The organism is Rhodococcus sp. As11, assembly GCF_048957735.1.
GTDB classification, from domain to species: domain Bacteria; phylum Actinomycetota; class Actinomycetes; order Mycobacteriales; family Mycobacteriaceae; genus Rhodococcus; species Rhodococcus gordoniae.
Window position 1 is genome coordinate 346,029 of the sequence record NZ_JARDJE010000002.1, and the last position, 84,438, is coordinate 430,466.

66 protein-coding genes, 6 tRNA genes and 1 pseudogene (1 of these 73 cut by a window edge) are annotated in these 84,438 nt (G+C 68.3%); 34 read left to right on the top strand and 39 right to left on the bottom strand.

The window, feature by feature from the left end; genetic code table 11:
- The 4 genes from PV766_RS04035 to PV766_RS04050 all read right to left on the bottom strand — a co-directional run.
- Window positions 1-519: the 5' portion of an Fpg/Nei family DNA glycosylase gene (locus PV766_RS04035; protein WP_421096442.1), read on the bottom strand. It extends 279 nt beyond the left edge of the window; the window shows 519 of its 798 coding nt (coding positions 1-519); its start codon is at window positions 517-519; its stop codon lies off the left edge, out of view.
- A gap of 3 nt (window positions 520-522) precedes the next feature.
- Complete coding sequence (locus tag PV766_RS04040) at window positions 523-1,002, bottom strand: ribose-5-phosphate isomerase (protein WP_064063316.1); 480 nt, start codon at window positions 1,000-1,002, stop codon at window positions 523-525.
- Window positions 1,003-1,205: 203 nt separating this feature from the next.
- The gene (locus tag PV766_RS04045; RefSeq protein ID WP_421096443.1) at window positions 1,206-1,793 is read right to left on the bottom strand and encodes a GNAT family N-acetyltransferase; all 588 of its coding nucleotides are present in this window, start codon (window positions 1,791-1,793) and stop codon (window positions 1,206-1,208) included.
- 37 nt (window positions 1,794-1,830) lie between these two features.
- Complete coding sequence (locus PV766_RS04050) at window positions 1,831-2,463, bottom strand: DsbA family protein (protein ID WP_421096444.1); 633 nt, start codon at window positions 2,461-2,463, stop codon at window positions 1,831-1,833.
- Between the two features lie 162 nt (window positions 2,464-2,625).
- On the opposite strand from PV766_RS04050, the gene PV766_RS04055 reads away from it, so the two are divergent.
- Together PV766_RS04055 and pepN are read left to right on the top strand one after the other, a co-directional pair.
- Window positions 2,626-3,867 carry an NAD(P)/FAD-dependent oxidoreductase gene (locus tag PV766_RS04055; RefSeq protein WP_421096445.1) on the top strand — a complete coding sequence of 414 codons (1,242 nt, stop codon included), beginning with the start codon at window positions 2,626-2,628 and terminating at the stop codon, window positions 3,865-3,867.
- 64 nt (window positions 3,868-3,931) lie between these two features.
- Entirely contained in the window at window positions 3,932-6,514 is a 2,583-nt protein-coding gene (gene pepN, locus PV766_RS04060; protein ID WP_421096446.1) for an aminopeptidase N, read from the top strand.
- A gap of 84 nt (window positions 6,515-6,598) precedes the next feature.
- Here the strand turns inward: pepN and PV766_RS04065 are convergent, their stop codons facing one another.
- The 3 genes from PV766_RS04065 to PV766_RS04075 are packed head-to-tail and all read right to left on the bottom strand — an operon-like array spanning window position 6,599 to window position 8,021.
- The gene (locus PV766_RS04065; protein ID WP_421096447.1) at window positions 6,599-7,072 is read right to left on the bottom strand and encodes a DUF5130 domain-containing protein; all 474 of its coding nucleotides are present in this window, start codon (window positions 7,070-7,072) and stop codon (window positions 6,599-6,601) included.
- Window positions 7,059-7,331, bottom strand: a complete 273-nt coding sequence (locus tag PV766_RS04070; protein ID WP_016933425.1) for a membrane protein — start codon at window positions 7,329-7,331, stop codon at window positions 7,059-7,061. The genes PV766_RS04065 and PV766_RS04070 overlap by 14 nt, the downstream gene beginning before the upstream one ends.
- A gap of 60 nt (window positions 7,332-7,391) precedes the next feature.
- Complete coding sequence (locus PV766_RS04075) at window positions 7,392-8,021, bottom strand: HNH endonuclease (protein ID WP_421096448.1); 630 nt, start codon at window positions 8,019-8,021, stop codon at window positions 7,392-7,394.
- Between the two features lie 186 nt (window positions 8,022-8,207).
- Between PV766_RS04075 and PV766_RS04080 the strand changes: the two genes are divergently transcribed.
- Complete coding sequence (locus PV766_RS04080; protein WP_026003131.1) at window positions 8,208-8,600, top strand: globin; 393 nt, start codon at window positions 8,208-8,210, stop codon at window positions 8,598-8,600.
- Window positions 8,601-8,603: 3 nt separating this feature from the next.
- Here the strand turns inward: PV766_RS04080 and PV766_RS04085 are convergent, their stop codons facing one another.
- Window positions 8,604-9,023, bottom strand: a complete 420-nt coding sequence (locus tag PV766_RS04085; protein ID WP_421096449.1) for a cupin domain-containing protein — start codon at window positions 9,021-9,023, stop codon at window positions 8,604-8,606.
- Window positions 9,024-9,138: 115 nt separating this feature from the next.
- Between PV766_RS04085 and PV766_RS04090 the strand changes: the two genes are divergently transcribed.
- A complete protein-coding gene (locus tag PV766_RS04090; RefSeq protein ID WP_421096490.1) occupies window positions 9,139-10,722 on the top strand; it encodes a glycoside hydrolase family 13 protein in 1,584 nt (527 codons plus the stop codon).
- Window positions 10,723-10,728: 6 nt separating this feature from the next.
- Here PV766_RS04090 and PV766_RS04095 read toward each other — a convergent pair whose 3' ends face one another.
- The 13 genes from PV766_RS04095 to PV766_RS04155 form a co-directional block, all read right to left on the bottom strand.
- Entirely contained in the window at window positions 10,729-11,421 is a 693-nt protein-coding gene (locus tag PV766_RS04095) for a hypothetical protein (RefSeq protein ID WP_421096450.1), read from the bottom strand.
- The gene (locus PV766_RS04100) at window positions 11,414-11,848 is read right to left on the bottom strand and encodes an acyl-CoA thioesterase (RefSeq protein WP_016935800.1); all 435 of its coding nucleotides are present in this window, start codon (window positions 11,846-11,848) and stop codon (window positions 11,414-11,416) included. The genes PV766_RS04095 and PV766_RS04100 overlap by 8 nt, the downstream gene beginning before the upstream one ends.
- A 3-nt stretch (window positions 11,849-11,851) precedes the next feature.
- Window positions 11,852-16,660, bottom strand: a complete 4,809-nt coding sequence (locus PV766_RS04105; RefSeq protein ID WP_421096451.1) for an NAD-glutamate dehydrogenase — start codon at window positions 16,658-16,660, stop codon at window positions 11,852-11,854.
- Between the two features lie 128 nt (window positions 16,661-16,788).
- Window positions 16,789-17,208, bottom strand: a complete 420-nt coding sequence (locus tag PV766_RS04110) for an acyl-CoA thioesterase (protein WP_064063305.1) — start codon at window positions 17,206-17,208, stop codon at window positions 16,789-16,791.
- Window positions 17,201-18,874 carry an energy-dependent translational throttle protein EttA gene (ettA, locus tag PV766_RS04115; RefSeq protein ID WP_026002935.1) on the bottom strand — a complete coding sequence of 558 codons (1,674 nt, stop codon included), beginning with the start codon at window positions 18,872-18,874 and terminating at the stop codon, window positions 17,201-17,203. Before ettA ends, PV766_RS04110 begins: the two co-directional genes overlap by 8 nt.
- 72 nt (window positions 18,875-18,946) lie before the next feature.
- A complete protein-coding gene (locus tag PV766_RS04120) occupies window positions 18,947-20,077 on the bottom strand; it encodes a lipase family protein (protein WP_421096452.1) in 1,131 nt (376 codons plus the stop codon).
- Window positions 20,078-20,157: 80 nt separating this feature from the next.
- Complete coding sequence (locus PV766_RS04125) at window positions 20,158-22,191, bottom strand: cytochrome c oxidase assembly protein (RefSeq protein WP_064063303.1); 2,034 nt, start codon at window positions 22,189-22,191, stop codon at window positions 20,158-20,160.
- Between the two features lie 2 nt (window positions 22,192-22,193).
- The gene (locus tag PV766_RS04130) at window positions 22,194-23,444 is read right to left on the bottom strand and encodes a vWA domain-containing protein (RefSeq protein ID WP_421096453.1); all 1,251 of its coding nucleotides are present in this window, start codon (window positions 23,442-23,444) and stop codon (window positions 22,194-22,196) included.
- On the bottom strand, window positions 23,444-24,340 hold the full coding sequence (locus PV766_RS04135; RefSeq protein WP_064063301.1) for an AAA family ATPase: 897 nt from the start codon (window positions 24,338-24,340) through the stop codon (window positions 23,444-23,446). The genes PV766_RS04130 and PV766_RS04135 overlap by 1 nt, the downstream gene beginning before the upstream one ends.
- Window positions 24,337-25,248 carry an XdhC family protein gene (locus PV766_RS04140; protein WP_421096491.1) on the bottom strand — a complete coding sequence of 304 codons (912 nt, stop codon included), beginning with the start codon at window positions 25,246-25,248 and terminating at the stop codon, window positions 24,337-24,339. The genes PV766_RS04135 and PV766_RS04140 overlap by 4 nt, the downstream gene beginning before the upstream one ends.
- Window positions 25,249-25,294: 46 nt before the next feature.
- A complete protein-coding gene (locus tag PV766_RS04145) occupies window positions 25,295-27,688 on the bottom strand; it encodes an aerobic carbon-monoxide dehydrogenase large subunit (protein WP_421096454.1) in 2,394 nt (797 codons plus the stop codon).
- Window positions 27,688-28,173: a (2Fe-2S)-binding protein gene (locus PV766_RS04150; RefSeq protein ID WP_064063299.1), complete on the bottom strand. Its 486-nt coding sequence runs from the start codon at window positions 28,171-28,173 to the stop codon at window positions 27,688-27,690. Before PV766_RS04150 ends, PV766_RS04145 begins: the two co-directional genes overlap by 1 nt.
- Before the next feature lie 4 nt (window positions 28,174-28,177).
- Window positions 28,178-29,059 carry an FAD binding domain-containing protein gene (locus tag PV766_RS04155; protein ID WP_064063298.1) on the bottom strand — a complete coding sequence of 294 codons (882 nt, stop codon included), beginning with the start codon at window positions 29,057-29,059 and terminating at the stop codon, window positions 28,178-28,180.
- A gap of 250 nt (window positions 29,060-29,309) precedes the next feature.
- Here PV766_RS04155 and PV766_RS04160 point away from each other — a divergent pair, with 250 nt between their 5' ends.
- The 3 genes from PV766_RS04160 (at window position 29,310) to gdhA (ending at window position 31,647) form a co-directional block, all read left to right on the top strand.
- On the top strand, window positions 29,310-29,966 hold the full coding sequence (locus PV766_RS04160) for a DedA family protein (protein ID WP_421096455.1): 657 nt from the start codon (window positions 29,310-29,312) through the stop codon (window positions 29,964-29,966).
- A 61-nt stretch (window positions 29,967-30,027) separates the two neighbouring features.
- Window positions 30,028-30,101 (top strand) — tRNA-Arg (locus PV766_RS04165).
- A gap of 202 nt (window positions 30,102-30,303) precedes the next feature.
- Window positions 30,304-31,647: an NADP-specific glutamate dehydrogenase gene (gene gdhA, locus PV766_RS04170; RefSeq protein ID WP_421096456.1), complete on the top strand. Its 1,344-nt coding sequence runs from the start codon at window positions 30,304-30,306 to the stop codon at window positions 31,645-31,647.
- 143 nt (window positions 31,648-31,790) lie between these two features.
- Here the strand turns inward: gdhA and PV766_RS04175 are convergent, their stop codons facing one another.
- From PV766_RS04175 to PV766_RS04185, 3 genes are all read right to left on the bottom strand, one after another.
- The gene (locus PV766_RS04175) at window positions 31,791-33,533 is read right to left on the bottom strand and encodes a SelB C-terminal domain-containing protein (RefSeq protein WP_421096457.1); all 1,743 of its coding nucleotides are present in this window, start codon (window positions 33,531-33,533) and stop codon (window positions 31,791-31,793) included.
- Complete coding sequence (selA, locus tag PV766_RS04180) at window positions 33,533-34,837, bottom strand: L-seryl-tRNA(Sec) selenium transferase (protein WP_129976535.1); 1,305 nt, start codon at window positions 34,835-34,837, stop codon at window positions 33,533-33,535. Before selA ends, PV766_RS04175 begins: the two co-directional genes overlap by 1 nt.
- A 33-nt stretch (window positions 34,838-34,870) precedes the next feature.
- Window positions 34,871-34,965, bottom strand: a tRNA-Sec gene (locus PV766_RS04185).
- 58 nt (window positions 34,966-35,023) lie between these two features.
- Here PV766_RS04185 and selD point away from each other — a divergent pair.
- The 5 genes from selD (at window position 35,024) to PV766_RS04210 (ending at window position 42,721) form a co-directional block, all read left to right on the top strand.
- Entirely contained in the window at window positions 35,024-36,046 is a 1,023-nt protein-coding gene (gene selD, locus PV766_RS04190; protein ID WP_421096458.1) for a selenide, water dikinase SelD, read from the top strand.
- 110 nt (window positions 36,047-36,156) lie between these two features.
- Window positions 36,157-39,456, top strand: coding sequence for a formate dehydrogenase (fdh, locus tag PV766_RS04195; protein WP_421096459.1), 3,300 nt, complete (start codon window positions 36,157-36,159; stop codon window positions 39,454-39,456).
- Entirely contained in the window at window positions 39,453-40,367 is a 915-nt protein-coding gene (locus tag PV766_RS04200; RefSeq protein WP_421096460.1) for a 4Fe-4S dicluster domain-containing protein, read from the top strand. The genes fdh and PV766_RS04200 overlap by 4 nt, the downstream gene beginning before the upstream one ends.
- Window positions 40,364-41,383, top strand: coding sequence for an NrfD/PsrC family molybdoenzyme membrane anchor subunit (nrfD, locus tag PV766_RS04205; protein ID WP_129976533.1), 1,020 nt, complete (start codon window positions 40,364-40,366; stop codon window positions 41,381-41,383). Before PV766_RS04200 ends, nrfD begins: the two co-directional genes overlap by 4 nt.
- A 33-nt stretch (window positions 41,384-41,416) precedes the next feature.
- The gene (locus PV766_RS04210; RefSeq protein WP_064063289.1) at window positions 41,417-42,721 is read left to right on the top strand and encodes an L-lactate MFS transporter; all 1,305 of its coding nucleotides are present in this window, start codon (window positions 41,417-41,419) and stop codon (window positions 42,719-42,721) included.
- Window positions 42,722-42,743: 22 nt separating this feature from the next.
- On the opposite strand, the gene PV766_RS04215 is transcribed toward PV766_RS04210, so the two are convergent.
- Window positions 42,744-45,101, bottom strand: a complete 2,358-nt coding sequence (locus PV766_RS04215) for a LuxR C-terminal-related transcriptional regulator (RefSeq protein ID WP_421096461.1) — start codon at window positions 45,099-45,101, stop codon at window positions 42,744-42,746.
- Between the two features lie 177 nt (window positions 45,102-45,278).
- On the opposite strand from PV766_RS04215, the gene PV766_RS04220 reads away from it, so the two are divergent.
- Window positions 45,279-46,922: a flavin-containing monooxygenase gene (locus tag PV766_RS04220; RefSeq protein WP_421096462.1), complete on the top strand. Its 1,644-nt coding sequence runs from the start codon at window positions 45,279-45,281 to the stop codon at window positions 46,920-46,922.
- A gap of 35 nt (window positions 46,923-46,957) precedes the next feature.
- Window positions 46,958-47,905, top strand: coding sequence for an alpha/beta hydrolase (locus PV766_RS04225; RefSeq protein WP_421096463.1), 948 nt, complete (start codon window positions 46,958-46,960; stop codon window positions 47,903-47,905).
- A gap of 13 nt (window positions 47,906-47,918) precedes the next feature.
- Here PV766_RS04225 and PV766_RS04230 read toward each other — a convergent pair whose 3' ends face one another.
- Genes PV766_RS04230 through PV766_RS04240 form a run of 3 tightly spaced genes read right to left on the bottom strand, consistent with a single transcriptional unit; the run spans window position 47,919 to window position 50,561 of the window.
- Window positions 47,919-48,164 carry a hypothetical protein gene (locus tag PV766_RS04230; RefSeq protein WP_421096464.1) on the bottom strand — a complete coding sequence of 82 codons (246 nt, stop codon included), beginning with the start codon at window positions 48,162-48,164 and terminating at the stop codon, window positions 47,919-47,921.
- Window positions 48,142-49,398, bottom strand: coding sequence for a fatty acid desaturase family protein (locus tag PV766_RS04235; protein WP_421096465.1), 1,257 nt, complete (start codon window positions 49,396-49,398; stop codon window positions 48,142-48,144). Before PV766_RS04235 ends, PV766_RS04230 begins: the two co-directional genes overlap by 23 nt.
- A 44-nt stretch (window positions 49,399-49,442) precedes the next feature.
- Entirely contained in the window at window positions 49,443-50,561 is a 1,119-nt protein-coding gene (locus PV766_RS04240; protein WP_421096466.1) for a ferredoxin reductase, read from the bottom strand.
- A 154-nt stretch (window positions 50,562-50,715) separates the two neighbouring features.
- On the opposite strand from PV766_RS04240, the gene PV766_RS04245 reads away from it, so the two are divergent.
- From PV766_RS04245 to PV766_RS04260, 4 genes are all read left to right on the top strand, one after another.
- The gene (locus PV766_RS04245) at window positions 50,716-51,369 is read left to right on the top strand and encodes a TetR family transcriptional regulator (RefSeq protein WP_016933735.1); all 654 of its coding nucleotides are present in this window, start codon (window positions 50,716-50,718) and stop codon (window positions 51,367-51,369) included.
- A gap of 78 nt (window positions 51,370-51,447) precedes the next feature.
- Complete coding sequence (locus PV766_RS04250) at window positions 51,448-52,281, top strand: alpha/beta fold hydrolase (protein ID WP_421096467.1); 834 nt, start codon at window positions 51,448-51,450, stop codon at window positions 52,279-52,281.
- Window positions 52,282-52,369: 88 nt separating this feature from the next.
- Window positions 52,370-53,191, top strand: a complete 822-nt coding sequence (locus tag PV766_RS04255) for an acyl-CoA thioesterase (protein WP_064065552.1) — start codon at window positions 52,370-52,372, stop codon at window positions 53,189-53,191.
- 106 nt (window positions 53,192-53,297) lie between these two features.
- Entirely contained in the window at window positions 53,298-54,191 is an 894-nt protein-coding gene (locus PV766_RS04260) for an SGNH/GDSL hydrolase family protein (protein WP_421096468.1), read from the top strand.
- Here the strand turns inward: PV766_RS04260 and PV766_RS04265 are convergent, their stop codons facing one another.
- Window positions 54,192-55,523: an MFS transporter gene (locus PV766_RS04265; protein WP_064065550.1), complete on the bottom strand. Its 1,332-nt coding sequence runs from the start codon at window positions 55,521-55,523 to the stop codon at window positions 54,192-54,194.
- A gap of 106 nt (window positions 55,524-55,629) precedes the next feature.
- On the opposite strand from PV766_RS04265, the gene cmrA reads away from it, so the two are divergent.
- Window positions 55,630-56,436, top strand: coding sequence for a mycolate reductase (gene cmrA / locus PV766_RS04270; RefSeq protein WP_016933740.1), 807 nt, complete (start codon window positions 55,630-55,632; stop codon window positions 56,434-56,436).
- Between the two features lie 12 nt (window positions 56,437-56,448).
- Here the strand turns inward: cmrA and PV766_RS04275 are convergent, their stop codons facing one another.
- Window positions 56,449-57,990: a helicase HerA-like domain-containing protein gene (locus PV766_RS04275; protein ID WP_421096469.1), complete on the bottom strand. Its 1,542-nt coding sequence runs from the start codon at window positions 57,988-57,990 to the stop codon at window positions 56,449-56,451.
- Window positions 57,991-58,261: 271 nt separating this feature from the next.
- Between PV766_RS04275 and PV766_RS04280 the strand changes: the two genes are divergently transcribed.
- From PV766_RS04280 to PV766_RS04290, 3 genes are all read left to right on the top strand, one after another.
- A complete protein-coding gene (locus PV766_RS04280; protein WP_421096470.1) occupies window positions 58,262-59,767 on the top strand; it encodes a flavin-containing monooxygenase in 1,506 nt (501 codons plus the stop codon).
- A gap of 72 nt (window positions 59,768-59,839) precedes the next feature.
- The gene (orn, locus tag PV766_RS04285; protein WP_129978236.1) at window positions 59,840-60,439 is read left to right on the top strand and encodes an oligoribonuclease; all 600 of its coding nucleotides are present in this window, start codon (window positions 59,840-59,842) and stop codon (window positions 60,437-60,439) included.
- A gap of 86 nt (window positions 60,440-60,525) precedes the next feature.
- Window positions 60,526-60,598, top strand: a tRNA-His gene (locus PV766_RS04290).
- 126 nt (window positions 60,599-60,724) lie between these two features.
- Here PV766_RS04290 and PV766_RS04295 read toward each other — a convergent pair.
- Entirely contained in the window at window positions 60,725-61,870 is a 1,146-nt protein-coding gene (locus PV766_RS04295; protein ID WP_129978235.1) for a lipase family protein, read from the bottom strand.
- Between the two features lie 17 nt (window positions 61,871-61,887).
- Window positions 61,888-63,108: a L,D-transpeptidase gene (locus tag PV766_RS04300; protein WP_421096471.1), complete on the bottom strand. Its 1,221-nt coding sequence runs from the start codon at window positions 63,106-63,108 to the stop codon at window positions 61,888-61,890.
- A gap of 258 nt (window positions 63,109-63,366) precedes the next feature.
- Between PV766_RS04300 and PV766_RS04305 the strand changes: the two genes are divergently transcribed.
- Window positions 63,367-63,439, top strand: a tRNA-Lys gene (locus PV766_RS04305).
- Window positions 63,440-63,533: 94 nt separating this feature from the next.
- Window positions 63,534-63,606, top strand: a tRNA-Lys gene (locus PV766_RS04310).
- Window positions 63,607-63,771: 165 nt separating this feature from the next.
- Here PV766_RS04310 and PV766_RS04315 read toward each other — a convergent pair.
- On the bottom strand, window positions 63,772-63,996 hold the full coding sequence (locus tag PV766_RS04315; protein ID WP_016933371.1) for a DUF3618 domain-containing protein: 225 nt from the start codon (window positions 63,994-63,996) through the stop codon (window positions 63,772-63,774).
- An 89-nt stretch (window positions 63,997-64,085) separates the two neighbouring features.
- Here PV766_RS04315 and bcp point away from each other — a divergent pair, with 89 nt between their 5' ends.
- Window positions 64,086-64,559: a thioredoxin-dependent thiol peroxidase gene (gene bcp, locus PV766_RS04320; RefSeq protein WP_421096472.1), complete on the top strand. Its 474-nt coding sequence runs from the start codon at window positions 64,086-64,088 to the stop codon at window positions 64,557-64,559.
- A gap of 12 nt (window positions 64,560-64,571) precedes the next feature.
- Here the strand turns inward: bcp and PV766_RS04325 are convergent, their stop codons facing one another.
- Window positions 64,572-65,942, bottom strand: a complete 1,371-nt coding sequence (locus PV766_RS04325; RefSeq protein WP_421096473.1) for a dipeptidase — start codon at window positions 65,940-65,942, stop codon at window positions 64,572-64,574.
- A 178-nt stretch (window positions 65,943-66,120) separates the two neighbouring features.
- Between PV766_RS04325 and PV766_RS04330 the strand changes: the two genes are divergently transcribed.
- The gene (locus tag PV766_RS04330; RefSeq protein ID WP_016933368.1) at window positions 66,121-66,921 is read left to right on the top strand and encodes a TetR family transcriptional regulator; all 801 of its coding nucleotides are present in this window, start codon (window positions 66,121-66,123) and stop codon (window positions 66,919-66,921) included.
- Between the two features lie 3 nt (window positions 66,922-66,924).
- On the opposite strand, the gene PV766_RS04335 is transcribed toward PV766_RS04330, so the two are convergent.
- Both PV766_RS04335 and PV766_RS04340 read right to left on the bottom strand, forming a co-directional pair.
- A complete protein-coding gene (locus PV766_RS04335; protein WP_421096474.1) occupies window positions 66,925-67,338 on the bottom strand; it encodes a holo-ACP synthase in 414 nt (137 codons plus the stop codon).
- A gap of 16 nt (window positions 67,339-67,354) precedes the next feature.
- On the bottom strand, window positions 67,355-76,636 hold the full coding sequence (locus PV766_RS04340; protein ID WP_421096475.1) for a fatty acid synthase subunit beta domain-containing protein: 9,282 nt from the start codon (window positions 76,634-76,636) through the stop codon (window positions 67,355-67,357).
- A gap of 413 nt (window positions 76,637-77,049) precedes the next feature.
- On the opposite strand from PV766_RS04340, the gene PV766_RS04345 reads away from it, so the two are divergent.
- The 5 genes from PV766_RS04345 (at window position 77,050) to PV766_RS04365 (ending at window position 79,053) form a co-directional block, all read left to right on the top strand.
- Window positions 77,050-77,589: an HNH endonuclease signature motif containing protein gene (locus PV766_RS04345; RefSeq protein WP_421096476.1), complete on the top strand. Its 540-nt coding sequence runs from the start codon at window positions 77,050-77,052 to the stop codon at window positions 77,587-77,589.
- A complete protein-coding gene (locus PV766_RS04350; protein ID WP_421096477.1) occupies window positions 77,589-78,080 on the top strand; it encodes an HNH endonuclease in 492 nt (163 codons plus the stop codon). The genes PV766_RS04345 and PV766_RS04350 overlap by 1 nt, the downstream gene beginning before the upstream one ends.
- Before the next feature lie 28 nt (window positions 78,081-78,108).
- A tRNA-Leu gene (locus tag PV766_RS04355) sits at window positions 78,109-78,193 on the top strand.
- A 69-nt stretch (window positions 78,194-78,262) separates the two neighbouring features.
- The gene (locus PV766_RS04360) at window positions 78,263-78,679 is read left to right on the top strand and encodes a hypothetical protein (RefSeq protein ID WP_026003323.1); all 417 of its coding nucleotides are present in this window, start codon (window positions 78,263-78,265) and stop codon (window positions 78,677-78,679) included.
- A complete protein-coding gene (locus PV766_RS04365; RefSeq protein ID WP_255162616.1) occupies window positions 78,676-79,053 on the top strand; it encodes a DUF3817 domain-containing protein in 378 nt (125 codons plus the stop codon). The genes PV766_RS04360 and PV766_RS04365 overlap by 4 nt, the downstream gene beginning before the upstream one ends.
- An 85-nt stretch (window positions 79,054-79,138) precedes the next feature.
- On the opposite strand, the gene PV766_RS04370 is transcribed toward PV766_RS04365, so the two are convergent.
- The 3 genes from PV766_RS04370 to PV766_RS04380 form a co-directional block, all read right to left on the bottom strand.
- Window positions 79,139-79,579, bottom strand: a complete 441-nt coding sequence (locus PV766_RS04370; protein ID WP_016934293.1) for a response regulator — start codon at window positions 79,577-79,579, stop codon at window positions 79,139-79,141.
- Window positions 79,576-81,141, bottom strand: a complete 1,566-nt coding sequence (locus tag PV766_RS04375; protein ID WP_421096492.1) for a sensor histidine kinase — start codon at window positions 81,139-81,141, stop codon at window positions 79,576-79,578. The genes PV766_RS04370 and PV766_RS04375 overlap by 4 nt, the downstream gene beginning before the upstream one ends.
- 70 nt (window positions 81,142-81,211) lie before the next feature.
- Window positions 81,212-82,402, bottom strand: a complete 1,191-nt coding sequence (locus PV766_RS04380) for a PP2C family protein-serine/threonine phosphatase (protein ID WP_421096478.1) — start codon at window positions 82,400-82,402, stop codon at window positions 81,212-81,214.
- 171 nt (window positions 82,403-82,573) lie between these two features.
- Here PV766_RS04380 and PV766_RS04385 point away from each other — a divergent pair, with 171 nt between their 5' ends.
- The 3 genes and pseudogenes from PV766_RS04385 to PV766_RS04395 all read left to right on the top strand — a co-directional run.
- Window positions 82,574-82,930 carry an STAS domain-containing protein gene (locus PV766_RS04385; RefSeq protein WP_421096479.1) on the top strand — a complete coding sequence of 119 codons (357 nt, stop codon included), beginning with the start codon at window positions 82,574-82,576 and terminating at the stop codon, window positions 82,928-82,930.
- Window positions 82,931-82,958: 28 nt separating this feature from the next.
- Window positions 82,959-83,441 carry an ATP-binding protein gene (locus PV766_RS04390; RefSeq protein ID WP_016934303.1) on the top strand — a complete coding sequence of 161 codons (483 nt, stop codon included), beginning with the start codon at window positions 82,959-82,961 and terminating at the stop codon, window positions 83,439-83,441.
- A 458-nt stretch (window positions 83,442-83,899) separates the two neighbouring features.
- Window positions 83,900-84,223: pseudogene (locus PV766_RS04395) on the top strand (DUF3349 domain-containing protein); the annotation flags it as partial.
- Window positions 84,224-84,438 lie beyond the last annotated feature (215 nt).

The window sequence follows — 84,438 nt, forward strand, 5'->3', positions numbered from 1 at the left end:
GCCGTGGCGGAACAGCACTTCGGCCCGGTACACGTTGCCCACCCCGGCGATCACCGCCTGGTTCATGAGCAACGCCCCGATCGCGGTGCGCGACCTACCGATCCGGCGCCACGCCCGTTCGGGATCAGCGTCGGAACGCAGCGGGTCGGGGCCGAGTCTCGCCTCGATCGCCTCGGCCTCGCCCGGGGTGAGTATCTCGCACGCCGCCGGACCGCGCAGGTCGCTGCCGTGGCGTGCGCCGATCATCCGCATCCGCACCTGTCCGACCGGTTCGCCGAGCGGCAACTCCCGGTCGGTGAACTCCCCGTAGATGCCGAGATGCACGTGGACGGCGAGACCGCCCTCGTAGTGGTGGAAGAGATGCTTCCCCCACGCGTCCGCGTGGGTCAGCACGCGCCCGTCCACCGCTGCGGCGCCGTCGGCGAACCGCCCCTGTGGACTGGACACCCGCACCGGCGCACCCGAGTACCACTCGTGGTGCAGCCGGGCGAGCCGGTGCAGGATGTGTCCCTCGGGCACGGATCAGGCAGGCGCGCCGGGCACTGCCGGTGCTCGGCCGGTCTTCTCGTACTCGGCGAGGATGTCGATGCGGCGCTGGTGACGCTCCTCGTCCGACCACTCGGCCGACAGGAATGCGTCGACGATCGCGAGGGTCTCCTCGAGGGTGTGCATGCGGCCGCCGATGCCGATGAGCTGCGCGTTGTTGTGCTCGCGCGCGAGCTTGGCGGTGTCGACGCTCCAGGCCAGGGCGCAACGGGCGCCCGGCACCTTGTTGGCGGCGATCTGCTCACCGTTACCGCTGCCGCCGAGCACGATGCCGAGGCTTCCTTCGTCGGCGACGGTGCGCCGTGCGGCCTCGATGCAGAAGGCCGGGTAGTCGTCGAGAGCGTCGTACTCGAACGCACCGCAGTCGATCGGCTCGTGGCCGTTCTTCTTCAGGTGCTCGACGATCTCATTCTTCCGTTCGAAGCCCGCATGGTCGGCTCCCAGGTAAACGCGCATGGCCAGAAGTCTAACGAGAGCCCGACACATCCCTGCACACCCACTGCCGTCGCACCGGGTGTCACGCCGGTGGGCGCCACGGAGGCCGAAGCTCGTCGACTCGTGCTGGAACTCGGCGCCGTAACCGGCCTCGTACCGCACCCGACTCGGCGCGTACTCCAACCCGTTGTTCTCGGCGGGGCGTAGCGTCCCCCGCCCCCGGGTCAGCGGCGCATCGCCCAGACCCTCGGGCCGTCGTCCGGCAGCTCGACGACACCGGTGACGACGAAGCCGAGACGTTCGTAGAGGCCGACGTTCGCTTCCGACGAGGTCTCCAGGCAGGCCGCGGCCCCGTGTTCCTCGGCCGCGCGGAGTCCGGGTTCGAGGACGGCCCGTCCCAGGCCGCGTCCCTGCGAGGCGGGATCGACGCCCACCGTGGCCAGGAACCACACGGGTTCGCTCGGCTGCAGTCCTGCGGTGGCCTGCTCGGCGAGTTCGGCGGCGCGGGCACGATCGCCGCGCAGTTCGGTCACCCGATCGGCGACGGAGGCGAATGCCTCCTCGAGCCCGGTGGAACGGGGCGTCGTCCACACGGCCACCGCGTCGACGTCGTCGGAGACCCACACCCTGCCGCACCGCATGCCGATCTCGGCGAGGTAGAGCCCCTGCAGGTCGCGGACGCGGGCCTCGTGATCGCGGCCGTCGACGGTGTAGCGGGTGAACGGATAGTCGCGGAACGCCCGTCCGAGCGTTGCCGTCGCCTTTCCGATATCGCGCACCGTCGCCGGCCGGACCACATGTTCGTTCGACACGCCGTGGCACTCTACCGAGCGCCACGGCCACACCCGGTCAGGAGAAGTCGGGCTCCTCGTCTCGGCTGCGCTTGAGTTCGAAGAAATGCGGGTAGGACGCGAGGGCGACCACGCCGTCCCACACCTTCCCGGCCTCCTCGCCGCGCGGGATCTTCGACAGGACGGGACCGAAGAAGGCGATGCCGTTGACGTGGATCGTGGGGGTACCGACGTCCTGGCCCACCTTGTCCATGCCGGCGTGGTGACTCGTGCGCAGGGCCTCGTCGTAGGCGTCACTGTCGGCGGCCTCGGCCAGCGCGGCATCGAGGTCGAGTTCGGCGAGCGACGCGGCGATCACGTCCGCGAAGTCCTTGTTGCCCTCGTTGTGGATGCGGGTGCCCATCGCGGCGTACAGCGGGGAGAGGATGTCGTCGCCGTACTTCTGCGCCGCGGCGATCGCCACGCGCACCGGGCCCCACGCCTTCGTCATCAACTCGGCGTAGTCGTCGGGCAGGTCGCGACCCTCGTTGAGCACGGCCAGGCTCATCACGTGGAAACGCGCCTCTATATCGCGCACCTTCGTGACCTCGAGGATCCAGCGCGAGGTGATCCAGCACCACGGGCACAGCGGGTCGAACCAGAAGTCGGCGGTGTCCTTGCCGGTCGCGGACGCGACAGTCGGGTCGCTCAAGAGATCTCCTCACAAGAGTTCGGTACGGAGCCGGGCAACTACCGAGGGTGTACAACACGGCTCCGTCGCCGATTCTTCCCGAACCGGGCCGGAAGGTGTGCCGTACCCGTAACGTCGGACCCGGGAAGCAGGTCCGGCACGCATCTCAGTGGAGGCACCACGATGTCGGGTGAGGAAACGTTTCTGATCGTCGGCGCGGGTCTGGCCGGCGCCAGGCTGGCCGAGGAACTGCGCGCCCGCGACTTTCCCGGGCGCATCCTGCTCATCGGCGCGGAGGAGCATCTGCCCTACGAGCGACCACCCTTGTCGAAGGACTACTTCGCCGGACGCAAGCAGCTTGCCGACTTCACGGTGCACGACGGTGACTGGTACCGCGATCACCGCGTCGAACTGCTGCTCGGCACGAAGGTCACCGCGATCGATCCGGCTGCCCACACCGTGACGCTGCCCGACGGGTCGACGCTGCGCTACGACAAGCTCGCTCTCGCAACGGGCTCGACGCCCCGCACGGTCCCGATTCCCGGCGCCGACGCCGAGCGCGTGTACGTCATGCGCACCGTCGAGGATTCCGATGCGCTGCTCGCCGCGATCCACGGTGAGACCGACCACGCGGGATGGCTGGCCGTCATCGGGGCCGGATGGATCGGCATGGAGATCGCTGCGAACGCTCGCGGTCGAGGTGCGGGCGTGGTGGTCGCGGAGTCCGCGAAGCAGCCGCTGCTCGGGGCGCTCGGTGAGGAGATGGGAGCGGTCTTCGCCGATCTGCACCGCGCACACGGCGTCGATCTGCGCACGAGCACCTCGGTGCGCGAGATCGTCGCGTACGACGGGCGCGCGAGCGGAATCCGGTTCGGCGACGACAGTGTGGTGCCCGCCGACGCCGTGCTCGTCGCGGTCGGGGCGCGACCGAACATCGACCTCGCCCGCGACGCCGGGCTCGCGGTCGACGACGGTGTGCTCGTCGACGCGTCGCTGCGCACGAGCGATCCGGACATCGTGGCGGTCGGCGACATCGCGTCGGTGGACCATCCGCTCCTTCGCAACCGGGTGCGGGTCGAACACTGGGCGAACGCCCTGAACCAGCCGGCTGTCGCGGCCGCGACGATGCTCGGACGCGCGGCAGCCTACGACCGGCTCCCCTATTTCTTCACCGACCAGTACGACCTCGGCATGGAATATGTCGGGCTCGCTCCGCCCGATGCGCGGGTGGTCACTCGCGGCGACGTCACCGGTCTGCACTTCCTCGCGTTCTGGCTCGACGACGAGCATCGGGTGCAGGCAGGGATGAACGTGAACATCTGGGATGCCGGCGACGACATCCGCGCTCTCATCACCTCCGGCCGGCCCGTCGACGCCGACCGCCTGGCGGACACCACGGTGCCGTTGTCCGACGTCGCTCCGTGAGGGTCCGCCGATCATGATGGGATGGACGCCGACCGACATTCCGTCGTGAGAAGGAGTTCTCCCCGTGGCACCACCGAATCTGACCCGCGAGCAGGCCGCCGAACGGGCCGCGATCCTGTCCGTCGACAACTACAGCATCGAACTGGACCTCACCGACGGTGCCGGCGGGCCGGGCACCACGACGTTCCGGTCGGTGACCACCGTCCGCTTCGACGCCACCGAGGGTGCCTCGACGTTCATCGACCTCATCGCGAAGACGGTGCACTCGGCGACGCTCAACGGCGAACCCGTGGACGTGTCCGGATACTCCGAGGAGAGCGGCATCACCCTCACCGGGCTCGCCGCCCACAACGAACTCGTCGTCGACGCCGACTGCCTGTACACGAACACCGGCGAAGGCCTGCACCGGTTCGTCGACCCCACCGACGACGCGGTGTACCTGTACTCGCAGTTCGAAACGGCCGACGCCAAGCGGATGTTCGCGTGCTTCGATCAGCCCGACCTCAAGGCCACCTTCGATCTGAGGGTCACCGCGGCGCAGGACTGGGCCGTGATCTCCAATGCCGACACCGTGCAGACGGCGGCCGCGCAGCCGGGTCTCCACATCTTCCGCACCACCCCGCGTATGAGCACCTACCTCGTCGCGTTGATCGCCGGTCCGTACGCGGTGTGGTCCGACGAGTACACCGACGAGCACGGCACCATCCCGCTGCGCATCTTCTGCCGCGCGTCGCTCGCGGAGTACATGGACGCCGACCGGTTGTTCACCGAGACCAAGCAGGGATTCGGCTTCTACCACGCCAACTTCGGGATCCCTTACGCCTTCGGCAAGTACGACCAGTTGTTCGTGCCCGAGTTCAACGCCGGAGCGATGGAGAACGCCGGTGCGGTGACCTTCCTGGAGGACTACGTCTTCCGGTCCAAGGTCACCCGCTACTCCTACGAGCGGCGCGCCGAGACCGTCCTGCACGAGATGGCACACATGTGGTTCGGCGACCTCGTCACCATGCGCTGGTGGGACGACCTGTGGCTCAACGAGTCGTTCGCGACGTTCGCGTCGGTGCTGTGCCAGGCCTCGGCCACCGAGTACACCAACGCGTGGACGACCTTCGCGAACGTGGAGAAATCGTGGGCGTACCGGCAGGACCAGCTGCCGTCCACCCACCCGATCGCCGCCGACATCCCCGACCTCGCCGCGGTGGAGGTCAATTTCGACGGCATCACCTACGCCAAGGGCGCGTCGGTGCTCAAGCAGCTCGTCGCCTATGTCGGGCAGGAACCCTTCCTCGCGGGTCTGCGCGAGTACTTCCGCGATCACGCCTACGGCAACGCCACCTTCGACGACCTGCTCGCCGCGCTCGAGAAGTCCTCCGGCCGCGACCTGTCGGACTGGGGCGCCCAGTGGCTCAAGACCACCGGCCTGAACATCCTGCGACCGGACTTCGAGGTCGACGACCAGGGACGCTTCACGCGTTTCGCGGTGGTGCAGGAAGGTGCCCAGCCCGGCGCCGGTGAGTTCCGCGTTCATCGTCTCGCGATCGGTGTGTACGGCGACGACGGCTCCGGCACGCTCGTCCGCACGCACCGCGTGGAGATCGACGTCGACGCCGCCGAGCGCACCGAGGTCCCCGATCTGGTGGGCGTGCCGCGCGGCGCGTTCGTCCTCGTCAACGACGACGACCTGACGTACTGCTCGGTGCGGCTCGACGAGGAGTCGCTCGCGACCGTCATCGACCGGGTCGGCGACATCGCCGAGTCGCTGCCGCGCACCCTGGTGTGGTCGGCGGCGTGGGAGATGACCCGTCAGGCCGAGATGAAGGCGCGGGATTTCGTCGCCCTCGTGCAGCGGGGCATCGCGGCCGAGACCGAGGTCGGTGTCGTCCAGCGGCTGCTCATGCAGGCGCACACCGCGCTGGAGAGCTACGCGGATCCGTCCTGGGCGGCGGAGTACGGCCGATCGGACTTCGCCAACCGGCTGCTCGAACTGGCCCGCGAGTCCGCGCCGGGTTCCGACCATCAGCTCGCCTTCGTCAACGCGCTGACCACCGCCTACCTGTCGCCCTGGCACACCGAGGTGCTCGAGGAACTGCTCGGCGCCGATCCGGCCACGGTCGGCCTGCCGGGGCTGACGGTCGACACCGATCTGCGCTGGCGGATCGTCCAGGCCCTCGCCGCGGCGGGTGAGGTGGACGCCGAGGGCGTCGAGTCGCCGTTCATCGACGCCGAGGCCGAACGCGACCCGACGGCCGCGGGTGCCCGCCAGGCGGCGGCTGCCCGCGCGGCACGTCCGCAGGAGGCGGTCAAGGAACAGGTGTGGCAGACGGTCGTGCACGACGACAGCGTCCCGAACATCACGGCACGCGCCGTGATCGGCGGTTTCGCTCCGGCCGGTCAAGGAGAACTCCTCGAGCCGTATGTAGCCCGGTACTTCGCGGAGGTGCCTGGGGTGTGGGAGCGCCGCTCGAGCGAGGTTGCGCAGACAGTCGTGATCGGCCTCTACCCGTCGTGGTCGATCGGTGAGCAATCGGTGGCGGCGGCAGACGAGTTCCTCGCCGGCGACCATCCGCCGGCCCTGCGCCGGCTCGTCGTCGAGGGCCGTGCCGGGGTCGTGCGCTCGTTGAAGGCACGCGCCTTCGACGCGTCCTGACGCACCGGCCTCCCGGGACGACTGTGGCCCGCTGCCTCTCCGTCACGGAGCGGCAGCGGGCCACAGGTGGTCGTGGGCTCCGGACTAGGGAGCGACCATAGCGTTCGCGATGACGCGGACGGCACTGGTGATGCCGTCGAGCAGATTCCCCTGACCGAAGGACGACACGGCCGCGGTCACGCCGAGCTGCAGCACCCGGTCGGTGGCGCGGTCGGCGGCGGTGCGGCCCGAACGGATCTCGATGCTCCGCTGGTTCGGGAAGACGGCGATGAGCACCGAGTTGTCGGCATCCGGCGTCGTCGGCAACAGGGCGTCGGTCGCAGCGGCCGGGTTCACGTCGTCGCCGATGTACACGGTGAAGCGCACATGGGTGATCCGCACGGCGTGCGTGAGCGTGTCGTCGAGGACGATGAGGTCGCGGTCCTTGAACGGCGCACCCGTGAATGCCTGGCCGAGACCGCGCACCGCGGAGATGCGTCCGCTCGCGGTGAGTGCCGCACCGTGCGGCAGGTTCTCCGGCGCGACGGCCGGACGCCGGATCACGTCACCACTTGCCACTTGCGGTACCTCCGATCAGCTCCGCCGAGGTCAGAGCGGCATGACCGTGACCATGATGCGGGTATTTCCAGGGATGGGTCGATTCGTCGGTCGCGGTCCACAGGAGCGGCTCGTGCTCCCATTTCCGGTCGAGCGTGTACGGGTCGTCCGACGGCGTGGAGCCCGGGTACTTGCTCATGACGAAGGACAGCCCACCGAAGACCAAGACGATCAGCAGCGGGATGCCGACGAAGATCAGGGTTGTCTCGAGAATGCTCACAGCCAAACGTTAGCCCAGCCGAGCCCGAAAGGCTTCATACGCCCCGGAGAACGACCCCGATCAGGCCGCACCCTCCCCCAGATACGGCAGCCAGGTGGGGTGCAACTCGGGCAGGGTGGCGAGCAGGCGCCAGTGCCGGCCCTTCGGCGGGTTCGGCACCACACGCAGGTCCCATCCGAGTTCGGTGAGCAGCTTGTCGGCCTTGCGGTGGTTGCACGGCGCGCAGCATGCGACGCAGTTCTCCCAGGTGTGCTCGCCGCCGCGACTGCGCGGCACGACGTGATCGATCGTCTCGGCCTTGCCCCCGCAGTAGGCACACCGGTTCCGGTCGCGATGCATGAGCGCGGCCCGGGTGAGCGGCACCCGCGCGTGATACGGAACGCGCACGTAGCTGCGCAGACGGATCACGGACGGCAGCTGCACCGACCATTCGGCCGACCGCACGAGCGGAGCGAGCGGATCGTCGTGCACGGTATCGGCCTTGCCCCCGGCCATCAGGACCACGGCTCTGCGAGCGGGCAGGGCGGTGAGCGGCTCGTAGGTGGCGTTGAGCAGCAACACTCGACGTTTCAACCAGTCGGGTACCGTCGCGGTGCTGTCGTGCACCACGCGCAGTGTGGTGGCCCCCGGCGCCCCTGCAGGGGCGTCCGCGGGCGGGAGTTGTCGATGCGAGCTGCTGCTGTGCTTCATACGACCTCCGAAAAGACTGGGAACAGTGGACCACGGATGCTCCCGAATCGCACCCGGAATCAGTGGACCGGTCCAGGTCGGGTCGGTGAACATCCGGTGTCGGTCCCGGCGGTCCCGGCTCGTCGGGCGGTGTGGTGTCGGGAGCGGGCACAATGGACGGTCGAGAGGGACGGTGAACGAATACAGATGAGTGACGAGCAGACCTTCTACGACGCGGTCGGTGGCGCCGAGACGTTCCGTCGGCTCACGGCGCGGTTCTACGAAGAGGTGGCACGGGACGAGATCGTCCGGCCCCTGTACCCCGAGGAGGATCTCGGTCCGGCCGAGCGGCGCATGCGGATGTTCCTGGAGCAGTACTGGGGCGGCCCGCGCACCTACTCCGAGGAACGAGGGCACCCGCGACTGCGCATGCGCCACCACCCGTTCCGGATCGGGCCGCTCGAGCGCGACGCCTGGTTGCGATGCATGCACACCGCGATCGCGTCGATAGAGGAGACGACACTCGACGACGAACATCGTCGACAGCTCGTCGACTACATGAACATGGCGGCCGACTCGATGATGAACTCGCCTGTCTAGAGGTCAGCGGCCCAGCATCCGGCGCAGGCGGTCCTCCACCTTCTGGGTGAACCGCGCCGCGGGCGACAGGTGGCGACGCAGGACGGCGTGCTTGCGCACGTACTCGGGGACCTCCCACAGCGCGGTGGTCCCGGCACGGAAGAGCGCGGCGTCGCCGGCCCGCAACGTGCGGGGTTCGGAGTCGGCGGACGAGACGACCACCGAGCCCTCCACGATGTGGACGATCTCGTCGACACCGAAATGCCAGTCGAAGCGGCCGGCGGTGCAGTCCCACACATGTGTGGTGGTGGTGCGGTCGGCGCTGGTCGCCCACTGACCGCTGCGCGCCACCGGAGCGCCTTCGCGGATCCACGAAGGCTCGATCGGGTCGTCGCGCAATTCGACGTCGTCCAGCCGGACCGCGACGATCGATGTCGTATTCATGCCGTTCGTCCTATCATGCGGGCCCGCCCGGACGGAACGGCCCCGGACGTCGTTCGCCCTGTCTTTCGCCCTGCCGTCTGACACGATGACTTCCGTGTCCCACCCCGCAGCCCGAATGTCCGGGCGTCCCGACCCGACGGCGCCGTGGTGGCGCAGCGCGGTCTTCTACCAGGTCTATCCCCGGTCGTTCGCCGACGCGAACGGTGACGGCATCGGCGATCTCGCGGGTGTACGCAGCCGTCTGGGTTATCTCGAACTCCTCGGAATCGACGCGATCTGGCTCAACCCGGTGATGCGTTCGCCGATGGCCGACCACGGCTACGACGTGTCCGACCCCCGCGACATCGACCCGCTGTTCGGGGATCTCGCCGATCTCGAGGCACTGGTCGCCGACGCCCATGCGCGCGGGATCCGGGTGGTGATGGACCTCGTACCGAACCATGTCAGCGTCGAGCATCGGTGGTTCCGGGCAGCACTCGAAGCAGGGCCGGGCAGCCGCGAACGACGACGGTTCCATTTCCGGGACGGCCGGGGTCCGGACGGCAGCGCACCACCGAACAACTGGCCGAGCGTCTTCGGTGGCCCTGCCTGGACCCGCATCACCGAACCCGACGGCACGCCGGGTCAGTGGTATCTGCACGTGTTCGCACCCGGGCAGCCCGATCTCGACTGGGACGACGAGGAGGTCGTCGAGGATCTCGGCGAGACCCTGCGATTCTGGCTGGACCGGGGCGTGGACGGTTTCCGGATCGACGTCGCCCACGGCATGGCGAAGCCGGCAAACCTGCCCGATCACGACGGGTGGGAGACCAACGAATTGCTCGGGCACTCCCCCGCCGACCCGCGGTTCAACAATCCCGAGGTCCACGACATCCACCGCCGGCTCCGGCGGGTCTTCGACGAGTACCCGGGCGCGGTGGCGATCGGTGAGATCTGGGTCGACGACCACGAACGGTTCGCCGAGTACCTGCGACCGGACGAACTCCACCTCGCCTTCGACTTCCACCTGACGTTGTCGGACTGGGACGCCGACGCCATCCGCGATGCCGTCGAGAAGGGCCTGGCCGCAGTCGCGTCGGTGCAGGCCTCACCGACGTGGACCCTGTCGAACCACGACGTGGACCGTGAGGTCACCCGCTACGGAGACGGTGAGCTCGGGACGGCACGAGCACGCGCGATGATCCTCGTCGCCCTCGCTCTTCCCGGGACGGTGTTCGTCTACAACGGCGCCGAACTGGGACTGCCCAACGTCGACCTGCCCGACGAGGTGCTGCAGGATCCGGTGTGGGAACGATCCGGGCACACCGAACGCGGACGCGACGGGTGCCGCGTGCCGCTGCCGTGGCAGGGTGGGACGCCGCCGTTCGGATTCACCTCCGCGCAGTCCGCGTGGCTCCCGCAACCTCCGGAATGGTCGGCGCTGACCGTGGAGACGCAACTCGAGGACGTGGACTCGACGCTCTCGCTGTACCGCAGGGCGATCGAGCTCCGCAAGGAGCGAACGGAATTCGACGGCAACGAGGTCGCCTGGTACGGAAGCCCCGCGGGGTGCCTGGCGTTCCGTCGCCCCGGCGGCCTGACGTGCGTGCTCAACGCCGGCGACGTCGTGGCCGAACTGCCACCCGGAGAGGTGCTGCTCGCGAGCCGGACGCTCACCGGACGGGAACTGCCACCGGATACCGCCGTCTGGCTGGTGTGACGACCCTCAGAGGACGCTCAGACCGAGCCCGCCGCCGCGCCGCAGGTAGACCGAACCGTAGCGGGCATCGAGGCGCATCCACGTGGCGGACGCACGGACCCGGACCACCTCGGCAGGGTCGATGCCGGCCGAGTCGACGGTGTCGCGACCGGCACCGGGCACGAAACCCATCGCGCCGAGCGCGAACACCATGCGCATCGGCACGCCTACCGTCGTTCCGGCGCCGCTCACCTCGAGAACTTCCTGGGCCAGCAACGACGCCGGGGGTCCCTGCGCACCGTGCTCACGGGTGAGCGCGACACCGCGCTGCGCGAGTTCGACGAGCACTCGCGCCGGCACGTCGTCGACGTGGACGTAACCGTCGTCCGGCGGCAGTGCCCCGCGCCATGCGGAATCCATCGCCCAACCCGGGTCCACCTCGGTGCGGGGTTCGGAGCCGGCGAGGAGCGCGGCCCGCAGCGACTCGGCAGCGACGCAGGTGTCGGCCGGCGCCACGGCTCCGCGGACGACACGGCCCGCGAGTACCTCGAAACCGGTGCGGGTCCACACGCCGAGCAGCCCGTCGCTGCGGCGGCGCAACCGCACCACGGCGGCCTCGTCGAGACGCGCGGCGCGCGCGAGGAAAGCAGCGAGATCGACGCTGTCGTCGGGGCCGTCGAGCCTCAGGAGACGCTCGACATGCCGGGCCTCGTCAGTCACGTCGCCACTGCCGCAGGAACTCGCGCTCGTCGTCGGTGAGCCGACGCAGGCGCTGGGTCTCGATGTCGAACGCCGCGATCTGGGTGGACGCGACCACGGCCGGCGCCGAGTCGACCGGGGCACCGCTCGGCCGCACCTCGTAACCGATCGTGAAGTCGACCGCGCGTACCTTCTCCGTCCACATCAGCACGTCGAGCGGACCGTCGTCGTGACGCAACTGCCCTCGGTAGCGCACGTGGAGATCGGCGATGACGGCCCCCTCGCGCAGGTCCCGGGTAGGGCGGCCGTCGGCGAACAACCACGGGATCCGCGCTTCCTCGAGGAGGGTGACCATCCGCGCGTGGTTGATGTGCTGGAAGACGTCCATGTCGGACCACCGCACCATCACCTCGGTGTGGAAACCGAACTGTTCGCCCGCACCGCTCACTCGTTACCTCCGATCGGATGCGCCCGTGCGCACCATGCCCCTGATCTGTCGTGCCGCCACCGACAGGGTGGCGAGGTCCAGACTTCCAGACGCGAAGATCTCGTCGAGCGCCGCCCTCGCACGCACGAGTTTGGATCCGTTGGACGACTCCCAGTCCTCGATCATCTCCTCGGTCGATTCGCCGGGCTCGGCGCCGGCCAGCACATCGAGAACGAGTGAACGCAGCGAGCCGTACAGGTCGTCGCGCAGCGCGAGTCGTGCCAGCGAATGCCAGCGGTCGCCCCGTTCGAGGCCGGAGACCGCCGTGAGCAGGCGGTCGACGCCGAGATGCGCGTCGAGGGCGTAGTAGAGGTCGGCGACCTCCGCCTCGTCTCGTTGTTCGATGTCGGCGATGTCGATGACATCGAGCAGCGGAAACTGGTCGAGGAGCCGGAAGACGACGCCCGTCAGCTCCTGCGGAGCTCCCCGTTCGAGAAGGGGACGGGTGCGGCGCTCGAAGTCCTCGGCGTGGTGCCCGCGCATCCACTTCCCGACGCGCGGAGCGAGGCGGGCGAAGGCGTCGCGATACCGGCTGATCTCGGCGCCGACGGCGAGGGGTTGCGGCCGCGTGGCGAGCAGGCGACGCGACGCCCGGTCGAGCACGCGGCGGGATTCGAGCAGCAGATCGTCCTCGATGTCGACGGGCAGCCCGGCGGCGCGGATCTCGTCCCACAGCCCCGGCAACCCGAAGACGGTGGTGACGGCGGCGTAGGCGCGGATGGCGTCGGTCGCCGTCGCCCCGGCCTCCTCGGCGAGTCGGTAGACGTAGGTGGGGCCACCGTTGTCGACGGTGGTGTTCGCCAGCAGCGTCGCGACGATCTGCCGGCGCAGCGGATGCGCCCGGATCCCGGTGCGGAACCGCTCACGCAGAGCCGGCGGGAAGTAGTCGTGCAGGATCGCCGCGAAGGTCTCGCTGTCGGGCAGATCCGTGGCGAGCAGGTCGTCGACCAGGGCGAGTTTGACATGAGCGAGGAGCTGCGACAGCTCCGGCGAGGTCAATCCCTCCCCTGCGGCTGCGCGGCGGTCGAACTCGGCCTCGTCGGGCAGCGCCTCGAGGTCGCGGTCGAGTCCCCGATCCAGTTCGAGAGCCGCGAGCAACCTGCGATGCACCCCCAGCAGGGACGGTGCGGCGGCCCGTTCCAGTCCGAGCACGGCGTTCTGCGAGATATTATCGGCGAGAACGAGATCGGCGACGTCGTCGGTCATCGACGCGAGCAGCGGATTGCGGTCCTCCGCCGCGAGCTCACCGGTGGTGACCATGCCGTCGAGCAGGATCTTGATGTTGACCTCGTGGTCGGAACTGTCGACACCGGCCGAGTTGTCGATCGCATCGGTGTTGATCTTGCCGCCGGTGCGGGCGAACTCGATTCGGCCGCGTTGTGTGACACCGAGATTGCCCCCTTCGCCCACGGCCCGGGCGCGCAGGTCGCGGCCGTCGACACGCACGCCGTCGTTGCTCTTGTCTCCCACTTCAGCGTGGGTTTCCGTCGACGCCTTCACATAGGTGCCGACGCCGCCGTTCCACAGGAGATCGACCGGCGCGCGCAGGATCGCGCGGATCAGTTCGGGCGGTGAGAGTTCGGTGATGTCGTCGGGAAGGTCGAGTACCGCGCGCGCCTCGGGGCCGACGGGCACGGACTTGGCCGTCCGATCCCACACCCCGCCTCCTGCCGAGATGAGCACTTCCGAGTAGTCCCTCCACGACGACCGGGGCAGTGCGAACAGCCGGCGACGCTCGTCGAACGACCGCTGCGGGTCGGGATCGGGGTCGAGGAAGATGTGACGGTGGTCGAACGCCGCGACGAGCCTGATGTGCCGGCTGAGCAGCATGCCGTTGCCGAAGACGTCGCCGCTCATGTCACCGATGCCGACCACGGTGACATCGTCGGTCTGCGGGTCGGATCCGAGTTCGCGGAAGTGGCGCCGGACGCTCTCCCACGCACCGCGTGCGGTGATGCCCATCTCCTTGTGGTCGTAACCGGCGGAACCACCGGAGGCGAAGGCGTCGCCGAGCCAGTAACCGTATTCCGCCGCAACGGAATTGGCGATATCGGAGAACGATGCCGTGCCCTTGTCCGCGGCCACCACGAGATACGGGTCGTCCTCGTCGTGGCGCACGACCCGCGGCGGCGGAACCGCTTCGTTGCGAGCCGCGTCGAGGTTGTCGGTGATGTCGAGCAGACCGGCGATGAAGCACCGATAGCACCGTTCGCCGCGCTCCCGGACCGCGCGACGGTCGGCCTCGGCGTCGCCGGTCGGACGCGGAGCGTGCTTGACGACGAACCCGCCCTTCGCTCCCACCGGCACGATCACCGCGTTCTTCACGGCCTGCGCCTTGACCAGACCGAGCACCTCGGTGCGGAAGTCCTCGCGGCGGTCGGACCAGCGCAGACCACCACGGGCAACGGGACCGAACCGCATATGGACACCCTCGACGTCCGGGGCGTAGACGAACACCTCGAAAGCCGGTCGTGGTTGGGGTAGTTCGGCGATGCGCCGCGGATCGAACTTGAGCGACAACGCGCGACCGTCCGGGTGTTCGTGCCCGATTCCGCCGGCCACATGGAAGTTGGTGCGGAGCGTGGCACGGATCAGGGAGAACAATCCCCGGAGGATCCGGTCGGTGGCCAGCGCGGTGACCTCGGCGATCGTCGCGGTGAGTTCGTCGACGATCTCACGTTCGCGTTCGGCGGATGCGCTGTCCGGATCGAAGCGGGCCTCGAACAGTCCGGCGAGCAGGGTCGCGGTGTGCGGGGCACCGAGCAGGACGCCTTCGATGTTGTACTGGCTGTACGGGAATTCGGTCTGGCGCAGGTATTTCGCGTACGCCCGTAGCAGCACGACCTGTTTCCAGGTGAGCCCGGCGCGCAGCACGAGCTGGTTGAAGCGGTCGGTCTCGACCGCACCCCGCCATGCCACGGTGAAGGTCTCGGTCAGGCGCTCCGCCAGAGTCGGGTCGGCCTCGACGACCTCGGGCTCGATGTCCTCGGGCAGGCAGAGTCCGAAATCGTAGATCCAGCAGTCGATCCCGTCCGAGCGTGGCAAACGGTACGGCCGCTCGTCGACGACCTCGACGCCGAGACTCTGCAACACCGGCAGGATCCGGCCGAGGGTGACGGTCTCGTCCGCCACATACAGGGTGAAGCGCAACGACAGCGGATCGCCGGATCCGGGCCGGTACAGATGCGTGTCGAGATCACCGGAGTCGAGCGCTTCGAGACGCATCAGATCGAACAGAGCGCGTTCGGAGTCGAAGTCCTCCTTGTACGCCTCGGGCACGACCTCGGCATACCGCTGCACCAGCACCGGATCGAGATCACCCGTGACCGCGGCTGCTTCCCCGAGACGGTCGGCCCAGTTGCGGGTCACCTCCGCGAGCATCGCCTGGATGCGCAGACGGTTGTCCTCCGAAGTGTCCACCTCGCGTCGCGCGCGGCCGGAGAACCGGATCGTCACGTGCAGCAACGCCAGGTCACGTTCGGAGACACGGGCGGTGTAGTCGAGCACGCCACCGCCGAACTCGCGCAGCAGGATGTCCTGGATCGCGATGCGCACCTTCGTCGTGTAGCGGTCGCGCGGCAGGTAGACCAGGCACGAGATGTATCGTCCGTAGGTGTCGACGCGGACGAACAACCGCACCTGCCGGCGGATGTCGACCACGGCGCTGACGGTCTCGTAGAGGGTGTCGGTATCCATGGAGAACAGTTCCGCGCGCGGCACGGTCTGCATGATCTCGAGCATCGCCTGACCGCTGTAGGACGACAGGTCGACCCGCGCCCGCGCGACGACCTCACGCACCCGGCGTGACACGACGGGGATGTCGAGGATGTTCTCGTGCAGGGCCGTCACCGTGAGGACGCCGAGGAAACGATCCTCCCCGACCAGCGCGCCGTCGGCGTCGAGCCGGGCGACGCCGACGAAGTACGGATAGACGGACCGGTGCACGGTGGCGGGAAGTGCCCCCTGGGCGAGGACGAGCAGCGGGCGCCGGCCCGTGCCGACCTCACCGGGCAGGTCGAGCGGGTCCCCCACCGCTGCATCGGTGCGCAGCACTCCCCTACCGCTGCCGGACACGGGTGCGGCGCGGACCTTCCCCCCGCCGCCGTCGGGGACGAAGTCGTAGCGCCGGTAGCCGAGGATGGTGAAATTTCCGCCGCTCAACCATCGCAGCAGTGCGGCGGTCTCGGCGAGTTCGTCGGCCGTGTACTGCGTGGGCGGATGGGCGGCCAGGACGTCGAACGCGTCCGCGATGTCGCGCTGCAGGGCGTGCATCGCGTCCGAGTCCGAGGCCACCTGGCGTACGTCGGACAGCACACGCCGCAGTCCGTGCTCGATCTCGTCGACCGCCTCGTCGTCGACGGGTCCGCGCAGCTGGATGTGCATCCACGATTCGGGGGATCCGCCGGAGGCACCGCCCCCTTCGTCGGCCAGGCGCTCGAGCTCACCCTCCGCGTTTCGTCGCGCCGCCAGGACGGGGTGGATGACGGCCCCCACCGAGACACCGAGCCGTGAGAGCAGCGCCAGCACCGACTCGACGAGCAGCGGCATGTCGTCGGTGACGATCTGCACGGCGACACCGAGGGTGTCGGTGCGGCGCACGCCGACGACCGCAGTGTCTTCCTCGCGGTGACGACCGAGGTGTACGTGCTCGAGCGCGGCTGCGCCGGGGTCGGTCGCGAACTCTCCGGAGCGCTCGTAGATCCGCTCGAGGACGACTTCGGGAGCAACGTCGCCACCCGTCGAACTTTTCTGCGCCACAGCCGGATCGGCCATCGACACCCCTCCTGCTCTGTCGGGCGGATACACCGCGCGCCGCGGACGGACTCGTGATCGAGCCTATCCGCGGCGCGCAGTCGGGGTGCCGGAACCGGCGGGCCGGACAGCAGCGGAGGACCGCTGGGTCAGACGGTAGCGACGATACGGTGCCGGTCGAGCACCGCCCGGACCTCGTCGCTCAGCGGCCGGGACGTGTCGGTCGCGGGATCGAAGCCGACGAGCACGGTGTCGGCGACGGCGCACACCACGCCCTCCCTGTCGAGGATCGTCTGGCGCACCGTGAACGAACTGGTGCCGAGACGCAGCACCGCGGTCTCGACCTCGATCGGCGCCGACGAGTCCTTGAGCGGCCGCAGGAACTCGACGTCCATCTTCCGGACGACAACCGCGTCGCGCGACGGCAGCTCGCTCAGGAAGAACTTGATGCGTCCCTCCTGCAGGTACTCGACGACCTTGGCGTTGTTGACGTGCCCCAGCCGGTCGGAGTCGCCCCAGCGCACCTCGATCGGGCACCGGTAGGGCCGGTGACCGTTCGACTCAGTCACGCGTGAGCTTCCGGTGCGTGACACGGTGCGGACGTGCGGCGTCCGCACCGAGGCGCTCGACCTTGTTCGCCTCGTAGGCCTCGAAGTTGCCCTCGAACCAGAACCACTGGCCCTCTGCGACGTTGCCCTCCCACGCCAGGATGTGGGTACAGGTGCGGTCGAGGAACCAGCGGTCGTGGGAGATCACGACGGCGCAGCCCGGGAACTGCTGCAGCGCGTTCTCGAGCGACGACAGGGTCTCGACGTCGAGGTCGTTGGTCGGCTCGTCGAGGAGGATCAGGTTGCCGCCCTCCTTGAGCGTGAGCGCCAGGTTGAGGCGGTTGCGCTCACCACCGGAGAGCACACCGGCCGGCTTCTGCTGGTCGGGACCCTTGAAACCGAACGCGCTCACATAGGCGCGCGAGGGCATCTCGTTCTGCCCGACCTCGATGAAGTCGAGACCGTCGGAGACCACCTCGAAGACCGTCTTCTTCGGATCGATGTTCGCGCGGTTCTGGTCGACGTAGCTGAGCTTGACCGTGTCGCCCACCTTGACGGTGCCGCTGTCCGGCTCCTCGAGCCCGACGATCGTCTTGAACAGCGTGGTCTTACCGACACCGTTGGGGCCGATGACACCGACGATGCCGTTGCGCGGCAGCGTGAACGACAGGTCCTTGATCAGGACGCGGCCGTCGAAGCCCTTGTCGAGGTGCTCGACCTCGACGACGACGTTGCCCAGACGCGGCGGCGTCGGGATCTGGATCTCCTCGAAGTCGAGCTTGCGGTGCTTCTCGGCCTCCGCGGCCATCTCCTCGTAGCGGGCCAGACGCGCCTTGTTCTTCGTCTGCCGGGCCTTGGCACCGGAGCGGACCCACTCGAGCTCTTCGCGGAGCCGCTTCTGCAGCTTCTGATCCTTCTTGCCCTGCACCTCGAGGCGCTCGGCCTTCTTCTCCAGGTAGGTGGAGTAGTTGCCCTCGTAGGGGTGCAGCTTGCCGCGGTCGACCTCGCAGATCCACTGCGCGACGTGATCGAGGAAGTACCGGTCGTGGGTGACGGCCAGCACGGCGCCCGGGTAGGACGCGAGGAACTGCTCGAGCCACAGCACCGACTCGGCGTCGAGGTGGTTGGTGGGCTCGTCGAGGAGCAGCAGGTCGGGCTTGCTCAGCAGCAGCTTGCACAGCGCGACACGGCGACGCTCACCACCGGAGAGATGGGTGACGGGCTCGTCCGGCGGAGGGCAGCGCAGCGCATCCATGGCCTGCTCGAGCTGCGAGTCGAGATCCCATGCGTTGGCATGATCGAGCTCCTCCTGGAGCTTGCCCATCTCCTCCATCAGCTCGTCGGAGTAATCGGTGGCCATGAGCTCGGCGATCTCGTTGAACCGATCGAGCTTGACCTTGATCTCGCCGAGACCCTCCTCGACGTTCTCCTTGACCGTCTTCTCCTCGTTGAGGGGCGGCTCCTGCAGGAGGATGCCGACGGTGGCCTCCGGATCGAGGAAGGACTCACCGTTGCTGGGCTGATCGAGCCCGGCCATGATCTTGAGAATCGACGACTTGCCCGCGCCGTTGGGTCCGACGACGCCGATCTTCGCGCCGTGGTAGAAGCTCATGGTGACGTCATCGAGGATGACCTTGTCACCGTGCGCCTTGCGCACCTTCTTCATCGTGTAAATGAACTCCGCCATGACCACCAGCGTATCGGGCGACGGTCGATTACCCACATCGTGCGACCACGGGATGCCCGGGCCGCGCCGGCGTCAGCGCCGCAGCAGGTCGGCGACGAACCCGGTGGTGTCGGGCAGCGACGCGAACATCGTCTCGGAATGCCCTGTCGGATACGTCCGGAACTGCGCGTTCGCGCCCCCGGCCCACAGGTCCCCGATCAGTTCGAACGCGAGCGGCGCGGGCACCGTCGTATCGCGCAGACCCTGCGCGAGGAACAGTGGCCGGTCGTAACCACGGGTCGGCACCGCGACATAGTCGGTGAAGGCGGCGCGGAACCGGTCGTCGCTCAGCGGACGGGCGAGGACCTCACCGATGCCGACCTCACCGTAGCGGTCCATCAGCTCGTCGTAACAGAGTCGCTCGGCGGCGTCGACCACCTCGCGACCGAGGGGAGTGAGGTATCCGTCGACGTCCAGGGAAGAATCGGCGTCGCGCAGACCCGCGAAGATGTAGGCGGCGAACGCCGTGAGCCCGTCGAGACCGAGATCGGGGAAGCGCGGGAATCCGAGCGGGAACACGTACTCGAGGTTGGACGGCGCGCCCGTCGTGAGCGTCCCGCGGAAGTCCAGTTCGGGCGCGCGGGTGGTCGCCGCGTGCGCGGTGTGCAGACCCGCGTGCCCACCCTGCGACTGCCCGATCACGACCCAACGGTCGGACAACGCCGGCTCGACGGCGCGTCCCGCCCGCACGATGTCGATCACGCTGTTCGCGGCACTCTGCCCGTCCAGATAGCGGTGCAGTCCGTCCGAGCCCAGGCCCGGATAGTCGGCTGCCACCACGGCGTAGCCCTGCCCGAGCCAGTGGTCGAGATAGGTGGTGTCGCGCGGGGTACGCGGCAACCGCGACGGCGCGCACGAATCGTCGAGACCGACCGTGCCGTGGGCCCATGCGACCACGGGCCACCCGCCCTCGGGCGGCGTGCCGGGAGGGACGAACAGTGCCCCGGTCGCTGTGGTCGGGGTGCCGTCGCGCCACTGCGTGGTGTAGGCGAGGACGCGAGCCGAGGACGCCCCGGGCAGGGACGATTCCGGGTCGAGCGGGGCGACCTCGACAACCTTTCCCGGCGCCGGGTTCGCGCCCACCGCGGGAGGTGACACGACGGTCGTCAGCAGTGCCAGAGCACCGGCGAGCAGCAGGGCGGGGACGTGCGTGGTACGGGTCACGCCGAGGACGATACGGACCGTCCGGCCGCGGCGTCCGATTCGCCGCGGCGCGACAGGATGTGCGTGTCGGATCGGCGCGGCTAGCGGCCTTCGCGGTCGCGGCGCGCCAGCTCGGCGAACATCGCGTTGTGTGCCGCGAGGTCGGCGTCGTCGTCGCGCTCCGCAGCCCGGTCGACGCGACGGGCCGTGCGCCGGTCGGTGCGCGACCACTGGACGAGCAGCGCGAGCATCACGAGTACGAGCGGAATCTCGCCGGCCGACCACGCGATGCTGCCGCCGACCTTCTGATCGGAGAACAGGTCGTAGTTCCACGGCAGGGCCAGGCCACGGTAGTAGCTCTCGGCCATCACCGTGCCCATGCTCATGAGCGTCACACCGAAGAAGGCGTGGAACGGGAGCGAGCCGAAGACCATCGCCAGCTTCGTCACGGGCTGCAGGTCGCGTGGCGACGGGTCGACGCCGATCACCACCCAGTAGAACAGGTAGCCGCTCAGCAGGAAGTGCAGGTTCATCAGGACGTGGGCGGTGTGACTGTCGATGAACGCGGTGAAGATCCCTCCGAGATACAACGCGTAGAAACCGCCGACGAACATCACCGATGCCACGATCGGGTGCGTGAAGAAGCGCGACAGCGGGCTGTGGAGGAACTCGAGGATCCATTCGCGCGGGCCGGGAGGGGCGTTGCGTCCGGCCGGCTTGAACGCACGCAGGGCGAGGGTCATCGCCCCGCCGAGCGCCAGAAGTACGGGAGCGAGCATCGACAGGGCCATGTGCGCGCCCATGTGCACGCTGAACATCGCCGGGGAGTACATGCCGACGCCGGAACTGGTGGCGACGAACAGCACGAAGCAGCCCGAGAACCAGGCGATCGACCGGCCGAGCGGCCACGAGTCGCCACGCTTGCGCAGGGTCCACAGACCGACGGCGTAGGCGGCGGCGAGTACGAGTGCGGCAGTGCCGAAGATGAGGTCGAATCGCCATTGCCCGAAGAACAGGCTCACGAAGGACGGGGGTACGTCGAGCTGGTATCCGAGCTCGACCTCCTGGATCGTCGGCACCGAGGGCGGGGGCGGCGGAGGTGTGCGACCGAGTCCGACGGCCAGGCCGATCGTGGCGGCGAGGACGAACGCCTCGGCGACGGTGAACCGGACGAGAGCGGACCGGCTGGTGGGGTCGGCCTCGAGGGCCGGCAGCGCCCGGCGTCGCTGGGCCCAGCCGAAGATGCCGAGCAGGACCAGCGCGACGGTCTTCGCGAGCAGCAACCTGCCGTAGGTGGTGGTCGTCAGGTCGTCGAACGACATGCGGACCGCGGCGTTGATCACGCCGCTGACAGCCATCACGACGAACGCGAGTCCGGCGACGAAGGAGAACCGCCGGGCGGCGACATCGGTGTGCTCCCCTCCCCTCATCGAATGGGCGAGCAGCGCGAACAACCCGCCGGCCCAGACGGACGCCGCGCCGAGGTGCAGCACGAGGCTGTTGGTCGCCATGTCGTGCGAACCGCCCGACGAGGAGTGCCCGGTCAGGGCGATCGGCATGAGGGCGACGAACGACAGCAGCAACAGATACGGCGTCCACGACCAGCGCACTGCGAGTCGGGCCAGCAGCGCGGTGATCAGCGCGAGCACGGTCGTCCAGGCCCAGGCCAGCGCGACCTCCACCTGTCCGAGTGCCGAGAACAGGTTCTCCGGACGGATGGCCTCGCTCAGCGGACTGCCGGAAGTGTCGGACAGGGTCAGCGGCACCATCAGCGCGGCGGTGACCGCCCATACCGTTGCGGCGACACCCGCCGTCCGCACGGCGCGATAGCCGCCGACGTCGAGTACCCCGCTCCGCTGCGGGGGTACGAGGAAGGCGGCGAAGAACAGCGAGCCGATCGTGATGACCGTCGCGATCTCGGAGATCGCGCGCACTGCGGGAAGCCCGTAGGTCGTGAGCGGACCGGGGTCGGGGATACCGAGCAACACCAGAGCCTGGGCAGCGGACAGTCCGACCGCGAACGCCGCGACGATCGCTGCGAGGAGGCCGAAGAGAATCAGCAGTGCCGGCGGGTTTCCCCTCATGGGGGCGGGCGCCGGAAGCTGCGCGGGAGACGCGAGCTCGGATGTTGCCATGACTACCAGGGTAGGACGTCCACGCCATGACCTACGACACGCCGTCGGAGTCCCCCGTCCCCCGTATCCGTGGACGTGACGACGTCGACGGCGTGCTGCAGGGCCACGAGTGTGTCGGCCGCCACCATCGCGTCGCAGTGTGGAAGCGCGGCGGACATCGACCCGGTCGAGGGCGTGAAACCGGACTGCCCGGCCCGGGGGTTGAGCCACACCAGCCGGTGCGCGCGACGCCGGATCCTGGCCAGGACGTGGGCGAGTTCGGTGGGATCGTCGCTGTCCCAACCGTCGGACGCGACGACGACGATCGCTCCGCGCATCAGGTGTCCGTGACGCGAGGCGACCACCTCGGCGAGCGAACCGGCGATGCGGGTGCCTCCGAACCGCGTCCGTACCCGCTCGTTGGCGACGTCGATCGCCTGGTCGACCGACCGGTGCCGGAGCACGGGTGTCAGACGCGCAGCTGTGGTGGAGAACACGAAGACCTCGGCCGTTCCGGTGTGCGCGAGCGCACGCACGAGATGCAGATACACCCCGATGTGGGGACGCATGGAACGGCTGACATCGCAGAACACGACGATCTGCCGCCGGCGTCGACCCGGTCGCGTGCGGATCAGGCGGAGCGGCTCGAACCCCGTGCCGCGGGAGGCGGCGATGCTCGCGCGGATGTCGACGCGTCCGGTACGGCCTTCGACCCGACGGCGGGTGCGGCGGATCGCCCAGCGCGCTCCGGCCGCCTCGATCCATGTCTCGAGGAGTGCGAGTTGCGCCGGGTCGAGGTCGTCGAACCGCTGATCGGCGATCTCGGCCAGTGCGCTCGCCACCTCGCGCCCCGGGCGGCCGGGTGCCCGCTCCCCCTCTGTGGATTCGACGATCGTCCTGGTGACCCATGGAACGTCGTGTCCGGAAGTGGGAACCCCGCTGGGCCGGCGGGGTCCGTCCGGTGTCGACGCCCCCGGCGCGCCTTCGTCCTCGGGTCCCGTGCGACGGGCGTGCGGGTCGAGCGGAACTGGCGCCTCGCCGAACACCCGGTCGAAGACCGTATCGAAGGTGGACAGGCTCTCGTACCGGTCGACGAGGGTGAGCCGCGCGGTCCAGTACAACCGAGTCCGGGTGGTCGGCGGACACGCACGCAGGCCGCGCGTGAAGGTCGCCGCTCCGTCCGCCGGGACCACGATCCCGGCGGACCTGAGCCGGTCGACCAACGCGACTGTGAAGGCGGCGTGATCGACCCCGGGGAGCAGCCCGGCGCTCATTACACTTCGGTGGAGACGAAGCGGGTCAGCGCCTCCCCCAGCGCGTCGCCGTCGTCGGGGGTCTTCGCCAGTGCCGCGAGCGACATTGCCGCTTCGGGCCGGACGAGGTCGGTGACACCGAGTGCGGCGAGGGCCGATACCCAGTCGATGGTCTCCGCGATTCCGGGTGCCTTGTCGAGATCGAGTCCGCGGGCCACCGCGACGAAATCCGTGGCACGTTCGACGAGCGCGATGTTCGCCGATGGCACCGTGCGACGCAGGATCGCCACCGCCCGGGCGCGGTCGGGGTAGTCGATCCAGTGGTACAGGCAACGTCGCCGCAGTGCGTCGTGCAGGTCGCGGCTCCGATTCGAGGTCAGCACGACAACGGGTGGGCGGGTCGCGGTGAGGGTGCCGAGCTCGGGAACGGTGACAGCGAACTCTCCCAGGAATTCGAGCAGCAACGCCTCGAATTCGTCGTCGGCACGGTCGATCTCGTCGACGAGCAGAACGGCGGGTGTGTCGCCGCGGTGGCGGACGCAGCGCAGGATGGGGCGTTCGAGGAGGTATTCCTCGGAGTACAGGTCGGCTTCGGCGGGAACGTCGCCGCGCGCTTCGGCGAGCCGGATCGCGAGCAACTGGCGTTGGTAGTTCCAGTCGTAGAGGGCCTCGGCGACCGACAGTCCCTCGTAGCACTGCAACCGGATCAGCGGGCTGCCGAGGATCTGCGCGAGCACCTTGGCGGCAGTGGTCTTGCCGACCCCCGGTTCGCCCTCGAGCAACAGCGGTCGCCCCAATGCGACGGCGAGGTGGATCGCGGCGGCGGTGCCCTGATCGAGCAGGTGATCGTGGCTGTCGAATCTGGCCACCACGTCGTCGACGCCGGTGAAGATGCCCGGAGAGGACGGGTCGGTCACGCGACGTCGTCCTTCTCGAAGCGGCTGCGGCAACCCGGGCAGCAGAACCACATCGTCCGGCCCGCAACGACGAGGTGCGGGGTGGACTCGGTGATCGTGACGGTCATCCCGCACACCGGGTCGACGGCCGTCTGCGGCTTCGACTCCGCCTCCCTCGGCACCTCGACGCGTCGACAACTCTCCTCGGAGGGGCGGGTGAGGCCGCCGCTGCGCGCGACTCGCACGATGTCGGCCACGATCGACAGTCCGATCTCCGCGGGGGTGCGGGCACCGATATCGAGCCCGACCGGGGTGTGCACGTGGGCACGCTCGTCGTCGGTCGGATCCACCTCGTCGAGCACCGCGGCGCCACGGGTGTGACTGGCGACCAGACCGATATAGCGGCTTCCGGCGTCGAGCGCCGCGCGGATCACACTCCCCTCGTCGCCTCCGTGACTCGCGACGATCACCACCGAAGCGTCGGCGGGCACGCGCGTCCCGCGGATCCGTTCCACCGAGTAGTCGACGCGCCGCGCGAAGTCGCTCACGGCGTCGGCCACGGGCGAGTCCCCGAAGACGGCCATCACGAGCGCAGGCATCCGCGGCTCGAGAAAGATCTCGGTGGCCCCACCGGACATGCACGGGTTGACCGCGATCGTCGCCCCCGGAGTGTCGGGGAACTCGGCGGCTCCGGCCGGCAGCACCCGTAGGAGCATGCTCTCCCCTCGCTCGAGCACCGTGCGGGACATTTCGCGCACCGAGTTCTCGGTGCACTGTCCGCCCACGAACCCCTCGATCGTGCCGTCGGCGTGGACGAGCGCCCGGTCGCCCGAGTGCGCGGACGTCGGCGGTTGTGCCCGTACAACGGTCGCTTCCACGAACGGGCGGCGTTCGCTGCGCAACTGTGCTGCCCGCACCGCAAGGTCCATGTCCTCGTACTCCGCTCGTTCCACTCGAATCCTTCTGTCGCGTCGCTCAGATCGGCGGGGTCGCGCGACCCTGCATGGCTTCCCACACCCGCGACGGTGTCAACGGCATGTCGGCGTGCCGGACGCCGAGGGGTTTCAACGCATCGACCACGGCGTTGACGATCGCGGGTGGGGAACCGACCGTGGCGGATTCGCCGATGCCCTTCGCGCCGATCGGGTGATGCGGTGACGGGGTGACCGTGAACGCCGTCTCGAGCGTGGGCACCTCGAGGGCGGTGGGGATCAGGTAGTCCATGAACGACCCGCCCAGGCACGTTCCGTTCTCGTCGAACGCGATCATCTCCATCAGGGCCATGCCGATCCCGTCGACGATGCCACCGTGCACCTGCCCTTCGATGATCATCGGGTTGATGCGGGTGCCGCAGTCGTCCACGGCCAGGAACCGGCGGATCTTCACCTCCGCGGTGCCGGGATCGACGTCGACGACACAGAAGTAGGCGCCGTAGGGATAGGTCAGGTTCTCGGGGTTGTAGCAGATCTGCGCCTCGAGACCGCCTTCGAGACCTTCGGGCAGATCGCCGGCGCCGTGGGCACGCATCGCGATGTCCTGGATCGTGACCGACGCCGACGGGTCGCCCTTGACCCGGAAGGTGCCCTTCTCCCATTCGAGATCGGCGACGGAGACCTCGAGCATGCCCGATGCGATGATCTTCGCCTTGTCGCGCACCTTGCGGGCGACCAGCGCGGCGGCCGCGCCGGACACCGGTGTCGAGCGGCTTCCGTAGGTGCCGAGTCCGAAGGGGGTGTTGTCGGTGTCGCCGTGGACGACGTCGATGTCGTCGGGCGGGATGCCGATCTCCTCCGCGACGATCTGCGCGAAGGTCGTCTCGTGTCCTTGCCCCTGGGACTGCACCGACAGCCTCACCACGGCCTTACCGGTGGGATGGACGCGCAGTTCGCAGCCGTCGGCCATGCCGAGACCGAGGATGTCCATGTCCTTGCGCGGCCCCGCTCCGACGGCCTCGGTGAAGAACGACATGCCGATGCCCATCAGTTCGCCCCGTGCGCGGCGTTCGGCCTGTTCGCGCCGCAGATCCTCGTATCCGACGAGGTTCATGGCCTTGCGCATGGTGGTCTCGTAGTCGCCGGAGTCGTACTTCCAGCCGGTCTTGCTCGTGTACGGGAACTGTTCGGGGCGCAGAAGGTTCTTCAGTCGTAGTTCGGCCGGGTCCATGTCGAGGTCGTAGGCCAGACAATCGACGAGCCGTTCGACGAAGTACACGGCTTCGGTGATGCGGAACGAGCACGCGTAGGCGACACCGCCGGGTGCCTTGTTGGTGTAGACCGCGGTCATGTGGGAGTACGCGGCCTCGATGTCGTAACTGCCGGTGAACACCCCGAAGAAGCCGGCCGGATATTTCACCGGGGCCGCGGTGGCGTTGAACGCGCCGTGGTCGGCGAGGACACGGGATCGGATGGCGAGGATGCGGCCTTCCTTCGTCGCCGCGATCTCCCCGATCATGATGTAGTCGCGCGCGAAGCCGGTACTCATGAGGTTCTCGCTGCGGTCCTCCATCCACTTGACGGGCCGTCCGGTGACCAGCGACGCGACGATCGCCCCGACGTAACCGGGGTAGATGGGCACCTTGTTGCCGAATCCACCGCCGATGTCGGGCGAGATGACGCGGATCTTGTGTTCGGGCAGACCCGCGACCAGCGCGTACAGCGTGCGATGGGCGTGCGGGGCCTGTGTGGTGGACCAGAGCGTCAGCTTTCCGGAGATCCGGTCGTAATCGGCGACCGCACCGCACGTTTCCATGGGCGCCGGGTGCACCCGCGGATAGACGATCTCCTGCCGGGTGACGACGTCGGCCTTCGCGAAGACCGCGTCGGTGGCCGCCGCATCGCCGGTTTCCCAGTCGAAGCAATGGTTGTCGGTCTTCCCGTCGAGATCGGTCCGGATCACCGGTGCCTCGGGCGACAGGGCCGTGCGCACATCGACGACCGGGTCGAGCATCTCGTAGTCGACGTCGATCAGTTCGAGGGCGTCGCGCGCCGAATAGTGGTCGTCGGCGACGACGAACGCGACCTCCTGGCCGTGGAAGCGCACCTTGTCGGTGGCGAGCACGGCCTGCACGTCGTTCGACAGTGTCGGCATCCACGCCAGGCCCTTCTCGGCCAGGTCGGCGCCCGTGATCACCGCCCGCACCTTCGAGTGTGCGAGGGCGGCGGACGTATCGATGCTGTTGATCCGGGCATGCGCGACCGGCGATCGGAGCACTGCGAGATGCAGCATGCCGGGCAGCCTGACATCGTCGACGTAGGTGCCGCGGCCGCGCACGAAGCGCGGGTCCTCCTTGCGCAGCATGCGGCCGTGTCCACACGGCGTGCGATCGTTGTCCTGTTCCTCCGGGCGCATGTCCGGTTCGACCGCGGTCATCACGACACCTCCGTGGGCTGTGAGGTCGAGGAGTGTTCGGCGGCCCACCGGACCGACCGGACGATGGTGGTGTAGCCGGTGCAGCGGCAGATCTGCCCGGAGATCGCCTCGCGGATCGTCGCGTCGTCGGGGTCGGGATCGCGATCGAGCAGCGCCCGGGCGGTGATCATCATTCCCGGGGTGCAGAAGCCGCACTGCAGCCCGTGGCAGCGCACGAATCCTTCCTGCACCGGGTCGAGGACGCCGTCGCGTTCGAGTCCTTCGACGGTGAGCACCTCGTGGCCGGCGACCATGACCGCCAGGGTGGTGCACGACTTCACCGGTTCGCCGTCCACGGAGACGACGCACGTTCCGCAATTGCTCGTGTCGCATCCCCAGTGGGTTCCGGTCAGACCGAGGTGGTCTCGCAGGAAATGCACGAGCAGAGTTCGAGGTTCGACGTCGGCGGTGACGTTCTCGCCGTTGACTGTCATCGAGATCTGCATCGGATCACACCCTTTCGGTGGCGCCGAGACGTTCGGCGGCTCGGCGCAGGGCACGCACCGTCAACTCGGACGCGAGGTGACGTTTGTAGGCGGCGGTGCCACGCTGGTCGGTCTCGGGATCGCAGGCCCGCGCGGCTGCGGCGCCGGCCTCTCGGAACAGGTCGTCGGACGGTGGCGCTCCCCGCAGCAGGTCGGTGATCGCCGACAACGCCTCGTCGTCGCCGCGCACGGCCGTCAGCCCGACCCGTGCGTCGGTGATCCGTCCTCCCGACGTCCACAGCGCGACACCCGCGGCGGCCACCGCCCAGTCGCCGGTGCGACGCTCGACCTTCTCGTACGCACTGGCCCCGGTGCCCTTCCTCGGCAACCGCACCTCGACGAGCAGTTCGTTCGGGGCGACCGCCGTCTCGTAGGGGCCGAGATGGAAGTCGTGGAAATCGAGCTCGCGCACCCCGCCCGGTCCGCGTACGACACAGGTCGCGCCGAGCACTGCACACACGGTGGACAGGTCCTCGGCAGGATCTGCCTGACACAACGACCCACCGAGCGTTCCACGATTGCGGACGACGGGATCGGCGATCACTCGCTCGGCATCGCGGAAGATCGGGAAGATCTCGGCGAGTTCGTCGGATTCGAGAAGCCGGCGGTGCCGGACCAGGGCACCGAGGCGCACGGACCCGGGTTCGAACACGATGTGATCGAGTTCGTCCGCGAGATCGTTGATGTCGATCAAGTACTCCGGATTCGCGAGCCGAAGTTTCATCATCGGCAGCAGACTGTGTCCGCCGGCGACGACCCGGGCCCCCTCTCCGTGCCGGTCGAGCAACTCGACGGCGTGATCCACTCCGGTGGCACGCTCGTACTCGAATGGGCCAGGAACCTGCATGAAGAACTCCCGCCATCAGGTGGCGCGGACCGGCTTTCCCCCACCGGCCGCCCACGATTCCCCCTTGGTGCGCCCATAGTAGACCCGAGTCGAGATCGATGCGACGAAACGGGCGAATCGGAATCGAATCGTTCTCTTGCGGTCGACGGTGTGTGCCGTAACGCCGCCCTCGTCCGGAGTCCTCGGCGGCGCGAGCGGATAGCGTGGAAGGAGCCGACCGGCGGACCCGACGGGAGCACCACGCATATCAATGGACGTGATCAACGAATTCATCATCGGCCAGGCCGCGGCCCTCTGGGTCTATCCGTTGGTCTTCGCCGTGTGCATCCTCGACGGCTTCTTCCCTCCGGTGCCCAGCGAGACCGTCCTGGTGACCCTGGCGTCCCTCTCGGGCTCGACCGGACTTCCCCACCTGTGGATCGTCGTCGTGCTCGCGGCGCTCGGCGCGATCATCGGCGACAACATCGCCTACACGATCGGACGGAAGGTCGGCACGGACCGGTTCCGGTGGATGCGCCGCCCGAAGGCACGAGCCGCTTTCGCGTGGGCGCGGCGCGGACTCGACAAGCGCGGCGCGGCAGTGATCCTCACGGCCCGCTACATCCCGATCGGCCGGATCGCTGTGAACATGACGGCCGGAGCGACCCGCTACCCACGGCAGAAGTTCGTGCCCCTCACGATCCTGGGCGGTACGACCTGGGCGCTGTACTCGGCGCTGGTGGGCCGTCTCGTCGGGGGCTGGTTCGAATCGCAACCGTTGTTGGGTGCGGCCGTGTCCATCTGCGTCGCGGTGGTCCTGGGGGTCGGAATCGATCACCTCGTCCAGCGGTTCAAGACCGGGGATGTGGACGTCCCCAGGGGCGAATCGAGCACCGGCGACGACCGCGGCACAGCACTCGAGCGATGACCCGCCGACGGTGAGGGTGCGTGCACCCGCTGCCGACGGCACCCGCTAAGATTCTGGCCGCGCCTCCGTAGCTCAGCTGGATAGAGCAAGAGCCTTCTAATCTCTAGGTCGCAGGTTCGAGTCCTGCCGGGGGCACCTCCCACCGCCGGCGGATCATTCGCGGCGGGGTCGCGCATCCTACTTCCGAAACGGGCAATTCGCTCTTTTCACACGCCGCTCCGGCCGTGTGTTTCTCATCCCACCTCGGTGCTGGGTTAACACATGCTAAGGACCACGTCCTATAGTTCTCGTCGTAAATCGCGTGTTACAGAATCCTCACAGAGTCAGGTAGGTGGGCGTGTCGACATCGGACCGCATCGAAGAGATCTACGAGCAGGTCAAGGCCCGCAACGCAGGTGAACCCGAATTCCACCAGGCTGCAGCCGAAGTGTTCGAGTCTCTGCATGTCGTGCTCGAGCGGCACCCCGGATACTTCGAATCCGGCCTGATCGAGCGCCTGTGCGAGCCCGAACGGCAGATCATCTTCCGTGTGCCGTGGATCGACGACCAGGGCAACGTCCACGTCAACCGTGGCTTCCGCGTGCAGTACAACAGCGTTCTCGGCCCCTACAAGGGCGGCCTGCGCTTCCACCCGAGCGTGAACCTCGGCATCGTCAAGTTTCTCGGCTTCGAGCAGATCTTCAAGAACGCTCTCACCGGCCTGCCCATCGGCGGCGGCAAGGGTGGCTCGGACTTCGATCCCAAGGGTCGCTCCGAGCAGGAGATCATGCGCTTCTGCCAGTCGTTCATGACCGAGCTGCACCGCCACATCGGCGAGTACACCGACGTCCCGGCCGGTGACATCGGTGTCGGTGGCCGCGAGATCGGCTACCTGTTCGGCCAGTACAAGCGCCTCACCAACTCCTACGAGTCCGGCGTGCTCACCGGCAAGGGCCTCACCTGGGGCGGTTCGCAGGTGCGCAAGGAGGCCACCGGTTACGGCGCGGCCTACTTCGTCAACGAGATGGCCAAGACCTCGGGAACCTCGCTCGAAGGTCGCACCGCCGTCGTCTCGGGTTCCGGCAACGTCGCGATCTATGCCATCGAGAAGATCCACCAGCTCGGTGGCACCGCGATCGCCTGCTCCGACTCCTCCGGTTACATCGTCGACCGCAAGGGCCTCGACGTCGCTCTCCTCAAGGAGATCAAGGAAGTCCGGCGCGGACGCATCTCCGAGTACGTCGACGAGCGCGGCGACGCCGAGTTCTTCCCCGGTGGCAACATCTGGAACGTGCCGTGCGACGTCGCACTGCCGTGCGCCACGCAGAACGAACTCGACGAGGACTCGGCGAAGACTCTCGTCAACAACGGCGTGAAGATCGTCGCCGAGGGCGCCAACATGCCCACCACTCCGGGTGGCATCAGCGTCTTCCGCGACGCCGGAGTCGCCTTCGCGCCCGGCAAGGCCGCCAACGCCGGTGGTGTGGCGACCTCGGCACTGGAGATGCAGCAGAACGCCTCGCGCGATTCGTGGCACTTCGACTACACCGACGAGCGTCTCGCCGGCATCATGGCCGACATCCACGGCCGCTGCGTCGAGACCGCCGCCGAGTACGGCAAGCCGGGCGACTACATCCACGGCGCCAACATCGCCGGCTTCGTGAAGGTCGCCGACGCGATGTTCGCACTGGGCGTCATCTGACGACCCACTTCTCACACGCGAGTGCGGGTACCGACGAGGTCGGTACCCGCACTTCGTGTTTCGACACACTTCGTGGTCGGGTGCACGTCACCTCGCGCATCCGCGCAGAACGGGACCCGACCGCCCCGACAGTCGGTGCCGCCCTAGTGGACGATCTCGCGACGGTCGTCGGGGAGCCGTCGCGTACGGCCCGCCTTGTCGAGCCGGTCGAGCAGCGGCAGGACCACCCGCCGTGTCGTTCCCAGCCGCTCGCGTGCCGCACTGGTCGTGAAGGGCTGTTCCAGCTCTCCCAGCAACTCGACGGCAGCATCGGCGGCGTCGGGTAGCAGGACGATGCCCGGACCGACCCGCCACAGTCGTCCGCTGCGCTCGGCCGCGCCCAGTGCACGGTCGTCGAGGCCGAGTTCGCGGAGTCGATCGGCGGTCGGGGCCGCGAACGGGGCGGCCGACAGGTCGCGGCGCACCTGCTCGACGGCCTTGCGGATCTTCGTCGGCAGACCGTCGGCTCCCGGAGCGATCACCCGTCCCCCTACGACTTCGAGAGGCGGCCGTACCAGCGCACGCACGAGGTCGGGAGTGGGAAGCCGCAACTGCGATGCCAGCACGGTCAACGGTGCCGCCGGGTCCAGGGGATGAGCGCGAGCGTGTGCCTGCACGAGGGCGGGCAGCCGATCGGTGACCGCTCGCGCGAGGCCGGGTGCGACGAGCCACGGACCCACCACCAGGTGATCTCCCTCCTCGAGAGGGATGCCCAACTGACGCAACCGCTGACGGTGCAGGATTCCGCGGCGGGCGAGTTCGTCGGCCAAGTTCGGCGTACCGTCGGCACCCGCGAGTTGCCGGGCACGGCGTGCCGCGGCACCACGCCGCCGGAAGCGGGGCGGGTCCGGATCGAGAACGTCGGCCCGCCAGATCGTGCGGCGACCCGGATCGCGCAGCAGCGCGCGGTCGCCGATCCGCAGGGGCAGCGGGCGATCGAGAGTGAGCCGGACGAGATCGCCCGCCAGCGGACGACAGTGGACGCCGACGTCGGCAGCACCGATGTGGAGAACTGGGGCGACGGGAGGCCGGTCCTCGCCGCTGATCCGCACGTCGACGACGGACGTGTGGTGCCACGCACCGGGCGTCACGAGCACACTGCCCCGCCCCAGGTCGTCGATCCGGCCGGTGAGATTGAGGGCGACCCGGGCCACGCCGCTCACCGCGGTCCGGTCGCGCCCGAGTGCCTGCACGCCACGGACCCGCAGCGGTGCGCTGCCGAGTGCGAGGGTGTCGCCGACCCGGACCGTGCCGGCGGGAAGCGTTCCGGTGACGACGGTTCCGGACCCGCGCACGGTGAACCGGCGGTCCACCCAGAGCCGGACATCGCCGTGCGGATCCGGATCCGGGAGCGCGGCGACCATCGTCGTCAACGCGGCCCTGAGATCGTCGAGGCCCATCCCGGTGCGTCCGCTCACAGCGACGACGGGCGCCCCCGCCAGGCTCGTGCGGGCGACCTCCGCCGCGGCCCGCGCGGCTGCGGGACCCGGGTCGGCGAGATCGGCGCGGGTCACCGCGACGACCGCGTGGCGCACGCCGAGCGCGTCGAGCGCCGCGAGATGTTCGGCTGCTTGGGGCATCCACGGATCGTCGGCGGCCACCACGAACAGCGCGGCCGGGACCGATCCCACCCCGGAGAGCATCGTCGTCAGGAAACGCTCGTGTCCGGGGACGTCGACGAAGGCGACCTCCCCCACTCCGGGCCAGGACGTCCAGCAGTAGCCGAGCTCGATGGTCAGTCCTCGCCGCCGTTCCTCGGCGAGCCGATCCGGATTCGCGCCGGTGAGCGCTTCGACCAGCGTCGACTTGCCGTGGTCGACATGACCGGCGGTCGCGACGACGTGCATCAGCGTCCTTCGCGGCGGGCCACACGCGTCACGGCGCCGATCAGATCGCGGTCCTCACCGGGGTCGACGGCGAGCAGGTCGAGCAGCAACCTGCCCCGTTCCACACGGCCGACGACCGGGTGTTCGCCGAGACGCAACGGCACGGCGAAGTGTTCGGGCAGCGCGATCGCCACGCTCGGCAGGGTCACATCCGGGGCGCCGCCACCACCGACGACGCCGTCGGAGTCGACCACCTCGGGCTCGCACTCGGCAGGCAGCGCAGCGCAGATCGCCCGGGCACGGGCGCGAAGGTCCTCCGGCCGCGTGGCCAGTGCTGCCGCGACGGGAGGCGTCGGTCCCGTCAGGGTCGCTTCCAGCGCGGCGAGGGTGAGCTTGTCGACGCGTAATGCCCGTGCGAACGGATCGCGGCGCAGGCGTTCCACCAGCTCGGCCCGTCCGAGCAACAGCCCCGCCTGCGGACCACCCAGCAGCTTGTCGCCCGAAGCCGTGACCAGGTCGGCGCCGGCGCGCAGGGCACTGGTGGCGTCGGGCTCGTTCGGCAGGCGTGGATGCGGTGCAAGCAGTCCCGACCCGATGTCGACCACGACGGGCGGACCGAGCCCCGTGAGTTCGCGGACCGAGACGGACGACGTGAAGCCGGTGACCGTGAAGTTCGACGGATGCACCTTGAGGACGAAGGCGGTGTCGTCGTCGACGGCCGCGGCGTAGTCGCTCAGGCGGACACGGTTGGTGGTACCGACCTCCCGCAGCGCGGCACCGACCGATTCCAGCAGTTCCGGGATCCGGAAGCCGTCGCCGATCTCGACCAGTTCGCCCCGCGCGATCACGATCGAGCGGCCCCCGCGCGCAAGCACCCGCGTGGCCAGAGCGAGAGCGGCGGCACCGTTGTTGACCACGTGGACGCCTCCGGCATCCGGTACCTGCTCGGCGAGCGCCTCGAGAGCGCCGCGGCCGCGCCGCCCGCGCCTGCCGGTGGCCAGATCGAGCTCGACATCGGTCGCGCCCGCCGCGGTCGTCACGGCTTCGACCGCCGCGCGGGAGAGGGGGGCGCGGCCGAGATTGGTGTGCACCACCACGCCGGTCGCGTTGAGGACGCGACGCAGGGTGGCCGCCTGTTGCGGCAACGATTCGGCCGCGACGTCGGCGACGGCCCCCGGCTCGATCTCTCCGTCGCGGCACCGCTGCTGGGCCGCGACCACGGTCTGCTTGACCAGACGGGAGCCGAGCCGGTCGACGGCTTCGCGCAGGCGCGGATCGGCCAGGACCTGGTCGGTGCGGGGAACATCCCGTCGCGGATCCGGCACGCGCCTCCTCATCCCACACTCGACGACAAAATTTGGCGGAGGCGGACGGGAATCGAACCCGCCCAGCCCAGATACTGGGCCACAACGGTTTTGAAGACCGCGACCGTCACCAGACGAGAACCACCTCCGCGCTCACCCTAACCGAAGCCGAGCCCTCGGTTACGGCACGCCCGTATGTTCGGTCGTATGACCGCACACGTCGACCTTCCCGAGGGCGCCATCCGACTCACCCAGTACGCGGCCGGCGGCGGCTGCGCGTGCAAGGTTCCACCGGGCGAACTCGAACGGGTGCTCGGTGGCCTGCAGGGTGGACGAGCGACCGGCGAACTGCTGGTCGGTGTGGAAAACGGCGACGACGGCGCCGCGGTCCGGATCGACCCCGCACCCGACGGGAGCGGACGGGCCGTCATCGTGACGGCCGACTTCTTCACCCCGGTCGTCGACGATGCCTACGACTGGGGCCGCATCGCCGCCACCAATGCCATGTCCGACGTCTACGCGATGGGCGGCACGCCGATCGTCGCGGTCAACCTCCTGGGCTGGCCGCGCGAACTCATCCCGTTCGAACTCGCAGCCGAGGTGATGCGGGGCGGTGCCGACGCGTGCGCCGAGGCGGGTGCTCATCTCGCCGGAGGGCACAGCATCGACGACCGCGAACCGAAGTACGGACTGGCGGTGACCGGGCTCGGCGATCCGGATCGCCTGCTGCGCAACGACGCTGCGACACCCGGCCTGCCGCTCACCCTCACCAAGCCACTCGGCCTCGGCATCCTCAACAACCGTCACAAGGCCACCGGCGAGCGGTTCGAGGAGGCGGTAGCGGTGATGACGACCCTCAACCGCGAGGCCGCGCAACTCGCCCACGCCGCAGGTGTCCGCGCCGCCACCGACGTCACGGGTTTCGGTCTGCTCGGCCATCTGATGAAGATGATGCGGGCCAGTGGCACGACCGCCGTGCTCGATGCCGCGGCCGTGCCGTACGTCGCGGGAGCGCGCGAGTCGCTCGCAGAGGGATTCGTGCCCGGCGGGAGCCGTCGCAATCTCGATTGGGTCCGTGACGAGGTCGACTCCGAGGTGGACGACGACGAACTGCTGTTGCTCGCCGATGCCCAGACCTCGGGCGGTCTCCTGGTCGTCGGGGAGCTCCCCGGTCATCCGGTGATCGGCGAGGTGGTCCCCGCGGGCGAGCACGCGATCCGGGTGCGCTGACCCCGACGACCGTCGGACATGCCGACACACCTGCACGGGATCCGGATTACCCGGCACGAAGCGCGGGTAGACGGTAGCTTCGGAAACGACAGCGCAGGAAAGGAGCACCGATGGCGGAGAAGGACACGTCCCTCCCCTGGCCCGTCCTGCGCCAGTTCCTCGGTAAGGACCTGCTCGGACGCGGCAGAGCCGCGCGTTCCCGTCGTACCGACGAGATCGAACCGCGCACCTCCACCGCCGATCGTGTCGCGCGCAGCGTGTGTCCCTACTGCGCTGTCGGATGCGGACAGAAGATCTTCGTCAAGGACGAACGGATCGTCCAGATCGAGGGCGACTCCGACAGCCCCGTGAACCGCGGGCGCCTATGTCCCAAGGGTTCGGCGAGCAAGAATCTCGTCACCAGCGAGCTGCGCGAGACCAAGATCCGTTATCGCCGGCCCTACGGCACCGAATGGGAAGATCTCGACCTCGACACGGCCATGGAGATGGTCGTCGATCGTGTGCTGAAGACCCGTCGCGAGACGTGGCAGGAGTTCGACGACAAGGGCCGCCGTGTCCGGCGCACGATGGGCATCGCGAGTCTCGGCGGTGCGACGCTGGACAACGAGGAGAACTACCTCATCAAGAAGCTGTTCACAGCGATGGGGGCGGTCCAGATCGAGAACCAGGCCCGCATATGACACTCCGCCACCGTCCCCGGTCTGGGGACCAGCTTCGGGCGCGGCGGCGCCACCGGCTATACAGCCGACCTGGCCAACGCTGACTGCATCATCATCCAGGGTTCCAACATGGCCGAAGCCCACCCGGTGGGCTTCCAGTGGGTCGTGGAGGCCCAGAAACGTGGTGCCCGCGTCATCCACATCGACCCGCGCTTCACCCGTACGAGCGCGGTGGCGGACAAGCACGTCCCGATCCGGGTCGGCAGCGACATCGCCTTCCTCGGCGGCATCGTGAACTACGTCCTGAGCAACGAGCTGGACTTCCGCGAGTACGTCGTCGACTACACGAACGCTGCGGTGCTCGTCAGCGACAAGTTCGAGGACACCGACGACCTCGACGGGCTCTTCTCGGGCTTCGACCCCGAGAAGCGGACTTACGATCCGACGAGCTGGCAGTACGACGTGGAGGACGAATCCGGCGACCTGCACGCGTCGCAGGCCGACAACGCCGAGGAACACGCCGAGCATCGGGACACGGCCGCGGGCCTGCAGAACGAGTCGCACGGCATGCAGACGGCGAGCCACCCGAGGCGTGACGAGACCCTGCAGCACCCGCGGTGCGTCTACCAGGTGCTCAAGCGGCACTTCGCCCGCTACACCCCCGAGATGGTCGAGCAGGTGTGCGGCGTCTCGCAGGAGGACTTCCTCGACGTCTGCCGCGCATGGACCGAGAACTCCGGCCGGGAGCGGACGACGGCGCTCGTCTACAGCGTGGGCTGGACCCAGCACAGTGTCGGTGTGCAGTACATCCGCACCGGCGCGATCCTGCAGTTGTTGCTCGGCAACATGGGCCGCCCCGGCGGAGGCATCATGGCGCTGCGCGGTCACGCCAGCATCCAGGGCTCGACCGACATCCCGACGCTGTTCAACCTGTTGCCCGGCTACCTGCCGATGCCCGATGCGAACAAGCACCACACGTTCACCGAGTGGGTCGACAGCGTCCGCAACCCGGGCAGCAAGGGCTTCTGGTCGAAGGCCGACGCCTACGCCGTGAACCTGCTCAAGGCCTACTGGGGCGACGCGGCGACCGCCGACAACGACTACTGCTTCGACCACATGCCGAAGATCACCGGCGACCACGGCACCTACCGCTCGGTGCTCGACATGATCGACGGAAAGGTCAAGGGCTACTTCCTTCTCGGTCAGAACCCGGCCGTCGGCTCCGCTCACGGGCGCGCCCAGCGGCTCGGGATGGCGAACCTCGACTGGCTCGTGGTACGCGATCTGTTCGAGATCGAGAGCGCGAGCTTCTGGAAGGACTCCCCGGAGGTCGAGACCGGCGAGATCGTGACCGAGGAGTGTGCCACCGAGGTGTTCCTGTTCCCGGCGGCTTCCTACGCCGAGAAGGAAGGAACCTTCACCCAGACCCAGCGGATGCTGCAGTGGCGGGAGAAGGCCGTCGAGCCGCCGGAGGACTGCCGCTCGGAACTGTGGTTCTTCTACCACCTCGGCCGCATGATGCGGGAGCGTCTGGCCGCGTCCACCGACGAGCGCGACCGTCCGCTGCTCGACCTGGCATGGGACTATCCCGTACACGGTGAGCACGACGAGCCGAGTGCCGAAGCGGTGCTCATGGAGATCAACGGCTACGACGTCGCGACCCGGCGGCCGCTGTCGTCGTTCACCGAGATGAAGAACGACGGCTCCACGCTCGGTGGTTGCTGGATCTATACCGGGGTCTATGCCGACGGCGTCAATCAGGCCAACCGTCGCAAGTCCCGTCACGAGCAGTCGTTCGTGGCTCCCGAGTGGGGCTGGGCGTGGCCGATGAACCGCCGCATCCTCTACAACCGGGCATCCGCCGACCCCGAGGGCAGGCCGTGGAGCGAACGCAAGGCCTACGTGTGGTGGGACGAGGACGCACAGCAGTGGACCGGCGCGGACGTGCCGGACTTCGAGAAGACGAAGCCGCCGAGCTACCGCTCCCCCGACGGCGCCGACGGTGTCGAGGCGATCGAAGGGATCGATCCGTTCATCATGCAGGGCGACGGCAAGGGTGCCCTCTACGCCCCCCAGGGACTCGTCGACGGTCCGATGCCGACGCACTACGAACCGGTGGAGTCGCCGTTCCGCAATCCGCTCTACGCGCAGCAGGCCAACCCGACACGCATGGAGTACCGGCGCGACGACAATCCGATGAACCCCTCACCGCCGGAAGAACACAGCGACGTGTTCCCCTTCGTGTTCACGACGAGTCGTCTCACCGAGCACCACACCGCCGGCGGGATGAGCCGCTATCTCGAACATCTCGCCGAACTGCAACCGGAGATGTTCGTGGAGGTCTCCCCCGCCCTGGCGGCCGAGCGCGGACTCGAGCACATGGGCTGGTGCCACGTGATCACCGCCCGCTCGGCGGTCGAGGGCCGGGTACTGGTGACCGAGCGGTTGCGTCCACTGAAGGTCGAAGGCCGCACCGTGCACCAGATCTGGATGCCCTACCACTGGGGTGGCGGCGGCATGGTGACCGGCGACTCGACCAACGATCTGATCGGGATCACGCTGGACCCCAACGTGCTCATCCAGGAGAGCAAGGTCGGTACGTGCGACGTGCGGGCCGGACGCCGGCCGAGCGGACCGGCGTTGCGGGAGTACGTCGAGGGATATGCGCGGCGGGCCGGGGTAACCGACGGTGTGTACCCACCCGTCGTCACGATCTCGGATGACGGACGCACTCCGGAGGAGGACGAGTGACCGGCCCCAACAGCTTCTTCGGACCGATCGACCCGGCACCCGATGCCGGGTACGAGAATCCACCGGCTCGCAAGGGCTTCTTCACCGACACCAGTGTGTGCATCGGGTGCAAGGCCTGTGAGGTCGCCTGCAAGGAGTGGAACGACGTTCCCGAGAACGCGTTCGCGATGCTCGGCACCTCGTACGACAACAGTCATTCGCTCAACGCGAACCAGTGGCGGCACGTCGCCTTCATCGAGCGCCCGGCCGAGAAGAAGCCGGCGGTGTCGCTGGGGATGCCGACCGTCGGTGCGGCACCGAGCGAGCGGCCGGACGAGGAGAAGCCGGACTTCCGGTGGTTGATGTCCTCGGACGTGTGCAAGCACTGCACCCACGCGGCCTGCCTCGACGTGTGCCCGACCGGGTCGCTGTTCCGCAGCGAGTTCGGCACGGTGGTCGTGCAGGACGACATCTGCAACGGCTGCGGATACTGCGTGGCCGCGTGCCCGTACGGTGTCATCGACCGCCGCAAGGGCCCGGAGGGCGACCCGCAGGTCGGTATCGCCCAGAAGTGCACGCTCTGCTACGACCGGCTCACCGACGGCCAGACACCGTCCTGCGCGCAGGCGTGCCCCACGGAGTCGATCCAGTTCGGCGACGTCGAGGAACTGCGTGCCCGCGCCGACGAGCGCCTGGCGGCCCTGCACGAGCGCGGTGTGAGCGAGGCACGGCTCTACGGCAACGATCCCGAGGACGGGGTCGGCGGGACCGGCGCCTTCTTCCTGCTCCTCGACGAACCGGAGGTCTACGGCCTGCCCCCGGACCCGGTGGTGACGACCAAGGATCTGCCGGAGATGTGGAACCGTGCTGCCGTCGCGGCCGTCGCGATGCTGGCGGGCGCCGCCCTGTCGTTCCTGAGGAGGCGCGGATGACCCAGGTGCAGCACGGCGGCAGCCCGGGCGATTCCCGCCGGTCCGGAGGCGGTCGCGGCGGAGACCGCGTGATGGTGCCGGAGGCCGATTTCGAGTCCTATTACGGGCGCCCGATCGTGAAACCGGCCCCGTGGGAACACGACATCGCCGTCTACCTGTTCACAGGCGGCGTGGCCGCGGGGAGCTCGCTGCTCGCCGCAGGCGCCGATCTGACGGGCCGCGCCGCACTGCGCCGGGTGGCCCGATTCGGTTCGCTCGCATCGCTGCTCGTGAGTGTCGGTGCCCTCGTCCACGATCTCGGCAAACCGAGCCGCTTCCTCAACATGCTGCGGGTCGCCAAGCCGACCTCCCCGATGTCGGTCGGTACGTGGATCCTGTCGCTGCACGGTCCGTTCGCGGGTGTCGCGGCGGTCGCGGAGATCGCCGAGATGCTGCCCTCCCGGTGGAAGCGGGGGCCGGTGCGACTCCTGCTCGCGCTCGGCCGACCGGCCGGGATCGTAGGGGCGCTGACGGCGCCGCCGGTCGCCGCCTACACCGGTGTTCTGCTGTCCGACACCGCAACTCCGGCCTGGCACTCCGCCTACAAGGAGATTCCCTTCGTGTTCTGTGGGTCCGCGGCGGCCGCCTCGGGTGGTCTCGGGCTGCTGGGCGCACCGCTTGCCGAGGCCGGACCGGCGCGTACCTTCGCCGTCGGCGGTGCGCTCGCCGAACTCGTGCTCGAGCAGCGGATGGAGGAGTCCATGGGCCTGTCGGCCGAGACGCTCCACCAAGGGCGGGCCGGGCGATTCATGAAGGCCAGCAAGGCATTGACGGTGGCCGGTGCGCTCGGGGCGCTCGTCGGCCGTCGCCATCGGGCGGTGTCGGCGGTGTCCGGTGCCGCACTCATGGTCGGTTCACTGTGCACGCGACTCGGCGTCTACGAGGCCGGCATCGCATCGGCGAAGGATCCCAAATACACCGTCGTTCCCCAGCGTGAACGAGTCGATCGCGGGGAACCCGTTCGCTACCGCAGCTGAGATCCGGCTCGCGGGCAGAACGAAGGAGCACGCATGGACTCCGCCAAGCCCACGCGCGAACCACAGGGCGACACCGCGACGGCACAGCCTCCGGGTAGCTTCCGGTGGTTGCTCGTCGCCGGAGGTCTGTTGCTGCAGTTCTCGATCGGCGCGGTCTACGCATGGTCGGTCTTCGGTGGGGCCCTCGAGAGCGCCGACTCCTGGCAGCTCAGCACGGTCAAGGCGTCACTGCCGTTCACCGTCACCATCGGCATGATCTTCGTCGGCACCTATCTCGGTGGCCGCCTGCAGGATCTGAAGGGACCGCGCGTCGTCGCGCTCATCGGCGGGGTCATCTACGCCCTCGGCATTCTCCTCGCGTCGTTCACCAACGGTGCCGACGATTACTGGCTGCTCATCCTCGGATACGGTGTCATCAGCGGCTTCGGTCTGGGCTTCGCGTACATCGTCCCGATCGCCATGCTGCAGAAGTGGTTTCCCGACAAGACCGGTCTCATCACCGGGCTCGCGGTGGGCGGCTTCGGGTTCGGTGCGGTGCTCACCTCGCCGGTCGCGCAGTGGCTCATCGACCGGAACCCCGACGATCCCACGAGCGCCTTCCTGCCGCTGGGCATCGCCTACCTCGTGATGTCCCTCGCCGGCGCAGCGCTCTTCCGCAATCCGCCCGAGGGGTACACCGTGCCCGGTTACGAACCTGCTTCGAAGACCGGTGCCGGAGCGACGGGCGGCAAGGAGTACACCCAGGGAGAGGCACTGCGCACGCCCCAGTGGTATCTCCTGACCGCCATCCTCACCCTGTGTGTCACCGCAGGCATCTCACTGATCTCCCAGGCCAAGCCGAGTGCTTCCGACATCGCCGGCTTCAGCGCGAGCGGCGCGGCGGCACTCGTGGGCGCGCTCGCGATCTTCAACGGTGCCGGCCGGATCGTGTGGGCAGCGATCTCCGACCGCATCGGGCGGATGAGGACGTTCACCGCACTGCTCGTCCTGCAGGGCGTGTGCCTGATCGTGTTGCCGCACGCCGGCGGTGTCGTGCTGTTCTCGATCCTGGCCGCGATCATCTACCTCTGCTACGGCGGCGCTTTCGGCACCATGCCCGCCACTGCCGGCGATTTCTTCGGGGTCCGCAATGCCGGTGCCATCTACGGACTCATGCTCATCGGTTGGAGCATCGGCGGCATCATCGGCCCGATCATTGCGTCCACGCTGATCGGCGAGGACAAGGCCTACACCCTTGCCTACACCACCATCGGCATCATCGCTCTGGTGTCGGTGGTACTCACGTTGATCACCAAGGTGCCTGCGGCACGCCGAGAGTCCGTCCCGACACACTCCTGAACCCGGCTACCGCCCCGCCGGCTCACGCTCCGCGCTCTTCGTGGGCGTGCAACCACGACACGACCTGCGTGCGGGAGTGCACGCCGAGTTTGTCGAGGATCCGCTCGACGTGACCGTCGACGGTCCGGCGGGAGATGACGAGGCGGTCGGCGATCGCACGGTTGCTCAACCCTCCGGCGACGAGTGCCGCGATCTCCTGTTCCCGCTTCGTCAACGGTGATTTCTGTGAGACCGCGGCAGCTCGAGCACGCGGTATCCGGGATTCGGGAGTCCCACCCGGTTCCAGTGCGCTGCACACGAGATCGCCGATGGTCGCGCCGACCTGCGAACCGAGCAGCCCGGAGAGTGTCGCTTCGTCCACGGCGTCCCGGAGGCGTCGTTCCGCGGCGAGCGAATCCTGCTCGATGTGCGGTCCGAACGCGGCGATCGTCGTACCGAGACGCTGCCATACCGTCCGTGCGGCCCCGAGCAGTCCCGCCGATTTCTCCGGGTCGCCTTCGGCGCCCGCCGACCACGCCAGCAGTTCGATCGACAACGCCGTGCAGATCTTGTCCTCGAAATCGCGCTGGATGATCAGGGCCTCGTTCGCCGCTTCGACCGCAGAGCCCAGGCGCCCGAGATGGAAGTGGGCGAGCCCGGAGACCCACAGCGCATAGGCCTTGTTCCACCGCTCGCCGTGCTGGTCCGCCATGTCGACGACATGAGCGCACGTCGCCAGGGCGTCGTCGAGTCGTCCGTCGTAGGTCTGCGCCATCGCCAGCTGGAACAGGCAGGTCAGGTGGGCGGCGTGATCGCCGTGCGCACGATGCACCCGGGCCGCACGGAGGTAGAGGTCGATCGCCTCGGCCGTCGCGCCGCAGAACAGGGCGTGCAGAGCACTCCAGTGATCGCAATGTGCCCGCAACCGGACGTCGCCGGATTCGTCCGCGATCGAACGACACTCGGCGAGGTGGACCGCCGCCCCGTCGCGATCACCCTGGATGAGCGCCGTCCACGCGGTCACCCACAGCACGTTGCCGCGCTCGCTGCTCGAACGCGGAAGTCGTTGCAGGAGCCGCTCGAGCCGGGCCCGCCCGGTGGACAGGTACCCGCCCGCGATCCAGTGGTACCGCAGCGCGACGGCGAGCGCCGCCCCCGCGGCGAGTTCGTCGTCGTCCCGGATCGACCGGTCGAGCGCTGCCATGAAATCCGTGTGGTCGGCGCGCATCGACGACAACAGGGCGGATTGTCTCGGCCCGTACCAACTCTCGGCACAGCGACGGGCACGATCGAGATAGTGCTCGCAATGCCGCCGGTACAACCGCTCCCGCTCCTCGCGGACGTCGAGCAGTTCGTGACCGTACTCGCGCACGGTCACCAATTGCGAGTACCTCAACACCGACGACGAACGGTCGACACCCACGAGCGACTTCGCGATCAACCTGTCGAGCAGGTCGATGACCTGCTCGCTCGGCAGATCCTCGTCGGCGCAGACGGTCTCCGCGCCCTCGAGGTCGAAGCTGCCGGTGAACACCGACAACCGCGCCCACAACGTCCGCTCGGCATCGGAGCACAGTTCGTAGCTCCAGTCGATCAGGGCACGCAACGTCTGCTGGCGCGGCACCGCCACACGACTGCCTCCGGTGAGCAACGCGAAACGCCGGTCGAGTCGTTCGACGAGTTGCGCCGGAGACAACGAACGCAGGCGGGTCGCGGCGAGTTCGAGAGCGAGCGGAACGCCGTCGAGTGCAATGCACAGTTGCGCAACGGCATCGGCGTTGTCGTCGGTCACCTCGAACCCCGGGACCACCTGCCGCGCCCGGTCCACGAGCAGACCGACCGCTTCGAATCGTTCGAGATCCGCCGCCCTGTTTCCCGTCGACCGGCTCGGCGTGGTCAGAGGCGGAAGCACGTACTCCGCCTCCCCCGGCACACTCAGAGGCTCACGACTGGTGGCGAGGATCCGCACCTCGGGCGCATCGCCGAGGACGGCAGCAACGACGTCGGCCACGGTCCCGATCACGTGCTCACAGTTGTCGACCACGATCAGCATGTGCTTGTCGCGGAGATGGTCGACGATCTTGTCCATCACGGGCCTGGTGGACTGGTCGGTCACCCCCAGCGCGGCCGCCGCGGTCGAGGGAACGGATTCCGGGTCGCGCACGACCGCCAGGTCGAGCCAGCGGAACGAGTCGCGGAAAGCTCGCGATGTCCGCACCGCCAACTCCTCGGCCAACCGTGTCTTTCCCACGCCCCCCGGGCCGAGGATCGTCAGCACACGGGTCCGCTGGAGGCACGACCGCGCCTCATCGATCTCGCGACGGCGACCGACGAAGGTCGTCACCGAACGGGTGGGTCCCGATATACGGGGCAGCGCAGATTCCGGGAGGGCAGATTCCATCGTCACGCTTCTCAGTGATAGTGGGCCCAACATACCCGGGCGGTGGTGTGACGGCCAACACAGGTAGTGAATAGGGTAATTCACCCCGCGTCCTCGAGTGTGATCCGCGTCATCGTCGATGCAGACCTTCGGTTCACCCGCCGGAGCGACATCCCCGATACCGAGGAGCCAGGACAGATGACCACTTCGTCCAACACCCCCGACACCGACGTCGTCGTCGTAGGAGCCGGATTCGCCGGGTTGTACGCGCTGCACAAGCTCCGCGACACCATGAACATGTCGGTGCGCGTCTTCGAAGCCGGCGACGATGTGGGTGGAACCTGGTACTGGAACCGTTATCCCGGCGCCCGCTGCGACATCGAGTCGATCCACTACTCCTACTCGTTCGACGACGACCTGCAGCAGGAGTGGCAGTGGAGCGAGAAGTTCGCCGGGCAGCCGGAGATCCTCCGCTATCTGAACCACGTGGCCGACCGCTTCGACCTGCGGAGGGGAATCACATTCGGCACGCGGGTGATCGGCGTGCACTGGGACGACGAGAACTCGTGGTGGTCGGTCCGCACCGACACCGGCGAAACCGTGACGGCCCGGTGGTTCATCTCCGGTGCCGGTAACCTCTCGGTCCCCAAGAAGCCCGAGTTCGGGGGGATCGAGAACTTCCGCGGCGAAGTCCTGCTCACCGGCAACTGGCCGCACGAACCCGTCGACTTCACCGGCAGGCGCGTCGCGGTCATCGGCACCGGTGCCAGTGGAATCCAGGCGATCCCTGTGATCGCGCAACAGGCCGCGGAACTGGTGGTCTTCCAGCGCACACCGCAGTTCGCCACCCCGCTCGGGAACGGCCCGCTCGACCCGCAGGTGCTCGACGAGGCCAAGAAGGTCTACCCCGAACTGAGAGAGGCCGCGCGCAACCACTTCCTGGGTGTTCCGTTCGACCAGGTCCGGCCGTCGGCACTGGCCGTCGACGCCGAGGAGCGTCGGCGGGTGTTCGATGAACGCTGGAATGCGGGCGGGTTCCGCCTGTTCATCGACAGCTTCCAGGACATCCTCGTCGACAGGAAGGCCAACGACACCGCCGCCGAGTACATCCGCGAACGGATCCGGGAGCGGGTGCAGGACCCTGACAAGGCCGACAAGCTCGCACCCAGGGGATACGCCTACGCCACGAAACGTCCCCCGCTCGAGACGAACTACTACGAGGCCTACAACCGTGACAACGTGCAGCTCGTCGATGTGAAGAGCACCCCGATCAGCGAGATCACCGAAACCGGCGTGCGCGTCGGCGACCGTACTTACGAGGTGGACACCATCGTGCTCGCGACCGGCTTCGACGCGATGACCGGCCCGCTCATGGCCATGGACATCCGTGGACGCGGCGGACTGCGCCTGGCCGACAAGTGGGCGCACGGGCCACGCACCTGTCTCGGCATCATGATCGACGAGTTCCCCAACCTCTTCACGATCACCGGGCCCCAGTCGCCCTCGGTGCTCTACAACATGCCGCTGGCCATCGAAGATCATGTCGACTTCGCGACCGACGCGATCGCGTATCTGCGCGCACACGATCTCGACGTCATCGAACCCACCGCCGAAGCCGAAGCCGACTGGGTGCGCACCACCACCGAGATCGCCGAACAGACGCTGCTGCCGCAGACCGACTCGTGGTACATGGGCGCGAACATCCCCGGTAAACCGCGTGCCTGCATGGTCTATCTGGGCGGTGCCCCGGCCTATCGGCAGACCTGTGCGGACATCGTCGAGGGCGGCTACGTCGGCTTCGACCTGGCCCCGGCACGAGTCACCGTCCCGGCCGCCTCGTAGCGCGCGCTTCTCCCCATCTCGGAAGGAAGATACCCATGGCACTCGACGAGCACGCCGCCGGCCTCATCACAGGACTCGAGCAGCAGGGATTCACGTCGTTCTCGCAGATGACGGTCGAGCAGGTCCGCGCCACGATCGCGACCTTCACCGACCTCCAACTCCCACCGCAGGACGTCGACCGCGTGGACGAGACCCACTACGAGAGCGACGGCATCCCTCTCCCCCTACAGATCTACACCCCCGGGGCCGACTCCGGTCCCCGGCCGGTGGTGCTCTACTTCCACGGCGGCGGGTTCGTCGCCGGCGACCTCACCGTGGTGGACGAACCGGCGCGGGCGATCTCCCGCGCCACCGGGGCCACCGTCGTGACCGCGGGATACCGCCTCGCGCCGGAACATCGGTTCCCCGCGGCGACCGACGATGCCTGGGCTGCGTTGCAGTGGGTCACCGCCCACATCGCCGAGTACGGCGGTGACCCGGACGACGTGGTGGTCATGGGCGACAGTGCCGGTGGCAATCTCGCGGCCGGTGTCACCTTGCGGGCCCGCGACGAGGGAGCGCCCGCGTTGCGGGGGCAGGTCCTGATCTATCCGGCTGTGGACCGGGCTGCGGACGTGCCCTCGCGCCGCGAGTTCGCCGAGGGATACATCATCACCGCCGCCGACATGGACTGGTTCCTCGAGCAGTACTTCGCGTCGGCCGAGGACGCAGAGAAGCCGTACGCACTTCCGGCTCGTGCCGAGCGTTTCGACGGCCTGCCACCGACCCTGGTGCTCACCACCGAGAACGAAGTGCTCCGCGACGAAGGTGAGCTCTACGGACAACGTCTACGGGAGGCCGGTGTGGACGTGACGATCCGCCGTTTCGACGGACTCGTACACGGCGCCTTCTGGATGTCGGGCGCGGTGCCGCGCAGCGGCGAGATGCGCGACGAGGTGGCCGAGTTCATCACCCGTGTCACGACGGGCGTGCCCGCACGGTAGAGACCGCGTCTCGCTACTCCTCGGGAGGGGCCGAGCGATGCCGATCCGGCGTCGCCGGTTCTTCCTCGCGTTCGTCGTCGTCCCGTGCCGCGCGGGCGGCCTCCCGCATCTCGATCGCGTCGGTGATCCATTCACCGATCTCGCGGGTGACGTCCCGGACCGCTCCGGTGATGATCCCGGCGATCGCGCCGACGTGGGTGGCGGCCGACTCGGTGACCTCCTGGACCGTGTCCTTGTTACGCTCGAATCTTCCCACCATGTTCGACCCCCTCGATCGTGTCGTCCGCGAGGGTACCCGCATCGTCGAGCCGGCGATCGGTGGAGCGGTGACGTTGGATGATCACCTGCGACTCGGGTTCGGGCGCGAGCCAACCGGGTGGGAGGGCGAACTTGAAGATCTTCTTCCACACCGATGTCACCTGGGCGGTGAAGCCACCGGTGTTGTACGGAAGTCCGTGCTTCTCGCACAGCTCCCGCACCTTCGGGGCGAGCTCCGGATAACGGTGCGCCGGCAGGTCGGGGAACAGGTGGTGCTCGATCTGGTGCGACAGGTTTCCGGACATGATGTGGAACAGCGGGGAGCCGGTGATGTTCGCGCTGCCCAGCATCTGCCGGACGTACCACTCACCACGGGTCTCGTCGGCGGTCTCCTCCTCGGTGAAGGACTGCACACCGGACGGGAAATGGCCGCAGAAGATGATCGAGTACGCCCACACGTTGCGCACCACATTGGCGGTGACGTTGCCGAGCAGCGTCGGCACGAACATCGGGCCGCTCAGCAGCGGGAAGGCGACGTAGTCCTTGATCACCTGGCGACGGGCCTTGCGCCACCATCCCTTCGCGATCGGGATCACACGGCGCCACGACCGCGTGCCGGCGACGATCCGATCGACCTCGGCATCGTGCATCATCACGCCCCACTCGAACATGAACATGAGCACGGTCGCGTAGACCGGGTTGCCGAGATAGTAGAGATGCCACTTCTGCGCGGGGTCCATGCGCAGGATCCCGTATCCGATGTCGCGATCCTGACCGAGGATGTTGGTGTAGGTGTGGTGCAGGTAGTTGTGCGAGTGCCGCCACTGGTCCGACGGGCACACCGTGTCCCATTCGAATACACGCGAATTCAGCGACGGTTCGCGCATCCAGTCGTACTGGCCGTGCATCACGTTGTGCCCGATCTCCATGTTGTCGAGGATCTTCGACACGCTCAGCGCCGCCACGCCGGCGACCCAAGCGGGAGGGAGGAATCCGACGAACAACAGGCCGCGACCGGCGATCTCGAATCCACGTTGCGCCTTGATGATCCGGTAGAGATACTCGCGGTCCTCGTCGCCGAGGGAGGCGAGGGTCTGCTCACGCAGGGCGTCGAGTTCGCGGCCGATCTCCTCGACGCTGTCGTGGTCGAGCACGAGCGGTTCGGTCTCGGCCGCAGCGGTACGGCCCGACAGGAAGGGAAGGAAGGGCAGGGTGGGCAGGGACAATCCGAACATGGTGTCCTCCAATGTGTTTCGGTTGTACCGTTCGAACGGCCGGTTCAGAGTTCGACGGCGACGTCGCCGACCGGAGCGTTCACGCAGATCTGGATACGGCGGCCGGGTTCCGAATCGACGTCGCCGGTACGCACGTCGCGGGTGCACCCCGACAGCCTGACTGCGGTGCAGCTGTGGCAGATACCCATGCGGCATCCGTGTTCGGGCGTGAGACCGGCCGCTTCGGCCTGTGCGAGCAGCGTCGATCCGGTGTTCTCGGCAACGATGCCGGATTCGGCGAAGGAGATCTCACCGCCGGCATCATCTGTCGACGCGACCGATGGCACGAGGACGAATTCCTCGGTGTTCACCATGGCCTCGGCGCCGCGCTCGGCGTAGACCTCGCGGATGCTCGTGACCATCTCCGCCGGGCCGCACACGAAGGTGGGCGTGTCGGCGTACCAGGGTGCGACGGCCGCGAGGTGGCTGCGGTCGAACCGTCCGTGCAGCAGTCCGCCGCCGGATCGTGTGTGTGCATGGACGATCTCGATGTTGGGCCGGTCGGCGAGAACGTCGAGTTCGGCGCGGCGCGGGACGTGTCCGGGCGTACGGGTGTAGTAGAGCAGGACCGCGGACCCGTCGTACCCCTCGGCGACGAGACCGGTGAGCATCGACAGCACCGGCGTCAGCCCGGACCCCGCGGCGACGAACAGCAGCCGCCGCGGGCGAGGGCTCGGCACCACGAACTCGCCTGCCACAGGACCGAGTTCGACGACGTCGCCGACCCTCGCGTGGTCGTGGAGGTGACGCGAGACGGTGCCGTCGGGGTGCCTGCCGATGGTGAAGCGCAGGTCGGGATGCCACTGCGTCTCCGTATCCACGAGGGTGGGCGAATAGCAGCGCGTGTGCCGCACCCCGTCGACCCGCACCGCCACGGTCACGTACTGCCCCGGAAGGAGGCGGCACGACCGTGCGGGGCGCACCGTGAACGTGAGCGAATCGGTGGCACTTCGGTCCACATCTGTAATCCGGGCATAGTTCGCCGACGTGACGAGCAGCGGGTCGGCAAGTTCCAGATAGCGGTCCGGGTGGTGGGGGTAGGACAGCAATTCGAGTGCTCCTACCAGGAGCTTTCGTAACGAACCCGAGCGCGGGACGGGTGTCGGACGGTCGCGCACGATCATGTCTGTCCGCCTTTCGGTAGACCTCTGCGTGCTCAGTGAACGAATGTGCACTGAAATCAGTGTGACAGCCGGACACACCTGGCTGTCAACCCGGGTGTGATCGCGGTTACAGTTGCTCGGACACCGCCGAGCCCATCGTGCCTAGACTCGGAGCGTGTCCACCGCTTCCGCACCTCCGCCGACCACGCGCGCCGAACGCAAGGAACGCACGCGCCAGGCGCTTCTCGACGCCGCCCTCGACCTGTCCGCCGACCGAGGACTCGGCGGGGTGAGCCTGCGGGAGGTGGCCCGTCACGCGGGCATCGTGCCCACCGCGTTCTACCGGCACTTCTCGTCGATGGACGAACTCGGCGTCACCCTCGCCGCCGACACGATGCGGGTGCTGCGCCGTCTTCTGCGCGACGCGCGACGCACCCCCGGACCGTCCGGCGCCCGTCAGTCGCTGGACGTGCTGGTCCAGCAGGTACGGGCCCACAAGGCGACCTTCCGGTTCCTCGCCCGCGAACGCCACGGCGGAGTACCCGAGGTCGCCGCCGCCATCTCCGTCGAGTTGCGCCTGCTCACGAGTGAACTCGCCGCCGACCTGGGCCGCTCCCCCGGCTTCGACGACTGGGAGTTCGACGATCTCGAGATGGCCGCCGACCTGCTGGTGACCGCGATGCTCGACTTCGTCCTCGACCTTCTCGCCGTCGAACGTCCCGGCAGCGCGCAGGAAACGGAGGTGGTCACCCGCGCCGAGAAGCAGATGCGTCTGATCCTGCTGGGCACGGCGGCGTGGCGGCCACGTCGGACGTCCGGCGACCGGTGACGGGCCGGAGCGACTCCCGTTCGTCGAGGTGGACGGGAAATCCTGTCGGAGACCCTCCCCTTCCGTAACGTGGTTCCCATGGCATCGAGCGAACCCGCCACCTACGACGATTTGATCTTCGACGTGCGCGTGGCGGGTCCGAGGGACGGCACACCCGTCGTGCTCCTGCACGGCTTCCCCCAGACATCACGCAGCTGGACGCCGGTGGCCCGCCTGCTCGTCGAACGCGGTTTCCGCGTGATCGCCCCCGACCAGCGCGGATACTCCCCCGGCGCCCGGCCGACCGGCGTCGAGCACTACGGGGTGCCGGCGCTCGCCGGTGATGTCCTCGGTCTGCTCGACGAATTCGGTCTCGATCGCGTCCACCTCGCGGGACACGACTGGGGCGCTGCCGTGGCGTGGTACTTCGCCGCCCACCATCCCGACCGCGTCTCGGCGCTGACCGCGGTCTCGGTCCCCCACCTCGCCGCCTACGGCTGGGCGCTGCGCGAGGACGCCGACCAACGCGAGCGCTCCTCCTACATCGGCCTCTTCCGGGAGGAGGGCAAGGCGGAGGACCTCCTCCTCGCCGACGACGCGCGGCGCCTGCGGGCGATGTTCGCGCCGGGCGTCGACCGCGCCGCGGTGGACCACTACGTCGCCGCGATGTCCGCGCCGGGCGCTCTCACCGCCGCCCTGAACTGGTATCGCGCCATGACACGGGATCTCGATTCGACTCCCCCGGTCCGCGTCCCGACGACCTACCTCTGGAGCACCGCCGACATCGCGATCGGCCGCGCCGGCGCCGAACGGTGTGGTGAGTTCGTCGACGCCGACTACGACTTCGTGATCCTGCCCGACGTCTCGCACTGGATCCCGGAGGAGGCTCCTGCCGAGGTCGCGAACGCGATCGCGCGGCGACGGAACGCCTAGGCGGGCCCGAGCCGGTCGCCACCCGGATTCTCGGTATGTTGTCGTACGGATCCGACCTGCGCGACACCTTTTCCGAGGAGACCCTGTCATGACCGACGTCTCGGTGACCACTCACGTCTTCGACGCCGCCGTCGACCTGTTCGAAGTCCGGGACGATCGCACCGAAGGGCATACGCATCCCGCCTACGCGAACATGGTCGGCCCGTTCGGCGGTATCACCGCCGCGACCCTTCTGCGCGCGGTCGAACGGCATCCTGATGTCCTCGGCATGCCGCTGTCCCTGACGGTCAACTTCGCCGGACCCATCACCGACGGACCGTTCGACATCACGGCGCGACCGGTGCGCACGAACCGGACCACCCAGCACTGGTCGCTCGAACTGTCGCAGGGCGGCGAGGTCGCCACCACCGCGACGGCCGTCTTCGGTCTCCGTCGCCCCACCTGGTCGTCGACCGAACCGCAGGCACCGGCCGTCCCCGCACCCGACTCGCTCGAACCGACACCGCTGCCCGACTTCATCGCGTGGGCACGCAACTACGAGATGCGGTACGCCACCGGGGTCGTTCCCGAGGAGGGCAGCGCCGAGGTCGCCGACTCCACGTCGACCCTGTGGGTGCGCGACGTGCCGTCGCGCCCGCTCGACTTCGCCTCGCTCACCGCGATGTGCGACATCTTCTATCCCCGCGCCTTCCTGCGGCTGGGTCGGGTACTGCCGGCCGGCACGGTCTCCATGACGACCTACTTCCACGCCGACCCGGAGACCGTTGCCGCGCAATCCGACAGCCCCGTCCTCGCCACCGCACGGGCGCATCGCTTCGAACAGGGCTTCTTCGACCAGAGCGCTCGGCTGTGGGGACGCGACGGCGTCCTGCTCGCGACCTCGCACCAGATCGTCTACTTCAAGGCATGAGGCCGCTTCGAAGCGCGGAACGCGACGTCGCGCTCCGGCCCACGTCCCGGCCACCGGCGCACCTGTAGCCTCGGATACATCGGCTCCACTGATTGCGAGGTCCGATGTGACGATACCGAGACCCCTCCGACGAGCGGGCGTCATCGCCTGCGCCGCAATCACGTTCGTGGTAGCGGGGGCGGCTTGCGCCGGGACGGAGGAGACGGCCCCGGCTGCGGACTACGAGTCGTACGTGGCCCTGGGAGACTCCTTCACCGCCGGACCCGGCATCCCGCCGCAGACCGAAGGCGATCCGTGCGGACGGTCGGGGAGCAACTATCCCACCCTCGTCGCTGCCGGACTCGGCATCGACAACTTCGTCGACGCGTCGTGCGGCGCCGCCACCTCCCTCGATTTCGCGATGCCGCAGACCACCTTCCGCGGCGGGACGGTGCCACCCCAGTACGACTCGCTGCGACCCGACACCGAACTCGTCACGGTGGGCATCGGCGGCAACGACATCGGCCTCGTCCAACTGGCGCTGGGATGCGTGAATCTCTCGGCACCGCCGGAGGGCGCGTCGTGCGCGATCACGAACACCACCGGTGGCGCCGACCGCGTCGACGCCACCATCGACGCTTTCGCACCCACCTACACCACCGTGATCGACGAGATCCGTCGACGCTCACCGGAGGCACGCATCGTCCTCGTCGGCTATCCCACCGGCATCCGCGACGGTGGCTGCTTCCCCGACCAGCGGATCTGGCCCGAGGACGCGACCTATCTGCAGGAGAAGATCGACCGGTTGAACACCGTCATGCGCGAGCAGGCCGAGGCCGCCGACGCGGACTACGTAGACCTGCGTTCTTCGAGCCGCGATCACGACGTGTGTGCCGCTCCGGAGACCCGATGGATGGCCGGTCTGCAGCCGGCCGCCGGGTCGATCCCGCTGCATCCGAACGCGGCCGGGCACCGCAACGCCGCCGACCAGGTACTGGCCGCGCTCACCCATCGATCCTGATCAGTCCTTTGCGGACATCTCGGGAGCCCGCACGGCGAGCAACGACAGCAGGCCGGCGCCGAGCACGAGCAACAGTCCCACGATGCCGGCCCGGTCGGTACCGAACCACCATGCGAAGAAGCCGAACAGCGTCGGCGCCAGGAACGACACCGCCCGACCGGTCGTCGCGTAGAGACCGAACATCTGGCCTTCCCGGCCCGGCGGGGTGAGGCGCGCCAGGAAGGTGCGCGCCGACGACTGTGCGGGACCGACGAACAGGCACAGCACGAGACCGAAGATCCAGAACATGATCGGACCCGAGACCACGAGCAGCACGATGCCGGTCGCGATCATGGCGACCAGCGATCCCACGATCACGGCCTTGGGCCCGATCCGGTCGTCCACCCGTCCGGCCACGAGCGCGCCCACGGCGGACACGACGTTCGCGGCGACACCGAAGAGCAGCACATCGCCCGCTCCGATCCCGTAGACGGTGACGGCGAGAACCGCACCGAAGGTGAAGACACCGGCGAGACCGTCCCGGAACAACGCCGACGCCCCGAGGTACCAGATGGTGCGACGATCCGCCCGCCACAGCTCCGTCAGATCGCGCCCCAACACGCGATAGGACTCGACGAAACCCGCCCGGCGCGCGAGGTCCCCATGCGCGACCGGCTTCTCCGGAACGGCGAGGAGCACGGGCACGGCGAACACCGCGAACCACACGGCAGCGAACAGCGCCACGAGCCGGATGTTGGTGCCGTCCTCCGTCGGTACACCGAGGAAACCGCGCGAATCGCCGTCACCGGCGATGAAGCCGGTGTAACACAACAACAGGAGCGCGATCCCACCGAAATAGCCCATCGCCCAACCGAAACCCGACACCCGGCCGATATCCGCCGGGGTCGACACCTGGCGCAGCATCGAGTTGTACGGGACCTGCGCCAGTTCGGCCATCACCGACGCCACACCGAGCAGGACCATGCCGAGCCACAGATAGTGATAGTCGTCGCGGACGAAGTACATCGCCGCCATGGCCGCGACGGTGACCGCGGTGAGAATGCCCAGCGACCGCTTCCGCCGCCCGGTGGCGTCGTAACGCTGACCGGACACCGGTGCGGTCACGGCGATGACGAAGCCGGCGATGCCCAGGGACCATCCGAGCCAGGTGCTCGCCGAGATCCCGCCCGGCAGGTCGTCCCCGACCGCGTCGGTGAGATAGACGGAGAACACGAAGGTCAGGATCACGGCATTGAACGCCGCCGAACCCCAGTCCCACAGACCCCACGAGAAGACCTGACGACGCGTCGTGGCCTCCCCGGCCCCACTCGCCGTGTCCGTGAACGCATTCATGCCCCGGAGCCTAGGCTTCGAGAGCGCCCGCGGCACCGAACGACTCGATCGCACAGTCGGGGCGGCCCCGGCCGTCGCCGCGCGCCTGCCGCTACGCTGATCCACTGTGACTCTGCCGAATCCCCATCCCGATGCCCGTGCCGTCGTCACCGGAGCGTCCTCCGGCATCGGTGAGGCCCTCGCAACCGAACTCGCCGCCCGCGGCCACTCGCTGATCCTGGTCGCCCGCCGCGGAGAGGTGATGGAGGCCCTCGCCGAGACCCTGCGCGCGAAATACGGTGTGACCGTCGAGGTACGCGCATGCGATCTGTCCGACCGCGACGCCCGGACACCGTTGGTCGACGAACTCGTACGCCGCCGCATCAGCATCCTGTGCAACAACGCCGGCATCGCGACCTTCGGCGCGGTCGCGGAACTCGACGCGACCTACGAGCGGGCGCAGGTCGAACTCAACGCCGTCGCCGTGCACGACCTCACCCTCGCGGTGCTGCCGCAGATGGTCGAGCGGAATTCCGGCGCGATCCTGATGGTCGGTTCGGCCGCCGGCAACATGCCGATCCCGAACAACGCCACCTACGCCGCCACGAAGGCATTCGTGAACACCTTCTCCGAGTCGCTACGCGGCGAACTCAAGGGCACCGGCGTGCACGTCACGCTGCTCGCCCCCGGTCCGGTGCGTACCGAGGAACCCGATCCGGCCGAGGCGTCGATCGTCGACAAATTGGTCCCGGACTTCCTGTGGATCTCGAGCGAGCACACCGCGAAGGTCTCGCTCGACGCGCTCGCCGCGAACCGCATGCGCATCGTGCCCGGCGTGATCAGCAAGGCCATGTCGGCCGCCGGTCAATTCTCGCCGCGATCGGTCTCCGCGCCGATCGCCGGAGCGTTCTACAAGAAGCTCGGCAGCAACTGACACAGCAACACCTCACCGTCTTCGGCGGCGTCCCGTGCCGAAGAGGCTCCGGCCGATCTCGCGGCCGGCCGCGGACGCCGCCGAACGGATGAAGCTGCGCACCGCCGCGCTGCCGAGCACCTGCTCCACGACCGGCTGCCCGGCTTCGTCCGGCGCCGGCGACGGCACGTCCGGGACGGGCTCGACATCGGCCGCCCCGACCATCGACGCGGTGAGCTTCTCGTACGCCGATTCCCGGTCGATGGTGCGGCCGTACTTTCCGTACAGCGGGTTCGCCTGCGCCGACGCGCGCATCGCGCTCTCCCCCACCGTGCCCGTCAGCGAACGCGGCGGTCGCAGACGCGTCCAGGCGACGGGCGTCGGCGCGCCCAGCTCGGACAGGACCGTCACGATCGCCTCGCCGGTACCGAGCCCGGTCAGCGCCTCGGCGAGGTCGTAGGCGTCCGTCTTCGGGAAGGTGCGCACGACCTTCGCGAGCGCGGCCTCGTCCTCGGGGGTGAAGGCGGGTAGCGCGTGCTGCACCCACGCGCCGAGTTGCGACAGCACGCTCCTGGGAAGGTCGGTGGGTAGCTGCGTGCAGAAGACCACGCCGACCCCTCTGGAACGAATGAGCTTCACCGTCTGCTCGATCTGTTGCACGAAGGCCTTCGACGCATCCGTGAAGAGCAGGTGCGCCTCGTCGACGAAGAAGACGAGCCGGGGCTTGTCGACGTCACCCACCTCCGGCAGCGCCTGGAACAGGCCGGCGAGCAACCACATCAGGACGGTCGAGAACAGCGCAGAACGGGTGGCGTCCTCGCCGAGTTCGAACAGGTTGATCGTCCCGTGGCCGTCGATCACACGCAGCAGGTCCTCGACCTCGAGTTCGGGTTCCCCGAAGAATCCGTCGCCACCCGCGCTCTCGAGGCCGACGACGGCGCGAAGGATCACACCGGTGGTCGCGGGCGGCACGGCGCCGAGTTCGTCGAGTGCGTCGCGTCCTTCGTCGCTCGTCAGGTACCGGATCACCTGCCGCAGGTCGGCGAGGTCGAGCAGCGGAAGTCCGTTGCGGTCGGCCCAGTGGAAGATCAGTCCGAGCGTCGATTCCTGAGTCGTGTCGAGGCCGAGCACCTTCGAGAGCAGGATCGGGCCGAAGGAAGTGACGGTGGCACGGACCGGGATGCCGACGCCGTCGGTGCCGACCGAGTAGAAGGCCACGGGATGACCCGTCGGGGTCCATTCCTCGTCCCCGGTGTCGGCCGCCCGGGTGAGGACGCCCTCGTTCGGCTCGCCTGCGGCCGACAGGCCGGACAGATCGGACTCGACGTCCGCCATCACCACCGGAACCCCCGCCGACGACAGCTGTTCTGCCATCATCTGCAGCGTCTCGGTCTTGCCCGTGCCGGTAACACCGGCGACGAGAGCGTGACGGTTGATCGTGGCGAGCGGGATGCGCACCTGCGCGTCCGGGTCGGCGACGCCGTCGAGAACGACACTTCCCAGTTCGAGCGCCTCGCCGATCACGTCGTATCCGGACGCGATGGCAGCAGTGGAAATTTCCGGGTTCTCGGTCATGCTCGCCCCCTCCGGCGTCGACCTGCCCACCGTGACGGTGCCGGCCCCTCACGCTACGGAAGGACCATTTCTATCGAGCGCCAGAATTGTCGCATTACAGTGATTCCGATCACAACCGATGTCGCGCGAGCGTTTAGCCCGACACCCTTCATGACCTGCATGTTCTTCGGGAGAACTCGAAGCGGCGAGGAAACGAAGATCATTCGCAAAAACAATGACTTGTGCTAGCAACGAACTACGCGAAACATTTCACGAGCACAGGAGAAGCACATTGACGCCCAAGATCGCCATTCTCGGAGCAGGTCCCAGTGGACTCGCGCAGCTGCGCGCATTCGAAGCAGCCCGAAAGGCCGGTCTGGAGCAGATCCCCGACATCGTCTGCTACGAGAAGCAGCCCGATTGGGGCGGAATGTGGAACTACACCTGGCGCACGGGACTCGACGAGAACGGTGAACCCGTCCACGCGAGCATGTACCGCTACCTGTGGTCCAACGGCCCCAAGGAATGCCTCGAGTTCGCCGACTACTCCTTCGAAGAGCACTTCGGCCGCCCGATCCCGTCGTACCCGCCACGGGCCGTCCTGCTCGACTACATCATGGGCCGCGTCGCCAAGAGCGACGTGCGCAAGTACATCCGCTTCAACACTGCAGTGCGGTGGGTCGACTGGTCGGACGAGACGCAGAAGTTCACCGTGACGGTGATGGACCACAACCGCGGCGTCCTCGAATCCGACGAGTTCGACTACGTCGTCGTCGCGACCGGCCACTTCTCCACTCCGAACGTTCCCCACTTCGAGGGCCTCGACCGGTTCCCGGGACGCGTACTGCACGCCCACGACTTCCGCGACGCCCGCGAGTTCACCGGAAAGCGCCTGCTCCTCGTCGGCAGCAGCTACTCCGCCGAGGACATCGGCACCCAGTGCGTCAAGTACGGCGCCGAACAAGTGACCTTCAGCTACCGCACTGCCCCCATGGGTCACGACTGGCCCGAACAGTTCTCCGAGGTACCGCTGCTCACCCACGTCGACGGCAAGGTCGCCCACTTCCAGGACGGCAGCACGCGCGAGGTCGACGCCATCGTGCTGTGCACGGGATACAAGCACCACTATCCGTTCCTGCCCGACGAACTGTCACTGCGCACCAACAACCGGTTGTACCCGCGCGACATCTACAAGGGCATCTTCTTCCAGCGCAATCCGAGGTTGATGTACCTCGGCGCACAGGACCAGTACTTCACGTTCAACATGTTCGACGCGCAGGCCTGGTACGCACGCGACGTCATGCTCGGCCGCGTCGACCTGCCCGATCTCGCCACCCGCGAGAAGGACATCGACGTGTGGCGGGCACGCGAGGAGAAGCTGTCGTCACCGGTGGAGGACATCGACTTCCAGGCCGCCTACATCCGCGATCTCGTCGACCGCACCGACTACCCCGAGTTCCACGTCGAACGCCAGGGCGAGGTGTTCAAGCAGTGGAAGAAGGACAAGAAGAACGACATCATGGGGTACCGGAACAAGAGCTACGCCTCGACGTTGACCGGCACCCTCGCTCCGCCGCTGCCGGCGCCGTGGATGGAGATCCTCGACGACTCCCCCGAGTCCTTCCTGAGTCAGGATTTCACCCGCAACGGCTCGGGGCAGCTCGGGCCGGCAGCGCAGAACGGGACCGCAGTGCAGAACGGGACCGGCGAAGGCCGGACGATCGGCCGGCACCGTGCCCCGGCCGCGCGCCGCCCGGTCCGGCCGACCGCATCACGCACCGTTCCCGTCAAGGCGTGATGTCGGGCATTTCGTCGCCGGCCCTCGATGCCGCCCCTCGGGAGTGCGCATCCGATGGCTAGTCTGTCTGTCGTGCAGGACAAACTCGTATGGATCGACTGTGAGATGACGGGGCTGCGTCTCGGCAGCGACAAATTGATCGAGATCGCAGCTCTGGTCACCGACAGTGATCTCAACGTGCTCGGCGAGGGCGTGGACATCGTCATCCACGCCGATGACGACGCCCTCGCCGACATGCCGGCGGTCGTGCAGCAGATGCACGAGCGGTCCGGGCTCACCGAGGAGGTGCGGCGCTCGACGGTCAGCCTCGCCGAGGCGGAGAAGCAGGTCCTCGCGTACATCCGCGAGCACGTCACCGAGGCCGGCACGGCCCCGCTGGCGGGCAACTCCATCGCGACCGACCGCGCATTCATCACCCGCGACATGCCCGAGCTCGACAACTACCTGCACTACCGCATGGTGGACGTCAGCTCGATCAAGGAGCTGTGCCGGCGCTGGTATCCGCGCATCTACTTCGGCCAGCCGGAGAAGGGACTGTCGCACCGGGCACTCGCCGACATCAAGGAGTCGATCCGCGAACTGCGCTACTACCGACGCACGGCGTTCGTGGCGCCCCCCGGCCCCACCCCGGCCGACCTCGCAGCCGTCGTGAAGGACCTGGGACCGGCCTGACCAGCCGATTCGTCTTTTCCGTCATCGTCAGGCTAGTATCTGTACCGCAGGCGCAAGCGGCCGAGAGGTTGCCGGCGAATGCGATGGTGAGTGTAGTTCAGTTGGTAGAGCACCAGGTTGTGATCCTGGCTGTCGCGGGTTCGAGTCCCGTCACTCACCCCGAAGAAACCCCCGATCGGATTCCCGATCGGGGGTTTTCTCGTCCACGACGGATCTTCACGCGCCGAACCGGGGTTCGCCGACGTTACAGCGCGCGCACGGCCCGGCTCGGGGCGCGAGGCGGGTCTATTCGAACGAGCGGGCCACGAACGCGTCGACCTCGGGCAGCGAACGCTCGACCGTCGTGTAGTGCCCGGCCATGTAGACGCGATAGTCGACGTCCGCTCCTGCGGCCTTCATGTCGGCGGCGAGGGCCGCAGAAAGCGGCAGCGGGACCACCACGTCGTGGACGCCGTGGGCGAGGAACACCGGCCGGTCGTATCCGTTCGCCGGAGCGGCGAGATAATCGGCGAGCAGCGCCGCCATGGGCTCCTCGGCCAACGGACGCGCGAGCAACTCACCGACCCGGATGCCGCGCACCGACTCCTCGAGATCGTCGTAACACAGCTCTTCGGCCCGGTCGACGACCTCCCGGCCGACAGGAGTCAGGAAGCTGTCGACGTCCACCTCGGGGTAGGCATCGCGCAGCCCCGCGAAGATGTAGCCGCTGAAACTGACCAGACCCCCCAGCCCGGGATCCGGGAAACCCGGCACGCCGATCGTGAACGCCCGCTCGAGATTCGCCGGTGCGCCCGTGGCGACCGTTCCGCGGAAGTCGAGTTCGGGTGCCCGGAAGGTCGCGATCGTGGCGGTGTGCAGCGCCGCGTGCCCTCCTTGCGACTGGCCCATCACGAGCCACCGCTCGGACAGCGGTGCCCCGCCCGCGCGGGCCGCCCGGACGATGTCGACGATACTGTTCGCGGCACTGGGGCCGTCGAGATAACGATGGAGACCTTCGGAGCCGAGACCGGGGAAGTCGGCAGAGACGATCGCGTAACCGGAGTCGAGCCAGTGCCGCAGATAGGTGCGTTCCAGAGCGGATCGCGGCGTGCGGGTCGTGAGTGCGCAGTCGTCGCCCACGCCGGTCGTGCCGTGTGCCCACGCGATGACGGGCCAGCCACCTTCGGGGGCGTCACCTTCGGGCAGGAACAACGCCCCGGTGGCGACGGTCGGCTCTCCCGACCGCCACTCGGTGCGGTATTCGAGCTTCGTCGCGGTGCCCGCGCCTGGCAGCGACACCTCCTCGGGCAGCGGCTGCTGTGAGACGACGGCACCGGGCGTCGACGCGGTCGACGACGCGACCGGAGCCGCCGCAGCCCCCGTCGGCGTCAGCGATGCGAGCAGCACGGCACCGCAGAATGCGGCGCGCAACGGTCGCCCCCGAACGGCCATCGATCCCCTCTGATCCGTCACGCCGCAGCGTTACCGGCCTTCCATGTGGACCACGGAATGTTCCAGTCACCGAGTCCGTCCGTCCCCGGGAGAACACCGCCGACCGTGTTACGGACCACGACGATGTCGCCGCGCTTGGTGTTGTCGAAGATCCATTTCGCGTTGGCGGGGCTCAGATTCAGGCAACCGTGGCTGACGTTGCGGACGCCCTGGTCGCCGAGTGACCACGGTGCAGAGTGGAAGAAGATGCCGCTGTAGGACATCCGCGTCGCCCAGTCCACCGGAGTGCGGTAGCCCTGCGCCGAGTCGGAGGGAACGCCGTAGGTGGACGAGTCCATGATCATGTTCTCGAACCGGTCGCCGATGATGTAGACGCCGTTCGGGGTGGGCGTGGAGTCCTTGCCGAAGGACGTCGCCATCGTGATGACGTCGACGCCGTTTCGGGTGACGGTGACCTGCTTGGTCGCGTCGTCGGCGGTGATGATCACCGCATCGCCGATGGTGAAGGACGAATGGACGTCGGACTGGCCGAAGAGACCGTCGCCGAGATCCTTGCCGTAGACGTTCACGTCGACGGTGACGGTGGTGCCGGGAGTCCAGTAGTTCTCCGGGCGCCACCGCACCTCACGGTTGTTGACCCAGTAGAAGGCGCCCTCGACCGGAGGGTTCGTGGTGACGGTGACGGCCGATTCGGCCGCGAGCCGGTCCGGGATGTTCTCGTCGAACTGCACGGCGATCGGCTGACCGATGCCCACGATCGAGCCCTCACCGGGCAGCACGTAGGGCTGGGTGAGATTCGCGGGCGACGACGTGGTGAACGCCGCGGTCGAGGTGGTCGCGCCGCCGAGTCCGTACGCGACCGTCTCGAGGGTGTAGGAGCGGTTGTAACCGAGGGGTTCGGTGTTCACCCAGGTCAGTCCGTCGGCGGCGAGTTCGCCCTGCACCGGCTCCCCCGCCGGGTCGAGCAGGGTCACCGAATCGAGCTTGCCGTTGACGACCGAGACGGTCACCGGATCGATCGGCGAGAAGCCGACCGAGCCGTCGGCCACACTCGACGACACCGTCGGCTTGATGAGCGCGGCCACGGGATTGGAGTCGATCGGCACCTCCTCGGCGCCCGAACCCGTACCGCCCGCACATCCGGTGACAAATGCCACAACGCCGACGACGACCACTCCGAGGATCCCTCGCACCCGACGACCCCGGGGGTTCCGCGCACTCGATTCCGCCATTGCCATACTCCGATCCCGCCTCCCCCAAGGCACCGAAAACGCACGTCACAACACCGAACACGATGATGCCAGCCTCTGATGCGGCCGACCCGACGCGACTCCCCCGTACGTCGGTAACGTTCGCATGACAATCGCTCCGACCACCCGAGCCGTTACGGCGACGACCGTACCGAAAACATTCTGACCAGGCGATTTGGTACGTCGCGAGACGGTGTGTAATGTTCTCTTCGTTGCTGGGAGGGCATCCTGGGAACAGATCGTCCAGCGCCATTAGCTCAATTGGCAGAGCAGCTGACTCTTAATCAGCGGGTTCGGGGTTCGAGTCCCTGATGGCGCACAACACGAAGGCCGGGCACCCAGTGTCCGGCCTTCGTTCTGGCGGTCACGCCGTACCCTCTCGCCGAGACGACGACCGGGATACACACCGCCACGCGCCATTAGCTCAATTGGCAGAGCAGCTGACTCTTAATCAGCGGGTTCGGGGTTCGAGTCCCTGATGGCGCACGACACGAAGGCCGGATACCGGAAACGGTATCCGGCCTTCGTCGTTCGCGACCGATGACGCCGTCGCACGGTACTGTCCCCACACTCGATGGCACTGTTCCCCGGAACGAGGAACACCCACGCCGAGTCGACGTGGGTGTTCTCCGAAGCGGTGGAGCGCGAAGGTCAGCGCAGGATCCTGCGCAGCACCAGCAATCCGACGACCGTGCCGGCCGCGATCGCCGCGTACTTCTTCACCTGCGGCTGGTTCACCTTTGCCAGGAGGGTCTGCTTCGTGCTCGCCACCAGATTCTTCGGGTTGGCGCGGACGCTCAGTTCGTCGAGTGTGCTCGCGAGCTGATTGCGGGCCTTCTCGATTTCCCGCTCGATGTCCTCGGTGTCCCTAGCCACGTGTCCTCCAGAAGGTCGCTGCAGTGTGCTGCGACCACGGTAATGGACGCGCGCCGGGAATGGCTGCACGGTCCACTACTGTCGCCCTCATGACGGAGAACAGCAGACTCACGCCCGGCGATCCCGCCCCCGATTTCACCCTCCCCGACGCCGACGGCAACGAGGTGTCGCTGTCGGACCATCGCGGCCGCAAGGTCGTCGTGTACTTCTATCCCGCCGCGAGCACCCCGGGATGCACGAAGCAGGCGTGCGACTTCCGCGACAGCCTCGCCGAACTGAACGAGGCGGGCCTCGACGTGATCGGCATCTCACCCGACAAGCCGGCCAAGCTCGCGAAGTTCCGCGACGCCGAACAGCTGACCTTCCCGCTGCTGTCGGATCCCGAGAAGACCACCCTCCGGGCGTGGGGTGCCTTCGGCGAGAAGAAGATGTACGGCAAGACCGTCACCGGCGTCATCCGGTCGACCTTCCTCGTCGACGAGGATGGGAAGATCGAGGTCGCGCAGTACAACGTCCGCGCGACCGGGCACGTGGCGAAGCTGCGCCGCGACCTGTCGGTCTGATCGGTTCTGCCGTTACCGCGGTGCCAGCGAGGTCAGCAACAGCGCTTCGGCGACGGCGAGATTCTCGATCTCGGTGGGGTCGACACTCTCGTTCGGCGCGTGGATGACGCAGCGCGGTTCCTCGACGCCGATCAGGGCGATCTCGGCCCGCGGCACAGCGCGTTGCAGCGCGGTGCACAGCGGGATCGAGCCGCCCTGCCCGGCAGTCCCGACCTCCCGGCCGTAGGCGGTCTCGAGCGCGGTTCGCAGCGCGGCGTAACCGGGCCCGTCCGTCGGCGCACGGAAGGGTTCGCCGAGGACGTCGCGGTCGATGCGCAGATGCGCTCCCCAGGGCACGTGGGCCTCGAGATGAGCGACGAGCGCGTCCTGGGCGGTGCGGGCGTCGATGCCCGGCGGCACGCGCAGGTTCAGGCGTGCGGACGCTCGCGGCACGACCGCCGCGGCCGAGCCGACGACGGGCGGGGCGTCGATCCCGAGGACGGTCAGGGCCGGTCGCGCCCACACCGCGTCGGCGACGGTGCCGGAAGTAGGCAGCGTGACACCGTCGAGCACGCCCGCATCGGCGCGGAAACGGTCCTCGGGGTACGGGACGCCGTCCCAGGTCGCGGAGCAGTCGAGTCCGTCGACGACCGTATTGCCGTGTTCGTCGCGGAGGGTGCCCAACAGGTGCACGAGCGCGGCGAGCGCGTCGGGGGCCGCTCCGCCGTACATCCCCGAGTGGATCTCGCCTCTCAACGTCTCGATGTGCACGTCGACGTTCGCGATGCCCCGCAGCGTGGTGGTGAGCGTGGGTTGCCCGACTGCGGTGTTGCCGCAGTCGCCGATGACGATGAGGTCGGCGTCGAACAACTCGGGTCGCTCGGCGACGAGGTGGTCGAGTCCGGCCCCGCCCATCTCTTCCGAGCCCTCGATGACGATGCGGACACCGACAGGAAGAGAGCCGTCCTCGCGCAGCGCCCGCAGTGCGAGCAGGTGCATGACGACATTGCCCTTGCAGTCGGCGGCACCGCGGCCGTACCAGCGACCGTCCCGTTCGGTGAGGGTGAAGGGCTCGCTGTGCCAGAGCGATTCGTCGCCGGGCGGCTGAACGTCGTAGTGGCTGTAGAGCAGAACCGTCGGTGCGCCCTCCGGTGCGGGTGTGTGGCCGAGGACGGCGAGCGAGCCGTCGGAGGTCTCGATCGTCTCGACGTTCTCGATTCCTGCGGCGGCGAAGGCATCCCGCACCCAGTTCGCGGCCCCTGTGCACTCCTCGGCGGGGAACTGACGCGGATCCGCGACGGAGCGGAAGGCGACGAGGGTTGCGAGGTCTGCCCGCGCGGCCGGCATCGCGATACGGATCCGCTCACGAATTCGGTCCGGGATGGTGGTGTCCACGCTGCTCATCGATCTCCGTCCGTCGAGGTTCTGCCGCCATCCTAGGACCGGCCGGGCGGGACCCGCCGGGACTCGGCGACGCTCCGGCGCGGACGAGTCCCGTTCCCGGCGTCACATCTTCCATTTCTGACACTCGGACTCACAGCAAGTATTCGGTAAAGAGATGCCCTACGGCTAGCCTGGGCGCGTGGAGTCAGCAACGAACGGCCGCCGCGCCCCGCGCCGGATCGATCCGGCGCTCGAGGTTCAGGCCGAGCCCCAGGAGCTCGTGCCGCGTCGGCGGCCCACCCAGGAGCGGAGCCGCCGCAAGTTCGATGCCCTGCTGGCGGCCTCGCGTGAACTGCTCACCGAGGTCGGCTTCGAGTCGTTCACCTGCGAGGAGGTCGCGTCCCGCGCCGACGTCCCCATCGGCACCCTCTACCAGTTCTTCGCCAACAAGTACGTGATCGTGTGCGAGCTCAACCGGCAGGACCTCGTGGGGGTCCAGAGCGAGCTCGCCCAGTTCAACGGCAAGATCCCGTCGGTCGACTGGTTGCGCTTCCTGAACAGCTTCGTCGACCACCTCGCCGGGCTGTGGACCACCGATCCGTCCCGGCGCGAGGTCTGGCTCGCGATGCAGTCCACCCCGTCCACCCGCGCCACCGGCGCCATCCACGAACGCGAGTTCGCCGAGCAGGTCGCACGGATGCTCGCGCCGCTCACCCCCGACACCCCGCGGCCGCGCCGCAAGCTCATGGCCGAGGTGCTCGTCCACATCGTGTACTCGATGCTCAACTTCTCGGTGCAGGACGACCAGACCCACGCCGACGCCGTCGTCGAACTCAAGCGGATCATGGTCGCCTATCTGCAGATCGCCGAACAGGATTCCCGCGCTCAGGCCAAGCGACGCCGACGCCGCGAGGAACGCGCGGAATCCTCACGCGAACAGACCGACCGGCAGGAGACCGAAACGGATCAGGCCGAGGAAGCTCGCGCTCCCTCGGCCTGATCCTCACATCGTCGTCGGTCGGTCGTCGACCTCGTCGAGGACGACGAACGCGCCGGCCATGTCACCGTCGTGGGTGAGCGACACGTGGATCCGCATCCCGGTCAGCCTCTCCGCGACCTCCCGGTGCAGTCGGATGCTCGGGCGTCCCCACGCGTCGGACACCACCTCGATGTGCTGGTGGATCGTCTCCGGCAACACCGGTGGACTCCCGAACAGCGAGGCCGACCACGCCTTGATCACCGCTTCCTTCGCCGCCCACCGGGCCGCGAAGTGACGGGCGGGATCGGAGCTGCGGGTGTTCGCGTCGCGACGCTCGCCCGGTGTGAAGTTCGCCAGCATCGTCGTTCCCGTACGACTCAGCTGTTCCGCGAACTCCGGCACCGACACGAGGTCGAACCCGACTCCCGCAACTCCCATCCCGAGACCCGTCTACTTACTTGCAGCCGGGCAGACCCGAGCGGTACACGTCGTCGTCACCGAGACGCGCCTCCGCCGAGAGCAGCATGTCCGCCTCGAGCTGACGCGTGGCCGCTGCAGGCACGTGATCGCCACCGAGGCGACGATCCGCGGGACGCTGGTAGAGCGACGCCCCACCGGTCATCGCGTCCACCAGGCGTCGCTTGCCGGCGACGGTGCGCTCGGCAGCCTCGGCCAGGTAGGCCTCCCGGCGCTCGGCCGGGACCGCCTCGACGAACGCCTGCGGATGCACCACGGCGATCAGACCCGACACGTGCCCGAACCCGAGGCTCGTGAGCAGACCCGCCTTGAGCGGGAGCTGCTCACCGAAGCGGATCGGTGTGCGCGGCCACACCAGGTGCTCGAACTCCGCCATCTTCTCGTCGACACAGTCGAGGCTGCGGTTCGGCGGAACCACACCCTGCGCGAGAACCTGGCACAGGCCGATCAGCTGGAAGGCGGCGGCGCCACCCTTGGCGTGACCGGTCAGCGACTTCTGCGAGACCACGAACATCGGGTTGCCCTCGCTACGGCCCAGCGCACCGGCCAGACGCTCGTGCAGTTCGGCCTCGTTCGGATCGTTCGCCGCGGTCGAGGTGTCGTGCTTGGAGATCACCGCGATGTCGTCGGCCGTGAGGCCGAGCTTGCGCAGTTCCTTCGCCAGACCCGACTCGCGTCCACCGCGACCCGCACCGAGTGCACCGATGCCGGGCGCCGGGATCGAGGTGTGCACACCGTCGGCGAACGAACCCGCCCACGCGACCACACCGAGCACCGGCAGTCCCATCTCGAGCGCGACGTCGCCGCGGGCGAGCAGGATGGTGCCGCCACCGGCCGACTCGACGAATCCACCGCGACGACGGTCGTTGGCGCGGGAGAAGCGACGATCGCTGATGCCCTTGGCCTGCATGTCCTCCGACTTGGCGGTCGCGGACATGTCACCGAAGCCGACGATGCCCTCGATACCGAGATCGTCGAAGCCACCGGCGACGACCAGATCGGCCTTGCCGAGCTTGATCTTGTCCACGCCCTCCTCGACGGAGACCGCAGCCGTGGCGCACGCCGCGACCGGGTGCACCATCGCGCCGTAGCCACCGACGTACGACTGGACGACGTGCGCGGCGATGACGTTCGGCAGGGCCTCCTGCAGGATGTCGTTCGCGCGGGATTCGCCGAGCAGCGTGTCGATGTACAGCGACCGCATCGACGACATTCCGCCCATGCCGGTGCCCTGCGTGTTGGCGACCATCGACGGGTGCACCCAGCGCAGCAGCTCGGACGGGGTGAAGCCACCGGTGAGGAAGGCGTCGACCGTGGTGACGATGTTCCACAGACCCACCCGGTCCACCGAGTCCGCCATGTCGGCGGGGATGCCCCACTTCGTGACGTCGAAGCCGGTCGGGATCTGACCGCCGACCGTGCGGGTCAGCTTCGCCTTGCGCGGCACGCGGATCTCGGTGCCGGCCTTGCGGGTGACGGTCCAGTCGCCCGACTCGGCGTCGACCGACGCGACCGTGTTCTCCGGATCGGAGTCGACGAACGCGCGGGCCTCGGCCTCGGAACCGACGACGAAGGACAGATCCTTGTCGAGGAAGACCGAGGTCAGCAGCGGCGCCGTGTTGTCGATCATCGCGCCCTCGTCGCCGTAGCGGCGGATACCGCAACGCTCGACCACCGCGTCGTGGTAGCGGTCGGCGATCTCCGCCTCCGGCACCAGCTCACCGGTCTCGGTGTCGTAGAAGCCCGGCTTCGGATCGTTCTCCCAGCCGATCAGGCCCGTGACCCACGCCAGCTCGAGCACACCGGCGGCCGACAGTTCCTCGTCGACCTCCATCTCGAAGCGGGTGCGAGCCGAACCGTAGGGGCCGAGCTCACCGGCCCCGACGATGACGACCGTGTCGGACAGGTCGGCGGTGACCGTGCCCCACTCGGGGGTCGGCAGTGCCTCCGCGCGCGGAGGCTCGGGCAGCGCCGCGATGGTCGCGGTGCCGTCCTCGGTCTCCTCGACGGCGTCGGCCGCGTCCTGCGCCTGCTTCGCGAGCGCCGGCAGGTCGACATCCACCTCGGACAGTCCACCGGTCAGGTCCGCGACGAGCGGGGCCTCGGCAGCGAGACGCGTGGCCTCCGGTCCGACCAGCTTCAGCAGCTCCTCGGCCATCTCGTCCGTCGACCAGGTGCGCACACCGGCAGCCTCGACGGCGTCGACCAGCGGGTCGTTGCCGCCCATCAGGCCCGTGCCGCGCACCCAGCCGATGAGGGCGTGAGCCAGGGTGACGCGCTCGGCCCAGGTACGCTCGGCGCTCCAGCGGTTGATGACCGCGTCGAGTGCGGCCTTGGCCTCACCGTAGGCACCGTCGCCACCGAACTTGCCGCGGTTCGGCGAACCGGGCAGCACGACGTGCAGGTGGGTGTCGACGTCGCGGTCGTAACCGATCTTCGACAGTCCGGCGATCAGTCGCTCGACCGACCACAGCAGCACCCGCATCTCCATCTCGGCGCGCGCACCGGCGTCGGCGAGCGAACCCGCCACGCGCGGCGCGGCGAACGGGAAGAGCAGCGTCGGGGTGAGCGCGTCCTTGATCAGCTTCTTCGCACCACCGGCGACCTCGACGGTCTCGGTGCCGATCCACTCGATCAGGGCGTCGACGTCGCTGTAGGACGCCATGTTCGCGGGAACCACCCACAGAGCGGCACCGGCCCGCGCGTTACGTGCGTACAGCTCCTTGTAGAAGCCCAGGCGGCTGTCGTTCAGCGAGGACGTCGTGACGACGACCGTCGCACCACCGGCGAGCAGCTTCGCGGCGACCGCTGCGCCGATACCGCCCTTGCTGGCGCCGGTCACCACGGCGATCTCGTCCGCGTACTCGGCGCCCTCGGTGACGACGGCGGCCTCGGCGATCGCGGCGTAGGTCTGCGCCAGCTCCGTGCGACCGGCCTCCGTGGCCTTGCGGCCCCAGAACTCGGCGTGCGCGGCGACGGTCCGGCCCGAACCGGTGAACCGCTCGCTCCGGAGCTGCTCACCGAGCCAGACACGGGCCAGGTCCTCACGGGCGGTGGCCCAGCGGTCGTCGATCAGGACGGCCTTGCGCTCGTCGAAGGCAGGTGCGACCAGACGCGGCCAGTCGGAGCCGAGCTCCGCCGACACCAGGTCGACCAGTTCGTCGTCGGCCTTGTCGGCCGGACCCGAGACCTGCTCGGTGTGGCCGAGCTGCTCGAGCACGAGGCGTGCGGCGTTCGCGAGAACTCCGTCGCGGCCGGTGATCTGCTCGGCGAACTCGCCGAGGGCAGCGGCGTCGACCGTCGCTCCCCCGCCGCCACCGGCGGACGGCATGGACACGGCGATTCCGCGACGCGAGGCCACCGCCTGGACGGCGGCGTCGATCAGCTTGTCGACCGAAGCGGCATCCGCCAGGGCACCGTCGGTCAGACCACCGAGGTCACCGCCGCGGACGGACGCACCGTCGCGGCTACCGAGTGCAGCTTCGGCGGTGACGTGCGACGCCCAGCCCTCGCCCAGACCCCACACCTTGGTGACACGGTCGGCGATGTAGGCGGGACGCTTGCCCGACGGGCCGAACACCTTGCGCAGGTGGTCGTTGATCGAGTCCGACAGCACCGGGCCGAAGGGACGGTAGGTGCGGGCGAGACGGTCGACCGTGCCGGCGAGGGCACCCATGTCGGCGTCGGCGGCACCGTCGATCGCACCGAGCGAGAGTTCGGAACCGAGGTCGACGAGCAGCTGGTTGCGGCGCGAGGACACGCCGTCGCACAGCGCCTCGATGGTGTCGGCGGGACCGATCTGATCCGGGCGCAGCTTCGTCCACAGGGCGATGAGCACCTTGGTGGCGTCGGCGGCCTTGAACGCGATGTCGTCCGGGGTGGGGCCACCGGCCGGCGCAGCAGGAGCCGCGGCGGGTGCCGGGGCCGCAGCGGCGGCGGGAGCGGCCTCGGCGGCCGGTGCGGCCGGCTCGTCGTCCTCGACCGGAGCCGGGTCGGTGTCGGTCGAGTACACGATCGACGCCTCGCGCTCGATGTTGAGCACCTCGACGGGCTGACCGAAACGACCGGGCAGCTTCAGCGTCTGCGACGCGAGGTTCGCGACGGTGGGCGCGCCACCGAGGCCGACCTCGACGAACCGCTCGACACCGAGACCACCGTCGGCCTCGTCGGCGAACAGCAGATCCTGGGTCTCGATCCAGCGCACCGGCGACGCGAACTGCCAGGCCAGCAACTCGGCGAGCACCACGCGGGTGAGCTCGACCGGAGTGACCGACCAGCGGTCGAAGTCCGCGAGGACCTCGGCGAGCGGCTGCGACGGCACCAGGTCGGCGATCTCCTGGATGAACTCGCGGCCCAGGTCGAACGGCTTGGGCACGAGGTTGGGGATGTACCGGCCGATGAGGATGTCCGGGTCGATCTCCTGCGGCAGCAGCGCCAGCAGGCGCTCGCGGAAGTCGTCGACACCGCCCCGCAGCACGGTCGAGTGGAACGGCACGTCGATGCCCGGGACCAGGATGAACGCGCGCTTGCCACCGAACTCGGCGACCTTGCGCTCGATCACGGATTCGAGGGCTTCGAGACCCGCGACCGTGCCGGCGATCGCGTACTGCGAACCGCGCAGGTTCAGGTTGACGATCTCGAGGAACTCCCCGGTCTCCTCGGCGACACCGGCGACGAAGGCCTGCAGGTCGGCATCGTCCAGACCGAACTGCGACGGCCGGATCGCGGCCATGCGGTAGTTCGAGCGGCCCTGCTCGTCGCGCGGCACGAGGGCGTGCATGGCGGAGCCGCGCTGGAAGACGACCTCGAGGACGGCCTCGAGCGGCAGCACACCGGCGACGGCGGCGAGCGCGTTGTACTCGCCCACCGAGTGACCGGCCAGGAAGGCGTCTTCGACGAACGCGCCGGCCTCCTTCAGCTCGGCGATCTGCGCGACACCCAGTGTCGCCATCGCGACCTGCGTGAACTGGGTCAGGTGCAGCACACCGTCGGGATGCTTGTGAGTGACCCCGCGGGCCTTGAGGACCGTCGGATTGTCGCGGACCACGGCGAGGATCGAGAAGCCGAGGGCCTCGCGGGTGTGCTTGTCTGCGCGCTCCCAGATCTCGCGGGCGGCCTTCGAGCGGGCACGGGCGTCGAGACCCATGCCGGGACGCTGGATGCCCTGGCCCGGGAAGGCGTAGACGGTCTTCGGCGCGGCGATACGGCCGGTCGCGACCATCACCAGGTCACCGTCGACGCGGCAACCGACCTCGACGACCTCGGCTCCACCGTCGGTGGCGATGCGGTCGACACGCACGTCGATCTTCGCGCCCGGACGGACCATGCCCAGGAAACGCGCGGTCCACGCCGTCAGACGACGGACCGGCAGCTTCGCGTCCTGCTCGATCGCGGTGACGACCTGCTGGGCCGCAGCCGACAGCCACATGCCGTGGACGATCGGGCTTCCGAGACCGGCGAGCAGCGCGGCGTTGTCGGAGGTGTGGATCGGGTTGTGATCGCCGGAGACCCTTGCGAAGGCGCTCATGTCGGTCGGCGCGACGATCACGGCATCGCGGCGGCGGCGACGCGGCGTGTCGGTGACGGCCTCGGTGAGAGCACCACCGGCGCGGACCGGATCGGCGAGATCGGCGGTGCCGGTGCGGCCACGGATCGCGAACCGCTCGGCCAGGGTGGCGACCACCCGGTCGCCCGAGCCGTCACCGCTGTCGGCGGTGATGACCACGTCGACCTCGACGACGCGACCCAGGTCGGTGTCGGAGACACCGGTGACCTCGGCCTTGACGCCCAGGAAGGCAGGCTCGGTCGGCAGACCGTTCTTGACGTCGATCGCGTGGTCCAGGTGGACCAGGTCGAGCATGCCCTCGATGACCGAGAGATCGGTCTCGGTGCGGGCGGCGCCCAGCGCGGCGAAGACGGCCGGCCAGCAGGCACCCACGAGCACGTCGGGCACACCGTTGCCGCTCGGCGTCAGGTTCGCGGGCAGACCCGAACCGGTGACACCGGCGTGGTCGGCGGTCTTCTCCGGCAGCCAGCCGAGGGTGATACGGGCAGCGCCCTTCCTGACCTCGGGGAGTTCCTGACCGGCGGCGACACCGAGCAGAGCCGACATCGACGCATCGGCGTCGGCTTCGGTGACGACGGGCGCGCCACCGGAGACGACCGAGGCGGGCACGGTCAGGCGGATCTCGACGGCCTTGTCGCGCACCAGCGGAACCCGCAGGCCGACGTGCTCGTCGTCGAGGATCGTCAGGGTCGCACCCGTCGGAGCGTGCGAGGCAGCGGTCTCCGACTCGACGGTCCACTCGCCCAGATCACCGAGGCGGTGGATCGGGTTGCGGGTCTGGCGACCCGCCCACGAGACGTCCGGCGAGGACAGCACGGCGTCGAGCAGGCCCGGCGCGATGTCGCGGTGGCGACGCGCGGCGAGCTCCACCGGCTCCGCGCCCTCGGCGACGAGCTCGTCGGCCGTGGCCTTCTCGAAACGGTCGAGGAGTTCACCGACCGGCTCGTCGACACGGGTGATGCCGGCAACGGCGACGGTGCCGGGGATCACGCACACCTGGTCGGCCGAGTAACGCGGATCGTGGGCCTGCCACAGCGAATCCGAACGCCACCAGCGACGCACGTCCTGGTCGACGACCGGAACGAAGTTGACGGGCTTGCCGGGGGTGCGGCACAGCGACACGAAGAACGGCACGTCGGCAGGATGCAGCACGACGTCACCCGCGTCGGGATATTGCGCGAGCAGCGACTTGATCGCGGCGTACGGGCGCTCGAGCACCGCGTCGTCGTCGAACAGGGTCGGGATCGGGCCCCGGCACACGGGATGCAGGCGGGCCTCGGCGCGCTGCAGCATGTCGCGGAAACGCTCACGCCACGACACGTCCAGCCACGGGCTGGTGTGCGCCTCGGCGAGGACATCACCGAGATCGCTGCCGCAGTCGAACTCGGCGCCGTTGTCCGCACCGACCGCCAGCTCGAGGTAGCGCTCGAGCCACTGCAGGTAGGTCATGGTGTCCAGGTCGCCGAAGTACGGCTTCGCCGTTCCGTTCAGCGCCTCGACGATCTCGGCGCGGCGCGCGGCCACGGCGTCGGCATCACCGGCGACCTCGTCGAGGAGGCGGCCCGTGCGCGAGGCGGCGTTGTCGATCTCGTGGATGTCGGCGCCGAGCTGGCTGCGACCGGAGGCCATACCGCCGGTCGCGGTGCCGGCGGCGACCCAGTCGGGCGTGCCGGGCGTGTCCACGAGAAGCTGCTTGACCTCGGGGGCCGTGGTGGCCTCGAGGGTCGCCATCGCGGCGGTACCGACGAGGATGCCGTCGAGCGGCATCGCCGGGAAACCGTAGACGGTCGACCAGCGGCCGGTCAGGTACTCGGCGGCCTTCTCCGGCGTACCGATGCCACCGCCGACGCACAGCACCAGGTTCGGGCGCGTACGCAGCTCCGCATAGGTGTCGAGAAGCAGGTCGTCGAGGTCCTCCCACGAATGGTGACCACCGGCGCGGCCGCCCTCGATGTGGGCGATGACCGGGTAGTCCGGGACCTCGTTGGCGATGCGGATCACCGAACGGATCTGCGCGACCGTGCCCGGCTTGAAGGCGACGTGCTCGATGCCGGCCCCACGCAGATCGGAGATGATCTGCACTGCCTCGTCGAGCTCCGGGATACCGGCGGTGACGACGACACCGTCGAAGGGCGCACCTGCCGCACGGGCCTTGGGCACGAGGCGCTTGCCGCCCACGTGCAGCTTCCACAGGTACGGGTCCAGGAACATCGAGTTGAACTGGACCGCGCGGCCCGGCTCGAGCAGCTCGGTCAGCTCGGCGACATGGTCGGCGAAGATCTGCTCGGTGACCTGACCGCCACCGGCGAGCTCGGCCCAGTGACCGGCGTTCGCGGCCGCGGCGACGATCTTCGGATCGACGGTCGTGGGCGTCATGCCCGCGAGCAGGATCGGCGAGCGGCCCGTCAGGCGGGTGAAGGCCGTCTCGACGGCGACGCGGCCGTCGGGCAGCGCGACCGGCTTCGGAGCGAACTCCGACCAGGCACGCGGAACCTCGGGCTCGGCGCCCGGGGTGAGGAGGTTGCGCTGACCGCCGCGGGTCGCGGCGGCGATGATGCCGACGCCCTGACCCCGCAGGCCCGAGCTGGTCATGCGGGTGAGGAGCTCACCCGGACCGAGGTCGAGGATCCACGAGGCACCGGACGCGACGGCGGAGTCGACCTGCTCGACCCAGTCGATCGGGGCGACGAGAATCGCGTCCGCGAGCGAACGCGCGAGCTCGGCGTCGAGCTCGCAGCGAGCGGCCCACTCGGCGACCTGCTCGACGGCGTCGGCGAAAGCGGGGTGATGGAATCCGACCTCGGCCGCGACAGGTTCGAAGGTCGGGGCGAAGACCGCACCGCCGCGCTTCTTGGCCTCGCGCTCGCGGGTCTCGGCGGCCGAGATCTGCTCGCAGCGCTGCTGCACGCGCTCGAGTGCGGCGGGCGGGCCCGACAGCACGACGCGACGACGAGCGTTGCGGATGGCGACGACGGCGCTGCGCTCGGCGTCCTGGTCTTCGAAGACGCCGGCGACGATCGTGCGCAGGCGCTCGGGGTCGACGTTGGCGACGGCGAGCATCGGGTACTTGCCGGCGCCGGAGATCAGGCCGCGGCGGCGGCCGACGAGGGTCGCGGCGGCACCGATGAGCTGGGCGATCGCAAGGATCTCGGCGTCCTTGCGGCCGGCGGCGGCGACGGACTCGACGGCGAGGACACCCTGCGAGTGGCCGATGACCGCGCTCGGTGCGACGGAGTCGACGTCGAGGCCCTGGTTCGCGAGCGCGCGCAGCGCGGCGACCTGGGTGAGGAAGACGCCGGGAAGCGACACGGCGGCAGAGGTGAGAGCTGCTTCGGAGGGGCCGGCGGGCGCGTCGTCCTCGTCGGCGAGTTCGGCCTCGAGGATCCACGCGACGGGGTCGAAGCCCGTCGGACGGACCACGACGAGGTCGCTCGCGACCGGGGCGAGGTGCGCGGTGGCGCGGTTGACCAGGTCGGTGAGGACCGGTTCGAGTCCGTTATCGCGGCTGAGCTCCTCGAGCGAGGTGAGCCAGGGGGCTCCCTGACCGCCGAATGCGAGCGCGTAGGGCTCGCCCGCGAGGAGCTTGTCGACCAGGGCACGGGCCGGAGCGGCTGCCGTGGACCGATCGGTGGTGCGTCGTGATGCCTTCGAGTTCCGTCCGTTGTCGCCTGGTGTGGTCTCGTCGATCGTCACGCGTGTGGTTCCTCTCCTGAACACCCCGGCGTCGAGGCTTCGTGTTTCAGCGCTGCGCGCCGGTGTGCTGCTGGACTAGTGGTCCGCTGTTCGGGCACGCCCAGGTTCGCACAGAATCATGAGGGGTTCCTCATGTTTTGTTTCGCACAGTTTGCCCGACACCCCTCCCGCCAGTGATTTCGCTCACACGTCGGGGCAAAAGTAACCGGTCGGTAACCCGAGTCATTCCTGGCTGCGCCGATGTGTGGACGTCCATGAACCCGAGGAATTCCTCACGTTTTTCGTTATCAAATCGTTACCTATTGACGGGCGTCGCGGATCGTGCATCGCAAGATCGAAAACGTGTCGGCGCCCGCGGTTAGCCTTCGGCCGGATCGAACAGACATTCGAGATGGGGGCGAGATGGGGGCGAGATGGGGAAGCGGATCGAGTACACGAGGGAACTGCTGGAGGAAGCAGTGACCGCGTCGATCAGTACTGCAGGTGTTCTCCGCTACTTGGGGCTTCGAGCAGGCGGAGGTAGTTACGTCGTCGTGAAACGACGGATCGTGGCCTACGGAATCGACACATCACATTTCCGGGGCATGGCCCACCAGAAGGGACGACCGGCCCGGAACCGGCTGCACTGGTCGGACGTGCTCACGGTTGCACCGGCCGGTGCGAATCGGAAGGAGACCAAGACACTCAGACGGGCGCTCCTCGAATACGGTCGCGCCCACGAGTGTGAGATGTGCGGTATCGGACCGGAATGGCTCGAATCCCGACTCGCGCTCCATATCGATCACATCGACGGCAATCCGAACGACTCCCGACCGCACAACGTCCGCTTCCTGTGCCCCAACTGCCACAGCCAGACGCCGACGTGGGCAGGCCGAAACACACGTCGCGTTCTCGACGAATCATCCGAATGGATTCCCGGCCGAACCGGATCGAATTCCGACGAGGTGGCGTGATGGCGAGGCCGGTCAAATACACGAAGGAGATGCTGGAAGAAGCGGTTCGGAACTGCGTCAATTTCGCCGAGGTCATGCGGCACTTCGGTCTCAAACCGAGTGGCGGACACCACACCCACCTGAGCCGTAGGATCCGCGCACTCGGTATCGACACCTCCCACTTCACCGGGCGACCTCGGACGACCGAGCGCAGACCGTACGTCCGTCACGAGTGGCGCGACCTGCTCATCGAGAAGCCGAACGGCTCTCGGCGCACGAGACCGGATCAGCTCCGACGGGCACTCGTCGAGTACGGACGCCCTTACCGGTGCACCCGGTGCGGTATCGAACCCGAATGGAACGGAAGGCCGCTCACCCTGCATGTCGATCACATCGACGGGAACCCCGGCGACTCCCGCCCGGAGAACCTTCGCTTCCTCTGTCCCAACTGTCACAGTCAGACGCCTACCTGGGCCGGACGAAATGTGCAGCACCGTATCGCCCCGGAGTGACATCTATGCCGTATCCTGCTGAGGTCTGGCGCGAGTGGCGGAATTGGCAGACGCCCGGGTTTTAGGTATCCGTGTCTTCGGACGTGGGGGTTCGAGTCCCCCCTCGCGCACCACGTGACCTCACCCACGGTGCACCGACCGGTCTTGGCAGGTCGGTGCACCGTTCGGGTACCGTCGAGGGCGTGTCCGAGCATCGCCCTCCCCGCCGGTTGGCCCTGATCATCCTGGTCCTGGTGGCCGCGGCCGGATGCCTCGGCCTCGGTTACTGGCAGTGGGTCCGGTTCGAAGCGGTCGGCGGCACCTACCAGAATCTCGGCTACGCCCTCCAGTGGCCGGCCTTCGCCTTCTTCTGCGTCTACGCCTACCGGCGCTTCGTCCGCCTCGAGGCGGAGGAGCAGGAAGCCGAGAGCACCGGGGGACGCCGCCCGTCCGAGCCGGACGAGCCCACCGAGATCCCCGAGGATCTTCTTCCCACCCGTCCGCGCACGCTCGCCGAGGCCCGCGAGCAGGAGGCCGCGGATCCCGACGCACGACAGATCAACGAGTACAACGAGTACCTCGCGCAACTCGCGCGCAGGTCCGATAGGAGCGCTCAGTGAGCACCACCCCCGAGCAGGCGTCCGGCCAGGCCACCACGCCGCGCGTCGTCAGTGACGCCGACCGGAAGAAGATCCGGTCCGCCCTGCTGCGTTACCGCGTGCTCGCCTACGCGACCGGCATCTGGTTGCTGATCCTCACCGGCGAGATGGTCGCGAAGTACATCATCGGGATCGAGAACGTGCCGGCCTGGATCGCGATCGTGCACGGCTGGGTGTATGCCGTCTACCTGGTGCTCACCTTCGACCTGTCGATCAAGGTGCGGTGGCCGATCGCCCGCACGGTGTGGACGCTCCTGGCGGGCACCATCCCGTTCCTGTCGTTCTTCGTCGAGCACAAGCGCACCCAGCAGGTGAAGGCCGACTTCGGCGTCTGAACCACCACCTCCACGAGACCTTCACGAACACGAATCGGGCGGATCCCTTCCAGGATCCGCCCGATCTCGTCTGTGCAGCGCGAACTCAGCGGCGCGGTAAGCGCACCACCTGGACGAAGAATTCGTCGATCTGGCGCACCGCGCGTATGAACTGGTCGAGGTCGACCGGCTTCGTCACGTACGCGTTGGCGTGCAGCTTGTAGCTGCGCAGGATGTCCTCTTCCGCGGCCGAGGTGGTGAGGACCACAACGGGAATGTCGGTGAGGTCGTCGTCGGACTTGACGTGTTCGAGGACCTGCCGCCCGTCGTACTTGGGCAGGTTCAGGTCGAGGAGGATCAGATCGGGCCGAGGAGCATCCGCATGCTCCCCGCGCCGGTAGAGGAAGTCGAGCGCTTCCTCGCCGTCGCGTACCACATGCAGATTGTTGCCGATCTTGTTGTCCTCGAACGCTTCTCGCGTCATCAATTCGTCGCCGGGGTCGTCCTCCACGAGGAGGACGTCGATCGGCCGCCCGGAAACGCTCATGCAGATGCCCCTTTCAGAGCGACTTCGGTTGCAGACATGTCGTCGCCTGCCTTGGGAATCGTAAAGCAGAAACGACTGCCCTCCCGATACTGCGGGTCGAGCCAGATCTCTCCACCGTGGTACTCGACGATCTTGCGGCAGATCGCCAGACCGATACCGGTTCCGGTGTAGACATCCCGGCCGTGCAACCGCTGGAAGATCACGAAGACCTTGTCGGCGAACTCCTCGGCGATACCGATGCCGTTGTCCTGCACGGAGAACCGCCAGAGTTCGTCGTCTCCCTCGACGATCTCCTCGCAGGCGACGCGGATCTCCACCGGCCGGTCCTCGCGGCGGAACTTGATCGCGTTCCCGATCAGGTTCTGCCACAACATGATCATCAGTGTGGGATCGCCCACGATCGTCGGCAGAGAGTCGGGCCGGAGGATCTTCGCGCCGGATTCCTCGACGGCATGGGAGATATTCGTCAGGGCCGCGTCGAGCGTGACGTCGAGTTCGGTGCGGACGTGCGCATCGCTGACGCGTCCGACCCGAGAGAAGGTCAGCAGATCGTTGATGAGCACCTGCATGCGTTTGGCGCCGTCCACCGCGAACGCGATGTACTGGGTGCCGCGCTCGTCGAGTTTGTCGCCGTATCTCTTCTCGAGGAGCTGGCAGAAGGACGCCACCTTGCGAAGCGGCTCCTGCAGGTCGTGGGAGGCGACGTAGGCGAACTGCTCCAGTTCGGAGTTCGAACGCCGGAGTTCCGTCGCCTGGCTCTCGAGCTGCTCCTCGCGATCGTGCGCGACCTGCAGTTCGTGCACGATCCGCTCGCGCATGTCCTCGACGTCCCGGCCGAGGGCGTAGATGTCGGCAGGCCCCTGAGGTTCGATCTCACGCTCGAAGTTCGCCCCTGCGATCACGGCGCGCGACGCCTGCCGCAGACGCTGGATCGGCCGCACCACGATCATCTGGAGCAGGACGGCGAGGCCCACCCCGGTGAGAAGGAACACCCCGACCATGCCGGCAAGGATCCGATCACGGGTCGCACGAATGTCCTCGAGTGACTCGATACCTTCCGCCTTGGCCTGCAAGAGATCGGCGTTCTGGACCTCGAATGCCTCGCGGAGACGATCGAAGGCGACACGACCTGCATCGACGGCGGCGGGGTCGACGAAGCGCGGCTCTCCCGGCATCACCGCGGAGACGAGAGGCTCGGCGTACACACGCCGCCATTCGGCGGCGTGGACCTCGATCGACCGGAGGTCGGCGAGCAGCTTCGCGTCGTCGCCCACCAGTGTGCGCAACTCGGCAGCGGCCGCAGCTTCCTCCTGCCTACCTTGCTCGTAGGGGGAGAGGAAGTCGGGATCGGCAGCCAGGATGTATCCGCGGGCGCCGGTCTCCTGGTTCAGAAGTGCGCCTTGAAGGCGGTACGCCTCCGCTCGGGCGGGCTGGATGCGATCCCGCACGTAGTTGGAGGCCTCGGTCGTCTCTCGAAGGTAGTAGCTGCCCACCACCGTGCCGACGATCACCAACAGCCCCATCACGCTCAGTACGAGCAGGAACCAGCCCTGGACCGTCATTCCCCGGGGCGGAGGGCGACGCGTGTCCCCCGCCTCTGCCGTTGCGTCGCTCTCGGTCATGCGGTGGTGATCACTTCCTGTTCCATTGCACGTGGACGACTGCCACGTCGTCGGACAGTCCCCCTCTACTGTCCGCGAGCTTCTCGGCGCCGTCGATGAGGGCGTCGGTGAACTCGGCGGGCGAGAGATGGGCACGTTCGCGCGCGAGCTCGAGAAGTCCTTCCTCGCCGAGTCGTTCCGGTCCCGGTCCGCGGTGGCCCTCGAAGAGTCCGTCGGTGAACAGCACGATCGCGCCGCCCTCGGGCAGATCCATCGTGTGGACGGGCCAGGTGGCCGTTCCCGGCAGCAGGCCCAGAGCAGGGCCGCCGGGGGCTTCCACCCAGTCGACGGTTCCGGCGTGGCGCAGCAGCAGGCCGGGGTGTCCTGCTCTCGTGACCTCCACGGTGCGTCGATCGGCCCACATCGTGAGGTTGGTCATGGACGCGAAGAATCGGCTCTCGGTGCGTTCGGCGACGAGGAGTTCCTCGAGTTGCTGCAGCCGCCGGGGACCGTCGACGCCGCTGAGCACGAGCGTGCGCCACGCGATCCGGAGCCCCACCCCGAGAGCGGCTTCGTCGGGACCGTGGCCGGAGACGTCGCCGATGAGGACGTGCACGGTGCCGTCGTCGGTCTGCACGACGTCGTAGAAGTCGCCACCGAGCAACGCGGAGGACCGGCCGGGGCGGTAGCGGGTGACGACGTCGAAGTCCTGGGCGTCGCGCAGGAGCGGAGACGGGAGCAGACCGCGTTCGAGCCGGGCGTTCTCCTGCGCGTGCAATTGGCTCGCCTGGAGTTCCGCCGCCGCGATCTCGGTCTGCTTCCGCTGGATGGCGTAGCGGACGGCACGGCCGAACAGATCGGGCTCGACGCGTCCCTTGACGAGGTAGTCCTGGGCGCCGACCGAGAGTGCGGCGAGGCCGGTCTGTTCCTCGGCGAGGCCGGTGAGGACGACGATGGGTACCGAATCGGTGATCTCCTGGATGCGCGCGACCGCTTCGAGGCCGCTCGCATCGGGCAGGTGGAGGTCGAGAAGTACGCAATCGGGATGGGATGTGGTGAGTTCGTCGCGGGCCTGCGCGAGTGTCTGAACCCACACGACCGTCATCTCGGGGGCGCTGTCGACCACCAGCTCCTCGACGATGAGTGCGTCACCGGGGTCGTCCTCGATGAGGAGCAACGACGGCGGTTCGACCGACCCACCCTGCGCTCGGTGCATGTCCACTCGGTCGCCCCTCCCTCCCTGGTCGAAAGGGAACATTACAGACTCCACGACACCGTGCTCACAGGGTGGCCACAGAGCGCCGGGGCTACGACGAATGGACCGATGTGTGCATCTGCCGGCACGATCTTGCATGATGACAAGGTGAACGATCCATTGACCGCGCATCCACACATGACTCTTTCGACAGCTCGCAACGGTTCCGTTGCTGTGCTGTCCGTCGACGGTGAAGTCGACATGACGAGCGCTCCACTGCTCGAGAACGAAGCCCTGGGGTTGCTCGACACCGACATCACCGGACTGATCGTCGACCTCAGCGGTGTTGATTTTCTCGCTTCGATGGGTATCGCTCTGTTGGTCGAGTTGTCCAAGCGTGCTACCGACGCCGTCGGTTTCGCCGTGGTCGCACACGGTAGTGCCACGGCACGCCCGCTCGAGCTCCTCGGCCTCGGAGAGGTCCTGGCGATCCACCCGAAGCTCGACGACGCGCTCGTCGGCCTCGGTGCCTCGCCGGAAGGAGTCTCCGAGTAGGCCGCCGCACCCGACGAACCGAGGAGTCATGTCGTCTGCCCCCGAGGAGTCAGCCTTGCTCTTTCCCGACGAGATCCGGTCGTCGGGTGTGCGAGCCGACCCGACCGAGATCGCAGGCCTGCGGGTCGTCACGAGGCGGTGGCTGGCGAAGCTGCCGCTCGATGAGGACCGACGACAGGACATTCTGCTCGCGAGCTACGAAGCGCTCGCGAATGCCGTCGAGCACGCCTATGCGCCGGACGATGCGCACGGGACCCTCGACTACGAGGCGACCTTCCTGCCCCACGAGGGTGAGGTGCTCGTGCGTGTCAGCGACCACGGTTCGTGGCACGAGGCCGTCGACAGCGACGCCCGGCGTTCACGCGGTCACGGGCTGACGCTGATCCGTAATCTGGCCAGCGACGTCCACGTCTCGGCCGGCCCCGAGGGCACGGTCATCGAGATGCGGTGGGCACTCGACGACTCGGAGAAAGCAGAGGGCGACGAACTCTCGTCACACGACGCGGGCTGATCTGCGCGGTAGGCGCGCGTCTCACGTTCCCGAAAGCACACGGCCGTGGGAGGAACACGATGTTCCTCCCACGGCCGTTGTCGTCACCCCTGCAGGGCGCCGGCCTCTGGTTTCGCGGTGCCGAACTTCGGTGCCGGTTCGCGCCGTGCGGCACGATCGCCGAGATGCTCGAGCAGCCGGCGTTCGCGGTATCGATCTCTTCGGAACCGCGACTCGCACGGGCCGCGGAAATCGAGCCGGGCTCGCTGTGGCGGGGCTTCCTCGCAAGGAGGCCGTCGTCGCGGAGGTTGTCGACCGCCCGACGAGAGATGTGCCTGACCGGAGATGTGACTGCCCTGACGGGAAGAAGCAGGTGTTCCTCGCTATCGTGGCGGGAACTCTGTGACTTCGACAGGGGGTCCCGCCCGGCACTGTGTACTCGAAGTGGCCGACGCGGGGCGGTGAGTGAGGAGGCGACGATGGCGCTGTGGAACCCACGGGTGGTACTGGACTGGTTACGGGCGGGATATCCCGAAGGGATCCCGGCCAAGGATCATTTCGCGTTGCTGGCCGTTCTCAAACGCCGACTCACGGACGAGGAACTCCTCGAGGCGATCGAGACGGCAGCGGCGACCGCGTCCGAGCACCCGGAGCGGAAGGTGGATCACGACACCCTGCGGAAGATCGTGGCAGGGGTGATCCACGAGGAACCCGACCCGCAGGACGTCGAGCGGGTCCGCGAACTGCTGGTCGCTGCGGGCTGGCCCGTCGTGGGTGGTGAGCTCTCCCGCGGGGACGAGCCGGGCGAGCTCGACGAGCCGGATGGGCAGGTCGCATCCGGCACGACCGCGGTGCCGCCGTCCGATGCCGTTGCCACACCGCATACCGGCGCTGCGGAACCCCTCCACGAGGAGCGCAGAACGCAGGCCCGCGTGCGTTAGCTGTATGAGGCCATGACGTTGGTGACACCGGTCCGGAGTTTGCTCGCGGGCGGCCGATTACCGACGGCAGTATGCGG

Excerpts from the sequence above, each read along its gene's own strand:
- PV766_RS04350 (WP_421096477.1), top strand. The coding sequence starts at position 77,589 with ATGGCGAGGCCGGTCAAATACACGAAGGAGATGCTGGAAGAAGCGGTT.
- PV766_RS04090 (WP_421096490.1), top strand. The coding sequence starts at position 9,139 with ATGTCCGGGCGTCCCGACCCGACGGCGCCGTGGTGGCGCAGCGCGGTC.
- PV766_RS04210 (WP_064063289.1), top strand. The coding sequence starts at position 41,417 with ATGGACTCCGCCAAGCCCACGCGCGAACCACAGGGCGACACCGCGACG.
- PV766_RS04105 (WP_421096451.1), bottom strand. The coding sequence starts at position 16,660 with ATGGCCGATCCGGCTGTGGCGCAGAAAAGTTCGACGGGTGGCGACGTT.
- PV766_RS04225 (WP_421096463.1), top strand. The coding sequence starts at position 46,958 with ATGGCACTCGACGAGCACGCCGCCGGCCTCATCACAGGACTCGAGCAG.
- bcp (WP_421096472.1), top strand. The coding sequence starts at position 64,086 with ATGACGGAGAACAGCAGACTCACGCCCGGCGATCCCGCCCCCGATTTC.
- PV766_RS04155 (WP_064063298.1), bottom strand. The coding sequence starts at position 29,059 with ATGCAGGTTCCTGGCCCATTCGAGTACGAGCGTGCCACCGGAGTGGAT.
- PV766_RS04255 (WP_064065552.1), top strand. The coding sequence starts at position 52,370 with ATGACCGACGTCTCGGTGACCACTCACGTCTTCGACGCCGCCGTCGAC.
- PV766_RS04235 (WP_421096465.1), bottom strand. The coding sequence starts at position 49,398 with ATGTTCGGATTGTCCCTGCCCACCCTGCCCTTCCTTCCCTTCCTGTCG.
- PV766_RS04175 (WP_421096457.1), bottom strand. The coding sequence starts at position 33,533 with ATGCACGTCGTCGCGACCGCCGGTCATGTCGACCACGGCAAGTCGACG.
- PV766_RS04390 (WP_016934303.1), top strand. The coding sequence starts at position 82,959 with ATGTCGTCTGCCCCCGAGGAGTCAGCCTTGCTCTTTCCCGACGAGATC.
- PV766_RS04080 (WP_026003131.1), top strand. The coding sequence starts at position 8,208 with ATGAGTGACGAGCAGACCTTCTACGACGCGGTCGGTGGCGCCGAGACG.
- PV766_RS04335 (WP_421096474.1), bottom strand. The coding sequence starts at position 67,338 with ATGGGAGTTGCGGGAGTCGGGTTCGACCTCGTGTCGGTGCCGGAGTTC.
- PV766_RS04055 (WP_421096445.1), top strand. The coding sequence starts at position 2,626 with ATGTCGGGTGAGGAAACGTTTCTGATCGTCGGCGCGGGTCTGGCCGGC.
- PV766_RS04230 (WP_421096464.1), bottom strand. The coding sequence starts at position 48,164 with ATGGTGGGAAGATTCGAGCGTAACAAGGACACGGTCCAGGAGGTCACC.
- PV766_RS04150 (WP_064063299.1), bottom strand. The coding sequence starts at position 28,173 with ATGCAGATCTCGATGACAGTCAACGGCGAGAACGTCACCGCCGACGTC.
- PV766_RS04370 (WP_016934293.1), bottom strand. The coding sequence starts at position 79,579 with ATGAGCGTTTCCGGGCGGCCGATCGACGTCCTCCTCGTGGAGGACGAC.
- PV766_RS04375 (WP_421096492.1), bottom strand. The coding sequence starts at position 81,141 with ATGACGGTCCAGGGCTGGTTCCTGCTCGTACTGAGCGTGATGGGGCTG.
- selD (WP_421096458.1), top strand. The coding sequence starts at position 35,024 with ATGACCGCACACGTCGACCTTCCCGAGGGCGCCATCCGACTCACCCAG.
- PV766_RS04145 (WP_421096454.1), bottom strand. The coding sequence starts at position 27,688 with ATGACCGCGGTCGAACCGGACATGCGCCCGGAGGAACAGGACAACGAT.
- PV766_RS04275 (WP_421096469.1), bottom strand. The coding sequence starts at position 57,990 with ATGACCGAGAACCCGGAAATTTCCACTGCTGCCATCGCGTCCGGATAC.
- PV766_RS04160 (WP_421096455.1), top strand. The coding sequence starts at position 29,310 with ATGGACGTGATCAACGAATTCATCATCGGCCAGGCCGCGGCCCTCTGG.
- PV766_RS04240 (WP_421096466.1), bottom strand. The coding sequence starts at position 50,561 with ATGATCGTGCGCGACCGTCCGACACCCGTCCCGCGCTCGGGTTCGTTA.
- nrfD (WP_129976533.1), top strand. The coding sequence starts at position 40,364 with ATGACCCAGGTGCAGCACGGCGGCAGCCCGGGCGATTCCCGCCGGTCC.
- PV766_RS04325 (WP_421096473.1), bottom strand. The coding sequence starts at position 65,942 with ATGAGCAGCGTGGACACCACCATCCCGGACCGAATTCGTGAGCGGATC.
- PV766_RS04130 (WP_421096453.1), bottom strand. The coding sequence starts at position 23,444 with ATGAGCGCCGGGCTGCTCCCCGGGGTCGATCACGCCGCCTTCACAGTC.
- PV766_RS04300 (WP_421096471.1), bottom strand. The coding sequence starts at position 63,108 with ATGGCAATGGCGGAATCGAGTGCGCGGAACCCCCGGGGTCGTCGGGTG.
- PV766_RS04085 (WP_421096449.1), bottom strand. The coding sequence starts at position 9,023 with ATGAATACGACATCGATCGTCGCGGTCCGGCTGGACGACGTCGAATTG.
- PV766_RS04075 (WP_421096448.1), bottom strand. The coding sequence starts at position 8,021 with ATGAAGCACAGCAGCAGCTCGCATCGACAACTCCCGCCCGCGGACGCC.
- PV766_RS04215 (WP_421096461.1), bottom strand. The coding sequence starts at position 45,101 with ATGGAATCTGCCCTCCCGGAATCTGCGCTGCCCCGTATATCGGGACCC.
- PV766_RS04220 (WP_421096462.1), top strand. The coding sequence starts at position 45,279 with ATGACCACTTCGTCCAACACCCCCGACACCGACGTCGTCGTCGTAGGA.
- PV766_RS04250 (WP_421096467.1), top strand. The coding sequence starts at position 51,448 with ATGGCATCGAGCGAACCCGCCACCTACGACGATTTGATCTTCGACGTG.
- PV766_RS04140 (WP_421096491.1), bottom strand. The coding sequence starts at position 25,248 with ATGGACCTTGCGGTGCGGGCAGCACAGTTGCGCAGCGAACGCCGCCCG.
- PV766_RS04385 (WP_421096479.1), top strand. The coding sequence starts at position 82,574 with ATGACTCTTTCGACAGCTCGCAACGGTTCCGTTGCTGTGCTGTCCGTC.
- PV766_RS04295 (WP_129978235.1), bottom strand. The coding sequence starts at position 61,870 with ATGGCCGTTCGGGGGCGACCGTTGCGCGCCGCATTCTGCGGTGCCGTG.
- PV766_RS04040 (WP_064063316.1), bottom strand. The coding sequence starts at position 1,002 with ATGCGCGTTTACCTGGGAGCCGACCATGCGGGCTTCGAACGGAAGAAT.
- PV766_RS04265 (WP_064065550.1), bottom strand. The coding sequence starts at position 55,523 with ATGAATGCGTTCACGGACACGGCGAGTGGGGCCGGGGAGGCCACGACG.
- ettA (WP_026002935.1), bottom strand. The coding sequence starts at position 18,874 with ATGGCGGAGTTCATTTACACGATGAAGAAGGTGCGCAAGGCGCACGGT.
- PV766_RS04125 (WP_064063303.1), bottom strand. The coding sequence starts at position 22,191 with ATGGCAACATCCGAGCTCGCGTCTCCCGCGCAGCTTCCGGCGCCCGCC.
- PV766_RS04345 (WP_421096476.1), top strand. The coding sequence starts at position 77,050 with ATGGGGAAGCGGATCGAGTACACGAGGGAACTGCTGGAGGAAGCAGTG.